The sequence below is a fragment of the Deinococcus aquaticus genome, assembly GCF_028622095.1.
Lineage (GTDB): Bacteria > Deinococcota > Deinococci > Deinococcales > Deinococcaceae > Deinococcus > Deinococcus aquaticus.
The window spans coordinates 1365675-1479813 of the sequence record NZ_CP115165.1; the positions used below are offsets into that span (position 1 = coordinate 1365675).

Below are 114139 nucleotides of genomic sequence, written 5' to 3' on the forward strand. Positions count from 1 at the left end.
TGGTGTGGAATCGGATGAGTTCCGTCGAAGCCCCCTTCCGCGCCCCGCCCACGCGGGCCGGGCGCGTCCCCCACCGGAGCACGCATGAGCAAGATCACCGGCTTCCTCGACCAACCGCGCATCAAGGACCAGTACGCCCCCGTCGACGCGCGGCTGCGGCACTACCACGAATTCCTGATCCCGCTCGACAGTGGCGCCGCGAAACTCCAGGCGACCCGCTGCATGGACTGCGGCATCCCGTTCTGCAACAACGGCTGCCCCGTCGGGAACATCATCCCGGACTTCAACAACCTCGTGTACCAGGACGACTGGCGCAGCGCGCTGGACACCCTACACTCCACGAACAACTTCCCGGAATTCACGGGCCGCATCTGCCCCGCCCCCTGCGAGGCTGCCTGCACCCTGAACATCAACGGCGACGCCGTCGGCATCAAGAGCATCGAGCTGAGCATCATCGAACGCGGCTGGCAGGAAGGCTGGGTCACGCCGCAACCCCCCGCCGTGAAGACCGGCCGGAAAGTCGCGGTGATTGGCTCAGGCCCCGCGGGGCTGGCCGCCGCGCAGCAACTCGCGCGCGCCGGGCATGACGTGACCGTCTTCGAGAAGAACGACCGCGTGGGCGGCCTGATGCGCTACGGCATCCCCGACTTCAAGATGGACAAGCACCACATCGACCGCCGCGTCGAGCAGATGGAAGCCGAAGGCGTCACCTTCCGCACCAGCACCATGGTCGGCACGTGGCCCGAAGGCAGCCGCGTCACGAACCTCAGCAAGAAGACCGTCACGCCCGACGAGCTGAAAGCCGAATTCGACGCCGTCCTCCTCGCCGGCGGCGCCGAACACCCCCGCGACCTGCCCGCCCCTGGCCGCGAACTGGACGGCATTCACTTCGCCATGGAATTCCTGCCCCAGCAGAACCGCGTGAACGCCGGCGACAAACTCAAGAAACAACTGCGCGCCGACGGCAAGCACGTCATCGTCATCGGCGGCGGCGACACCGGCAGCGACTGCGTCGGCACCAGCAACCGCCACGGCGCCGCATCCGTGACCCAGTTCGAGGTCATGCCGCAGCCGCCGGAAAAAGAGAACAAACCCCTCGTGTGGCCCTACTGGCCCATGAAACTCCGCACCAGCACCAGCCACGAGGAAGGCGCCACGCGCGAATTCGCCATCGCCACCAAGGAATTCATCGGCAAGGGCGGCAAGGTCACCGGCGTCAAGACCGTCCGCATGGAACTGATTGACGGCAAACTCACCGAAGTCGAAGGCAGCGAGGAAATCCACAAGGCCGACCTCGTCCTGCTCGCCATGGGCTTCATCAGCCCCATCGGCAGCGTCATCGACGCCTTCGGCATCGACAAGGACGCCCGAGGCAACGCCCACGCCCACACCGACGAGGGCGGCTACCACACCAACATCGAAGGAATCTTTGCCGCCGGAGACATGCGGCGCGGCCAGAGCCTCGTCGTGTGGGCCATCCGCGAGGGCCGACAGGCCGCCCGCGCCATCGACCAGCACCTGATGGGTACCTCGGTCCTGCCCCGCTAAATCCCGCACAGGAAGGCCGCGCCGCCCCAGACAGGGGAGAGGCGCGGCCTTCTGCCTGACCGTTCAGGCTGGTCGGTGGAGGTTGACCTTGCCGCTGCTGAATTCGGCGGGGGCGCTGCTGTGTTCGTGGAGGATCAGCCAGCCGCTCCCCTCGGGGATCAGGGTGAGGGTGATGCGGTTGTTCATGGCGCGCAGGCGTTCGCCAGTGGCGCTGAGGCCCGTGTAGGTGGCGAAGGCGTGCACGAGGGCCAGTTCCGGCGTGGGGGTGCTGCGGATGTCGTCGAAGGTGACCTGCACCCGCTCGTCGCCCAGGCTGGCGAACCAGTCTTCGATCATGCCGCGCCATGCGTTCAGGCCGTCGTACTGCCAGTGTTGCCACAGGTCGTACACAGTGACGTGGGGGTGGTACAGGGCGAGCAGGGCCTCGGTGTCCCTGGCGCGGACGGCGGCGGCGTAGGCGCTGAGGATGTGTGTGGGGTCACCGGGCGTCGGGGTGCTGTCAGTTGGGGCGCTGAGGGTCATGGATCACAGTACTCTGCTGGTACGTCAAAAGGCAATAAGCTCTAAATCTATCTGTGCTGGGCATAATAAGCAGGCAGGCGAATGGGGAGCGGGCGCCACGGCCACGCTCCCCACCCAGAGGCTCTGTTCAGGGAATCTGGAAGCCGCCCGCGAAGGCGTGCACTTCTTCCTTCACGTCCTCGCCTTTCAGGGCGCGGTCGATCAGGTCGGCGATGGTCAGCATGTCGCTCTCGACCATGCCGCGCGTGGTGACGGCGGGCGTGCCGATGCGGATGCCGCCGCCGTGCAGGATCTTCTCGGTGTCGTACGGCAGGGTGCTCTTGCTGATCGTGATGTGGTTGGCGTCCAGCAGCCTGGTGGCCTTGGTGCCGTTCAGGCCCTGGGGGCGCAGGTCCAGCACCAGCAGGTGGTTGTCGGTCCCGCCGGACACCACGCGGTACCCCTTGTCCTGGAAGGCCTGGGCAAGTGCCTGCGCGTTGCGGATGATCTGCGCGGCGTACGCCTTGAAGTCATCGGTGAGCGCCTCGCCGAACGCGACGGCCTTCGCGGCGATCACGTGCTCCAGCGGCCCACCCTGGTAACCGGGGAACACGGCCCGGTCGATCTTGGCGCCCATCTCCGGGTCGTTACTCAGGATGATGCCGCCGCGCGGGCCGCGCAGGGTCTTGTGAGTGGTGCTGGCCACCACGTGCGCGTGCGGCAGCGCGTTCGGGTGCACGCCGCCCGCGATCAGGCCCGCGATGTGCGCCACGTCCGCGAACAGGATGGCGCCCACCTCGTCGGCAATTTCCCGGAACGCCGCGAAGTCGATGGTGCGGCTGTACGCGCTGGCGCCCGCGATGATCATCTTCGGCTGGTGCTCGTGCGCCAGCCGGCGCACTTCTTCCATGTCGATCAGTTCGGTTTCGGGGTTCACCTTGTAACTCACGATCCGGTAGCGCAGGCCCGAGAAGTTCACGGGGTTCCCGTGCGTCAGGTGCCCGCCGTGGCTCAGGTCCATGCCCAGCACCGTGTCGCCCGGCTGGATCAGCGCGTTGTACACCGCGAGGTTCGCACTTGACCCACTGTGCGGCTGCACGTTCGCCCACGCCGCGCCGAACAGTTCCTTCAGGCGGTCGATGGCCAGCTGCTCGATGCGGTCCACGACCTCGCACCCGCCGTACCAGCGCTTGCCGGGGTACCCTTCGGCGTACTTGTTGGTCACGATGCTGCCCTGCGCCTCACGCACCGCCGCCGACGTGAAGTTCTCGGAAGCGATCAACTCCAGGCCGCGCTGCTGACGCTCGGCCTCCTGGGTGATCAGGTCGAAGAGTGCCGTGTCACGGGCGGCAGATTTCTCGGCGGTGGTCGTCATGACCCCACGGTAACACTGCCGCAGCGGGCCGGTGTCCCCCGTGTCTTTGCAGGTCAGACAACGCGAGGGCAGGTCAGCCAACGCCAGGGCAGGTCAGGCAACGCCGGGGGCGGGCGGCGCGGTTCCAGTCGGTACCGCCCCGGTCGGCACGGTGCCGGCCACCGCGTCGGGCGGCGTGGCCCGGCCGATCCAGTACCCCTGCAGGGCGTCCACGCCGAGTTCCCACAGCAGTTGCGCCTGCTCCGGGGTTTCCACCCCCTCGGCCACCACCCGCAGGTTCAGGGCGCGGCCCAGACCCACGACCGCCTGCACCACCTTGAACGCCGCCTGACCGTCCGCGCGGTCCCCCGTGAGTTCCGTCACGAACGCCCGGTCCACCTTCAACACGCTGATCGGCAGGCGCAGCAGCGACGACAGCGACGACTGCCCCACCCCGAAGTCATCCACGGCCACCTCGATGCTCAGGTCCATCAGGGCCTGAAGGGTCTGCCGGGCCTGCGCCTCGTTCTCGATCAGCAGGCGCTCCGTGACTTCCAGGCTCAGCGCGGCGTGCGGCAGGCCGTGCTGCCGCAGCGTCCGCAGCAGGAACGGCAGGAAATCCGGCCGGACCAGGTTCGGCGGGCTGATGTTCACCGCCACCTGCCACGGCCGTCCCGCTGCCCGCCACCCGGCCAGCTGCCGGCACGCCTGTGCGATCACCCAGCGGTCCAGGTCGACCATCAGGCCCGCGCCTTCCGCGACCGGCACGAACTCGGCCGGGGAGACCGCGCCCAGTTGCGCGTCCTGCCAGCGTAGCAGCGCCTCGAAATGCACGCGCTGCCCGCCGCGCTCCAGTTGCGGCTGGTAGTGCAGTTGCAACTCTCCGCGCTCGGCGGCGCCCCGCAGGCGCGTCTCGATCGTCACCCGCCGCGCGGCCGCCGCGTCGTCCCGCAGCGGATCGAACAGCCGCAGCGCGTTGCGGCCGGTGCGTTTGGCTTCCTTCATGGCGAGGTCCGCGCGGCGTAGCAGGCCCGCGCTGTCCAGCAGTCCGGCCGCCGGGGCCAGCGCTGCGCCCACCGACGCCGTGATGTTCAGCACCTGCCCTTCCAGCGTCACCGGCGCCCGTAGGGCGTGCAGCAGGGCCTCGCCCGCCACGCCCAGTTGCTCATCGCGTGCGGCCGGGACGATCACCACGAACTCGTCGGCGCTCAGGTGAAAGCACTCGCCGTTCAGGGCGGCGGCCTCACTGCGCAGCGTGGCCGCCGTGCGTTGCAGGAAGGTGTCCCCGGCGCGGTGCCCCAGCGCCTCGTTCACGAAACGGAAGTCATCCAGGTCCACGATCAGCAGCCCCGTGCCCACCGGCCCACGCAGCCGGGCGTCCAGCGTCAGGTGCAGCTGCCGGCGGTTGCCCAGTCCGGTCAGGGCGTCGTGCCGGGACTGGAATTCCAGTCGCGCGCGGCTGTCCTCCAGCTGGCGCAGCGTCAGCGTCTGCCGCGCCGCCACGAATACCGCCGCGAAGAACGTCGCGTACAGCGCCCCCCGCGCTTCCAGCGGCAGTCGCACAGCGCCCAGCAGCATGAACCCGGCCAGCAGCGCCGAGTACGGCGCGAGCGGCCCGTACCACAGGGAACGCGGACGGCGCGGCGCGCTGACCGTCAATGGGCGCGGCTGACCTGCCTGCCACGCCCCCGCCGTGAACAGCAGCGCCGCCAGCGGCCACAGCGCGTCCGGCCACATGTTGCCCTCGTACGCGTCCTGCAGCGCCAGGATGGTGTACCCGGTATCCGCCACCACGAATAGCACCATGCCCGCCGCGAGGAACCCCATGCCGCGCGGCGCGCCGTCCGGGCCGCGCCACGTCTGCGCCACCAGCAGGCTCAGCAGCACCAGGTCCGACAGCGGGTACAGCGCCGCCACGAGATTCGACAGCAGCGACGGGCCGGCGCTCTGCATCTGCTCGGCCAGCACGAAAAACCACAGGTACGCCCCGGCTGCCATGACCTGCGCCGCCACATCCAGCCGCGCTTCGCGCGACGGCAGCGACGGCCAGCGCCGCTCGAACAGCCAGAAAGCCACCAGCATGCAGGCCGGTAGCGCCAGGAACCAGGGGTCCGTGAACCCCAGCACGCCCGCCTGCACGTTCCCCAGCGTGTACAGGGCGTTCCCGACGCCCCAGCAGAACGTCCCAGCTGCCAGCCACCGCCACGCGCCCGGCGCTTCCGTGCGGGCCGCCAGTGACCAGATCAGCGCCGCCGATCCCAGAAAGACCAGCAGGTACGGCCACAGCGCCCACTCCGGCGAAGTGGAAGTCCAGCCGGCCAGATGCATCAGGTGCAGCAGGTACCCGGCTCCCAGGCCCAGCGCCGCCAGACCGGTGCCCCTGTGAACAGAGCGGGGCGCGGGCAGGATCATGCTTCCCAGCCTGCGCCCCGCGCCCTCGCCAAAGTCTTACGGGGACATCATGAACGCCCCGCCGCCCACCTTTCGGCCGGAAGGGCGGCTACACGGCCCCGGCCGGGCGGTGCAGTTTGCCTTCCACTTCCCGCAGTTCGGTCTCGCCCGCCAGGACCAGCACGCTGTCCCCGCCGGTCAGTTCGGTGGCTCCCTTGGGAATCAGGAACTCCCCGCCCCGGTGAATCAGGATCACCAGCGCCTCGGGCGGGAGTTTCAGGTCCATGATGCGCTGCCCGTCGGCGGCGCTGCCCGCCCGGACCTCGACCTCGACCATCTCGTTCTTGTTGTGCCCGGTCGGCGTGTACGTGATCGGGTACTGCGTGACTTCCGGCACCTCCTCCCGCACCCGCAGGAAGCGCGCCACCAGCGTCAGGGTCGTGCCCTGCAGCAGCACGCTGGTCAGCACGATGAAGAACACGATGTTGAACAGCGTGCCCGCCCGCTCCGCGCCCGCCAGCAGCGGGAAGGTCGCCAGCACGATCGGCACCGCGCCGCGCAGCCCCACCCACGCCACCATGCTCTTCTCGTTCAGGGGCATCTTCGCGCGCGCCAGACTGACGTACACACTCAGGGGCCGCGCCAGGAACACCAGCACCAGCGCGCACGCCAGCGCCAGTCCCGCCGTGGGCAGCAGCTCGCGCGGGTTGACCAGCAGGCCCAGCGTGAGGAACATCGCCACCTGCATCAGCCACGACAGCCCGTCATGGAACGACAGCAGGCTGCGCTTGTGAATGAAATCCGCGTTCCCCAGAATCACGCCCGCGATGTAGATCGCCAGGAACCCGCTGCCGCCCGCCACCGCCGTGCCCGCAAAGATCGTCAGGGCCAGCGCCAGACTCAGCACCGAGTACAGACCCTCGAACTGCAACTGCAGGCGGTTCAGGATCCACAGGGCCGCGCGGCCCAGCACCACCCCGAACACCGCCCCGATCAGCATCTGCTTGAAGAACAGCGGCACGATCCCCAGCACGCTCATGCCCGGATTGGCCATGAGTTCCAGGATCCCCACCGTCAGGAAGACCGCCATCGGGTCGTTCCCGCCCGACTCGAACTCCAGCAGCGGGGCCACGTCCCCCTTCAGCCCCAGTTGCCGCTCCTTGAGGACACTGAACACCGCGCTGGCGTCCGTGCTGCTGACAATCGCGCCCAGCAGCCACGCCGAGAGCCACGGGAACCCGAACGCGAAATGCACGAACACCGCCATCACGCCCGCCGTGATCAGCACACCCACCGTCGCCAGACTCAGGCCCCGGCGCACCACGGGACGTGTCTGCCCCCAGTGAGTGCCCAGCCCCCCCTGAAACAGAATGAAGCACAGCGCCAGCGTGCCCAGCGCCTGAGCGAATCGGTAATCATGGAACTGAATGCCCAGCCCGTCCGACCCGGCCAGCATGCCCACGCCCAGGAACAGCAGCAGGCCCGGAATGCCCAGGCGCCCCCCCAACCGACTGACCAGCAGACTCACCAGCAGCAGCACACCCGCCGCCAGCAGGAAGACCTCCGTATGCACCTCACCCATGCCGGCCCCGCTGCGAACCCCGCACTGCACCCCAAACCCCAACCGTCGACTCGATCATGCTCCATGGTGGCATGCGTCCAGGCGCGTAAAAAAGGACCGGGCACCCCCTACAGGGCCCCCGGTCAGGAACGTGAAGGCCAGCTGAAGCGGGCACTCAGATTCCGCCTGCTACGCTGCCAACCCGGTGCTTTTCCGAGTTAAGAGCGAAGCAGACGGAATGCGTGTTACAGGTCCCCTGCCAGCCAGCGCACCACGTTCTTGCCCATCGCCGCGTTGCTCAGGTTCGGCCAGTTGTTGTACGTGCCCGTGCTGCCGTCCGAGTACGTGTTGTCGCCGAAGGTGCTGCTGTCGCCCCACATCGCCACGCGACCCGAGCCGACGCTGTTCACCGCGAGGTACGTCTTGCCGCCTGTGCCCATCAGCGCCGTGCCCGCCAGCACGTCCACGCTGGTGCCCACGTACACCCCGGCGCTGCTCACGCCGTTCAGGATCGGGTGCGTGGTCACGGGCGTCGCCGTGAGCACCGGATCGCTGAAGCTGGAATTGAACGACGCATTCAGGCCGAAGATCGCGTCACTGTTCAGGCTGGCCTGCAACGCGCTACTCACGCTGGCGGGCGTGCTGCCGTCCCAGCCGCCAAACACTTCCGGGCTGTCCCAGCCGTTGTTGTTGCGGTCGCTGGCGCGGTGATCGGTGATCATGAACACCCCACCGCCGTTCTGCACGAAGCTCTGAATCGCGGCGCGCTCGGCATCACTGAACGGATTCTGCGGCTCCGGAATCACCAGTACCGACGCTCCCGACAGACTGGTCGAGGTGATGCTGGTGCCTGTGACGCTGCTCACCGTGTACCCCAGGCCACGCAGCGCCGAGGCGTAATCGCTGTACGCCCCGTCGATGCGCCAGTCGGCGTTCCCGGCGTCCTCGGCCTTCGTCAGGTCGAACAGCACCTTCTTCCCGGTCGCGCCGCCCCCCCCACCCGTCCCGCCGCCACCCGTCCCGCCACCGTTCGCCGCTCCCGGCGTGCTGAGCTGAACCTTGAAATCCACGCTGTTCGCGTTCGTGTCCGACCCGTCCGGCACGCGTGCCAGGGCGCTGCCCGCGCCGGTCGTAGCGGCCGAGGTGCCCTCACCTTTGTTGCTGGTGGGCGAACCGTACGCCACCCCGTCAACGATCCCCGTGCCCTTCAGGAGGCGCACGCTGCCCGCCCCGTTGTTCAGGTCCGCGCCCGCATTCACCAGATTTCGGCTGGCCACCGTCGTGTCCTGCGCTACCACGAAGTACCCGCTCGCCGGAATTGTCCCGGACAGCGTGATCGTGCGGTACTGCGTGCCCGCCGTGTCGAACGCCGCCAGCGTGTACCCGCTCAGGCTCAGGCCCGCCGGGCCCCTGAGTTCAATGAACGTCCCCACGTCCGTCCCGGCCGAATCGTAGAACAGCTCGTTGATGACCGGCTCACCCGCTGCCGCCAGCGTGGACAGACGCGCGTCCCCCGTGAGTGGCACGCGACCACACGAGGACAGGGCAAGAGAAACGGAGGCCAGCAGCACTAGGCCGCGCCGGAAGGTTGAATTGGACATCGAGGTACCATTCTTCGCGCATCTGTCAAGCAGATGTCAACACCACCGGGTCACCTGCCCCCACCCACACCGCCCCACCCGGATCACCCACCGCCCGAACCTGCTACCCTGACAGGCATGACGCCCCGGACCGGTACACCTTCGCCGTTTACCCGCCCCGGGGTCACGCTCGCCTGAACCTCAGGCCGCAGCGAGTCACCCCGCCCACCCCCGTGAGGCGGGGCTTTTTTATTGCCAGACCTTCCATTCCCACACAGGAGAACCCATGCAACACGAAGCCATCCAGGCCATACAGGCGGCCACCACCCTCGACGAACTCCAGACCGTCAAGACCCGCTACGTCGGCAAGAGCGGCCTCGTCACCCGCGAACTCGGCAGCTTAGGCAAACTCGCCCCCGAGGAACGCAAGGCGCGCGGCGCCGAGATCAACGCCGTCCGGCAGGCCATCCAGGCTGCCCTTGACGACCGCGAAACCACCCTGAAACGCGAAGCCCTGGACGCCCAGCTGGCCAGTGAAGCCATCGACGTCACCCTCCCCGGCCTCCCGCTCCCCGCAGGCGGCCTGCACCCCATCAACCGCGTGTACGACGACCTGACCGGCATCTACGAACGCCTCGGGTACACCGTCGTCGAAGGGCCCGAAGTCGAAGACGAACACCACAACTTCGAAGCCCTCAACGTCCCCTGGTACCACCCCGCCCGCGACCTCCAGGACACCTTCTGGCTTGAGGACGGCCGCCTGCTGCGCACCCACACCAGCCCCATGCAGATCCGCTACATGGTCGACCACGAACCCGACCTGAAGATCGTCGTGCGCGGCAAGGTCTACCGCTACGAAGCCACCGACGCCACCCATGAAGCCATGTTCCACCAACTCGAAGGCCTCGTCGTCGGCGACAGCATCAGCATGGCCGACCTGAAAGGCACCATCGCCGAAATGGCCCGCGGCCTCTACGGCGCAGGCGCCAAAGTCCGCTTCCAGCCCAGCTACTACCCCTTCGTGGAACCCGGCGCGGACTTCGCCGTGTACTGGGACAACCCCCGCGGCGAAAGCAAATGGCTGGAACTCGGCGGGTGCGGCATGGTTCACCCCAGCGTCTTCAAAGCCGTCGACGACCTCCGCGAAGCCCAGGGCAAGGAGCGCGTGTACGCAGGCAAGACCGGCTTCGCGTTCGGCCTCGGCCCGGAACGCATCGCCATGCTCAAGTACAAGATCCCCGACATCCGCTACTTCTACGCCAACGACCCGAGAGTGATCGGGCAGTTCCGGGGAGAGCTGGAGTGAACTTCTCGCTATCGCTCACGTCGTTGGCTCCAGATGATCAAATTGGAGAAGGACGACTTGTTGCAGGGGGCGATAGGATCGGGTTTCATAGCAGCTTCAAGCTTACTGGCCGGGATAAATATTTGGAGTACTGGTTTGAAGCATGTCAAAGTCTGATAGATGGTGCGGAAGTTTCATATTTTCCCACTTCCATTCTTACGGCAGACGATTCAATAGTCCTCCATGGTCTAGTCGCAGAGTCCTGTTTGAGTGGAATAAAGATCCAGATATTCAAATTTGGGATTCAGGGAGAAGTGGATCTGCCGAAGTTAAGACTGATGGAAGATCATGTCGGCGGATTTTTTGAAGCGGACTGGCGTGATTGCCAGGATGATTTCGAAATAGCGTGCTGGACAGTGTCGATTGACGACATCCTGGCATTTCAAAAACAGCTCAAAGGAGACCTGAACGAATGACTTTGAGATCAAGAGCCGTCGCCATCATCCTCAACGAGGTCGCCAACGATCAGCCCGAGGTGCTGCTAATGCTGCGCCGCAAGCAGGGCCGCGCGTACGCCACGCTGCCCGGCGGCGGCATCGAAGACGGCGAGACGCCCGAAGGGGCCTGCGTCCGCGAGGTGCTGGAGGAAGTGAACCTGACCGTCACGGTCGGCCCGCCCCTCCTCGTGCTGGAGAACATCGGCAACCTGGAGCACTACTTCCGGGCGCACGTGCAGTCCGGCGAGATGCGCCTCGGCGACGGCCCGGAAGCCATCCGCAGCAGCGACGAGAACTGGTACTCGCCGCAGTGGGTGCCCCTCACGGAACTGGACGCCGTGAACCTCGTGCCCGAGCGGGCGCGGGAACTCGTACGCGAGGTGGCTGCGCAATGAACCGCCTGCCTTCACTCTCCCCCTTGAGGGGGGAGATGTCCCGCAGGGACAGACTCGAAGAGCTGCGCAGCAGAGGGGGTGAACGGGACTGGCATCGAGACGGAGCGGGGGACGATACACCGCGCCGGGGTGGCGCTTCGGTTCACCCCCTCCCAGCCTCCCCCCTCAAGGGGGAGGGGCTAAAGGTCCTTTCTGGCGTCCAGGACTTGCTGGATTCGTTCGAGGACGCCGGGGATGTTGCTTCGCACTTCGTTGTTCCAGAAGCGCAGGGTCTGGAAGCCGTGGTCGAGCATGTCGGCGTCTCGTTCCCGATCGGCGTCGCTGTTCAGGTGTTGGCTGCCGTCGAGTTCGATGACGAGGGTGCGTTCGTAGCAGACGAAGTCCGCGACGTACCGGCCCATGGGTTCCTGTCTGCGGAACGTTACGCCGAGTTGTCTGCGGCGCAGGTGCTGCCACAGGAGGATTTCTTCGGGGGTCATGCGCCTGCGCAGCATGCGGGCCACGTCGGTGGATGGGCTGGTGCGCGCGTCATGTGGGGTCACGCCGCAGTGTAATTGCGTTGTTCTCCCTCCCCCTTCAGGGGGGAGGGTCGGGGAGGGGGTGAACCGCAGTGTCCCCCCGACCAACTCAAGAGGTACTCAATGAAAATTCCGTATTCGTGGTTGAAGGAACTGGTGCCGGGTCTGCCGGTCGTGTCGGAGCTGGAGCCGATCTTCGCGCAGCTGGGTCTGCCGCTGGAGGGTGTGGAGGAGGTCACGGCGCCGCCAGCGGGGGTGCTGATGGTAGCGGTGAAGGCGGCGGAGGCGATGCCGGGCACGCAGTTGACGAAACTGACGCTGGACGCTGGTGATCACGGTGAGAAGGTCATTGCGTCGGGTGCGGGGAACGCGGTGGGTCTCCCGGTGGGGACGATGCTGGCGCTGGTGTCGCCGGGCACGGAGCTGGGCGGCCTGACGTATGGCGTGCGGGCGTTGCAGGGCGTGGAGTCGTGGGGCATGGCGGCCAGCGCGAAGGAGCTGGGTCTGGGCGAGAGCAGCGCGGGCCTGATGCTGTTCCCGGCCGGGACAGCGAAACCGGGCACGCCCATGCGCGAGCTGTGGGCGGCGGATCACGTGCTGGATGTGGAGGTCACGCCGAACCGCGCAGATGTGCTGAGCGCGCTGGGGCTGGCGCGGGATCTGGCAGCGTTCCTGAAACTGGAGCTGGTGGAACCGGCGGCCGGGCCGGAGGCGGTGGGGGAGGGCGAGATCCGCGTGTCCCTGCCGGAGAAGGGCATCCGCATCGAGCGTGACCCGACGCAGAAGTTGCGTTTCGGTTGCGACCGTTTCGTGGCGCGCACGGTCAGTGGACTGCGGAACGGTCCGGCGCCGCTGTGGATGCAGCGCCGCGTGAGCCTGTCCGGCATGCGCTCCATTGACCTGATCGTGGATACCAGCAATTACGTGATGCTGGAACTGGGCCAGCCGACGGCGCTGTACGACCGGCGGGACGTGCGGGGCGATCAGATTCTCGTGGCGTTCGGGCTGCGGCAGGGCGAGCGGGTGCGGGACCTGATGGGCGGCGAGCACGAGGTCGGCCCCGAGGACCTGCTGATCCTCGACGGCGCGCAGCCCGAGGTGTCCACGGTCGCGGAGGCCTTCGAGACCGCGAAGCAGCCCAAAGTGGGCGACACGGTGCTGGGCATCGCGGGCATCATGGGCGGCGATCACGGGCACGTGCGCGCCGACACGACGGACGTGGTGGTGGAGGTCGCGCACTTCGATCCGGTGCTGCTGCGCCGCACGAGCACCCGCCTGGGCCTGAAGACGGACGCCGTGTACCGCTACGAGCGCGGCGTCGACCCCCTGCTGCCCGAGCGCGCGGCGGCCCGACTGGTGGGCCTGCTGGGCAACGCGGGCGGGCAGGTGCACCCCGGCGCGACCGTCGTGGGCGACCCGGAGATCCCCGGCCGGATCGAGGCGACGGGCGAGCAGATCCGCGCGCTGCTGGGCATGCCCGTGGACACCGACGAGATGCGCGGCATCCTCACCCGCCTCGGGTGCGTTGTGGAGGGCGAGGGGGACGCCCTGAGTGTCGTGCCGCCCTCGTGGCGGGTGGACATGGCGATCTGGCAGGATCTCGCCGAGGAGGTCGCGCGCCTGCACGGCTTCGTGCACCTGCCCGAGAGCCTCCCCACCCTGCGCGTGCATGAGAGCAACATCGGCGCCGAGAAGCCCGGCGTGGCCCGCGCGACCCTGCGCCGCACCCTGGCCGGCATCGGCGCGCAGGAGGTCGTGACGTACACCTTCACCAGCGACGAGGAAGCCGAGAAGGCCCGCACTGAGCGGCCCGGCGTGCGCCTGCGCAACCCCCTGACCGCCGACCGCACCGGGATGCGCACCGCGCTGTACCCCAGCCTCGTGAAGGCCGCGCAGGCCCACGCGAAGGGCGACCGCGTGCTGATCTTCGAGATGGGCCGCGTCTTCCCCGCCAGCGGCGAGACCGAACGCGTCGGCCTCCTGATGCGCGGCCCGCTGGCGCCCCGCACCGATCAGGCGGGCGTCGCCGGGGACTTCCGGGCATTCAAGGGCCTCGTGGAGTCGCTGGCGGGCACCCTGGGGGCCAGCTTCGAACTGCGCCAGTTGCGCGCTGAGGCCGTCCCCAGTGCCCTGCACCCCGGCATCGCGGGCGAGGTCGTCTGGAACGGCCAGAGCGTCGGCTGGCTCGGCGCGCTGCACCCCGAAATCGCCCAGGCGTTCGGCCTCAAGGGCGACACCTTCCTGATGGAAGCCGCGCTGCCCCTGCCGGGCCGCGAGTGGGCGTTCCGCGACCCCAGCCGCGCGCCCGCCGCGTGGCGCGACCTCGCCGTCATCACCCCCGCCGGTGTCAGCTACGGCGAGATCGCCGCGCTGCTGCGCGAACACGGCGGCACCCTGCTGGAAAGCGTGGAACCCTTCGACGTGTTCACCGGCGAGCAGATCGGCGCGGGCAACCGCTCCGTCGCGGTGCGCCTCGTCTTCCGCGGCGACAGGACCCTCACCGACGCCGAGGTGGACCCCGTCATGGACGCCCTCATGCGCGCCGTCCGCACGCAGGGGTGGAGCATCCGCGAGAAGTAACCCCTCTGCGGGGCAGCTCTTCGAGTCCGCCCCTCTGGGGCACCTCCCCTCAAAGGGGAGGCGGAAAGAGGCCAGGGCCATGTGCTCTGGCCTTTTTCCTGCGCAGTTCTCAGGCGGCAGGTGGGCAGACTGGACGCATGTGGCGAACGCTTCTGATGGCAGTGGCAATTCTGGGCGGGTCTGGTGTCGCGCAGGCGGCTTCCATGCCTGTCTCGGTGCGGTTCGGGGCGCTGTACTGGATCGACGCGCAGGGGGGCGCGCCGGGGGTGGAGGCCGGGCGGGTGCGGGTGCCGCTGGTGGCCGCGTGCGACCTGCTGGGCCTGACCTGCCCGGTCTCGGGGCGTGCGGCGGTCGTCAATGGCGTGCGGGTGCCGGTCGTGGCGGGCCGGGTGGCGCTGCGTGACCTGATCGCGGCCCGGACGCCGTTCACCCTGACCTTCGACGCGCGTTCCCGGACAGCGGTGGTGAGCACCCCACCGCTGGTCAACATGATCGCCGTGCCGTGGATGCGGGCCGAGCAGGACTGGGGCCTGACGCTGAATCCACCCTACCGGGGGCCGCTCTGGGCCCAGCGGGGCGCACCGGAGCGCGCGCCGTCGCGGTTGCGGCGATACGTGCTGACCTCCGGTGGTGAGGCGCTGGGCGGCGTGACCCTGCTGGGTCACCTCAGGGCAGGGGTCGTCGGGACGAGCGGTGTGCTGAATGTCGTGGGAGCGCAGGCCCCGTCCCTGCCGGACACGCCGAACCGTGACCCGGGCTGCGGCGCCCGCCCCCGCTGCGAGGGGCGCGCCGACGTCCGGGCGCTGTGGGTGCTCGCGGCGGTGGAGGCCGCCCGCTGAGTCGGGTCAGCCGTGCGTGCGCCACCAGCGGAGGTTCGCGCGGCTCAGCTCGCCGCTGAGTTCCTCGTCGCCCGGCAGGTCGTCGGGGCTGAACCAGCCGACCTCCAGCACCTCGCCGTCCTGCGGGGTGAGGGTGCCGGTGACGCCGTGGGCGCGGTACAGGACCGACACGTAGTCCACCACGTGTCCGTTCGGGTACGTGAAGCGGTACTCGGGGCCGGCGAACATGTGCAGGGGGATCAGGTGGGCGGCGCGCAGGCCGGTCTCCTCGAACAGTTCCCGCGCGGCTGCCCCTGCGAAGGTCTCGCCGGGTTCCAGGCTGCCGCCGGGCAGCGTCCACAGGCGGGTGTGCCCGTGCCGCAGCAGCAGGAGGCGGCCCCGGTCGTCGGTGACGAGGACGTTCGAGCCGGGCGCGAACCAGGGGCGCGGGCCGATCACGCGCCGCAGATCCATCAGGAAGTTCCCGACCGGCGGCGCGGGTGGGGTGGGGGCCAGTGGCAGGGGCGGCAGGCCCGCGCGGGCGCGCAGGACGTTCATGCTGGCGCGGTTGGCGTTGTTGCTGAGGTCCGGCAGGGCGTCCAGCGGGAACCAGCGGAGTTCCAGCGTCTCGCCGCTGTCGTCCGGCGCGGCCTGCTCCAGCGCGGCGGCGCTCAGCGTGCCGTGCGCACGCATCCCGATGATGTAGATCTCGTGCCCGTTCGGGTAGCGGTGGAATAGTTCCGGGCCGTCCTGCAAGCCCTCGGACAGTGGCATGAGGGTCAGGTTGGGGCAGTCCAGGCCGGTCTCCTCGAACAGTTCGCGGCGGGCGCCGGTCAGGAAGTCCTCGCCGGGTTCCAGCGCGCCGCCCGGTTCGCCCCACAGGCCGTCATCACCCCGGCGTTGCAGCAGCACCCGCCCGTGCTCGTCCTGAATCAGCGCGCCCGCCGACGCCGCCATCAGGGGCGCGTTGCCCCACACGGCCCGCAGTTGCATCAGGGTCACGCCCAGCCTCCCTGCAACAGCGCGCGCGTCTCCGCGACGGCCTCCTGCCAGATGCGCTGCATCTCCCGGTCCGGGCGGCGGTGCAGCCCACCGTAATTCCCGTCGCCCAGCCGCTCCCGCACCAGCGCGGGCGGCAGTTGCCGCAGGGCCGCCACGTCCACCATGGGTTTGCGCTCCTCGGGGGCCGTCACGCCCTCCAGGCGCGTCCAGGGGAAGTTCTCCATCCAGCTCGCGTGACTCGCCAGTTCATCTGTGGCCTGCACGGCCGCCCAGGTGCGCGGCGCGTTCCACCAGTTATGCCACTGCACCCGCGCGTCCGGATGCCGCGCCAGCCACTCCCCCAGCCACCCCTGCCCAGGCGAGTTCCCCCCGTGCCCGTTCACGATCAGGATCCGCCGGAACCCCTGCCCGTACAGGCCCGACAGCAGGTCGTCCAGCAACGCCAGGTACGTGCCCACCCGCAGGCTCACGGTGCCCGGATACGCCGTGAACGACGGCGTCACCCCGTACGGCAGCGCCGGGAACACCGGCACGCCCAGCCCGTCAGCGGCCTCGGCGGCCACGCGCGCGGCGAGGTGCGTGTCGGTCGCCAGACTCAGGGTCGCATGCTGCTCGGTGCAGCCCAGCGGCAGCACGCAACGGTCCTCGGTGCGCAGCGTCTCGGCCACCATGGCCCAGTTCATGTCCTCGATCCGCATGAACCACGCTACCGCACCGCCTATGCCTTCACCGCCACAAACAGGACAGGCCGGAGCACCCGCCCCGGCCTGCGCCCTGTCCGCGTGCGTTCAGCGGCGCGGGTTGGCGATCTCCTGAAGGTCCTTCTCGGCCGTGCGGAAGTCCGTTTCGACCAGTTTGCCGCTCTTGACGTAGCGGAACTTCACCTGATCGCCCGGCTGCAGGTCCATGTCGTTCCCGTCGGCCAGCGGGCCGAAGGCGGTCACGACGGCCTTGCCGTTGAAGCTCAGGGCGGCGTTCACGGTGCCGCCGATCCTGTCCAGGGCGTTGGGGGCGCTCATGGCTTTCTCGCTGAACTCCAGGTTGCTCAGGTCGCGCAGGTACACGTTCAGTTCGGTCTTGTGGCTGGGGATGTCCAGCGTGCCGGTCAGGTCGGCGCGGGTGGGAGTGAACGTGAACGCCGCGCCGCAGCGGTCGCTGGTGGTGCCGGTCACGTTCAGTTTCATGCTGGCGTCCACCTTCTCTTTGGTGGTCGCGTACTGCGCCGAGCCGCTGAGCAGCACGTCCTTCTCGGTCCAGGCGTACGCCAGGTCCAGTTTGGCGGGGGCGTTCGTCTCGCGGCCCGCCCAGCCGCTCAGGGTCAGCGCGGTGGGGCCGGCGGTGTTCAGGCAGTCGCCGGGCGTCATGTTGAACTTCAGGCCCGCCACGGTCTTCCCGGAGACGGTGACGCTGCCGGTCGCGTTGGTCGGCACTTCCTGCTGACGGGGGAGCACCTGCCCGGTGTTGTAGTCGTACGCGTACCCGTTGTTCACCCAGACGGTCGCGGCGCCGCCGACCTTCCAGCTTGCCTCGATGCGCACGCCGGATTGCTCGTCGATCTCCACGTAGCCGTCTTTGGGCAGCTCGGAGTACTGGTAGCCGCCGTCGCGGGTGTACGTGCGAGTACCAGTGGCCAGGGTTTCCTTCACGGTCGTCATGGCCTGCGTGGTCACGCGCCCCTGGCCACCGAGGCCCTGCACGAAGTTCTTGCCGAACGACGCCGCGCCGCTCAGGTCCAGGCTGTTGGGGCGGACGGGCGCGCCGCCCACATTGAACAGGCCCAGCAGGGCTTTCAGGTCGGGGTCCAGGTCCGGATTGTTCGGGTCGGTCATGGCGGCCATCTTCTTGGCGGCGCTCTGGGCGGTGCCCATCACGTCCTGCACTTCCAGGCTCTGGCCCACGACGGGCGCGGCGGGTTCGGTCTTGGCCGGGTCAACCGGAGCCGGATTGGTGGGTTGCGTGGGCGTGGTGGTACGGTCGCAGGAGGCGAGGAGCAGGGCGCCGACGGTCATCAGGGCAAGGGAACGTTTCACACACTCAGCTTAGGGAACCTTCAGAAAGCTGTCGTGCGGACATGACGCACCCTTCTCCGACCCCCCCGGCTGGGGTGCCCTGGCCATTCAGGGCAGTTCTGGCAGGCCCTGCTCGCGGCGCAGGAGGTTCAGGCTGGCAACATTGATCGCGCCGCTCAGGGGCGGCAGGCCCGTCAGCGGGAACCACGCGAGGGCCAGTGTTTCACCGCTGTCGTCGGGCGCGGCGAGGTCCAGCGCGGCGGCGCTGAGGGTGCCCCGTGTGCGCAGGCCCACCTGATACTGGTCACCGCGCGGCGTGCTGATGCGGAAGGCGGGGCCGTCGATCAGGGCGTCCGGCAGCGGCATCAGGCGCAGGTCCGGGCAGATCAGGCCGGTCTCCTCGAACAGTTCGCGCTGCGCGGCCTGCAGGAAACTCTCGCCGGGGTTCAGGTGCCCGCCGGGCGTACCCCACCGGCCGTCGTCGCCGCGCCGTTGCAGCAGCACGCGCCCGTGCTCGTCCTGAATGAGGACGCTGACGCCCACGGACAGCGTGGCGGCCGGGCGGGCCGGGAGGGTGGTGAAGGGGTCGGGTGGACCGGACATGCCCGGCACCCTAGCGCGGCGCGCGGCGTAGCGTGAGGGCATGACCGACACGCCCCGCCCGGACGCCCACCCCGCCGAACCCTGGAGTTACGAGACGACTGCCGTGCAGAGCAGCATTCCGCGCGGGCTGGGGCAGACCATCGGCCTGCCGATTCACGCGGCCGCCGCGTTCCAGTTCGACACGCTGGAAGAAGCGCAGAGCGAATTTCAGTACAACACGGGCCTCAGTTACGCCCGCCTTCAGAACCCGACCGTGCGGGCGCTCGAAGACCGCCTGACCACCCTGGAGGGCGGCGCGGCCACCGTTGCCGTGGCGAGCGGGCAGGCGGCCACCCTGACCGCGATTCTCAGCGTGTGTCGCGCGGGGGATCACGTGGTGTCAGCGTCCAGTCTGTTCGGCGGGACGACCGGAATGCTCAGTAACATCCTGCCGCTGATGGGCATCACGGCCACGCTGGTCGAGAACACTCCCGAAGCCGTGCGGGCCGCCATGCAGCCCAATACCCGCCTCGTGTGGGCCGAGATGATCAGCAACCCCGCCGGGGACATCGCGGACATCCGTGCTTTCGCGGACATCGCACACGCGCACGGGGCGTTGCTGGCCATCGACAACACCTGCGGCGGCGTGGGCTTCCTGGCCCGGCCGCTCGCGCACGGCGCGGACATCGTCAGTCAGTCCCTGACCAAGTGGGCGGGCGGGCACGGCAGCGTGCTGGGCGGGGCCGTCACGGTCGGCACCGGGCACGACCTGACGCGCAATCCCATCTACACGGACGGCGGCGAGCAGAGCATCCTGAACGTGCGCGGCGACGCGGCCCTCGCGTGGCGGCAACGCTGGTTCGGCGCGCACCAGCTGGGCATGACGCTGGCCCCGCACAGCGCGTTCCTGATCGCGCAGGGCCTCGAAACCCTCGCCCTGCGACTGGAGCGTGAGAGTGCGACCGCGCTGGGCCTCGCGCAGTGGCTTGAAGCGCACCCGCGCGTCGGGAAGGTCAGTTACCCCGGCCTGCCCAGCCACCCGCACCACCACCTCGCGCAGACTTACCTGCGCGGCGGTCAGGGCGCGGTCCTGACCTTCGAGGTGCCGGACCCCAGCGCGTTCCTGTCGCGCGTGCGGGTGCTGCGCATCGCCCCGAACCTGGGGGACGTGCGCACGCTGGTCGTGCACCCCTGGACGACCACGCACGCCCGCGTGCCCGAAACGGCCCGTCACGCCGCCGGGGTCACGCCGCTCACCATCCGCATGAGTGTGGGCGTCGAGGCCCTGGCCGACCTGAAAGCGGACATCGAGCAGGCGCTGTAACCCCGTTCGTCCGGCTTCCGTATCATCGGATTCCGTCTGTTCCGTTGGCAGATCGGAACACCACCGATCTGCCAACTCCACGCCCGGCAGCCCGCTTCCGCTCCCACTCGCATCCGCTCGGATTGAATGGTTCTGGCAAACCATTCAATCGGAGTCTGGATCAGTCGAACAGGGTGGGGGTGCGCTCCGGGACCTGCTGCGCCTTGCGGTCACGTTTCACGCGGTACATGGCGTGATCCGCGCCGGACAGCAGGGCGCTGGTGGTCACGCCCGCCAGCAGACGGCTGTGCATCTGTCCCACCGAACCGGCGGTCGTGAGCGTCTGTCCGTCCGGCAGGGTGATGGGCCGCGCGATCAGCGCCGCGATCTGCCCGGCCAGCGCCTCACCCCGCCCGGGGCTGCCCAGGAACACCAGCGCGAACTCGTCGCCGCTGAGGCGGGCGGGCAGCAGGTCGGGTTCCTGCGCGGCCAGTCCGGTCAGGCGATGCCCGGTCACGCGCAGCACCTCGTCCCCGGCGGCGTGCCCGTACCCGTCGTTCACGGTCTTGAAGCCGTCCAGATCCAGGAACAGCACGCCCACGTCGGTCCTGGCGGGGTTCTGCGCCAGCCAGCTGTCCAGGCGGTCCAGGCACGCGCGGCGGTTGGGCAGGCCGGTCAGGTCGTCGGTGTGCAGTTGCCGCCACAGGTCCTGGCGGCTGCTCTGAAGGGCCTGCGCGGTGCTGCGCAGTCGGGTGGTCAGGCGGCGTTGCCGCACACCCAGCAGTTCCTGCCGGATCAGCAGCAGCGCCGTGAGCGCCATGATTCCGACAAAGATGCCGTTCTCCACGGACTCCCCGTGCGAGATCAGGGCCCACGTCAGTGCGGCGACAGCCAGCGACGCGTACGGTCCCAGTTGCACCAGGGTCGGAACCCAGGCGGGCTGGTTCCAGTCGGGCCGGTCGGTGGGGGGCAGGGCGCGCAGGGCCGACAGGCCGAACGCTCCCATGGCGGCCGTCCACAGGACCGTGACGGGATGCGCCGGCGAGTACGCCTCGCGGGAGCTGAGCGCCACGTACGCCACGTCTCCCGCCACGATCATCACGACGCCCGCCACGAGCGGCGCGGCCAGCAGCGGCAGGCGGCGGCGCGAGAACAGTAGCGCCAGCAGCGTGCTGAGGATCCAGGCGTCCAGCGCCGGGTACAGCACGCCCGTCCACCACGCCAGTTGCTGCTGCCCCGGAACCTGCCTTGCCAGCAGCACGTACAGCGGCAGGATGATGGTCAGGGTGGTCGCCAGGATGTTCAGTTTCGGCACGAGTGGCAGCGCCCGCCCGCCCCCCAGGGGCCGCAGCGCCCACCACAGCAGCGGGTAGAACAGCAGGTACAGCACGTCGGCGGCAGTGGGCACGCCGGTCATGACGGCCAGGGCCGGGGTGGCGTACACGAACACCACCTCGGCCGCCACGTACGTTCCCACGGCGGCCAGCAGGCGGCGGAACACCGTCCCGGGCGGCCCGCCAACCCGCACGGACGCCAGGGCCAGCGCTCCCAGCGCCAGCACCCGCATCAGCAGGCCCGTCCAGATCGCCCCTTCCGGGTGGCCGGTCAGCAGCAGGCCCAGCGTCGCCGCGCAGATCGTGGCGACCAGCACGACACCGCGCCCCCACCAGTGTGCGGGAAGTGGGGAGGGCGCGGGGACGCTCATGACCCCAGTGTTTCACCCGTTCGTTGACATGAATCCCACAACCTCACCCCGAACCGCTTCATGAACCGGTCAGCTGGGGGGAGGGGTGGCCGCTTACAGCCAGGCTTTCTGGCCCAGGATGTACTCCCGCTCGAAGTCTGCGTCACTCTTGGTCAGGTAGATGATGCCCTCGACCAGTCCCAGCAGGCCCACGGCGCTGCTGACCAGCGCGGCCAGCGGCAACGTGATGACCAGCCCGAAGCCCAGCGTCAGCAGGCCCAGCACGAACGCCACGATCCACACGCCCACGTTCACGCCCAGCATGATCGCGCCGGGCGTGGTGTTCCCCAGGTAGAACTTGTGCACGCCCAGGCTGCCCAGGAAGATGCCCAGCAGACCCGCGATCAGCTTCTTCTGCGCGACGTCCGCGCGGCCCAGCGGCTGTGGGGCCTGTGGTCGCGCCGGCTCTCCGAACGTGTCCAGATTGGAAGCGGGCGGCGTGACCAGCGGCGCGCTCAGGCCCGGCTGTGGTGCCGCCGGTTTCGTCAGGGACGGCGATGCGGTCGGGACCGGAGTGGCCGGGGGAATGCGCAGGTCCTGGGTACGCCCGTCGTCCGGTCCGCTCGTGCCCGCGCGGCCCAGCACTTCATCCACCCACGACGGCGCGTTGCCCGGCGTGCTCTTCCCGTCATCTTCCGGTCTGGTCATGCCCCCACAGTACCCCCCGGAAGGCCCGGCGTTCATCCTCCGAAAGTCACCGGGTCCGCGCCGCGCAGAGCTGGTCCGCGCCGGTCAGGGCCGCACGCCGCGCGCCACGATCACCGGCAGCGGCACGGTCAGCGGCCCCCGCAGGAACAGCGGCGCGAGGTCCAGCCCGCAGTGCTGCGCCACGATCTGCGCCCGCACGGAAGGCGCGAACCCCGCCAGCGGCTGCCCCTCCAGGCCCGCCGCGATCTCGTCCCAGCGGTCCCCCACGCCCGCCAGGGTGTACGGCAACTCCGTGCGGTCCACCTGCACGTCCCGCAGGCCCGCGCCCAGCAGCAGGTCCCGCGCGGCCTCCGGCGTGGGAATGCGGCCCAGCGGCGGGAACCCCGGCGTGACCCCGTGCGACTCCAGCCGCGCCCGCCACAACCCCGGCAGGTCCCCCAGCAGGCCCCGCCCGAACGACGAGAACACCACCGACCCGCCCGGCCGCACCACCCGCCGCCACTCGCGCAGCGCCGCGCCCATGTCCGGCATGAAGAACAACCCCGACGCGCACACCACCACGTCGAACGACCCGTCCGGGAACGGCAGGCGCGCCGCGTCCCCCACCACGAACCGCGCGCCCGGCACGCGCCGCCGCGCGACCTCCACCATGCCCGCTGACAGGTCCAGGCCCACCACGGACCCGCCCGTGCTCCCCTGACCGGCCTTTACCTGCCCGGTCAGGGCCAGCGCCACGCCGCCTGTCCCGGTCATCACGTCCAGCGCCGCCTGCCCCGGCCGCGCACCCACCCGGTCCGCCACGAACGCCGCCACCCGCGCCAGGAACCCCAGCCGGTCGTACCCGCCGGCCAGCGCGTCGAACTGCTGCCGGTTGCGGTCCTCCCACCCCTCAGGTGTCGTCATGCCCTACCTTATCCGGACTCCGGTGGAATGGTCTGAACAACAGTTCTATCCGAGCGGCTGCGGGGAGGGAACGGGCTCCGGACTACACCCCGCTCAGGGCGGCCTGCACCTGCGCCACCCGATCGGGCACGCTGCCGCGCAGCACCGTGAACGGCACGCCCCGCGTGGCGAGGTCCTGCCGGATGAACGCCTGCTGCACGGCCCGCACCTCGGTGTTCGCGCGCCAGCCGTCCTGCTCGTGCGGGAGGTCGGTGTCGCACAGGAACGCGTGCGCGTAGCGGGCCCGGCAGGCATCGGCCAGGGCGCTCAGTTCCGCCGGGGCCGCGCCGGTCAGCAGGTGCGACCACATCAGGGTGGTGGCAGCGTTCGTGTCGCTGAACACCCACTCGCGCACGCCGGGCGACCTCGCGGCCTCGTCCTCCAGCGCCCGGTGGCCCCGCGCGATCTCCAGGAAGTGCTCGGGGCTCAGCGCGCCTTCCTCGCGTTCGTACACGTCCCGGCCGTACTCGCGCACCCAGGTCGTGCCGAAGGCCTCGCCCAGCGCCCGCGTCAGGGTGCTCTTGCCGGTGCTCTCCGCGCCCAGGATCACCACGCGCCGCACGAAGTGGGCGTACACCACGGGATCGAGGAACTCCCGCAGGCCGTGCACGTCCGCCCGCAGCGCCGTGCCGCTGACCGGTAAGATCTGCCGCGCTTGATCCACGCACACGTGCGCCGCGCCCAGCGACGCCGCGAACGCCTCGCCGTACCCCTCGGACGTGAACACCGCGTCCGGACGCACGCCCCAGCCGTCCAGCACGCCGCGCACGTACTCGCGGTGCACGGCGTCCGGCTCGTCGTTCATGGGTGGGTGCGGGGCGTCCGGCAGCAGTTCCAGGCCCGGAAACAGCCGCGCCGGGTACAGCGCCTGGAGCCAGCCGCGCCGCAGCGGACTGGGCATCTCCGGGAAGTCCGGGCGGGAGTACACCCACACGCTCACACGCTCGCAGCGGGCCAGGGCTGCGTCCAGCAGCCGCATATGCCCCCGGTGCAGCGGCGCGAACTTCCCCACGATCAGGCCGTGCCGGAACTGCTGGCCCTGAAGGTCAGGCAAACGCCACTTCCCGCCGCTCGTCGCGCCGCCACGCGCGCCAGCCGACCACGCTCATGGCTGCCAGCACGAACTGCAACGCGAACAGCACCCAGTACTCCGCGTGCCAGAAGTACACCGCCTGCACGGCATTCACCGCGATCCACACCGGCCACGACCACGCCCAGCGGCGCGTCGTCCCGAAATTGGCAATCAGGGCCAGCGTCACCGCCGCGAACTGCACCCAGTTCCACACCGCGCTGAAATCCGTCACGGCCACCGTGTACGCGAAGATCGCCAGACCCGCCGCCCACGTCACGCCGTACCACAGCGGCTCGTTGAAGCGGATCTCACCCCGCGCCCGCCGCGCCTCCAGGTGCCACAGGTACAGCCCGTGAATCCCGAACAGCAGGTACGTGACCTGCAGACCCGCCAGCATCCACTGCCCCCCCGACGCGAACAGCAGGAAGTACGGCAGCAGCGACAGGTTGCTCCAGTGCCAGTACGTGCTGCTCTTCGCCCACAGGAAATACAGGCTCACCAGCACGCAGAAGCCGCCCATCAGGTCAAGCAGCAGGGTGGGAATCTCCAGACCGAGAATGTTCATGCGATCTCTCCGCTCACGTGTCGATCCGCAGGGTCGCCACGCCCGCCCACGTACCCAGCGGCAGTCGCGCCACGTCGATCAGCAGCAGCGCCACGCGACCCGCCGTGACCGTCACCAGTCGCCGCTCCGGGTGGGCCAGGAACAGCGCCTGCGCCGCCCGGATGGTCTGCACTTCCTCCGGCGCGTAGAAGTCCGCCGCGTTCCCATCTGCTTCACGCCGCGCCAGCCGCTCCGCCACGCGGAAGTCCGATTCGGTCACCTCCACCTCGACCTCGCCGGTCGGGAGGGGCAGCAGGCCCAGCCAGTCCACGCGCCCCAGCTCGTCGGCCGTGAACGCGCGCGGCAGCACGAAGGGCACGTACGGCGTGTCCGTGTCGCTCGATTCGGTCAGGGAAGACATGGCCCCCGCCAGCGCCGCCGCGAACGCCACACCCTCCTGCACGGCCTCAGGACTCGCCGCTTCTCCCCGCTGCTCCGGCCAACCGAACACCCCGTCCGGCGACAGGCGACCCGCCACCACCACCGGCGACACCGACCCATCCGCCCGGTACGCCACCAACCGCTCCAACTGCACCTGCACGTTCAGATCACCGCTCATAAGTCTCCTTCCCATTCATTCCCGCCCAGTCGCGTCAGCACGGCCACCTGCCGTGCCAGCGCCGTGGGCGTCCACGTGGCTTCCGGCTCGCTCCGCTCGTCCCGCCGCACGTCCGCCCGGCTCAGGAATCCCTGCTGCGCCAGCCCCAGCAGTGCAGAGGCGAACTCCTGCCGGGACAGACCCGCCACCGTCGCTGTGCCACTCACTGGCAGGCTGTCGGCGAACGGGTCGATCGGATCAAGCAGGTCGAACAGACCCACGAACACACGCAACTCCCGGTCGGACAGACCCTCGATCACGCGCATCGTCTGGAATTTGTCCGGCGCGGGCGGCGGGAAGCTCAGCACGCACCCCGCCAGCGCCCGCGCGATGAACTGCAGCTTGTCCTCGGACTCCGCGACCTCCGCCGCCCGCACCGCCTGCACCACGTTTGCCTGGAAGGCATCGGATCGCAGGTACGCGTGATCCACTGACCCCGCGAAGGCCCGCAGCAGCGTGGCGAACTCGGTATGCACGTGGCGGGCCAGCCGCGCCGCCTGCCGCTGATTCGCATAGGCGAACCACTCCGGCAGGGACGAGGAGGGGAGGCCCAGCGGTTCCAGGGACTGAAGGGCGGGGAGTAGGGGGGTGAGAGCGTTCATGGTGTTCCATAGCCCATGAGCCACGTGTCCACTCGATCCTGGAATTCTGCCAGGGATTCACTAGGCTGTCCGCTGAGGACGGCTTGGTATGCCGTGACCAGACCTGACATCGTTGTCGGATCTCGATCAAAATCCCGTTTCACACTGTCGTGTAGCGAAAATTTACCAGATGCGGTTTCTTCGGTAATGACAGTCATCGCTTTCATGACCTGATGTATAGAGTAGTTTCCTACGACCATGCCCTCAAGCAAGTTGCCCAGAAGCGGCCCAAGACTTTCCCAGCTAAGAATATGATTTGCAAGCATATGAAGACCCAAAATGAGATCATCGTCTTGTCCGGAAGACGTTAACTGCCATGCTTGTGGGTAATCATTCGATTCATCTTCCAAGTTGAGTATTGATTTTCGAATTTCATCTGCTGATATCAGACCGCTTTCATGGAGGATGAGCCAGATGTTGGCCCAGGCACGTGTACGCCAGTGGATCTGTCCTCCCGGCTGGCTCATCCCCTCCCTCGCACTTCCTCCAGCGTGTCGCGCACCAGCAGTTCCCCGTCGCGGTACACGGTGCGCAGCAGGCTGCCGGGGAAGTCGGTGTCGAAGGTCTTGTAGGCCTTGGTGACCATGCGGCCGCCTTCCTGTACGAGGTCGAGGACGCCGTCCTTGCTGCGTTTGCCGGGGTCGGTGACGGGGTCTTTGTAGATGCCCCGGTACGCCCCGTCGATCAGGCCGGCGCTGGCCTTGTACGCGAAGCGCTGGGTGTCCCGGTCGACTTTCTGGAGGAGTGCGCCGCCCATGCCGAAGCTCACGTTCTCGGCGCTGTAGCCGTCCACATCGAGGTTGTCGAGGATCTGGCGGATGGTGTGTTCGTCGATGCCGTCGCCCTGGATAACCCGGACGTGGTTCAGGATCTTGTAGCCCTTGCTGTTGATGGTGGTGCCGTAGCGGGCGGCCAGCGCATTGACGGCGAGGCGCACCATGGCGGGCGGTTCGCCGCTGTCGGGCCGGACGACCAGGGTGCCACCGGATTCGATGACCTGCTGCCTCAGCGTGTCGCCCCACAGGTTGTTGATGGCGTTTTTGAGGTCGTAGGAGTCGCTGACGACGGCGTACACGCTGCCGGGGCGGCTGAAGCGGGTGATCATGTTGCGGTACGCGTCGACCTCGTGTTCCTTGCCCCAGCTGGTGATGGTGCTGTGTTCAGCGGCGGGGATGCTGAAGCCCGCGAGGTCGCTGTCGTAGTGGTTGCGCCCCACGCGCAGGGCTTCCAGGGTGTCGCTGCCCTGGAAGTTGATGAGGTGCGCGAGGCCGCCGATGCCGGCGCTTTCGCGGCTGCTGACGCCCCGGCTGCCGAAGTCGTGCAGTTTGAAGGGGAGTTCCTCGGCGGCATGGTCGCTGGTTTTTTCCAGCGCGGCGCGGATGATCTCGCGGATGAAGTAGCTCTGCGTGGCGACGGTGGTGGGGTACCAGACGCGCATCAGCATGGTCTCAAACCAGCCGGGCAGCCAGGGCAGTTCGGGGTCGGTGTTCGTGCAGGTCATCAGGACGTTGTGGATGGGCACCAGCGTGCCTTCGGGAACGGCGCGGATCTCCAGGGGCAGGCGGCCGCCGTGCACGTTCACGATGCGCATCCAGCCCTCAAAAGGGAAGGGCTCGCCGTGCGCTTCGATCAGCGTGCGGGCTTCCTCGACCATCTCGGCGGTGATCCGGCGGGTCAGGTAGCGGTCGAGGATGTACTGCAATCCGAAGAAGCGGGTCTGCGGGTACTTGCCGCCGCGTGATTCCAGGTAGGAGAACAGGCGGGTGGTGCCCTGTGGGTACTGGAGGAAGTGGCTGCTCTTGTAGCTGTCGGTGTCGAGGATCAGGTTGTCGTCGCTGAGGGGGGTGCGGGTGGTGGTCATGGGGTGCCTCCTATGGTGACGCCTTGTCTTGACTCATAATCCGAAAATCTATTGTGAAAACTATGAGTTAGGGGTCGTGTATTTCGGGTGTGCAGGCGGTGACAGGCCGCAGTTCACGCACCCACGCGCACTTCTGGGAGATGACGGGTCCTTCATAGCGCCTGACCGGGCATTCATTTACCCTTTCTTCATGTCTGCCGTGCGCCGCCTTCCCCTCCTCCTGCTGCTGTCCGGCCTGCTGCTCGGCTGCGGGAATTCCAGCGGGACCGGTTCCGCCCCAACCCCCACCCCCACACCCGGCACGCCCACCCCGGCGCCCACGCCTGCCCCCGCACCGGCCCCCACGCTGCCTACTGCCAAGTGGAGCGATCCTGCCACCTGGGGCGGCACGCTGCCCACCGCCGGGCAGAAGGTCACCCTGCCCGCCGGGAAACGCGTGCTGCTCGACACCACCCCGCCCGACCTGGCTGGCCTGACCATCCCTGCGGGCAGCGCCCTGGAATTCGAGGACAGCGCCGACCGCACCCTGCGCGCCGGGTGGATCATGGTGCACGGCGAACTGCGCGTGGGCAGCACAGATAAGCCGTTCACGCACCATGCCGGAATCCTCCTGACCGACACCACCCCCGGCGAGGACGTCATGGGCATGGGCGACCGCGTGCTGGGCGTCATGGACGGCACCCTGGAACTCCACGGGCAACCCCGCCTCGCCTGGACGCGCCTGAACGCCACCGCCCGCCGGGGCAGCAGCACCCTGACCCTGGAGCGCGCCCCGGACTGGCAGCCCGGCGACAGCCTCACCCTGACGAGCACCGACTTTGGCCCCAACCAGACCGAGCAGGTCACCGTGCAGCGCGTCAGCGGCAGCACCGTCACCCTGGCCGCGCCCCTCAAGTACACGCACTGGGGCGACCCGATCACCGTTGCGGGCCTGAGCGTGAACGAACGCGCCGAGGTGGGCCTCCTGACCCGCAACGTCCGCGTGGCCGCCACCGACGACGCCGCGCAGACCGGACTGGGCGCGCACGTCATGATCATGGGCACTGCCCAGGCCCGCATTGAGGGCGCGGAATTCACCCGTGTGGGGCAGCTGAACACCCTGCGCCGCTACCCCGTGCACTTCCACCAGCTGGGCAGCGCTCCCGCCTCCTACCTGCGGGGCAGCAGCGTGCACGCCTCCTTCAACCGCTGCGTCGTCGTGCACGGCACCTCGGGGCTGCGCGTGCAGGACAACGTCACGTACGACAACATCGGCCACTGCCTCTTCCTGGAAGACGGCGACGAGACCGGCAATACCCTCAGCGGGAACCTCGTCACGCGCGTCAGGGCCCCCGACGCCAAACAGGGCCAGACGCCGCTGCTGGACAGTGACAAGCGCCCCGCCGCGTACTGGATCACCCACCCTGCCAACACCGTGCGCGGCAACGTGGCCGCCGGGGTGGACGGCACCGGCTTCTGGCTGGCGTTCCCCGAACACCCCACCGGCCTCGCCGCCGCGAAGACCGACCTCTGGCCCCGCCGCACGCCGCTGGGCGACTTCAGCGGCAACACTGCGCACGGCACGGATCGCGGCCTGAACCTAGACAACGGCCCGAAAGCGGACGGCACCACCGAAACCACCTACTACGCGCCCGTCACCACGCCCAGTGACCCCAAGAGCGCGCCCATCACCGCCACCCTGGGCGACTTCACCGCCTACAAGAACCGCGACCACGGCGTGTGGCTACGCGGCCGGGACCACGTCCTGCTGAACGCCACCCTCGCCGACAACGGTGTGGGCGCCACCTTCGCCAGCGACGACAGCACCCTCAGGGGCGGCACCCTGATCGGCGAGACGCCCAACCTCGGCCAGCCCGAGGGCTGGGAACCCACCGGCACCGGCGGCCGCGCCCTCCCACGCCCCTGGGACGCCAGCTTCCCCATCCGCGGCTTCCAGTTCTACGACGGGCACGTCAGCATCGACGGCGCCGCCCTCGCCGGATTCACGCCCGACGCGACCCGGCAGGCCAGCGGCCTCGGGTACCTCACAAAGAACGCCTTCAGCCTCGAACCCACCAACAACGCACTGAACCTCCGCTGGCCCGACCAGAGCGCCCGCGTGTACTTCCCCGCCGCGCAACCCGACCGGGACGGCGACAAGGCCGCCACGTTCCTCGACACCGACGGCACCACCACCGGCAAGGCCGGCACCACCGTCACCGCCAGCCCCCTGCTGCGCGCCGCGCCCGACTGCACCCCCACCCCCGCCTGGAACGCCAGCACCTGCCCCGGCACGTACACCCGCCTGTGGATTCACGACGACACCGCCGCCCGCATCGGCCCCGTCACCGTCACCGGCCCGCACGGCACGGTCAGCCTGAACGGCAACACCGCCGACCAGAAAACCTTCCACACCACCACCCGCCTCACCCGCACCTACACCCTGACCCCCACCACCCCCAGCGCTCACCTGCGCGTCGGCATCAGCCACAGACAGTCCGGCGACACCCTTACCCTCCGCATCCCCACGCCCACCGAACCCCGCCTGTACCGCGACTGGTGGATCGACAACCGCAACCTTCTCAAGAAGGTCACCCTCGCCGCCCTGGCGGCCACCACCGGCGACAGCTACGCCTACGAGAACGGCACCCTCACCCTGAAACTCGTCGTGCAACAGGGCCGCGACTACGCCGCCACAGACATCTGCGCTGCCGACCTGTGCAAGTAATACGGACTCCGGTTGAATGGCTTGCAAAGCCGTTCAATCCGAGCAGAGCGAGCAGGATAGAAACGGGTTCCGGGCGTGGAGTTGGCAAGCCGGTGTCGTTCCGGGTTGTCAACGAAACAGACGGAATCCGTATAAGGGGTCTGTGCTGGGTCTACAGGTACACCTGACAGCCCCGCTCAATCAGCGTGTCGAAGGCGTCCGGCAACTTCTCGATGCGGTTCCAGCGCAGGTCGAGTTTCCGCAGTGTGGGCAGGTGCGCCAGCCTCTCGGGCAGGGTGGTCAGGGCGTTGGCGCGCAGGTCGAGGGTGTGCAGCGCGTGCAGGTCGCCCAGCGTGTCCGGCAGGTGCGTCAGCGCGTTAAACCGCAGGTTCAGGGTCGTCAGGCGCGGCAACTGCCCCAGCGAGTCCGGCAGTTCTGTCAGCGCGTTGCCCTGAAGGTCCAGCACCTCTAGCGCCCCACACCCCCCCAGCGTGCCGGGCAGGCGGGTCAGGCGGGCATTCATGACGTGCAGTTCCCGCAGCGCGCCCAGCGCCCCGAGGCTGTCCGGCAGGGCCTCCAGCGGGTTGCCGTACAGCCGCAGTTCCGTCAGGGCGCGCAGGTCGCCCAGCCACCCCGGCAGGTGCGTCAGGTCGTTATCCGTCACGTTCAGGTATGTCAGCGCGCCCAGGTGTCGCATGGAGTCTGGCAGTCCCGTCAGCCGGTTGTGGCTCAGGTACAGGAACGCCAGCCGACCCAGCCCCCTGAAGGCGTCCGGCAGGGCGTCCAGTTCGTTGTGCCCCAGGTCCAGCATCCGCAACTCGCGCAGGTCGCCCACCGCGTCCGGCAGCCTCTGGAACTGATTCGCGGACAGGTTCAGCGTCCGTAACCCGCTGCGCGTCCACACCCAGTCGGGCACGGCCCTCAGCGCGTTGTCGTACACGCTGAATACCGTCACGTCCGGCGCTGCCTCCCGCCCCGGCAGCCCGCTCAGGCCCAGCCCGTCCAGATTCACGCTCCGCACCCCCGACCAGTCCGGCGCGGCCAGCAGCGCCGCCCCCCGTACCTTGGAAAGATGCTGGTGAGTGGGCATCAGGGCAGCAGACATGCCCGCAGCGTACCGGCCGCGGGCATGGTCAGGAGGCTCAGGTGAGGTGGCTCAGTCTTTCTTGGGCAGGGCGAGGCCCATCTGCTGGTACATCTGGTACTGGGGGGCGCCGCCGAGCATGTTCTGGCCGCCGTCGACGGGCAGGATGACGCCCGTGACGTAGCTGGCGGCGTCACTGACGAGGAACAGGGCGGCGTTGGCGATGTCCTGGGGGATGCCGAAGCGGCCCAGCGGGACGGTGCTCATGAACTGGTGGCGGGTCTTCTCGTCGGGGGCGAGGCGGGCCATGCCTTCGGTGCCGTCGATGGGGCCGGGGATGATGGCGTTCACGCGGATGCCGCGCAGGCCCCATTCGATGGCGAGGGTGCGGGTCAGGGCGTCCACGCCGGCCTTGGCGGCGACGACGTGCGCCTGCATGGGCACGGGAATGCCGTAGGCGCTGATACTCAGGATGTTCCCGCCGGGGGTGGTCAGGTGGGGCGCGCAGGCCTTGATGGTGTGGTACGTGCCGAGCAGGTCGATCTCGACGACGGTCTTGAAGCCGTTGGGGCTGATGCCGTCGACGGGCGCGGGGAAGTTCCCGGCGGCTCCGGCGAGGACGATGTCGAACGGGCCGAAGGCTTCGACGGCCTGCGCGGCGGCGGCCTGCATGGCGGCGATGTCGCGCACGTCGGCGCTGACGCCGAGGGCCTGCCCGCCCGCGTCGATGATGCCCTGAGCGGCCTTCTGGGCTTTTTCGAGGTTGCGGCCCAGGATGGTGACCCGGCAGCCGTGCGCGGCGAAGCTCTGGGCGATGCCGAGGTTGATGCCGCTGCCGCCGCCGGTGATCAGGGCGTGTTTGCCGGCCAGCAGGTCGGGGCGGAAGGTGCTGTCGGCGGTGCCGGGCTGGAGGGTGCCGAGGGTGGGGGTCTGGGTCATGGGAGTCTCCTTGAAGTGGGTGGGAAGGGGGGTCGGGGATGGTGGGCTGGACTTGACCTTACTTCAGGGCCTGCGCGAGGCCTTCGGCGGTCATGTGCTGGGCGTTCCAGGTGACGGCCCCGGCGAGGCTCTGCGCGTGCGGCAGGTCGTCCTGCAGGGTGCGTTTGGTGCCTTCCAGGGCGCGTGGGGGGAGGGTGGCGAGGTACGCGGCGAGTTCGTCGGCCCGGGTGAACAGGGCGGCCGGGTCGGGAAGGAGTTCGGTGATCAGGCCCCAGCGTTCGGCGGTGGGGGCGTCGATGGGCTGGCCGGTCAGGGCGAGGTGCGCGGCGCGGCCCCGGCCGATCAGGTGCGGCAGGCGTTGCAGGCCGCCCAGGTCGGCGGCGATGCCGAGCCGCACTTCGGGCAGGCTGAAGCGGGCGTCTGCGCTGGCGATGCGGATGTCGCAGGCGCTGATGAGTTCCAGGCCCCCGCCGATGCACCAGCCGTGCACGGCGGCAATGACCGGGATGGGCAGCGCGGCGAGGCCCTCGATGGCGGCGTGCATTCCGGCGACCACGGCCCGGAACGCGTCGGGGTTGCCCAGGGCGGGGGTGATGGTGGGGGCGCTGGCCTTGACGTCCAGTCCGGCGCTGAACAGTTCCTCGCCGCGCACGATCAGGGCGCGGGTGCCGCTGCCGTGCAGGGAGGCCAGGGCCTGCGGGACTTCCTGCCAGAAGGCGGGTCCCATGCTGCCTTTCTTGCTGATGATGGTCAGGGTGGCGACCTCACCCGCCTGGGTGAGCCTTACGCTCTGAAATGTCATGACGTCCACTGTACCGCTTCCAGATGAACTCGGTTCAATTTACTGGGGCGGCCGGTCAGCGGCCCGGACGGGCGGGCGCGTCGGGGGCCGTCCGGGTGGGGGCTGGTGGGCTCCTCAGATACAATGCCTGCGTCATGTCCGCGCCTGCCCCGACCACGTCCGACCCTCCTGCTCCCGTTCCCGGCGTGGCCCAGTCTGCCCGTCGCGCGGGCGGCCGGGGCGTGACGCTGCGCGCCTTTCTGCTGCGGCCGTTCCTGCTGCCGTTCGCACTGCTGCTGGGCGTGGGTGTGGCCGTCATGGTGGGTGTGAACCGCAACGATCAGCAACTCCGGCTGGTGTCGGACGCGCAGGCACGCACGCTGCTGCTGAACGACCTGAACACCCAGATTTCCGTCATGGAAAACGGCGAGCGCGGGTACCTCATCACCGGCGACCCCGACTTCCTCGCCCCTTACCGCGAAGGAGACGCGGCGTTCCAGGCGGCCGTGTTCGCCCTGCACGACCTGAGCGCCACGGACCTGCAACGCACGAACCTGGCGCGCGTGCAGAGCATCGTGGTCCGCTGGCAGGAGAGCGCCGCCCGGCCTGAAATCGCTGCCCGTAGCGACTCGCTGGCGCAGGCGGCGCAGCTGGTTCAGCGGGGCGTGGGCCGCGACCTGCTGAACGAGGCGCGGGCCATCATGTCCGTCATGCGCACTAACGAGAGTGCCCGCCTGAGCGCCGCCACGGCCGCCAGTCAGGCGACGCTGACCACTGTGCGGACCCTGACCGTGGGCGGCCTGCTGCTCTCGCTGGTCCTGCTGCTGCTGACCGCGTACCGCGTGACCCGCACCGTCACCCGCAGCCTGAACGACCTGAACGCCGGGGCCAGCGAGCTGACGGCCGGGCAGTACCAGCGCCGCATGCCGGTCATGCCTGTCCGGGAACTCGCGCACCTGGGCGAGCAGTTCGACCGCATGGCCTCGGCCGTGCAGGACCGCGAGCAGGCCCTGGTCGAGAGCGCCGAGGCCCTGCGCGCCAGCAACACCCACCTGGAACGCAGCAACCGGGAACTCGAGCAGTTCGCGTACGTCGCCAGTCACGACCTTCAGGAACCGCTGCGGACCATCGGCAGTTACACCGAACTGCTGGCCCGGCGGTACCAGGGTCAACTGGACGCCCGCGCCGACCAGTACATCGCGTTCACCACCTCGGCCACGCAACGCATGAAAACCCTGATCCAGGACCTGCTGGCGTACTCCCGCGTGCGCAACGCCCCGCGCGCCACGCAGCCGGTCGATACGGCCGCGCTGGTCCGGGACGTGCTGGCCGACCTGGAACAGCAGATCCTGACCGAACAGGCCGTCATCGATGTGCAGGACCTGCCCACCCTGAACTCCAGCCCGGAACTGCTGCGCCACGCCTTCCAGAACCTGATCGGGAACGCCCTGAAATTCCGTGATCCGCAGCGCCCCCCGCAGGTGCAGGTCAGCGCGCACCGCCGCGAGCACGCCGGGCAGGACAGCTGGGTGTTCCAGGTTCACGACAACGGCATCGGCATCGAACCCGAGTACCACGAACGCATCTTCGGGGTGTTCCAGCGGCTGCACGGCATGGAGGATTACCCCGGCAGCGGCATCGGCCTGGCCGTGACCCGCAGCGCCGCCGAGCAACTCGGCGGGCACCTGTGGGTGGACAGCGTTCCCGGCGCGGGCAGCACCTTCTCGTTGGCCCTGCCCGCCCAGGCGCCCGTCCGTCCCGAGCCGTCCGACCTGGCCGCCACGTTCCCCGCCGCTTCGCCCCCGAACACGCCATTCACGAGAACACCCCCCGCAGGAGACCTGTCATGACCACCCCGCCCGTCGAGATTCTGCTGGTCGAGGACAACCCGGCCGACGTGATGCTGACCCGGGAGGCCTTCGAGGACGCCCACTTCCCGCACCGCCTGCACCACGCCCGTGACGGCGTGGACGCCCTGAGCTTCCTGCGCCGCGAGGGCCCGCACGTGGCCGCGCCCCGCCCCGACGTGGTGCTGCTGGACCTGAACATGCCCCGCATGACCGGCCTGGAACTGCTGGACATCCTGAAACTCGACGCCGAACTGCGCAGCATTCCCGTGATCGTCCTGACCACCAGCCGCGCCGAGAGCGACATCTGGCGCAGCTACAACCTGCACGCCAACGCGTACATCCCCAAACCCGTCAGCATCGCCGAGTTCGAGGACGTCATCCAGACCCTCGGGAACTTCTGGTTCCGTAAGGTCGCGCTGCCGCACCGGCCGGACTGACCACCCCCGCACTGATTACGGGCCCGGAGGCGTAGCGCCGCCCCCTCACAGGAACCGCCCGCAACCATTGAGGCTGCGGGCGATCTGCGTGAATTCAGGATCAGGTGCTTTACATCGTGCGGCGGCTGAGCTGGCCACCGCTGACGTACTCGCCACCGTGACGGATGGCAGCGGCCTCGACCACGTCGGCCGGAACGCTGTCATCCACGGCGACCGTGCGTCCGCCGTTGGTGGCGGTGGTGTTCAGGCGGTCGTAGTAGTCATCGTCGGCGTCGTAGGCGTTGCTGGTCTCGTCCACACCCATCGCGCCGCCCGTGGCGCCCACGGCGGCCCCCACGCCGGAACCCAGCGCGGCCATGCCCAGGATGACCGGCAGGGCCAGTCCGCCCGTGGCGATGGTGGCGCCCGTCGCCAGCACTCCGGCCACCACGCCCACGGCGGCGCCCACACCCGTGCCCTTCACGGCGCCCGCTCCGGCGTCCTCGGCGGTGCCACCCTCGACCCCGTCAACGACCGGCGCGACCGGGGTGCGGCGGTTCACGGTGGCGCTTCCCATCGTCGGGGCAATGACGCCCTGGGACTGCAGGTCGGCGATGAAGGCGTCGGCGGCGGTCGTGGTCGGGAAGATGATGTGTTTCATGCCTGTAGTCTTCCCCGGCCAGCCCGCCCGCCCATGAGAATGTAGGCAAGGCACTTTGGTCTGACCCTGACGCGCCGCAGAGGCCTGTCTCATCTGACCGGCATGGCAGGACCGGACGGGCAGCGGGGCGGGCCGCCTGACGGGGTTTACCCGACCTGCTGCGCCTCGAACAGCCGCACGGGCTTCACGAACTCGTCCTGCGCGGCCACCAGCTGAATCTCGCGCGTGCCGGCGGCGTGCGTGCGACTCAGCAGGCCGAACAGGGCGCTCATGGACAGACTCAGCGCCTGCGCCGACCGCCCCGCCCCCAGCGCCGCGTTCTTCAGGTAATGCCCCAGGAACAGCGCGGCGATGGCGTCCCCGGTGCCGTTGCGCGGCGGGTCCAGCGGGAGCAGCGGCGTGCGGCACAGCCACGCCCCGTCATCCGTGACGACCAGCGTCTCGATGCTCTCGCCCGGCGCGCCGCTGCGCACCAGACTGGTCAGCAGCACCACGCGCGGCCCACCCGCCCGCATCCGCTCCCGCAGCGCGCGGGCCGCTTCCAGCGCGTGCTCCAGCGTGTCCACGGTGCGCCCGGTCAGGAGTTCCAGCTCGAACTGGTTGGGCGTCACGATGTCTGCCTCCGGAATGGCCTGCGCCGCGATCAGGTCCGGCAGTTCCGGGCGCACGAACACCCCGCGCCCCACGTCGCCCATCACGGGATCGCAGGCGTACAGCGCCTCCGGGTTCGCGGCCCGCACGCGCCGCACGGCGTCCACGACCGCCGCGACCGTCCCCTCGCTGCCCATGTAGCCGCTCAGGACCGCGCCGCACTCCGGCAGCACCCCGCGCGCCTCGATTCCGTCAATCAGGTCCGCGACCGCCTCGGGCGGGAACACCGCGCCCGTCCACGCGCCGTACCCGGTGTGATTACTGAACTGCACCGTGTGAATCGCCCAGACCTCGAAGCCCAGGCGTTGCAGGGGAAACACGGCGGCCGCGTTCCCCACGTGCCCGAAACTGACCCACGACTGAATGCTCAGGATGTTCTGCGGCGTGCCCGTCATGCCCGCAGGATACCCGCCCGCGCGCCAGCCGGTCCGTCAGGGGGCGCGTAGCGTGAGCGGGCCGAACACCCGCGCCCACAGGTCCGCCTTGTCCCGCGCGCCTGCCAGGTCCAGCGGCGTGGCCCCCGACACGGTCAGTTCCCAGCCGCCGTCCGCCGCGCGGCGCAGCGCCCCCAGCCGCGCGCCCCCCGCGTGCGAGCGGTCCAGGCCGTCCGCGACGCGCAGCACCGCCGCCAGCCGCGTCACCCGCGCCCGGTCCGGCGCGCTGAGTGCCATGAATTCCGCATGCGACGGCTTCGGCGGGCTCTTGCGGTGGTAGCGGGCCACCTGCGCCGTCAGCTCGATTTCACGCGGACTGAAACCCCGAAGTTCCGCGTGCCGGATCAGGTACGCCGAGTGCTTGTGGTGCGCGCTCTGCGCCACGATCTGCCCCACCTCGTGCAGCGCGCCCGCCGCTGTCAGCAGGCTGCGGTCCTCATGGTCTGCCAGCTCGCCCGCCGCGTGCAGGGCGTCCAGCAGCCCCCGCGACAGCGCCGCCACCTGCCGCGAATGAGACAGGTTCGCGCCGAAACGCTCGGCGGTGCCCAGCACGCTCCGTTGCCGCGCACTCAGCGCCGACCGGTACGCCTGGAACCGCGACAGTTCCTCAATCAGCATCCCCTCGCGCAGCGCCCCCTCACTGACCGTCACCTCGGACGCCCCCAGCACCGTCAGCGCCGCGTGCAGCGTCGCCAGACCCGCCACGACCGTCTCGGAGCGCCGCTCCAGGCCCGGCACCCGCGCCCGCGCCGCCGCCTTCAGGCCCCGCACGTGCTCCAGCAGCGCGCCCAGTTCGGCCACCGTGAAACTCACGCCGTTCACGCTGTCCGGCCCGTCATCTGACCCGGCGCCCGACCCGCTGCCCGCCCCGCGCCGCGCCGCGATGGCCGCCGCCGCCGCCTCCGCCGTCCCGCTCGACAGCACCACCCGCGTATCCGGCCGCACCCGGAACCGCTCCGCGTACGGGGAGAGTGCCGCCCGCACCGCGTCCGTCAGCGCCTGCACCTCCTTGCGGCCCGGCACGTCCGCACGGAAGAACGCGCGCGTCATGCGAATCCCGCCCAGCGGCAGGCTCAGCACGTCACGCGGCCCCTGCCCGTCCCCCCGCACGAACTCCAGGCTGCCGCCCCCCAGGTCCAGCAGCACGTTGTCCTCACTCAACTCGACCGCGTGCGCCGCGCCCAGGTATGTCAATTCCCCCTCGCGCTCCCCCGAGATGATCGCCGGGTACACCCCCGTGCGGGCCAGCATCCGCCCCGCCACCTCCGCCCCGTTCGGAGCCTCACGCAGCGCACTCGTGGCGTACACGTGCACCTCGGCCACGCCCGCCGCCGACGCCAGCTCCCGGAACCGCGTCAGCGCCGACGCCAGCCGGTCCTCGCCCTCCGGCGACAGGTTCCCCGACCCGTCCAGGCACTCGCCCAGCCGCGTGCGGTCCTTCAGGGCGTCCAGCACCCGGAAGCCCCCCGCGTCCCCCTGCGCCGCCTCGGCAATCAACAGGTGACTGGAATTCGTGCCCACATCCGCAACGGCGACTCTCATGACAGGCAGCCTAACGGCTTTTACAGGCGGGGACGGATCACGCGCTCTCCGGTCAGGCGTCCGGGGGCGGCAGCCACAGGCGTTTGAAGTCGATGCGGCCGTATGCGTCCGGGTGTACGTCGCGCAGCAGCGGGTGAACCGAGCGGCGTTTCACGCGGTGGTGCGTGAGGTGCAGGTGGTGCCCGCCCAGCAGCAGCGACTCGGTGCGGTCCAGGATGGCCTCCAGCGCCGCGTGGTCCGGCGCGCTGCGGTAGCCGTCCAGCAGGGCGTCCACGCTGCGCAGGACGGCGGGGGGCAGCAGGCGGCGGAACAGCAGTTCCGGCTGCTTCAGCGCCGACCAGAACGAGAGGTGCTCGTCCGACCCGGCGATCTCGCCCATGAAGGCGAGGTCCACGTCGTCCCTGGCGTCCGGCATGGCGTCCAGTGGCGCGGGAACGACCTGCATGGGCAGGCCGAGGCGGGCGGCGCGCGCGGCCAGCCAGTCGGCCTCCTGCCGCGCGCTGGGCAGGTCCAGCACCCAGAGGCGCAGGGGCGGCCCGGCGTACGCGGCCCGCGCCAGCAGCGCCTGCGCCCGCGCCAGGGAGTGCTCGCGGGGCGGGCGGCCCAGGCTGCGGCGCGGCAGGAACGCCGTGGCGGTCAGCAACTGCTCGGGACGACCCGTTTCCTGCCAGAACGCGCGGATGTCGTGCAGCTCGACCACTGCCTCGCGCAGCGCGGCCGACCGGGCGGCGGGGCGGTGGGCATTCCAGATCAGGAAATGCACGCTGTTCTCCGGCACCCAGCGCTCGACCGGATCATGAGGCACACCGGACACATCCAGGGTGGGGGGCGCGTCCCCGCGCAGTTCCGGCACCAGGAACACCTCCACCTCGTCGATCAGGGGCCGCCCCGCGAAGTGAGCGTCGAAGGCCTCCAGCCGGAACCCGCCGTTCAGGGCGTGCCAGCGGAACGCGCCGGTTCCGACCGGGCGGCGCTCGTCGAACGGCACGTCACGCGGGAGGATCAGCGCCTGCTCGTGCGCCAGCCTGCGAGGAAAGAACAGGTCCGGGCGGTCCAGCGTGACCTGCACCGTGAACGGCGTGGGCGCCTGCGCGTCGGCCACGCCCGGCAGGTACCAGGGCGCGCCGCGCCGCACGCGCTCCAGCGTGAACAGCACGTCCCGCGCGTCCAGCGTCCGCCCGTGGTGAAAGCTCACGCCCCGGCGCAGATGAAAGACCCAGCTTCGCCCGCCGTCCGGCGTGCCCCAGTGGTGCGCCAGGTGCGGGCGTAGCGTCCCGGTGTCCGTGTCGAACACCAGCAGCGGGTCCAGCACCTGCGTCAACAGGTGCGCCTCGGCCGCCGAGTTCACGGTCAGCGGGTCCATGGCCGTCAGGGGCCGCGTGATGACGGTCCGCAGGCGATCCGTGCCCGCCGGGCTGACCCCCAGCCCGAAGGTGCCGCGCACCGCGTCCGTCAGCACCCACCCGCGTGGGAAGCCCAGCCGCGAGAGCCGCGCCAGTTCGGCCGCCGCGCCTGCCGCCGCCAGACAGGCTGTCAGGTCGGCCAGTTCCGCGTCCAGCGCGCCGGGAAACGCCACGCGCGACGTGTTTCCCCGCCCGCGTCCCGGCGTGTACACCAGCCGCCCCGACACGTGCAGGCGCGCCAGTTGCCGCTTGGCGGTGCGGTCACTGCACGCCCACCACGCCTGCGCGTCCGCCAGGGTCAGCGCGTGCCTTTCCTGCGCGCCGTCCCGTGCGTGCAGCGCCGCCCGCAGCGTCAGGTACGGCCAGTCCGGCGCGGTCGCCAGGGTCGGGGGCGCAGGAAAAGGGGACACAGTCCGGCCATTGTGCGTCTTTTTTCCCCTTTCCCGCTACGCGACCCTGGGGGCATGTGGCGCACCCTGCATCCCAACGTCAAGACCCGCATCACCACGTCGTTCCTGAGCCGGATGGTGGGCAGCATGGTCTTCCCGTTCATGGCCATCTATTTCACCGCGCACCTGGGCGCGGCGCTGGCCGGCACGCTGCTGCTCGCCGCCGGCGTCGTGCAGTTCCTGGCGGGCCTGTACGGCGGCGCGCTGGCCGACGCCTGGGGCCGCCGCCGCACCCTGCTGACCGGTGAGGGCCTGAAACTCCTGGCCTTCATCCTGATGCTCCTGGGCAACCTGGACGGCCCGAACCCCTGGGTGACCTTCGCCGCGCTGCTGCTCGTGAACGTCTCGGGCGGCCTGATCAACCCCGCCGCCGAGGCCATGCTGGTCGACGTGAGTACCCCCGAGACCCGCACGTTCATGTACGCCGTGAACTACTGGGCGGTGAACCTCAGCATCCTGATCGGCACGCTGGTCGGCGGCTGGCTGTACCGCGACCACTTCACACTGCTGCTGGGCCTGCTGGTCGGCATGAGCGTCCTCACGGCGGCGCTGTGCTTCGCGCTGATGACCGAAACCCGCGCCGCCAGCCCCACCGCCCGCACCGACCTCGGCCTCAAACCCCTCCTGCGCAGCTACGCGCAGGTCGTCACCGACCGCCCCTTCCTGCTGTTCGTGCTGGGCGGCATCTGCATCCTCAGCATCGAGTTCACCCGTACCAACTTCATCGCCGTGCACCTCGCACAGGCGTTCCCGCCCGCCAACTGGCTGGGCGTCACCCTGGACGGCGTACGCGCCGCGAGCGTCCTGACCGCCGTGAACACCGTCCTGATCGTGGCCTTCACCGCGCCGGTCGCCCGCTGGCTCACGGGCCGCGACCCCCGCCGCCCCATGCACGCCGGCTTCGCTCTGTTCGCGCTGGGCTTCGCGGCGCTGGCCTTCAGCACGCACCTGCCCACCCTGATCGCCGCGTCCGTGATCCTCAGCGTCGGGGAACTGCTGTACGTGCCCACCCGGCAGGCGCTGCTGGCCGACCTGATCCCCGAGGACCGCCGGGGCGCGTACCTCGCCACGCACGGGCAGGTGTTCACGGTCAGCAAGTGGGTGGCGGCGCTGGGCCTGCCGCTGGGGGTTGCCGTCGGCGGGGCGGGCATGGGGGTGGCGCTGCTCGCGCTGGGGGCCCTGGGCAGCCTGCTGACCGCGCTGGCCCTACGCCCGACCGCCGGGGAGAGAGTGGCCCGCGCCTGAACCCGTCCGGGGAGAGGGAGGCAGATGGTTCGTCTGACGGACCGACGGTTGGATTGGGGGCGCCTGGCGGCGGGCTTCCCCACCCCCCAGCCCCCTACCCCAGGGGGGCAGGGGGAGCAACGTTGCACTGGGCAGGTATTTCGCATGGTTGCGTGGCGGGTTGTTTGCGGGGAAGGCCACGCCTCACATGCCATCTCCCACATTCGCGCCGTTCGCCCCGCGCGCTGCGCGCACGACGGGCTCGGTTGCCACGACGATTGCGTGGCCACACAACTGGGTGCGTGCGGGAAGGTTCTACTTTTCTGGCCATCGCAGAAGCGGTCTTTTCAAAGTCGATCAGCAGTTGTCATCAGGTTGCCCTGCCAGCCACCGCAAGCCACCTCCGGCCGTCGTGCGCGCAGCGCGCGGGCCCTGCGCGGGGGCGGCAGGATGGCGTCGAGGCCGGACACGTCAGCGCCCAGCACAACCCTGCCACCATCAGTCAAATCTCTTGCCGAGCGCAGCGACTGCTCCCCCTGCCCCCCTGGGGTAGGGGGCTGGGGGGTGGGGAGGCCCGCCGCCAGGCGCAACCAGACGACATCAAACTCAATCCGCAATCCGCGTTACCCGAGTTTCAGTTGCCACTCGGTGAAGGTGCTGTACGGCGTGAACCCCAGTGCCACGTTGATGCCCAGCATGGGGGCGTTCTCGTGCGCGTTGTGGGTCTGCACAGCCCGCGCGCCGGGACAGTGCGCCTGCGTGTGCTCCAGCATGGCGGCTTTCAGCCACTTGCCCAGGCCCTGGCCGCGCGCGCTGGGCCGCACGGCGGTCGCGCCCTGGTACACCAGCGCGGCGCGGTCCGGGTGCCAGAAGACCTCGCTGTACCCGTCGATCTGGCCGCTGCGGGTGTCCTCGGTGGCCATCAGGTAGCGCGTCTCGCCGGCTTCCTGGATCATGGCGTCCCAGGAGCGGATCATGTCGGGTGTGATGGTCCAGTCGTCCTGTTCCAGTTCGCCTCTGGGGGCGGTGTTCATGACCATCATCATGTCCGCCATGCGCGGCAGGTACGCGTCCGGGATGGTCGTCCAGATGTGCAGGCGGTAGGGGTCGCCGTCCGGTCGGGTCTGCCAGCGGGTCAGCAGGTCGGGGTCGAGGTCCGTGAGGGTCACGCGGCTCTGGCGCATGGGGAGGGCGGGCGTGGCCCCCAGGCTCCGCGCGAAGGCCTCGGCGGCGGGGTTGCGGCTGCTCGTGCCGAAGGTGATGGTCGTGAGGCCGTGTGCCAGGGCGGGGGCGTGTAGTTCGTTCCACAGGGCGCGGCCGATTCCGGCGCGGCGGCGCTGCGGGTGCACGGTCACGCGCACGTGGCCCAGGTGGGTGTTCTGCTCGGTGTCAAACCCCAGCCGCGCGTACCCGGTGGCAGCAGTGCCGTCCCACACGGCGAAGGCCACGCTGCGCTCGGTGGGCAGCTGGTGAGAGAGCCCCTGCGCTTCCTGCGCCGGGATCAGGGGCGGATCCTCCGGGTAGGCGGCGGCGAAACTGGCGGCCATGAGCTCCCCGACCGCCAATCGCTGCGCGGGCGTGGCGGTCGCCGGATCGAAGGCCTGCACGCCAGACGGCGTGACTGGCGGGGCGGGGGAGGGCTGCTCCGTCGTCTGGGCGGTGGTCGGGGTCGGCGTCATACCCCCAGTGTCCTCCCGGCGGGTCAGCGGTGAATGCGCCAGATGGCTCAGCGCGCCGTAGGCCGGGTGCCGCTGGCAGGCGCGTTACCCTGGGGGGCGTGTTCGCTCACGCCATCGGTTTCGACGACGCTCCGTTCGCGCACGGCTGGCGGGGTGATGTGCCGGTCATCGGGACCGTGTACGCCCGCACGACCCTGCACGGCGTGGTCAGTGGCCGGGTGCGGCGCGACGGGCGCAACAGCACTGCCGAACTGACCCGGCTGGTGGGCGTCTCGCCCGATCACCTTCAGCTGATCCTGTTGCAGGGGATCGCGCTGGCGGGCTTCAACGTGGTCGATATTCACGCGCTGCACGCGCAGACGGGCCGGCCGGTGCTGGTTGTGGCCCGGCGAGATCCGGACCTGCCCCGCATCCGCGAGGCCCTGCTGACGCGCGTGCCCGGCGGTCAGCGCAAGTGGGCGCTGATCGAGGCGGCCGGGCCGATGGAGCCGTGCGGGCCGGTGTTCGTGCAGCGCGCGGGCCTCACGCACCCGCAGGCGCAGGAGGCGCTGCGGACCTTCACGGTCACCGGGAACGTCCCCGAACCGCTGCGGGCCGCGCACCTGATCGCGGGCGGCGTCACGCGTGGGCACAGCGCCGGTCAGCGCGCCTGACCCGCCGCAGCCTGCGCGCGCCCCAGCCTGCTGGCCCCCGGCTTCTTTACACTCCCCTGAATTCTGAACGCTTCCGTCAGGCGGCATCAGCCGCCCGTCACGCGGGCGCGGCACACTGCCCGTATGAAAAGCACCCTGACCGCCCTGCTCGCCCTCGGTACCGTCGCCCAGATCAGCACCGCCTCCGCCGCGCCGAAGATCAGCGCGCAGAGCATCATCGTGAACCCCACCACGCCCGACCTGAACGTCAGCGTCCGCGTGAACAAGGACACCACCGGCGCGCAGAACCCCGCGTACCGCGTGGACGAGAAGATCAGCATCAGTACTACCGTTAACCGCGACGCGTACGTGTACCTGTTCAACGTCAACCCCGACGGCAGCGTCGATCAGGTCCTCCCCAACCGCCTGAGCGGCGAGAACTTCGTGAAGGCGAACACCACCACCACCTTCCCCGCCGCCGACGCGAACTTCACGTACACCGTGGGCGGCCCCATCGGCCAGAACAAGGTCCTGGCCCTTGCCAGCCTCACCCCGCTGAACCTCGATCAGATCAGCTCCTTCAAGACCGCGCAGGATCAGTTCGCCACCGTGACTGCCAAAGGCCAGGACGGGCTGGCGCAGGCACTGAGCATCGTCGTCACGCCGCTCCCCCAGAACAGCTGGGTCAGTGACACGGCCTTCTACACCGTCGCCGCGCAGAACCCCGTCACGACCGGCAGCCTGTTCGTCGGCACGAACGTCTCGGGCGCCACCGTCACCCTGAACGGCCAGCGACTGGGCGGCGCGAACGTCACGTACAGCAACCTGCGTGCCGGTACGTACCCCGTCCGCGTTCAGGCCCCCGGGTACAGCGACTACACCACGACCGTCACCCTCCGCGCCGGCGCCACCACCAACCTGAACGTGGAATTCGCCCAGGCCTTCACGCCCGCCCCGACCCCCGCCCCGGTCAGCACCGGTAACAACGTGCTGGACTTCATCGGCACGCTGCTGGGCGCCATCACGAACACCCAGATGCAGGACCCCGCCCGCAGCGCCTACGACCGCAAGGTCAGCGACCTTCAGGGCCAGGGCTACGGCCTGCAGCAGACCCGTCAGACCACCACGGGCTTCGTGGGTACGCTCGCCAAGGGCGGCAGCACCGTCACCCTGACCGTGGACCGCGGCGCGAACCGCACCGTGCGCGTGAACGTCAGCGAGACCACCACCTACCGCTACTGAGCAGGACCCGGGTTGAACGGCCTTGCGGGGCCATTCAACCCGAACAGACAGCGCCCCGGACCTTCACAGGGTCCGGGGCGCTGTCTTGCCGCCTCAGCCGGGCAGTTGCGTTTCGATGAAGGCCATCAGGCCCCGGATGTGCTCGCGGTCGAAGCGGAAGTCCACGCCGGCGGCGCGGTACAGGTCCGGCACGCTGACGGTGCTGCCCAGGCGCAGGCTGGCCTTGTAGCGGGCGAGCGACCCGGCCGGGTCTGCCTGCGCGCCGCGCCACACGCCGACCGCCGCGAGGTAACACATGGCGTACTCGATGTAGTAGAAGGGCACCTGGAACACGTGGTAGTACTGCCAGCCCTTGGCGCGCACCGTCTCGTCCAGGCCGTCCCAGTTCACGAACGGGTGGAAGGTGCGGTCGAGTTCCAGCCACTTGGCGTCCAGATCGGCGATGGTCACGTTCTCGGGTGCCTCGGCGTACAGCCAGTGCTGGAAGGCGTCCATCTGCGCCGCCCACGGCAGGAACGCCACGACACCCTGAAGCTGCTTCTCGCGGTAGCGGCCCAGTTCTTCCGGCGTGAACACGTGCCCCAGGTGGTCCAGGGTCAGGAATTCCATGGCCATGCTGGGAATCTCCACGAACTCGATGGGACTCCAGCGGTTCCAGACCAGTGGTTGCGCGTCCCCGCTGTAGAAGCCGTGGAAGGCGTGCCCGACCTCGTGGAACAGCACGCGAACGTCCTCGGCGGTGCCGACCACGTTCATCAGCACGAACGGTTCGTTGCGGGTCGGGAAGTACTGGCAGTACGCGTGCGTCATCTTGCCGGGCCGGGATTCCAGGTCCAGCAGGCCGCCGCGCATCTGCCGGAAGCGCGCGGCGAGGTCGGCGTCCAGGCCCTCGAAGGCCGCCTCGGCCAGCGTTTCCAGCTCCTCGCCCGTACGGAAGGGCGTCAGGGACGCGCGGCCCTGCGGGTCGAGCAGGTTGTTACGGTTGTAATCCCAGGGGCGCACGCTCTCCAGGCCCAGCCCGGCGGCGATGCCCTGCACGATCTTCGCGGCCAGCGGCACGACCTCGTCCCGCACCGCCTCGTGGAAGGCGGCGCAGTCGGCGGGCGTGTAGTCCACGCGGTCCAGGGCCCGCCACTGGTAGTCACGGTAGGTGGGCAGGTCGGCGTTGCGGGCCAGTTGCCAGCGCGTGCCGATCAGGTCCAGCATCACGCCGTCCAGCTCGTCGGCCACGCCCATGTTGCTCTCGCTCAGGGCGCGCCACGCCGCCTCGCGCGCCACACGGTCCGGGCTGTCCAGGCGCTGTTTGGCCTGCGGGATGGTCAGCGTCTGGCCGTCCAGCGTGACCTCCTGGTTGCCAGTGGCGACCGAGTAGCGGTTCTTCTGTGCCTCGTGCGTGACGTTCAGGGTCACGTTCGCCTCGCGGTACAGGGCCGCCGCGTCCCGCATGCGCCGGAAGTTCAGCGCGAAGTCGGGTGCGGGTACGAAGTCCGGCACGGCCAGCAGTTTCTCCTTCAGCGCCTGATCGGCCCGCTCGGCCTCGGGCAGGACCGTCGCCACGAACGTCTGGTAGCGGCCCTGAATGTCCGGCTGGTCGGTGTGCAGGTCCGCGTGCGTGGACAGTTTGGCGGCCACGTCCATCAGGTCGCCGGTCACGGCGTTCCAGCCCTGCAGCCAGTCGGGCACGTCCGGGGCGGTCAGGGGCGCGTCCAGCAGCGCCTGAAAACGGCCCTGGAACGTCTCCCAGCGCGAATGCTGTTCAGGGACAGCCAGTTTGGCCTCCACGGCCTTCAGGTTGGATTGTTCGGAGGTCATCCCGCTGAGTGTACGCCGCGCCCGTTTACCCCTGGGAACCGCGGGCCGGTTTGCCCGGACGGGGTGAGCCGCGCCCGCTGTCCGGCAGCGCCTTGATTTCCGCCTCGGTCAGGCGGCGCAGTTCGGTGGCGGGCACGTTCGTCAGGACGCCCTGATCGGTGAACACGTCCACCGTGCCGCTCAGCGGGTGCAGTTTCGTGACCTTGCCACACGCGCCGCTGCCCTCATGGCACACGCGGGCGTTCTTGCGTGGCAGGTCGCGCAGCAGGTCCAGGTACTGGGTGTGCTCGAACTGCAGGCAGCACAGCAGCCGCCCGCACGGCCCCGAGAGTTTCTCCGGGTTCAGCGGGAGCTGCTGGTCGCGGGCCATGCGGATACTGACCGGCGCGAACTCCTGCAGGTGGTTCGACGAGCAGTTCTCGCGCCCGCAGGCGCCGAGCGTGCCGATCATCTGCGCCTGCTCGCGCGGCCCGACCGCCGCGAAGTTCACGCGCGCCCGCGTCTGCGAGCGCACCTCGCCGATCAGGCCGGTCAGTTCGATGCGTTCCTCGGCGCTGTAACTGACGGTCACGAGACTCTCGTCCAGCGTGAACTCGACCGCCACGATCTTCACCGGCAGGTTCTTCTGCCGGGCGCGGGCCCGTAGCAGCCACTTCAGGTCCTCACCGGACGCGTGCAGGGCCTCCCAGCGGGCCAGTTCCTCGGGCGTGGCGGCGTGCAGCACCGCGCCGTACCGCTCCTGCGGCTGGGGCTCGCCGGGTTCGCCGCGGACCGTCGCGATTTCCGGGCCGCGTTTTCCCTGCACCACGACCCGCGTTCCGACCGCATGAGGCTCCTCACTGAGCATCGGGTGGAGGCGGGGACTGCGCTCGAAGCGAACCGGCAGGACGACCATTACGCGCAGGATGTCACGCCGCGCCCCGCAGCGTCGAGACCCCATGCACAAACCCCGCCGGAAGTGCGGCTCTGAGCGGAGCGTTCTGGCGGGGTGCGGCAGGCCGCTCCGGTCAGTGCAGTTCGGCCATCACCTCGATCTCCACGCGCACGTCGCGGGGCAACCGGGCGACCTGCACGGTGCTGCGCGCGGGGTAGGGGGCCCGGAAGTGCGCCTCGTACACGGCGTTCATGGCGGCAAACTCGTTCATGTCGGCCAGGAACACCGTGGTTTTCACCACGCGGTCCAGGTCGGTGCCAGCGGCGGCCAGCACGGCTTTCAGGTTCGCCATGACCTGCTCGGTCTGCTCGGTGATGCCGCCGTCCACGAGGTCCCCGGCGGGCGTCAGGGGAATCTGGCCGCTGGTGATCACCAGGTTCCCGAACGTGACGGCCTGGCTGTACGGGCCGATGGCGGCGGGGGCGTCCGGCGTCTGGATGATGTCTTTCATGCCTCCGAGCATACCGGCTGCCGTTTGCTGTTGCGTCCGGAGTCCCTGGGAAGCGGTCAGGGGCGGGTGCTGCTGAGGGACTTCTCGGCGGGCGCGGACGCCAGATTCAGGGCCGCGCTGGGATGCTTCAGGATGTGACTGGCGCGCTGCGTGGCCTGCGCCCGCTGCCACACCAGCAGGCCTACCAGCGCGGCCGTGCCGAGCAGGCCGATCAGGGCCCGCCGTTCCGGGACCAGCATGATGCCCAGCAGCGTGAAGTACGCGATCATCAGCAGCAGGTAGGTCAGCAGGCTGTTGCCGCGCTGCGTGCTGAGCAGCACGTCCACGTACACCGGGCCGTCCTCGCGGCGCAGTGGCAGCTGGTAGGTGGGCAGGCGGCCCTCGCGCTGAACGTCGATGATCAGCGCCGTGATGTTGTCCGGGCCGCCCCCGTCGTTCGCGGCGTTCACCAGCACGCGCGCCGTCGCCTCGGGTTCCAGCGGGCGCGAGAGCAGCAGCAGCAGTTCCTGATCAGTCACGACGCTGCTCAGGCCGTCACTGCACAGCAGCAGCCGGTCCCCGCTGCGCAGCGGCAGGCCGAACATCTCCAGCCGCACGCGTTCCTCGCCGCCCAGGGCGTTGCTGACCACGCTGCGCCACTGGTGGTCGCGGGCCTCGGCCTCGGTCATGTGGCCCAGCCGGACCTGCTCAGCCACCCAGGAGTGATCCTCGGTCAGGCGGTGCAGTTCGCCGCCGCGCAGCAGGTACGCCCGCGAGTCGCCCACGTGCGCGATCAACGCCGCGCCCCGGTCGATCAGCGCGGCCAGCAGCGTGGTGCCCATCCCAACGTACTCGCCGACCGCGTGGCGCAGCACGGCCACATTCGCGGACTGCACCGCCTCGGCCAGTCGTGCGGGGGGCGTGCCGCGCCCATCGAGGTACTGCTGACTCAGGGCGTCCAGCGCGAGGTTGGCGGCCAGCTCACCGGCGGCGTGACCGCCCATGCCGTCCGCCACGGCATACAGGCCGCCCTGGGGCAGGTCCAGCGCAGGGCGGCGTCCTGATTGACGCCACCCTGGCGCTGACGGCCCACATCCGTTAGCAGACCAGACGTCAGAGAGGGCGTCGCGGTGGCGCGCATGAGTTCAATATAAGCCACGCGGTCAGCTTGACCTGCGCGAAACCGAACACCGGCCCCACTGTACCCGGCACAGACGCCCTGTCAGGTGCGCTCCGGCAGGCGCCCCGCCGAGTGCAGATCCGCGAAAATCCCCACCACCACAGGATCGAACAGTTCCCCGGCGTGTTCGCTCAGGTAGGACAGGGCCTCGGCGGCGGGCCAGCCGTCCTTGTACGGACGGGCGCTGACCAGCGCGTCAAAGGTATCGACCACCCGCACGATCCGGCCCCCCAGCGGAATGGCCTCGCCCATCAGCCCGGCCGGGTACCCGCTGCCGTCCCAGCACTCGTGGTGCGTCAGGGCGATCTGCGCCGCCAGTTGCAGCAGTGGCCCGCCGTCCACCGCGCCCGGCTGGGTCAGCAGCCGCGCGCCCAGCCGGGTGTGCTCGGCCATGTGCGCCCACTCGTCCGGCAGCAGCGGCCCGCGCTTGAGCAGAATCGAATCCGGAATGCCGATCTTGCCCACGTCATGCAGCCGCGCCGCCAGCCCCAGTTGCGCAGCCTCGGCGGGCGCGCTGCCCAGCGCCAGCGCCACGGCCTGCGCGGCGTCCCCCACCCAGCGGGTGTGCGGTCCCAGCGGCTCGTCCCGGAACTCCGCGCAGCTGGCCAGCAGGTCGATTACGGCCCGCTGACTGCGCGCCAGTTGCGCCGTGCGGACCTGCACCTCCGCCTCCAGCTCCTCGCCGCGCATCCGGTGCAGCCGCGCCTCCTCCCGCGTGGCGTCCAGACCCACGCGCGCCTGCGTGGCCCGCGTCCGCTCGTGCGCGTGCAGGTCCCGGCGGCGCGAATCGAGCGCATGAAACGCCCGGTGGTGCCCCAGCGCGCCCGCGTGATCCCCCAGCGCCTCGCAGGCCTCGCAGGCTGCTAGATGCAGCGCGGCGTGCTCGGCCAGCAGCAGGTCCGGGGGGTTCAGGGTCAGCGCCGCACGCAGCCCGGCCAGTGCCGACGCCGCCTCGCCCTGCGCCACCTGCGCCCGCGCCAGCTCCGGCAGCACCTGAAGGGCCTGCCGGGTCGCGCCCGCCTGCCGCAGGGCCGCCAGCGCTGCGAGCGCCGATTCCTGCGCGGCCGCCGGATCGCCGCGCCGCAGGTGCACGTGCGCCAGCGCCGAGTGCGCCTCACCGCGCAGCGCCAGCCGCTCGCCCGGATCGGGTTCATCCGCGCCCCGGGGACCGGAGGGCCCGTCCAGCAGGTGCAGCGCCTCCAGCAGCGTTCCCTGCGCCGCTTGCAGGTCCGGCCCGTCCCCACCCGCCGGGGAGGCGTCCGGTGTGGAGGCTGCGGCCCCGGTGCCCGGCCCGCCAGCCGCCGGCGCACAGGCCCGCAACTGCACCTGCGCCAGCCTCACCAGCGTGTGCGCCAGCCCCGGCTGCCCCGGCAGCGTGCGCCGCACCCGCAGGCTGCCGTGCAGGGCGTGCAACGCCGCGCCGTGGTCCTCCTGCCCGGCATGCGCCTGCGCCAGGTCCTCGATCAGGTCCACTTCCAGGGCCGGGTCGGCGGCTTCCTGCGCCAGCCGCAGCGCCAGCCCCAGGTACTCCAGCGCCTCGGAATCGCACGCCAGGTTCCGCTGCGCGCACGCCGCCTCACGCCACGCCAGCGCCTGCGCCCGCAACTGCCCGCCCGGCAGGAACGCCACGCATTCCAGCAGCGCCCCCAGCGCCTCCTGCGACTGCCCCAGGCGATTCAGGGCCCGCCCGCGCGCGTACAGCGCCCCCGCCAGCGCCGCGTCGTCCCCGGCCCCCCTGGCCGCCGCCTCGGCCTGCGAGGCCGCCCGGAGCGCCACACTCCACTCCGGCCGCGGCTGATAGGACGCGCCATCCAGGCCAAAACGGGACTGGGCGAACCAGAAGGTCATAACGTCCCTATCAGAGCGCACCGGGCCACGGCCGCGAAACCGCCCCACAGGGTTCCTCCAGTGGGGGGGGCCACTGCGTGAAGCCGCCTGCGGCAACCCCGCTTGCCACGGTGGACTTTCCCGGCTCCTCAGCCTGATGTGTCTGCGTACCCGGCTTCAGTTGGCTGACGGGTAACGGATCTGCTCGCGCAGCCACAGCATCAGGGCCTCGGCGCTGGCCGGGTTGGTCGCCAGTGGAATGTCGTGCACGTCGCACAGGCGCACCAGCGCCGATACGTCCGGTTCGTGCGGCTGCGCGGTCAGCGGGTCCCGGAAGAAGAACACGGCCAGCACCCGCTCCTCGGCCAGTCGCGCCCCGATCTGCTGATCGCCGCCCAGCGGTCCGGACAGCACCCGCTCGACCTCCAGGCCCGTCTGCTTGGCCAGGATGCCGCCGGTCGTGCCGGTCGCCACCAGATGAAAGTGCTTCAGGGTCTCCCGGTGACTCAGGGCGAACAGGGCCAGCTCCAGCTTCTTCTTGTCGTGCGCGATCAGCGCCACCTGCCGCCGGTTATCAGGCTGCGTGGGCGCGGCGGAATCTGCTGCGGTCATGCCCGACATTCTTTCACGCTCGGCCTTTCACGCGCGGCGCGCTTACCGGCCTACGCAGCGTCCTGAATGCGGATGCGGCGGTACCGGGCCTGCACCACGCACCACACGCCGTAACACAGTGTCCCGACTGCCACGAGCCCCAGCAGCAGATTCCCCGACGGCTGGGAGTTCAGCCACGTCAGTGCCTGCGAGATGCCCACCGTTTCACTGGCCTTGCGGTTCCAGGCGGCGACCAGCGCAAAGCCGCCGATGATCAGCATCAGCACCCCGCGCGACCCGATGCCCAGCTGTCCGGTCTTCACGAGGAGGTCCTTCACGCGGCCGTTCACGCCCGCGAAGTTCATGCGCTTCATGAATTTTGCGCCGTACGCCGTGAACAGCTGACTGCCTGCCAGGGCCAGCAGCCCCAGCCCCACCAGTCCCAGCAGCAGCTGACCGCCCGGCAGGTTCAGGACCGTCCCGGCCGCCTGCGCCTGACTGTCCCCGCCCTGCGGGGCGCTGCCCGACGCGGCCAGCCGGGCCGTGAACACCGCCAGCGTCAGGTTTACGCCGCCGCTCAGCAGGTACCCCAGCCTCTTGGCGATCCCCTTGGCCGCCGTGCCCTGCCGCTCGGGGTCCAGCACGGCGCGGATCAGTTGCCACAGCGCGTACCCGACCAGCCCGACCGCCACCACGGCCAGCAGCGCCGACCCGCCCGGCAGGTCCTGCAATTTCAGCAGGGCGCCGCGCGTGTCCGTGGTACGGCCTCCGCGCCCCAGCGCCACGCTCAGGGCCAGGAACCCCACCGTGAAGTACACGACGCCCTTGCTGGCGTACCCGACGCGCGCCAGCGTCTCCAGGCCCGGCGCGGCCTGCTGCGCGGCGTTCCCGGCTGCCTCGCGGGTGTCCTGCAATCCGGCCTTCACCTGCTCGGCCCCACGACTCACGCGGCTGTTCACGTTCTTCAGGTCTGCCATCAGACCCGCAGTGTGAACGACACCCTCTCTGCGCGGACCTGAACGGTACCGGGAGGCCTTGAGCTGACATCCGCCTTTTCTTCATGCAACGTGGGCGGGGCGGTGGGAGAGGGAAGGGCGGCGCGGCCAGCACGGAATCCCGTACCGACGCGCGCCGCCCTGTGACCCTGACAGCCCTGTGACCCTGGATTCAGCTCAGCTCAGGGCAGTTCGACCTCGAAGTCCTTCACGTCGCTCAGGTAGTCGGTCATCCAGGCCTTCAGGGTCGCCTTGGTGTACCCGCCCGCGATGGGCATGGTGGAATCCAGGTAGTACGCGCCCTCGTACACGTACGACTGCGTGTAGTAGTTGCTGTTCCAGTCGTTCGTCAGTTCGGTGTCCAGGTCTTCCTCGCTGTCGCTGTAATCCCAGTAGGTGCTGGCCGTCACGCGGCTGCACTTGCCGGCCGAGCAGCTGCTAAGCCACACGCTGACCTCGTACTCGCCGGCCATGACGGTCATGCTGGGGTCACTGTCCGGGCTGACCGGGTCCATGGTGACGCGGTACCCGGCTTCCTTCAGGGCGGCCATCAGCGCGGCGGGGGTCGAGGCCACCACCTGCGCGTTCGCGCCGGTCACGGGAGCGCCCGCGCCGCCCGCCAGGGCCGGGGTGGACAGGGTGAGGACGAGCAGCGCAGCAGACACCAGATTTTTGTTCATGCTTCACAGTACGACGCCAGCCCGGGGGACGTGCACTCACCTGCACCGGGTGTATCGGCCCGTGTCCCGCCCACCAGAATGACCGGCCCGCTCCACCCAGTTCTCACTCAACTCACGCTGTGGCGGTGACATCGTGAGGATCATGACCGATGAGCGTCCCCCCCCCCCCCCCCCCCCCCCCCCCCCCCCCCCCCGCCCGCCGCAAACGCACCTTCGGCGTGTACATCGGCCGCTTCGAACCCCCCCACACCGCCCACCTGCACGTCATGCTCGAGGCCCTGCACAGCGTCCAGAAACTCATCATCGTGATCGGCAGCGCCCGCGCCGCCCGCAACACCAAGAACCCCTTCACCGCCGACGAACGCCAGGACCTCATCACCGCCATGCTCCAGGAAGCCGGCATTCCCCGCACCCGCCTGCTGTTCGTGCATGTGCGCGACTACTACTACAACGAAACCCTCTGGCTCAGCGAAGTCCAGGCCGGCGTGCACGCCCACACGCGCGGCAGCACCGACGTCGCCCTCATCGGCCACATCAAGGACGAGAGCAGCTACTACCTCCGCTCCTTCCCCGCCTGGGAATTCATCCCCACCCACGTCGTCAGCGACCTCAGCGCCACCGACGTCCGCCGCGCCTACTTCGAAGGCCGCCACGGTGACGCCGCCCAGATGGTCCCACCCGCCGTGAACGCCTTCCTGGACACCTTCCGGCACGGCCCCGACTACGCCGAACTGAAAGCCGAGTACGACCACCTGCGCGCCTACCGCGCCGCCTGGAAAGACGCGCCCCACCCACCCATCTTCGTCACCACCGACGCCGTCATCACCCGCAGCGGCCACGTCCTGATCGTCCGCCGCGCCGGACTGCCCGGCCGGGGCCGCCTCGCCATGCCCGGCGGGTTCCTCGAACAGCACGAAACCCTCCTCGCCTGCGCCATCCGCGAAACGCACGAGGAAACCGGCCTGAACCCCAGCATCGACCTCGCCGCCGCCCTGCGCTCACAGGCTGTCTTCGACTACCCCGACCGCAGCCTGCGCGGCCGCACCGTCACTCACGCCTACCACTTCGATCTCGGCATCGGGCAACTCCCACGCCTCAGCGGCGGCAGCGACGCCAGCGAAGCCCTCTGGATGCCCATCAGCGACGTCCTCGCCCGCCCCGAACTGTTCTTCGAGGACCACCACGCCATCATCGAACACTTCGTCATGCGCGGGTAAGGTGTCACCATGAATCTGCGCGCTGCCCGTTGTTATGTCGGTGACTTCGATGAGCTTGAGGTCTTCATGGTCATGTTCGACGAGGGACCAGACCGGGAAGACAGCAGCGTCGCCTTCCAGATCAGTCTGTTCGACGATGGACAGGACGAGGAGCTGGGGATGGACACCTACTGTCTCGTGCTGGGAGGCAGAGCCTGCACCTACGGGGGGATTCTGGCCGTGTCTCTGATCCAGAGGGTGCTGACACTCACGCTTGCAGAAGACGCTCAACAGGAGCTGGGGATTACCGGGATCACCGTTGACGTGACGGCTGTGATGGATCAGTGGCAGGACATTCAGAATGGATTGATACGCGTCCTCTCGCAGGCGCGGGAGACGCCCGACATCCGCCTCGGCTGAACTATCCCTACCTCCCATACCTTGCCCGACCGTGACGGAACTTCCGTGCGGGTGCGCCGGGCGCGCCTAGACTGTGCGGGTGTTGCCTGCCCGTTCTCCTTACGCCCGCCTGGAGGGGTTCCTGCGGGACACGCTGGGCGGCGGGGCGACGCGCCTGCATGAGGAGGAGCCGGTTCCGGCGCGGACGGTAGGCGTCTCGGAGCTGGGCTGGAGTGACGCGGTGGCACGCGGTTTCGGCTTTCCGACGGTGTTCGCGCATCAGGCGCGCACGTTCGAGCTGATGCGCTCGGGCGAGAACGTGATCATCACGACGCCCACGGCGAGCGGGAAGACCGGGGCGTTCTTTCCGGGTGTGTTCGACCGCCTGGAGCGGGATGCGGAGGCGACGGCGCTGTTCGTGTACCCGCTGGTGGCGCTGGGGCAGGATCAGCGGGACAAGCTGCTGGAGTTCCGCGAGCGGGGCGGGTTTGGGTGGGAGGTGGCGTCGTTTCAGGGGTCGGCGCAGGGGTCGGCCGTGTTCCGGCCGGGCGTGCGGATGGTGACGGCCACGCCGGACAAACTGCACTGGTCGCTGGTGCAGCCGGGTGTGCGGGACTTCCTGCGGAACCTGTCGTTTCTGGTGCTGGACGAGGCGCACACGTACCGGGGCGGCTTCGGCAGCGAGGTGGCGGGCATGTTGCGCCGTTTGCTGGCGCTGGCGCGGGCGCTGGGGGCCAACCCGCAGGTGATCCTGAGTACGGCGACCATCGGGAACCCGGCGGAGTTCGCGCGGGAACTGACGGGCGTGGACGCCACCGAGGTCAGCGAATCCGGCGCGCAGCGGCACGGGAAACGCTACTACCTCGCGGACCACAGGGGGCAGCCCCGGCGCTTCTGGAACGCGGTGATGGACGCCAGCGCCCGGTACGACCTGAAGGTCCTGGCGTTCTTCCGGGGGCGGTCGCGGGCGGCGCGGCTGTACTCCACGTACCGGGCGCAGTCGGGGTACGCGGGCCGCGCGCACCTGTACATGGCGGGCACCAGTGACCGCGAGGGCCGCCTGTCCGAGTTCCGCCGCACGCGCAGCGGCGTGATGTTCGCCACGAACGCCCTGGAAGCCGGGGTGGACATCGGGGACCTGGAGGTCGTGATCATCGACGGGTATCCGGGCTCGCGCATGGCGTTCCGGCAGATGGCGGGCCGCGCCGGGCGGATCGCGCCGGGACTGGTGCTGTACCTGCCGTCCCTGAACGAGCAGGGCGTCCCGCAGCCCGCCGACGCGTTTTACAGCAACGCCGGGAATTTTCTGGACCTGCTGACCGGCCCGATCGAGAAGGCGGTCGTGGAGGCGAACAACCCGTACCTGTCGCCCCGGCATCAGGCGCGCGCGAACGAGGAATTCTACGCGGCGGGCCTGCCGGAACCGCACGCGGCCGCTCTCAATGCGCCCCGCTACTGGAACCTGCGCGGCGAGGGCAGCCTGAAGTACGTGGTGGTCGAGGCCGCCGACTGGGAGCGGCTGGGAGTGAACGCGCTGGACAACCCGCTGGAGAGCCCCAGCCAGCACTACGCCCTGACCGAGAAGCACGAGGGCGCCGTGTTCACCCTGGACGGCCAGGGGTACAAGGTGCTGCGCTGGGAGAAACACGAGGGCGGGACCGTCATCCTGGTCGAGCGGCACGACACCGCCAACCTGTTCACGCGCGGCCTGTACACCATCGAGGTCACGCCCCGCGAGATGGGCCGGTGGGTGCAGCGCGGTCCGCTGGCGTACCGGCACGGCGAGGTCGTCATCCGCCGCCGCTACACCGGCTACCAGATGCTCCGGCAGGTGTTCGAGCGCGTCTGCGTGGGCTGCGACCGCGAACCCGGCCCCGCCGAACGCAGCTGCGTGAAATGCGGCGGCCGCATCCAGGACCGCATGCAGGACCACAAGCTCTCCGAGCACCTGTACGACACGCCCACCGAACTCCCCCCGTTCCGCACCAGTGCCCTGGAGGTCGGCGTGGACGCCCGCGCCACCGACTACCCCACCGCTGTGGCGCACACCCTGAAACACCTGCTCCAGAAGGTCACGCCCGAGCGGGTCGCCTGCGACGAGAACGACCTGTCCGGCGCGTTCCGCGAGGGCCGCGACACGTACTTCTTCCTGTACGACGACTGGCTGGGCGGCCTGGGCGTGTCACGCCGCGCCTCGCTGCACATGGACGACCTGCTGCGTCGCGCGCTGGACCTGACCGCCAAGACCTGCTGCCAGAACCCGCACGGCTGCTTCGAGTGCATCGCCGTGAGCCGCTGCTACTCGCCCACCCTGCCCAGCGGGGAACGCCGCCCCACCGACAAGCACGCCACCCGCGCGTTCCTCCAGGCGGTGCTGGGCGTCACCGACGAGCAGCTGCACCAGCCCGTTCCCGCGCACCTGCGGCCCGACCACACCAGCACTGGTCACACCGCACTGGCCTCCACTCTGCTGCCCACCTCGCCGCCCCTGCCTGACGCGCCGCCCGCCCCGCCCGTCGGCTGGCCCCTTCAGGCCCGCGAGTTGCTGGACCTGCACGGCCTGAGCCTCCCGGAAGTCAGCGCCCGCCTGGGCATTCCCAGCCGCGAACTGCAACGCGCTGTCAGTACAACCCAGCCGCTGCGCCTGAGACACGCGAAATTCGGCGATGGCGTGTTCATGCAGGGTTTCCACCAGGGCGAACGCCGCGAGGTCCTCGTGTACTTCCCCGGCGTGGGCCAGAAACGCCTGCTTCTCAAGTTCGCCGGGCTGACCGTCATCGAGGCCGTCCCCACGCCCGCCCGCTGAGCGCGCCCCCGCCCGCGCCGTCTTGACCCTGCCCGGCTGCCCCCGGTATACTCATGCCCGCCTGAAAAGGCGCTCCGGGCACACCCTAGGGATATGGTGTAATGGCAGCACAGCAGATTTTGGATCTGCTTGTCTAGGTTCGAATCCTAGTATCCCTGCCAGAACATAGCGGCTCTCCGACCACCATCGGGGAGCCGCTTCTGCATGCCCCCAGATCAAGCGGCGCCCCTTTTCTGACCAGATCATCATGAGGCCAAACGTGACGCGGCTCATGTTCAGTCAGCCCCCCTTCACCGCCCGTCAGGTACCGGCGCCTACGCTTGAGGAGAAGAAAAGCCGCTTCCAGACCCCACCAGCGCAGGCCATCCCGGCCGCGCCCAGGACAGAGCGGCCCCGGAGACCCCCATGAACAAAGCTGCCCTGATCCTCGCCGTCCTCTCCACCGTCACCCTGGGCACGCCCGCCTCCGCCGCCCCCAAACTCAGCGCGCAGAGCATCATCGTCAACCCCGTCCCTACCGACCTCAGCGTCCGCGTGTGGGTGGACCGGGACCCCGGCGGCAACGGTACGCCCACCTACCGCGTCGGCGACGAGATCCGCATCGCCGCCACCGTCAACGAGGACGCGTACGTGTACCTGTTCAACGTCAATCCGGACGGCACCACCGACCAGATCCTCCCCAACCACCTCAGCGGCACCCACTACGTCCGCGCCGGACAGACCCGCACCTTCCCCGCCCAGGGCGACAACTTCGTGTTCAACGTCAGCGGTCCGCGCGGCCTGAACAAGGTCCTGGTCATCGCCAGCCGCACCGAACTGAACCTCAGCCAGCTCAGCTCCTACCGCAGCGGCGAGGCGTTCGCCACCGTGAAACCCACCACCACCCCCGGCTTCGCGCAGGCCCTGAGCATCGTCGTGAACCCCATCGCGCAGCCCGTGCCGCAGCAGAACTGGACCAGCGACACCGTCCGCTACACCGTCGGCCGCTAACCCCGCACCAACCGCGCCGCCCCCGAGTGATCCGGGGGCGGCGATTTCTGGGCGGTCAGCTGTTGGGCCAGTAAGGCCACGCGACCTCGGCGGCGGGCGCATCCGGGTCGGCCTGATCCCAGTCGTAGGGGTAGACCTCCCGGCAGATCAGGTCGCTGCAAGTGCCGTGCGCGCCGGCGTACGCGGCAGTCACGTCGAAGGCTTCCAGGATGGCGGGGAACTCGAACTGACGTTTCGTGACCGTCACGTACGCCTCGTGATGCGCCTCCTCCTCCCGCAGCGTGATCCCGGCCGTGGGCGTCAGGGTGCCGGTGTAGGGCACGCAGACTTCGACGGGACCGTCGCTGTCGGCGGTCACCGCGCCGTGGTAGATCACGAAGGGCGGTCCGGCAATCGCGGCGCCCTGCGCGGGAATGAACTCGATCAGACGCTTGATGCTGGGCGGCAGGAATCCGTCCAGGTCCGGCTGGTAGACGCGCCGCTGGATGGTGGCGATCAGTCGGGTGGGCAGGTCGCGGGTGTGCACGGTGAACGTCTGGGTCATGGTGTCTCCTTCGAGGGTGTTCAGGACGTAGTCGGCGAGGGCGCGGTGGGCGCGGTGCTGCTGCTCGGCACTGGCCCAGTACCGGCGGATCAGGGCCGGTCGTTCGCTGGGGGCCGCCTGCAGCACGGTGCGGATGGCGCTCAGGGGCATGTTCAGTTGCCGCAGCAGGCCGATCAGCCGGGCCGCGTCCAGTTGCGCGGGCGCGTAGTAGCGGTACCCGGTGTGAGCGTCCACGTGCGTGGGCGGCAGGAGGCCCAGGTCGTCGTACAGCCGCAGGGCCTTGGAACTCAGGCGGGTCGCCTGCGCGAACGCACCGATGGTCATGAGGGACGTGGGGGGTGAGGGCAGGTCAGTCATAAGGGCAGTTCGGTCATGGGCGGGCCTCCGGAGGTGAGTCCAGCTTGAGCCCTGCCCCTGGGGAAAGGTCAAGGGGAGAGGCGCCCCTGACGCTGAGCGGGTAGCCTGCGGGGTATGAAGCCGCTTCTGCTGGGTCACCGTGGCACGCCCCGACTGCATACCGAGAACACCCTGGTGGGGTTTCAGGCGGCGATGGACGCCGGGCTGGACGGCGTGGAACTGGATGTGCGCCGCCTGATGGACGGCACGCTGGTCATTCATCACGATCCGGCCCTGAAGGGGGGCGGGTCGCTGCCCGAGATGAGCGCCGCCGATCTGCCCGCGCACGTGCCGACGCTGGACGCCGCACTGGCCTGGGCGGCAGACACGGGGGCGTTCGTGAACGTGGAGATCAAGTTCGAGGGTGCCCGCCCGGATGACCGGGTGCACCGCACGCTGGACGCCATTCGCGCGCACGGCCTGTCGCGGCGGGTGATCGTCAGTTCGTTCAGTCCGCTGGTGCTGGACGCGGCCCGGCATCACGCGCCGGAGATTGAGCGCGGCTTCCTGTTTCACCGGGCGTACCGGGTAGGCGCGCTGGACCTCGTGCCGCTGGTGATGCGGCGCGTGCAGGGGGCCGCGCTGCACCCCATGCATCCGCTGATCGATGACGCCCTGATGGCTCAGGCCCGCGCCCACGGCTGGCGCGTGAACACCTGGACCGTGAATGACGCCGCGCAGGTGGCCCGCCTGAAGGCGCTGGGCGTGGACACCCTGATCGGCGACCTGCCGGACGTGCTGCTCACCGCCCGCTGAAGAGGGGAGTGGAAGAGGGTTGTTGGTAGCCTTGACATGTCCGGGGGCACCGCGCACACGCTGTTGACCATCAGCCATCAGCCATCAGCCAGTCCTGCTGGTAGTGCTGCGCGAAGTCCTCGATGGTGTGGCCGGTGCTGCCGGTCAGGGTGTGCAGGTCCGTGGTGGTGGGGGCCGTGTCGTCCGCGCGGATGGGCGGGTAGATGGAGGCGATGCCGCGCGCTTCCTCCTCGTCGCTCTCGCCGGTGGAGACCAGGAAGTCCACGAAGCCGTCGTCGTCGACGGGACGGTACGTGATGGTGTGGCCCAGGGCGCTGCTCAGGGCGGCGGCAACGGCGTGCCGGTCGGTGGAGTGCGGGCCGGTCAGGTCGTACTCGCGGGCGTCGTGGCCGGGCTGGGTGAGGACGATCACGGCGGCGGCGGCGATGTCGCGCGTGTCGATGAAGCTGGTCCGGTGATCCCCGGCGGGTTCCGCGAACTCGTGGCGGTCGCGGACGCCGCGCCGGAACATCTGGTTGTAGTTCTGCATGAACCAGTTGGGGCGCAGGACCGTCCAGTTCAGGCCGCTGGCGCGCACGGCGTCCTCGGCCTCGCCCAGCGGGTTGTCGCCCTGCTCGGCACCGAACCCGGATTGCAGGACGACGCGCTCCACGCCCGCTTCCTTCATGACACTCAGGGCGCGGGCCAGGGTCTCTGTGTCCACGGTTTCCGGGACAATCAGGTACACGCCCTGCGCGCCAGTGGCGGCCTCGCGGACGCTGGCCTCGTCACCGAAGTCGAAGTGCACGGCGTGCGCGCCGGGCGGGAACGACGCCCCCTGTGGGTGGCGGGTGCCTGCGCGGACCTGCTGTCCGGCGCTCAGAAGCTGGGGCACGAGTTCGCGCCCGACGTTTCCAGTGGCGGCAGTGACGAGAATCATGACCTGACTGTAGGTGCCGGGGACTGTCAACCTGGAGTCCGGGTGCCAGTGTGAAGGAACGCTCTGGGGGTTCTGCGGCTCACAATTGCTTGACAGCGCCCTGATGCGAGGAGCCTACTTTAATTCTCATGAACCGAATACTGCTGACGGCAGCCCTGCTGGGCTTGACGAACGCTTCTCTGGCTTCCGCGCAGACCACCGTGGAATTCTGGCATTCCTTCGGGGACGCCAAACGCAGCGGCTGGATTCAGGCCCGCGCGGACGAGTACAACAAGACGCACAGCGGCGTGAAGGTCGTCCCCAGTTACAAGGGCAGCTACAACGACAGCCTGCAGGCGACCATCCTCGCCGCGCGGCAGGGTAAGGCCCCGGCACTCGTGCAGATCTTCGAGGTCGGCAGTCAGCTGGCGCTGGACAGCGGCGCGTTCCAGCCGGTCAGCAGTGTCAAGAACGTCGATTTCAGCGATTACATCAAGCCCGTCATCAACTACTACACCATCGGCGGGAAGGTGAACAGCCTGCCGTTCAACTCCAGCAGCCCGGTCCTGTACTTCAACCAGGACCTGATGAAGAAAGCGGGCCTGAACCCCAAGCAGCCGCCCACCACGTACGGCGGACTGATCAAGGCCTGCCAGAAGATCGAGGCGGCCAACCTGGACACCACCTGCTTCGGCATGAGCCTGAACGGCTGGTTCATCGAGCAGTGGATGGCGCAGCAGGGCGCGCCGCTCCTGAACAACGGCAACGGCCGCCAGGGCCGCGCGACCGCCACGAACCTCGACAGTAAAGCCGCGAAGAACATCTTCACGTTCTTCAAGACCATGCAGGACCGCAAGTACTACACCTACACCGGCAAACTGGAAGACTGGGACGGCAGCGACGCCATCTTCACGAACCAGAAGTCCGTGTTCCACATCACGTCCACCGCCGACATCGGCAACATCCGCGACGCCGCGAAGAAAGCCGGCTTCAGCGTTGGCGTGGGCGTTCTGCCCATCGCGGACGGCAGCAAACGCAACGGCGTGGTGATCGGCGGGGCCAGCCTGTGGATCAGCAAGGGAATCAGCAAACCCCAGGCGGAAGGCGCGCTGGACTTCGCGCTGTACATGACGAACACGCAGAACATGGCCGAGTGGCACAAACTGACCGGGTACTACCCCGTGCGTCAGAGCAGCATCGAGCTGCTGCGCAAGCAGGGCTGGTTCACGCAGACGCCCCTGCAACTCGTGGCGTTCAACCAGCTGACCCGCACCGTGCCCAGCGCCGCCACCGCCGGTGGCCTGAACGGCGCGGCCATCCAGACCCGCAAGATCATGGAAGAAGGCGTGCAGAAAGTCCTGGGCGGGCAGAACGTGGACGCCGCGCTGAAGGAAACCAAGGCCCGCGCCGACGCCGCCCTGGCCGAGTACAACGCGAACTTCAAGTAATACGGACTCCGATTGAATGGCTTGCAAAGCCGTTCAATCCGAGTGGACGCGAGTAGGAGCAAAGAGGATTCCGGGCGTGGAGTTGGCAACCCGGTGCATGGGCGGGTTGTTAACGAAACAGACGGAATCCGTATAAGCGCCGGACCTGTCAGGATCACGCCGTCACCGTGCGCTGACCCCAACCGTCCTGCCCGCCGCGCGGCCCGCTCCCTCCCTGACGGAGGGTGGGCCGCCCGCGTCATTCCAGCCCCTGTGTTCCGGCTGCACCCTTTCCTGGAGGTACCCCGCATGACCGCCCTCTCCGACCCCCCCGTCCGCCCATGCTGAGCCCTGGCCGCGCCCGCCCCACCCCGGACGCCGGGGAGAACGCCGTGTTCCGGGGCCGCGCCCTGCCGTGGGTGTTCCTGCTGCCCAGCCTGCTGATCCTGGCGGTGTTCATCTACCTGCCGGCCCTGCAGACGCTCAGGCTGGCCGCGTACCGCGCGAACGTGATCCTGGGCACCGAGCAGTTCGTGGGCCTCGCCAATTTCGCCGAGTTGCTGTCCAGCCCCGCGTACCGGCAGGTGGCGCTCCAGACGCTGGTGTTCACGGTCCTGACCGTCACGTTCGGGCTGCTGCTGTCCCTGGGACTGGCGTGGCTGGCCAGTCGTCCCGTGCGCGGCGCGAGTACGTACCGCCTGCTGCTGATCTACCCCTACGCCCTGAGCCCCGCCATTGCCGGAACGCTGTGGCTGTTCCTGTTCAACCCGGAGATCGGCGTGGTGAACGCCCTGCTGGGCGAACTGTTCGGCGTGCGCCCCCGCTGGCTGGACACGCCCGTCCTGGCGTTCGGGCTGGTCACGCTGGCCGCCATCTGGAAGGGACTGGCGTACAACATCGTGTTCTACCTGGCCAGCATTCAGAACCTGCCGGGCGACGTGATGGAAGCCGCCGAGATCGACGGCGCGACCCCCGCGCAGGTGTTCTGGCGCGTGGCGTTCCCGCTGCTGAGCCCCATCACGTTCTTCCTGGTGTTCACGAACATCATCGCGGCGCTGTTCGACTCGTTCGCCCTGACGGACATCCTCACGCGCGGCGGGCCGTACACCGGGAATGCCGGGGCGACCACGTTCCTGGTGTACCAGCTGTACCAGGACGGCTTCGTGAACTTCAAGACCGGCGCGGCCGCCGCGCAGGCCGCCCTGATGCTGGCGCTGGTGGCGTTCGTCACCTGGATGCAGTTCCGGCTGGGCGAGAGGCGGGTGCACTATGGCAGTTAAGCACCCGGCCGCGCCGCCCGCCCGCGCGGACCGCGCCGCCCCCCGCTCCCGCCGCGCGCGTGGCGTGTGGGTCACGCACGCCGCGCTGATCCTGGCGATCCTGATCATCAGCGCGCCCCTGATCTTCGCGGTCATCAAGAGCACCCAGACGTCCAGCGTCGTCCTGAGCCCCAGCCTGCTGCCCGGCGGCGCGTTCCTTCAGAACCTCTCGGGCGTGTGGGAGGACGCGCACCTGGGCCGCTACATGCGCAACAGCCTCGTGGTGGCCGTGTGTGTCACGGCCGGAAAGACCACCCTGGCCCTGCTGGCCGCGCTGGCATTCGTGTACTTCCGCTTTCCGCTGAAGGGCGCGGCGTTCACGCTGGTCCTGCTGTCCCTGATGCTGCCCACCGAGGTGCTGATCATCGCGCTGTTCGATCTGGTCAGCCGCGACCTGAAGTGGGCGAACACGTACGCCGCGATCATCGTGCCGTTCCTGGCCAGCGCGACCGGCACGTTCCTGTTCCGGCAGCACTTCCTGAGCATCCCTACCAGCCTCGCTGACGCCGCCCGTATCGACGGCTGCGGCCCGCTGCGGTACCTGACGCACATCCTGATTCCCATGAGCACCAACACCATCGGCGCGCTGGCCGTCATTCAGTTCGTGTACGCCTGGGATCAGTACATCTGGCCGCTGGTGATCATGCAGCAGGACGACAAACAGGTCGTGCAGGTGGGCCTGCGCAAACTGATCGAGGTGGGCGGGCAGACCGACTGGGGCGCCGTGATGGCCGGCGCCGTCATCACGGCCCTGCCGCCCCTGATCGTGTTCACGGCCCTGCAGAAGCAGTTCAGCAGGGGTTTCGCGCTCACCGAGGACAAGTAGGCACTCGGGAGCCACGCACCTCCCTGACTCCGGGCTGACCGGCCGCGCACGTTCCTCTGACGTGCGCGGCTTCAACTGACGGATGTGAATCCCTCATTGACCGCTCGTACGTCCGTGAAAGCCCTCATGATCCGCCTGTCTGCTGCGCTGGCGCTGGGCGTGGGGTCCGCGCAGGCCGTCACGCTGGCCGGGTACGCGGAACTGCCCGCCGATACCTTCGCTGCCGGCCCCGCCAGTGGCGCGTGGAGTAACGGCCTGCGCGGCCAGCCCCGCTTTCAGGGGCAGCCGGTGCAGGGCTTCAGCGGCGTGCAGTTCGCGCCGGACGGCACCTACCTGTTCCTCAGCGACAACGGGTTCGGCGCGAAGAACAACAGCGCCGACGCCCTGCTGCGCCTGAACCGCCTGACCCTCACCCCGAAGACCGCGCCCACGGGAACCGGGAAGGTGGAGGTGGGGGCGTTCATTCAACTGCGTGACCCGGAGCGGCGCGTGCCGTGGCAGATCGTGAACGAGGCCAGTCCGGAGCGCCTGCTGACCGGCGCGGACTTCGACCCGGAAGGCTTCGTGGTTGCGCCCGACGGGACCCTGTGGGTGGGCGACGAGTTCGGCCCGTACCTGCTGCACTTCAGCGCGGACGGCGTGCTGCTGACCGCGCCCATGCCCACCCCAAACCTGCCGGGCCTGCCCACCCTGACCGGCCGGTCGCCCATCGTGATCGGGCACCGGGGCAGCAGCGGCACCCGCCCGGAACACACCCTGGAAGCGTACCGAGTGGCCATCGAGGCGGGCGCGGACTTCATCGAGCCGGATCTGGTCGTCACGAAAGACGGCGTGCTGGTCGCCCGGCACGAACCCGTCATGGTCATCCTGGATAAGGACGGCAAGGTCACGGAGGCCACCACCGACGTCGCCACCCGCCCCGAATTCGCCGGGCGCGTGAAGACCAAGAACCTCGACGGGCAGGACGTCACGGGGTACTGGGTCGAGGATTTCACGCTGCCGGAACTCAAGACCCTGCGCGCCGTGGAACGCCTCCCGGCGCTGCGCGGCCGCACCTTCGATGGGCAGTTCGAGGTGCCCACCCTGAGCGAGATCATCGCCCTGATCCGCGACACCGAAACCCGCACCGGCCGCCGGGTCGGTATCTACCCCGAAACGAAACACCCCACCTTCATGGCCGCGCAGGCCGGCGTGAACACCTCGCAACTGCTGATCGACACCCTGAAGAAGGAGGGGTTCACGGACCCGGCGCGCGTGTTCATCCAGTCCTTCGAGACCACCAACCTGCGCGACCTGAACAGCACCATCATGCCCGCCGCCGGCGTGAAACTCCCGCTGGTGCAGTTGCTGGGCGGCCAGACCGGCGCGCCCTACGACCTGAGCGCCCGCAAGGACCCCCGCCAGAACGCCGACCTGACCACCCCGGCCGGCCTGCGCGACATCGCCACGTACGCCAGCGGCATCGGCCCCAGCAAGGGCTGGATCATCGACGGTAAGGGGCAGACCACGGACTTCGTGACCCGCGCGCACGCCGCCGGGCTGCTCGTGCATCCGTACACCTTCCGGAACGAACCCACCTTCCTGCCCGCCCAGTACGCCAACAACCCCGAAGCCGAGATGCGGCAGGCCATTCAGGCGGGCGTGGACGGCCTGTTCACCGACTTCCCCGCCACCGGCGCGAAAGTGGTCGCCGAGTACGCCGCGCCCGAAGTCCGCAGCCCTCAGCACCCCGCCTTCACGCAGGGCGGCAGCAGCAGCGCCGCCACGCTGGGCAGCAGCGGCGGCTTCGAGGGCCTGACCCTCAGCCCCGACGGGAAGACCCTGTACGCCCTGCTGGAAAAAACCGTGGCTGGCGACGCGCCCGGCCAGCTGCGCCTGCACGCCATCGACCTCGCCACGCAGAAGTGGACCCTGACCGGCCGTTACCCGCTCGACGCGCCCGGCAACGCCATCGGGGACATCACGCCCGTGAACGCCTCGGAACTGATCGTCATCGAACGCGACGGTGGCAGCGGCGACGCCGCCCGCACCAAACGCCTCTACCGCGTCAGCCTGACCGACCGGAACACCGACGGCACCCTGAAAAAGACCCTGCTGGCCGACCTGCTGAACATCGCCGACCCGCAGGGCCTGGCACCCAGCACGACCGGCGGCGTGTTCCGCTTCCCGTACGTGACCATCGAGAACGTCATCGTGCTCGACGCCACCACCGTCCTCGTCGCCAACGACAACAACTACCCCGGCACCGGCGGGCGCGGCGCGGCCATCAAGGACACCAACGAGTTCATCTGGCTGAAACTCGACGCGCCCCTGACCCTCGCGCCCGGCGTCGGCCGCCGCTGATACGGACTCCGATTGAATGGCTTGCAGAGCCGCTGGGTCCGAGCGGACTCGCAGAGCTTCGCAGAAGAGCGAGAAGGAGAGAAAACGCCCCTCCGGGCGTGGAGTTGGCAACCCGGTGATGTTCCGGGTTGTCAGCGAAACAGACGGAATCCGTATGAGCATCACGCGCCGCTGTCAGAATCCCGAAATACCCCGCGTGGCACACTGAACTCCGGACCGGCAGACTCCGCGCGGTGATCCCCGCGCCCTGCCCAGCCCCCACACCCCCAACTCAGGGCCGCCCGCCGATGTTCCCCCGGCCGGGCGGCCCTTTTTTCGCGTGGCGCTCAGCTCAGGCCGTACAGGTCCGCGTACTTCCCGCGCAGGTACGCGAGGTACGGCGCGGCCGTCATGCCCTGCCCGGTCGCGCGTTCCACCAGTTCGTTCGGCGTGAACGTCCGCCCCGGCGCGTACACGTGCTCGCTCAACCAGCCGTGCAGGCGACCGAACTCGCCGCGCGCGAACTCCGCGTCCAGCCCCGGATTCGCGGCGCTGGCAGAGGCGTAGAACTGCGCGCTCAGCACGTTCCCCAGCGTGTACCCCTGGAACACCCCGCCGATCCCGCCGCTGAACCAGTGCACGTCCTGAAGCACCCCGTCCACGTGACTGGGCGCGCGCAGGCCCAGGTTTGCCTCGTACGCCGCGTGCCACGCGTCCGCCAGATCAGAGACCGCCAGCGACCCGCCCAGCAGTTGCCGCTCCAGCTCGTAGCGGGTGATCACGTGCAGGTTGTACGTCAACTCGTCCGCGTCCGTGCGGATCAGGCTGCGGCGCACCACGTTCACCGCGCGGAACATCTCCTCCTCCGTCACGTCGTTCAGCTGCTCCGGGAAGGCGTCCCGGAACCGGCCGAACTGCCCCGCCCAGAACGCCCGCGAGCGGCCCACGATGTTCTCCCAGAGCCGCGACTGACTCTCATGCACCCCGGCGCTCACGCCGCCACCCAGGGGCGTGTCCAGCAGCTCTGAAGCCACGCCCTGCTCGTACAGCGCGTGACCCACCTCGTGTAGCGTCGAGTACAGCGCGTCCGTCGGGTCCGCCAGTTGCGCCCGTGTCGTGATCCGCACGTCCCGCGCGCCCAGCCGGGTCATGAACGGGTGCGCCGTCAGATCCTGCCGCCCCCGCGTGAAATCGTACCCGTACAGCGCCCCGATCTCCTCACCCAGCCGCAACTGAGTGGGAATCGGGTACTCCCGCGCCAGGAAATCCGTCCGGGGCGCCGGGGCCGCTGCGACCGCGTCCACCAGCGGCACCAACGCCGCGCGCAACTCGGCGAACACCGCGTCCACCTGAGCGGCCGTCATGCCCTCGTCCGAACGGTCAATGAAGTAATCCATCGGCCCCGCGAACTCCGGGAAGAACGACGCGCCCTCCAGACTTAGGTCCAGCGTCCGCTCCAGCAGCGGCACCATCCGCGCCCAGTCGTTCGCGGGCCGCGCCTCCACCCACGCCGCGTAACTCTCCCCGGCATGCTGCGACGATGCCCGCACGAACGCCGCCGGAAGCCGCGTCGCCCGCTCGAACTCCCGACGCGCCACCGCCAGCATCCGCGCCTCCACCGGCCCCAGGTCCAGCGCGCCCGCCTGATCCAGCAGCCGCCCGTACCCCGCGTCCGTCGCCCGCCCGTGCCGCACGCCCGCCAGCAGCGCCTGCTGCCGCGCCCGGCCCGACCCCGCCGCGCCCGGCAGGTGCGTACTCTGATCCCACCCCAGCAGCGCCCCGATCCCACCCAGGTCCGCCAACTCCTGCCAGTGCGCCCGCAGCGCCACCCACGTCTCATGCTGTGTCATGACCCGCAGGGTACCGCGCACCTGCGGCAGATCGCGCGCCGACCGGATGTCAGACTGCCCGCATGCCCACACCCCTGCCGCTGGAGGAACTCGTCACCCTGCCCATCACGATGGGCCTGACCGTCTCGCCGGACGGTGAGCACGTCGCGTACTACGACAACCGCAGCGGCCGCATGGAACTGTGCAGCCTGCACCTGCGCACCCGCGAGCGCCGCCAGCACACCAGCGGGCAGGCCCCCGCCACCCCCCGCAGCGCCCCCGTCTGGAGTGCCGACAGCCGCGCCCTGTTCCTCGCCTGGGACCACGACGGGAACGAACGCACCGCCCTGCACGTCCTCACCCTGGACACCGGTGAAGTGCGCGCCCTGCACCACCAGCCCGGCAGCATGGACTTCCCCGTGCATGCCCACCCGGACGGCACGCGCCTGCTCGTGAACTCCACGCGCGGCGGTCAGATGAACGTCTGGCAGTACGACCTGACCCGCAGCGGCGAGGACGCCTGGACGCCCCTGACCACGCAGCCCAACAGCACCCAGGCGGTCGCTTACAGCCCCGACGGCGGCCGCATCAGCCTGAACACCAACGAGAGCCCCGACCTGCGTAACATGGACGGGTACGTCATGAATGCCGACGGCACGGGAATGCGCCGCGTGCTGCACGTTCAGGAAGGCACCCGCGAGAGCGTCGGACACTGGCACCCGGATGGCACGCACCTGACCGCCGCCAGCGACGCCGCCGGGCACAGCCGCGCCGGACTGCTCGACCTGACCAGCGGCGAGGTGAAGTGGTTCACGCCCGAAGGCGGACCCGAGGAGACCCCCGGCCGCATCAGCCCGGACGGCCAGTGGCTGAGCGTCACCCGCAACGCCGACAGCACCCTCACGCCGCTGCTGTACAGCCTGGACACGGCCGCCCCCCGCGCCCTGCACCTGCCGCCGGGCCTGAGTAGCGGCACCCAGTACGCCCTCGGGCATCAGCTGCTCGTGGGGCACGCCACCACCACCACCCGCGCGGACGTCCTCCTGTACGACCTGACCACCGACACTACCAGCACCCTGATCCCCGCCGAATACGGCACCCTGAACCCCGAACAGTTCACGCCCGGCCAGTACGTGCACTACCCCAGCCCCAGCGCCCACGACCCGCAGGTACAGGTGCCCGCCATCCTCTACGCACCCACTGGTCTCGACCCGGCCGTCCGCCACCCCGCCCTCGTGCACGCGCACGGCGGCCCCACCGCGCAGTTCTTCCGTACCTTCGACGACGAGGTGCAATACCTCGTCAGCCTCGGTTACACCGTCATCTGCCCCAACGTGCGCGGCAGCACCGGCTACGGCACCCCCTGGCGCGACGCGAACCTGCGCGACTGGGGCGGCCGCGACCTGCAGGACATCGCCGCCGCCGCCTTGTACCTCGCCACGCTTCCCCACGTCGATCCCGCCCGCATCGGTCTGTATGGCGGAAGCTACGGCGGTTACCTCTCGTACCTCGCGCCCGTCAAACACCCCGACCTGTTCAAAGTCGCCATTCCCATCGTCGGGATCACCGACCTGCACCAGCTGCACGCCGACAACAGCCGCGACATCCCTCAGCTCGCCTACTACTTCCGCACCATGATGGGCCACCCCGACGAGCACGCCGACCTGTGGCGCGACCGCAGCGCCATCACCCACGCCGCGAACCTCAACGCTCACCTGCTCATCCTGCACGGCACCAACGACCCCCGCTGCCCGATCAACCAGGCCCGGAGCTTCCGCGACGCCCTGAACGCCACCGGCAAACACGAAGGGCAGGACTACGAGTACGTGGAATTCGACGACCAGGGCCACGGCACCGCCGACCCCGCCGCCCGCATCCGCACCACCGGGCTCATCGCCGACTACCTCGCCCGGCACCTGTAACCAAGCCATTCAGTCTGCGCCAACTGGCCGATTCCCCACCCGCCTCACCCCGCGCAGACTGGGCGCATGACCGACCCCGCCCTCTCCCGGCGCCTCTCGTACCTGCTGCGTCACGCCCCGCACGAGGCGGGCCTGACTCTCGCGCCCGGCGGATGGGTGCCGCTCGCGCCCGTGCTGACGCACCTGAACACCACCCGCGCCCAGGTCGAAGCCGTCGTCGCGGGGAGCGATAAGCAACGCTTCAGCCTGCGCGGCGACCACATCCGCGCCAACCAGGGGCACAGCGTGCCCGTCGACCTGCAACTGCATCCCAGCGTGCCGCCCGCCCTGCTGTATCACGGCACGCACGCGGGCGCCCTGCCTGCCATCCGCGAGGGTGGACTGCGCTCCATGAACCGCCACCACGTCCACCTCTCGCCCGACCCGGACACCGCCCGGCGAGTCGGCGCGCGGCGCGGCCCGCCCATCACTCTCACCATCCGGGCAGGGGAGATGCACACCGCCGGACACGTGCTGTTCGTCAGCGAGAACGGCGTGTGGCTGGTGGACATGGTGCCGCCTGCGTTCATCGACGGTGCATAAGGCATGAAAACGGTTGCTGTTCGTGCCGTGCTGGACGGTAGAAATCAGGCCGGCCGATAGGGGTTGACGTGCCCTGCATACTGGGGTATCCTTTCCTTATCACCGCCGAAGAAGGCGGGTTTTTCGTTTTAGGCTATTTTCCCTGCTTTGCCCCACCCCCAGCCCCAGAGGGACGGGGGAGCCAAAGTCGGCACTGGGCAAGAGGTTTGACTGACGCAGCCGCTGGTGGTTTGCGTTCTGCTTTTTTCCCTCTCCCCCTGCGAGAGAGGGAGGGAGGCGCGAAGCGACGGAAGGGTGTGGGGACGCGCGGCCACCATCATGTGCAGGAGGAACGCGACCGTACTGGGTCAACTGTGGGAGCGGGGTTTCGCGCTTCGGGCTACCCTGCCCCTATGGATCTCGCTGCTGCCCGCGCCGCCCTGCAAGCCGCCTCTCGCGTTGCTGTGCTGACCGGCGCGGGCGTCAGTGCCGAGAGCGGCATTCCCACCTTCCGGGACGCGCAGACCGGCCACTGGGCGCGCTTCAAACCTCAGGATCTCGCCAGTCCGCCCGCGTACCGCCGCGACCCGGAGATGGTGTGGGAGTGGTACGCGGGCCGCTACCGGGACGTGCTGGCCGCGCAGCCGAACGAGGCTCACCACCTGCTCGCCCGGCTGGAGCGCGAGAAGGGCGCGGGCTTCTTCCTCGCCACGCAGAACGTGGATGGCCTGCACCACCGCGCGGGCAGCGGTACGCACGGCGGCACGGTCGTGGAACTGCACGGCAACCTCCTCAGCGCCCGGGACGAGGTGACGGGCGAAATCCACCCCCTCGCCGCGCCCGCCGAACTGGTCACGCCGCCCACCTCGCCGCTCGGGAACCGCATGCGGCCCAACGTCGTCTGGTTCGGCGAACTCCTGCCCGAGGACGCCCTGGAAGCCGCGCAGGACGCCTTCGCCGCCGCCCAGGTCGCGCTGGTCATCGGCACCAGCGGGGCCGTGTACCCCGCCGCCGGACTGGCCGCCGAGACGCTGCGGCGCGGCGGGATCGCCATCGAGATCAACCCTACCGACACCGAGATCTCGCACCAGATGACCTTCGCCGTGCGGGACGTCGCGTCACGCGGACTCGCCGCGCTGCTCGAATGAAGAAAGGACTCGTCCCGGCGCGCATCTGGGGCCTGCTCGCCAGCGAGGCCGACCGCGTGGTGCTCTTCCGGCGCGGCCCCTCACGCTGGACGCGCGTGTACCTGTGGGACACCGCCACCGACACCCTCTCGCCCGGATCGTGGTTCCACGGGCGGCTGTACGAGTGGATGAGCGACCTCTCTCCCGACGGCGAGCACCTGCTGTACCACGCGCAGAACGAGTCAAAACGGCAGCAGGCGCTGGCAATGGAACGCTACGGCGTCAGAATGTGGGACTGGACGGCTCTGTCGAAACCGCCGCAGGTTCACGCCATCGGACTGTGGAACGCCTCGGACGGCTGGAGCGGTGGCGGCGCGTTCCGGGACTCACGGACGATTCAGGTCAACCACACCGACCTGACGAAACAGCAACTGATTCGCCCGCCGGGTTTTGAGGTCCTGCATCCTACGGGCACGTTGCGGGTGGATACCTTCCGCGTCGTATTGAAACGGACGGGTTGGCACGTCGCTCATCAGCCGAGACGCTGGATCGGCATGGGTGAAGCGGACCCGTTCACCCTGCGTAAGAAGTCACTGGAACTGAATTTCATCAGCGATCAGCGGTATCACCGCTTCGTCCGGTACCGCTGGCTGGCGGAAGGACCGTCGCCCGATCTGGAGGGTGCGACCTGGGCCGACCTCGACCGTCGGGGGCGGCTGTTGATCGCCCGCGCCGGACGCGTGTTCATCTGGCGCGGGGGGCAGGAGGCGGAACTGGCGGACCTGAACGCCGACCAGCCGCCCCGCCCGGCTCAGCCCGCGTAGGGGTTGGGGCGCGTGGCCTCCTGCGCGAGCCACTGCGCCCAGGTGCGGCCCACGCCGCTCAGGTCCGGGCGGGTCAGGGGCGTGAAGCGCCGCGCGGCCGGGATAGGCACGAGGCGGGTGCGTGCACCGGTCGCGTCGGCCCAGCTGCGCGCCAGTTCCGGCAGTGGGATGACCTGTGGTCCGACGATGTCCGGCGCGCGGCCCTGCGGGTCGCCCAGTGCCACCTGCGCCACCCCGGCGGCGGCGGCGTGGATGTCCACCGGCTGGAGGGGCAGGCCCGGCAGGGGCAGCAGCGGCGCGCGGGTCAGGCGCGACAGCATGAACGCCACGAACTCGTGGAACTGCGTGGCGCGCACCACCGTGAACGGCACGCCACCCGCCGTGACCAGCGCCTCCGAGTGCGTCTTGGCGCGGTAGTAAGGGAAGGCCCGCACCTGATCGCAGCCCACGATGCTGACGTACACGACGTGCCGCACGCCCGCCTCCCGCGCCGCCGCGAGGAGCACGCCGGTCATCTCGACGTCCGCCTGGGGCCGTGACGGCTGGCTGGCGGCGTGAATGACGGTGTCCACACCGCGCAGTGCGTCCGCTAGGCCCGCGCCGGTCTGCAGGTCACCCTGCCGGAAGGCGGGGCGGGGGTCGGCGTGGCGGGACAGGACGCGCACGTCCGCGCGGCCTTCCAGGGTATGCGTCAGGGCGCGGCCCAGCACGCCGCTGCCTCCGGTCACGAGCATCGTTGTCATGGGGTGGCCTCCAGCGGCGCGAAAAGGGGAGAAGAGGACGGGCGGCTTTCAGCAGACGCCATGGCGCATGGCGGATTGTCCCCCGGCGGGTGTCTGATTTCTCCCACACCCGTTCAGGGAAAGCCTGTTAATTTCTAGGTGGCCCGCTCCTCTGGGGTGGGCCGCTTCCTTCGGGGCGGGGTGAAATTCCCTACCGGCGGTGATGGCGTGAGCCTCAGCCCGCGAAGCCCGCGCAATTTGCACCACGCGCAGGCCCGATCTGGTGGGAATCCAGAGCCGACGGTCAGAGTCCGGATGAGAGAAGGAGGAACGCTGCCTGCCCCCCAGCAGGTAGCGACAGACCATGTATGAAGTGAATGCTCCACCCGCAGGGGTGGCGGCGGCACTGCCGGTAGACGAGCGGTTCATGACGCTCGCGCTTGAGCAGGCTGCCAGAGGACTGGGCCGCACGGCGCCGAATCCCCCCGTGGGCTGCGTGATCGTGCAAGGCGATGAACTGGTGGGTCGAGGCTTCCACCCGAGGGCCGGTGAGCCGCACGCGGAGGTGTTCGCCCTGCGGGACGCGGGCGAGCAGGCGCGCGGTGGGACGGCGTACGTGACGCTGGAACCGTGCAGTCATCACGGCCGGACGCCGCCCTGCGCGGACGCGCTGATCGCAGCGGGCGTGCGGCGGGTGGTCGTGGCGGCGCTGGACCCGAACCCGCTGGTGGCGGGGCGGGGCGTGCAGAAGCTCCGCGAGGCAGGGATCGAGATCACGGTGGGCGTGCTGGAGGCGCAGGCCAAGCGGCAGCAGGCGGGGTTCCGCAGTCTGATCGTGCGGGGCCGCCCGTGGGTGGTGGCGAAGTACGCCATGACTCTCGACGGCAAGGTGGCCGCGCCCGGCGAGGGCAACGGCGCGGTGAGCGGCCCCGAGGCCCGCGAGCGCACCATGCGCTGGCGTGACGAACTGGACGCCGTCGCGGTCGGCAGCGGCACGATTGACTTGGACGACCCGGCCCTGACGACACGCGGCGTGACGGGCGGGCGTGATCCGCGCCCGGTTGTCTTTGACCGCCGCGCGGCGAGCGACTCTCAGGCCCGCGCGTGGCGCGACGACGCGGTGCTCGTGACCGCCCCGGACGCCGACGTTGCCGCGCACGAGGCCGCCGGGATCAAGGTGCAGCGGGCCGCCTCCCTGCCGGACGCCCTGAGCGGACTGGCTGGCCTGGGGGTCAGCAGCGTGCTGCTGGAGGGTGGCCCTACCCTTCTGAGCGCCTTCTTCGCGCAGGGACTGGTGGACGAGGTGCGGGTCTTCATCGCGCCGAAACTCCTCGGCGCGGGCCTGAGCCCCCTGACCGGCCCCGAGCGGCCCATGCACGAGGCGCAGGCATTGCGGGACATAACGGTCGAGACACTCGGCCCGGATGTCCTGATCACCGGCCTGCTGCACGACATCCCGCGCGTCTAGTCTTTCTCCCTTCTCCCTGGGGGTGAGGGGTTCCTCGCTCCACCCGAGGTCAAAGCATGTTTACTGGAATCATCGAACAGGTGGGCGTCATCGCCCGCACCACTGACAACGAAGGCAACCTGACCGTCACCATCCAGCCCGCCCGCATGTGGGCCGACGTGGAACTCGGCGAGAGCATCGCCGTGAACGGCACCTGCCTGACCGTGACCACCTGGGATGCGGCGGGCTTCACCGTGGACCTCAGTCGCGAGACCATCGCCAAGACTGCGCCGCACTGGCGGGAGGGCACGAAAGTCAATCTGGAACGTGCCATGACCGCCCAGGCGCGTTTCGGCGGGCACGTGGTGAGCGGGCATGTGGACGGGGTGGGCGAGATCCTGCGCGTGGACGCCCAGCCCGGCGCGTACACCATGAACGTGCGCGCCGCGCCGCACCTCGCGCGCTACCTCGTGCCGAAGGGCAGCGTCACGGTGGACGGCGTGAGCCTGACCGTCGTGGACGCGGGCGGCCCCGCCGGTAGCCGCGCCGACCTGCGCCCCGACGAGTTCACGCTGTGGCTCGTGCCGCATACCCTGGAGGTCACCACCCTGCACACCTGGGCAGCCGGCACGAAAGTGAACCTGGAGGCGGACCAGATGGCCAAGTACGTCGAGCGCCTGATCCTGATGCGCGACTGGACGCCCGAACAGCCCGGACAGCCGGAGCAGGGGGTAGGCGCATGAGCCTAGCCTCCATTCCTGACCTGCTGGCGGAACTGCGCGCGGGGCGGCCCGTGATTCTGGTGGACGACGAGAACCGCGAGAACGAGGGTGATCTGCTGATGCCCGCCGCCACGGCGACGCCCGAGTGGGTGAACTTCATGGCGCGCGAGGGGCGCGGCCTGATCTGCGTGACGCTCACGCCCGACCGCGCCCGCGTCTTGGACCTGACACCCATGGTAGGCAGCAGTACCGACCCGAACGGCACGGCGTTCACCGTCAGCGTGGATCACGTGAGCAACAGCACCGGCATCAGTGCCTTCGACCGCGCCGCCACCATCGCCGCCCTGATGGACGACGCGGCGAAGTCCATGGATTTCCGCCGTCCGGGACACATCTTTCCGCTCGTGGCGCGGCCCGGCGGGGTGCTGCGCCGCGCCGGGCACACCGAGGCCGGGTGCGATCTGGCGCGGCTGGCGGGCTTCGCGCCGGTCGGTGTGATCTGCGAGATCATGGGCGATGACGGCGAGATGAGCCGCCTGCCGGACCTTCTCGCCTTCGGCGAGCGGCACGGGCTGAAGGTCGGCAGCATCGAGGCGCTGATTGCCTACCGCATGGAACACGACCCGTTCATGCAGCTCGTCGCGGAAGCGAAGCTGCCCACCGAGCACGGCGAGTTCCGCATTGTCGGCTTCGAGGACTCCCTGACCGGCGCCGAGCACGTCGCACTCGTCATGGGCGACATCACGCCAGAGCCGATGCTGGTGCGCGTACACAGCGAATGCCTGACCGGCGACGGCTTCCACAGCCTGCGCTGCGACTGCGGCCCGCAGCGCGACGCGGCCATGCAGGCCATCGCCGCCGAGGGACGCGGCGTCCTCGTGTACCTGCGGCAGGAGGGGCGCGGCATCGGCCTGCTCAACAAGATCCGCGCGTACCACCTGCAAGACGGCGGCGCCGACACCGTCGAAGCGAACCTGCAACTCGGCTTTCCCGCCGACGCCCGCGACTTCGGCATCGGCGCCCAGATGCTTCACCTGCTCGGCGCCCGGCAACTGCGCGTCCTGACGAACAACCCCCGCAAACTGCACTCCCTGGGCGGCTTCGGCCTGGAAGTCGTCGAACGCGTGCCCCTCCACGTCGGGCACAACGAACACAACACCGCGTACCTCAGCACCAAAGCCGCCAAACTCGGCCACATCGGCACGGACGGCAGCGGGGACTGAGCGGCGGAGAACCCCTCAGTCCGCTTCGCGGCCAGCTCCCCTCAAGGGGAGCCAACAACAGATCCTTGCCTCCCCTTGAGGGGAGGTGCCCGAAGGGCGGAGGGGTTTTTCCGCAGCGTTATCGCCTCTCCCCATCTGCCAAGTCCATATAGCCCACTGCTTACATCCCCATTCACAGGAGACCCACCATGAACCGAATTGAAGCCAATCTGCTCGCCACCGACCTGAAGTTCGCTGTTGTCAGTACCCGCTGGAACCACCTGATCGTGGACCGTCTGGTGGAGGGGGCGGAGCTGGCGTTCGTGCAGCACGGTGGGAAGACCGAGAACCTGGACCAGTTTCTGGCGCCGGGCAGTTACGAGGTACCGCTGATCGCTCGCAAACTTGCTGAAAGTGGGAAGTACGACGCGGTGGTGTGCTTGGGGGCCGTCATCAAGGGCGACACGGACCACTACGATTTCGTGGCAGGCGGCGCGGCGAACGGCATCCTGAACACCAGCCTGCACACGGGCGTGCCGGTGGCGTTCGGGGTGCTGACCACTGATACGGTCGAGCAGGCTCTGAACCGCGCCGGGATCAAGGCTGGGAACAAGGGCGGCGAGGCGGTCCTGGCGATGATCGAGACCGTGAACCTGCTGAAACAGATCGGCTAGGCGGGGTGCGGGGGAGGCGTTCCCACCTCCCTTCGCCAATCCCGCTTTGACTCACACCCGGCTGTGAACGGGGTTGTTATGCTGTTGTGCTTGATGCGGGGCCGCCACTGGAGTCCCGAAAAGGGGTGATGTGTTGTGACGGCAGCTGAGAATATGCAGGATCAGGTTTTTCCCGCACCGATCAAATCGGTCGAGGGTGGCAGCGCGGCAGAGCGGGCGGGCGTACAGCCGGGTGACGTGCTGCTGCGCGTGAACGGTGAGCCGGTAACGGACGTCCTGGCATACCGGCACGCGCTGTCGCAGGGGCGCGCGACGCTGGAGATCGCCCGGCCGCAGGAAGCTCCGCGCGTCATGACGGGCGTGGCGGGCACCGCGCAGGATCACCACCGGTTGTTCCTGCCGACTGCGCCCAGTCTGGAGGACACCTTCACGTTCGACGTGGAGTGGGAGGACCCGGGTCTGGAGTTCGAGGAGGTGCTGTTCGACGGCATCAAGAAGTGCGCGAACAAGTGCGATTTCTGTTACGTGCATCAGATGCCGCGCGGCTTCCGCAAGAGCCTGTACATCATGGACGACGATTACCGCCTCTCGTTCCTGTACGGGTCGTTCGTGACCCTGACGAACCTCTCCGAGAACGACATCGTGCGGATCGAGAACGAGAACCTCTCGCCGCTGTACGTGTCGGTTCACACGGCGAACCAGGACCTGCGGCAGGACATGATGAAGTGGTGGCGCCTGAAGGTCAAAGACCAGCAGGCCGTGCAGATCCGCTCCATGATCGAGCGTCTGGAGCAGATCGACCTGTACACGCAGATCGTGCTGGTCCCGGAACGCAACGACCGCGAGAACCTCGACGAGACCGTGGAGTACCTCGCGAGCCGTCCGAACGTGATCAGCGCGGCGGTCGTGCCGATCGGCCTGACGAGTCACCGCACGAACCTGCCGGACGTGCGGACCTTCACGCGGGAGGAAGCGCAGGACAGCCTGCGCCGCCTGAACGTGTGGCGCCGCAAGTTCCTGAACGAGCGGGGCACGCGCTTCGTGTTCCCCAGCGACGAACTGTACCTGCTGGCCGGCGAGCCGCTGCCGACCGAGGAGGAGTACGAGGGCTTCCCGATGCTGGAAAACGGCGTGGGCATGATCCGCGACTTCCTGACCGAGGCCCTGCCGGAACTCCCGGCGGCGCTGCCCGAGCCCCGGCGCGTGATTCTGGGGACAGGCTCGCTGTTCGCGGAGTCCCTGGACCGCGCGGTCGAGCCGCTGCGGGCCATCGGGGGCCTGACCCTGGAGGTGCGGGCCATCGAGAACAAGACCTTCGGGAAGGTCACGACCGTGGCGGGCCTGCTGACGGGCCGCTGCTTCCGGCACGCCATCAAGCCCGGCGAGGCCGACCTGCTGATCGTGCCGCCCACCACGCTGCGTTACGGCACGGAACTGATGCTGGACGACGTGAGCCTGGACGAACTGCGCTCCGAGCTGCGCATGGACATCCGGCCGGGCGGCGCGACGCTGGGCGAACTGGCCCGCGTGATTCTTCAGGGCGCGCAGAGCAGCGGTCACCAGTGGGGCATGAGCGCGCACGCCGTGAAGGACAGCGGGCGCGAGGAACCGGCGTCCGTGCAGGTGGCCGAGCAGAACATGCGCGGTCAGGCTTAAGCGGAAAGGTACAGGGCAGGGAACGGGGGCGGCAGCCTCAGCGGGCGTACATCTGGCCCGGCTGAGGCTGCCGCCCCTGTCGTGGTCGCGTGTAGAACACCGCACACGCACCCGGTCGCGCACCGGGTGTTTCCCGTCGTTTCAGCGCAGAACGGATCGTCGGACTGAACAGACAGGAGTCCTAACAGCCGGGCCGCGTGTGGACACCCGGATGGTTGGCGGCCCCTTCATGTGGCGGCCAGACTGACCGGCCCGTCATCCGATCGGGACTGCGGCGCATATGACTGTTCAGGACCCGGCAAGTGTTCGGGGCAGGCCGGGTGGCTGCGGTGAATCCTTCACGCGGCCAGCCTGGATTTCACCGTCACCGCTTCACGTTCCAGGCCACGCGCCGGAGGTTCCACCATGCGAAAAACTCCTTTCATCGAATCGCGCCTCGCGACCACCCTGACCGTTCCGCCCCGCCGGGACGCCGCGCCGCTGGCGCAGAAGGTCGATGCCCTTGAACTGCGGCTGGTGGGCTGGTGGGTACGGCACGGTGTGACGCTGCTGCGGCTGGCGCTGGGGCTGATTTTCGTGTGGTTCGGCGCGCAGAAGTTCTTTCCGGGCCTCAGTTCCGCCGAGGCGCTGGCCACGCGGACCATCTCGGTCCTGACGTTCGGGCTGGTGCCGCCGCAGGTGAGCCTGCCGGTCCTGGCGACCTGGGAGTGCCTGATCGGGCTGGGCCTGCTGACAGGCCGCTTCATGCGGGTCACGCTGGTCCTGCTGTTCGCGCAGATGGCCGGGACGTTCCTACCGCTGGTGTTCTTTCCCACCGAGACGTTCAAGTTCGTGCCGCTGGTCCCGAATCTGGAAGGGCAGTACATCCTGAAGAACCTGATCTTGATCGCGGGTGGTCTGGTGGTCGGGGCGACCATGCGGGGGGCGCGGATGATGGAAAGCGCCGAGCAGGACGCAGCGCGTGACACCCTGCGGCCGGCCGCCAGTCTGCGCACCTGACTTCTGGTGCGGGCGCTCTGGCCTGACGAGGGCGGGCGGCGCAAGTGGTATGGCCCGCTGGGGGGGGTTGTCTGCGATTGGTAGCAGAAAGAGGGATGTTTTAACCTGAAATACCCCACATCCCCCCTGAAATCACCTAGACAACCTTGTGTGAATTGCATTGCTATCTGATGAACAGAGTGTAAAACTTCACGCATGATCAGCGGATTCCGGGATTTCATCATGCGCGGCAACATCGTCGACCTCGCCATTGCCGTCGTCACCGGCGCGGCCTTCGCGGCCCTCGTCACGGCCTTCTCGAACGCCTTCATCAACCCGCTCATCAAGCTCGTCACGGGCGGCGGCGCCATCGGCGGCAAGTTCACGGTCAACGGCGTGGACTTCGATTACGGCCTGTTCATCACGGCCCTGATCACCTTCCTGCTCACCATGGCCGTCATCTACTCCGTGGTCGTCGTGCCCTACAACAAGATGCGCGAACGCATGACCAAGCCCGCCGACGCCGCACCCGCCGGCCCCACCAACGAAGAGAAGCTCCTGATGGAAATCCGCGACGCCCTGCGCACCCGCTGAACCCCAGCCCCCGATTGACAGCCCCCGACTGAAGCGCGGCCCCCACTGGTGTGAGGGCCGCGCCCTTATCCTGCTGGGCATGACCCGATCCGCGAACTACGCCCGCGCCTTCCAGATGCACCGCGCCGCCCTGATGGACCTCTACGAGCAACTGCCGGAGGACCAGGGCACCTTCAGCGCCTGGGAAGGCGGCATGAACTTCATGGCGCAGGCCGACCACCTGTCGGTCAGCGCCACCCGCTTCCTCAGCATGATCCAGGGGCAGGCTCCCGCCCTCGCCCCGGAACCCAGCCAGACCCTCACCGAGGCGCGCGGCCGCCTGTGGGACACCAACGAACTGGCCCTGGCCGCCATCAGCGCCCTGACCGACGACGACCTCGCCCGGCGCGTCCCGGCCTTCGGCGGCCGCGAGATGCCCGTCACCGCCCTGCTGGACATGATCATCACCCACGAGGCGCACCACAAGGGACAGGTGTGGGTCATGGCCCGCATGGTGGGCGTCAAACCGCCCATGTTCGTCAAGATGGGCTGATACGGCCTCCGAGTGAATGGCTTGCGAAGCCGTTCAATCCGTGCGGATGCGAGTGGGAGAGGAACGGGTTTCGATTGTCAACTCCACGCCCGGAACCCGTATGAGTCAGCCGGGAAGCAGCGAACAGCACGTCAGGTAGTAAATCAGAAAGAGCCGCTGGCGGATTCACGCTGCCAGCGGCCTTTTTGCGTTCGTCCCGGCGTTCAGTTCACCAGTTTGGTCTTGTTCGTCACGAAGTCCATCAGCACGTACTGCCCGATGTTCTGCGGCGTCGTGAAGTACGCCTTGCCGCGCGTCATCTCGCTGACGCGGCGCACGAAACCCACCAGTTCCGGGTCGCGGGCCAGCATGAACGTGTTCACCTGAATGCCGCTGCGGCGGCAGTTGGCGACCTCGCGCAGCGTCGCGCCCAGCACGTAGGGGTCCAGGCCGTACGCGTTCTTGTAGATGCGGCCGTCCGGGAGGGTCAGGGCGCTGGGCTTCCCGTCTGTGATCATCACGATCTGCTTCATGTCCTTGTTCTCACGCTTGAGCAGCTGCTGCGCCAGTCGCAGGCCGCCCGCCGTGTTCGTGTGGTACGGCCCGATCTGTGCCTGCGCCAGTTTGGATACTGGCACTTCCTCGGCGCTGTCGTGGAACAGCACGAACTTCACGGTGTCGCCCGGGTACTGCGTGCGGATCAGGTGCGCCAGCGCCAGCGCCACCTGCTTGGCGGGCGTGAAGCGGTCCTCGCCGTACAGGATCATGGAGTGAGAGCAGTCCAGCAGCACCACCGTCGCCGCCGAACTGTTGTACTCGGCCTGCCGGATCACCAGATCCGACTCCTCGAGGTTCTCGAAGCCTTTACTGATCACGTTGCCCAGCGTGGCGGTCGTGTCGAGGTTCATGGTGTCCCCGAACTCGTAGGATTTCAGTTCGCCGGTCATCTCGACGCCGCTGGCGTACTCGCGGGTGTCGTGCGCGCCCGCGCTGCTGCGGCCCAGGCCGCCCATCAGGTCCCGCAGGCTCTTGTACCCCAGGAAATCGATGCTCTTGTCGGTCAGCTGGAATTTCGCGTCGCCGGGTTCACCCGCGCCGCCTCCCTCGCCATCCTCGAACTCCTTGCGGATGAAACCTTCCTGTTGCAGGCGGTCCATCAACTGCTGAATCTGCTGCCCCAGGCCCGTCTCGCGGATGTCGTCGGCCTGCATGGCCTCCAGCAGCTGATCTTCCGGGATCATGCCGCGCTCGGCCAGCGCTTCCAGGATCGCGTCGAACAGGTCGTCCATGCTGGGCCGGGCGTTCGGGTCCGGGTCGTACGGGTCGTTCATGCCCTGCCCCAGCAGCGCTTCCTGAATCATCTGCATCAGTTCACTGGAATCCAGCTGATCCAGTTCCCCCTCGAACTTGCTGTACCGGGTAATGCGCGCCATGAAGACCTCCGTTCACTCCCAGCATGGCGCGTTTCCGGGCGGCACTTTGTAAGGGTCTGGGCCTTTCACGCGCGTGAACGTCGCCGTACCGGCCCGCTATTCCAACCGCTGGGCCGGGTGCGTCACAATGGAGGGTATGACTGATGCTCCTGCCTCCCTGCGTCCTGACGCCCGCCTCGTGCGCCTGCACGCCGAACGCGGCGACCCGCAGGCCCGGCTGGCCGGTGCCCTGGCCGCGCTGGAAGGCGCCGACTGGGGCCTGCTGCTGCGTGATCACGCTGCCCTGGCCCGCCAGCTGGCCGCGCAGCTGGGCAGCGGCACGCTGCGCGTGGACCCCCGCGTCCGCTTTAACCGGGACGCCCTGGCCGACGCCGGACTGGCCGCCGCGACCCTGGACGCCGACTGGCGCGGCGCGCGCGCCGTGTGGCTGATGGAACCCAGCGCGGACGACCTGGACCGCGCCCGCCGCGCTGGGGTGCCCGTGATGGCCGACGCGACCCTCGCCCCGGGCGGCGACTGGTTGCGGCGCGGCGCGGCGCTGGTCGTGTACCGCGACAGCGTGACCCTGACCGGCCACGGCGACGCCCCGCTGACGGCGCTGTTTGGCCCTGCCAGTTGCCCCGACGTGGTGGGCGCGCCGCCCAGTGACCTGAGCGTGTCGCTGGCCCTGCGGGACGCCGCGACCCTGCCGCTGCGACTGGCCCGCGCGGCCCGCACGACCGCGCAACTGGCTGAGCGGCTGGGCGGCGCGGCGCAACCGGCCGGGCCGACCGCGCTGCTGCTGGCCCCGGACGCCGTGGCCGACACGACCGCCCCCTCGGGCGGGGTACTGGCCGCTGCGCGCAGCGTCAGCGGGGGCGTGCTGGTCACGCCGGGCCTGGAGGACCTGAGCGTGACCCTGGCCCTGCTGCAGGGCGAGGCGGCGCAGCAAGGCGCCAGCCATAGTTCTAGCCAGCAAGGTGCCAGCCAGCAGGGTGCCGGCGCCGCGCCCACAGGCCAGGGGCAGGTCAGCCAGGAGAGCGCCGCGCCGCGTGACCCGGAGGCCGCTCAGGGCGACGCGGGGCGCGGCGGCCGGGGCGAGGAGCGCCGTGAGTTCCGGTCCGGCCGTCGCGACCGCCCGGACCGTGGAGGTGACCGCTTCTCACGCGGGCGCCGCGACGAGTTCCGCCGTGAGGGCCGCCCGGACGAGCGTTCCGAGGGCCGCGCTGCCGACGGCCGGAGTGACAGCGCCGCCCGTGACAGCGCCACCCAGGACACCGCCCCCAGGGACGGTGCGGCGCGTGATCTGCCGCAGTCGGACGCACCGCTGCGCGAGGATGCCCGCCCGCAGGGTCGTCCTGCCGACCGGCCGGGCGAGCGGGGCCGTGACCGGTCAGGTGCGGCGCAGCCTGAGCGCGTGACCTTCGAGGCTCCTGCCCACGCCGGTCCTGCACAGGTCAACCCCACACAGTTCAACTCCATCCAGGACAACCCTGTGCAGGACAACCCCGTGCAGGCCGTCCTGGATCGCCCCGCCGCTCCCGTGACGCCCGCCGCTGTGGCCCCTGCGCTGGACTCCGCGCCGGAGGAAACCTGGGAGCCGGAGATCGTGTTCAGCGATTCGCCGTCCAGCACGCCGGAGATCGCCCCGGCGCCGCTGCCCGCGCCGATCAGTACCGGCAGCGCAGACGCGCCCGTGGAGGCGGAACGGCCCGACGTTCAGACCGCCGGGATGTCCGGGTCAGAGGCGACTGGCCTGGAAGCGCCACGGACGGAAGGTCGTGGTGGTCGTGGCCGCAGCGAGGGCCGCAATGAGGGCCGGGGTGCCGGACGCGGTGAGGGCCGCCCTGACCGGGGTGCCGGGCGCCCCGTGCGGGATCGTCAGCCGCTGCCCGTGGCGGACGTGACGCCCGTGCTGCTCACGCCGGACCTGCCGGGCGGCAGGGAGGACCCGGCGGCGGACCTCAGTGACGAGCAGGCGGAGGTGTACGCCCGCCTGCGCGACTGGCGCAACGCCGAGGCCAAGCGGCAGGAGATCAGCCGGTTCATCGTGGCGAGCAACGCGACCCTGGCCGAGATCGCGCGTCGCGTGCCGTACACCGAGGCTGATCTGCACGAGGTGCGCGGCATGGGCCCCGAGCGTCTGCGCAAGTACGGCGAGAAGATTCTGGAAATCGTGCGCGGCTGACACGCGCACTCAGGGGGGCGGCGGGCAGGGGAGACGGACTCCCTGCCCGCCGCCCCCCTGCCGTGTGACGACAGGCCGTGTGTGAACCGGGTCCAATTTGACGGCGAGTCAGGGGATTGACAGGGCTGGCAGATGAGTGCACACTAACGACACCTCAATGTAATCGTTTGCAAGAGTGTTTCCTTGTCTGGGAAACAAGCACCCAGCCGTACTTTTCCACCTGTTTCCGAAATGCCTCGCCGGCCTACGGCGTTGCATGTCCCGTGCCGCCGCGCGCCGCGTGCGGACGTCCGTCTCATTCACCCGCAGGGAGGTGACCCGCATGGCCAGTATTCAGGATGTCGCCCAGCTCGCCCAGGTTTCCACGGCCACCGCCTCCCGCGCGCTGAGCCGCCCCGACATGGTTGCCCAGTCCACCCGCGAACGCGTGCTGAGCGCCGCGCAGCAGCTCGGGTACCAGCCGAACGTGCTGGCCCGTAGCCTGCGCCAGGGCGAGACCCGCACCATCGGCGTGGTCGTCACGGACATCCTGAACCCCTTCCACGCCACGCTCGCCAAGGGCATTCAGGACGCCGCCGACCGGCACGGTTACGTGGCCTTCCTGTTCAACAGCGACGAGGAACCCGCCAAGGAACGCCGCGCCCTGGAAACCCTGCGCGGCCACCTGCCCCAGGGCCTGATCCTGGTCCCCACCAGCGGAGCGCGCGAGCACCTGAAAGCCATGCCGGACCTGCCGGTCGTGGAACTCGACCGCGTGACCGGCAACCCGGACGCCACCACCGTCACCACCGACAACGCAGGCGGCGGCGCGGCCGCCACCCGGCACCTGATCGAATTGGGGCACACCCGCATCGGCATGATCGTGGGCCAGCAGGACATCAGCACCGCCACGCAACGCCACGACGCCTACCGCGCCGCGCTGGAAGCCGCTGGACTGACCTACGACCCGGCCCTGGTCCTGTCCGGCAACCACCGCGAGGACGACGGGTACCGCGCCGCCATGCACCTGCTGAGCCTCCCGGCCGACCGCCGCCCCACCGCGCTGTTCGTGGGGAACAACGAGATGACCGTGGGCGCCGTCCTGGCCGCCCGCGCCCTGAACCTGCACATCCCGGCCGACCTGAGCATCGTGGGCTTCGACGATTCCCGCTGGGCGCAGACCATGACCCCCCCCCTGACCGTCGTGGCGCAGCCCGCCTACGACCTGGGCGTGCAGGCCTGCGAGCAACTGATCGCCCTACTGGGCCGCACCCGCACGAAGTCAGCGGCCCGAGTCCAGCTGCCCACCACCCTGATCATCCGTCACTCCACCGGGCCTCCGGGCCAGCCCAGGGCCAATGCGTCCAGCCGTGATCCAGCCCGCCCCGCCACCTCCAGTCACCCGCCCGTTCCTCCCTCTGCCGGTCCACCCCGCGCCTAGCACTGCCTGCGCCCGGCCTCTGCCCGCCCACCCCGCACCCGACCTCTCATACCCCCCCCCAGGAGACCCACCATGCGCCACGCCAAACTGATCGCCGCCACCGCCGTCCTCGCCAGCGCCGCCGCCTTTACCATCAGCACCGTGCAGGCCCAGAGCAGCGCGCAACCCGTGATCGGCCTGATCACCAAGACCGAAACCAACCCCTTCTTCGTGAAGATGAAAGAGGGCGCGCAGAAGGAAGCCACCCGCCTGGGCGCCAAGCTGCTGACCGCCGCCGGGAAAGCCGACGGTGACAACGCCGGGCAGGTCGCCGCCATCGAGAACATGGTCGCCGCCGGCGCCAAGACCATCCTGATCACCCCCAGCGACTCCAAGGCCATCGTGCCCGCCATCACCAAGGCCCGCGCCGCCGGCGTGATGGTCATCGCGCTCGACAGCCCCACCGAACCTGCCAGCGGCGTCGACGCGCTGTTCGCCACCAACAACTACCAGGCGGGCATCCTGATCGGCCAGTGGGCCAAGAAAGCCATGGGTAACAAGAAAGCCGTGATCGCCGCGCTCGACCTGTTCCCCGGTCACCCGGTCGGCATCGCCCGCCACAACGGCTTCCTGGCCGGCTTCGGCGTCAAGGGCATCACGGCCAGCACCAAGGACATCGTGAACACCGGCGTGGCCTGCGCGCAGGACTCCTTCGGCGACCAGACCAAGGGCCAGACTGCCATGGAAAACTGTCTGCAGAAGAACCCGGACATCAACGTGGTGTACACCATCAACGAACCCGCCGCCGCCGGAGCCTACCAGGCCCTGAAAGCCGCCGGGCGCGAGAAGGACGTGCTGATCGTCTCGGTCGACGGTGGCTGCGCCGGCATCCGCAACGTCGAGGCGGGCGTGATCGGCGCGACCAGCCAGCAGTACCCCCTGAAGATGGCCAGCATGGGCGTCGCCGCCGGCGTGAACTACGCCAAGACCGGCAAGAAGGTCAGCGGCTACACCGACACCGGCGTCACCCTGATCACCAACAAGGCCGCCGCGGGCGTCAAGAGCCAGAACGGCAAGTTCGGCCTCGCCAACTGCTGGGGTCAGTAAGTCCGCGCGGGTCAGGGACCCAGGCACCACCTGAAGTTCCTGACCCACCCCCAGCGCGGGTTCACCTTCCACACTGGCCCAGCTGTTCCCCTACCGGAGTCACGTCAGCGGTCACCACCGCCCAGCCGTGACTCTTTTTTCTTCCCCCCCACCCGGAGAACCCTGCGTATGACGCCACCCACTGCGCCACCCACCGCCGCGCCCGCCGCCCGCACCGGACTGAAACTCCCGAACCTCAGCACGCTGGGCCCCCTGATCGCCCTGCTGGTCGCCTGCATCTTCTTTGCCACGCAGTCCGACCGCTTCCTCACGCTGGGCACCTTCTCCCTGATCCTGCAGCAGGCGTCGTTCATCGGCGTGATCGCCATCGCGCAGACCCTGATCATCCTGACCGCCGGCATCGACCTGAGCTGCGGCATGATCATGGCACTGGCCAGCATGGTGATCGGCAAACTGGCCGTCGAGCAGGGCGTGCCCATTCCGCTGGCGATCCTGGCGGGCTTCGCGGTCGGCGCGTTCGTCGGCTGGCTGAACGGCCTGCTGATCACGAAATGGAAACTCCCGCCGTTCATCGTGACGCTCGGCATGTACTCCATCGTGTTTGCCGCCGTGAAGATCTACTCGAAGGCCACCAGCGTCCCCATGCCCGCCGACGGCCTGACCTTCCTCGCGCAGCGCTTCACGGTGTTCGGCACGCCGTTCACGTACGGCAGCCTGCTGATGGTCGCGCTGTTCTTCGCCACGTGGCTGTACCTGAACTTCACTGCGCCGGGCCGGCACATCTACGCGCTGGGCAACAACCCCGAAGCGGTGCGCCTGAGCGGCATTCCCCAGAACCGCCTGCTGCTCAGCGTGTACACCTTCGCCGGCGTGCTGTACGGCGTGGCGGCCCTGCTGCTGCTCGAACGCATCGGCGGCGCGTCCCCCGAGGCCGGCACCACCGAGAACCTGGAGAGCATCACGGCCGTCGTGATCGGCGGCACCAGCCTGTTCGGCGGGCGCGGCAACGTGATGGGTACCCTGATCGGCGTGCTGATTGTCGGCGTGTTCCGCTCGGGCCTGACCTTCATGGGCCTGGACAGCGTGTACCAGAACCTGATCACCGGCATCCTGATCATCCTGGCGGTCGCCACCGACCAGTTCTCCCGGAGGAAGTCATGACCGCTGCGACCATGCCCGTTCCCACCCCCGCCCATACCCCGGCGCCGCTGGTCATGCAGGCGCGCGGCCTGATCAAACGCTACGGGCACGTGACCGCCATCAACGGCGCGGACTTCGAACTGCGGCCCGGCGAGATCATGGCCGTCATCGGCGACAACGGCGCGGGCAAGAGCAGCCTGATCAAGGCGCTGTCCGGCGCGGTCATTCCCGACGAGGGCGAGATCCTGCTGGACGGCAAGCCCGTGCACTTCCGCACGCCCAGCGACGCCCGCCGCGAAGGCATCGAGACCGTGTACCAGGACCTCGCGGTGGCGCCCGCCATGACCATCGCCGAGAACCTGTTCCTGGGCCGCGAACTGTACGTGCGGGGGCCGCTGGGCAGTCTGCTGAAAGTCATTGACCGCAAGCGCATGCTGACCGAGGCCACGCAGCACATGCAGGGCCTGCAGTTCGCCATCAAGAGCATGAACCAGCCGGTCGAGACGCTCTCCGGCGGGCAGCGGCAGGGCGTCGCCGTGGCCCGCGCCGCCGCCTTCGCCCGGCACGTGGTCATCATGGACGAACCCACCGCCGCGCTCGGCGTGCGCGAGGGCAACATGGTCCTCGACCTGATCCGGCAGGTGCGGGACAAGGGCCTGCCCGTCATCCTGATCAGCCACAACATGCCGCACGTGTTCGAGATCGCCGACCGCATTCACGTGCACCGCATGGGCAAGCGCGCGGCGCTGCTGAACCCCAGGAAGATCAGCATGGCCGACACCGTCTCGGTCATGACCGGAGCCCTGGCCGCCGAGGACCTCAGCGCCGATGTCCTGGCCCACTGAACCCCCACCCGCCGCCCACCCCGCCCGTCCGGCCGACCAGCCGGACGTCGTGCTGGCCCTGGACCTCGGCACCGGCAGCCTGAAAGCGGCGCTGATCACGGCGGGCGGCGACACCCTGCGCCGCGCCGCGCACCCCTACCCGGCCCACAGTCCACAGCCCGGCTGGTCCGAAAGCCACCCGCAGGACTGGTGGGCGGCCGCGCGGGAAGCGGCGCGGGCCGTCCTGCGCGGCACCGACCCGGCGCACGTGCAGGCCGTGACCCTCAGCGGCCAGATGCACGGCGTGACCCTGACTGCTCCCACCGGCGAGGCCCTGCGCCCCGCCGTGCTGTGGTCCGACACGCGCAGCGCCCCGCAACTCACGGCGTACCACGCGCTGCCAGAGCCGTTGCTGCGCCACCTGCGCAACCCGCCCGTCACGGGATTCGCCGGCCCCACCCTGCTGTGGCTGGCCGCGCAGGAACCCGCCACCCTGGCAGCCGCCCGCTGGGCGCTGCAACCCAAGGACTGGCTGCGCCTGCACCTGACCGGCGAGGCCGCCACCGACCCCTCGGACGCCTCGGGCACGCTGCTGTTCGACCCGCAGCGGCAGGACTGGCACACCGAACTGCTGGACCGCCTGGGCCTCCCGGCCGCGCTGCTGCCCCCCATCCGGCCGTCCGGCAGCGTCGCCGGATTTCTGCGTGAGACGCCCGCCCGCGACCTGGGGCTCCCGCCGGGCCTGCCTGTCATGACCGGCGCGGCCGACACCGCCGCCGCCCTGCACGCCGCCGACCTCACCCCCGGTGAGGCGCAACTGACCGTCGGGACCGGCGCGCAACTCGCGCTGAGCCGCGCCGACCTGCCCGAACCGCACGGCGCGCTGCACGCCTTCCGGGACGCCACGCAGGGCTGGTACCTGCTGGCCGCCGTGCAGAACGCCGGCAACGTGCTGGAATGGGTGCGCCGCACCCTGCGCCTCTCCTGGCCGGACATGTACCTCGGCGCGCAGCAGGCCGACGGGGACCCCGCCCCGCTGTTCCTGCCGTACCTGACCGGCGACCGCACCCCCCACCTGGACCCCCATGCCCGCGCCGGCTGGCTGGGCCTGAGCGCCGACCATGACCCCGGCCACCTCGCCTACGCCGCCTTCGAGGGCGTGGCCCTGTCCATCGCGCAGGCCGCCGAACTGCTGAACCTGCCCCGGGCGCAGCCCCTGCGCCTTGCCGGGGGCGGCACCCTGGACCCCTGGTGGCAGCAACTGCTCTCCGACGCCCTGAACCGCCCGCTGCACGTCACGAACGTCCCCGACGCCTCGCTGCGCGGCGCGGCCCGCCTCGCCTGGACCGGCCTGGGCGTTCCCTGGACGGCCCCCGCTCCCACCGTCACCGCCACTCTGACCCCCAACGCGCAGCGCATCCCGTCCGCCCGCCGCGCCGGATTCCGCAGCGCGTACCACGTCCTGAAATACAGCGGGTAGCGGCAGAACATCCGTGCAGAGTGGGGGAGAGGCCGCCTTCCCCCGGAATCAGCGGGCGGGGGTCAGCGGGTAGGGGTCAGGGGCCGCCCGTCCCGCAGCCACAGGTGCAGGGCGCACACGCCCAGCAGCACGCCCAGCGGGAACGGCACGTCGCCCAGGTCCAGGCGGATGTCCACGCCCCGCGTGAACGACCCGAACCTCCCACGCACCTCGCCCGCGTAGTGCCGCAGGGTCACGTCCTGCCCCGCCGTGAAGTTGCCGTAGCGGCCGGTCACGCCGTCCGGCGAGAATTGCAGGGTCACGTCAATGCCGTCCATGAAGCTGCCCAGCCGGACGCGCATCACGCCTGCCTCGATGGTCGCCTGCACGTCCCAGCCGCTTGTGACGCCGCCCACGCGGCCCGTCAGACCGCCCGTGGCCAGCCACACCTGCACGTCCGTGCCGTCCGTGAAGCCCCCCACCCGCGCGCTCAGGCGCGAACCGTCCCACTGTGCGCTCAGCGCCAGCCCTTCCGTCACGCTGCCAAACCGGCCCTCTAAACTCATGCTGCCCAGCCTAGAAAACCAACTCTGGCAGAAGCCTGACGGACACGGAGAGTGAGAGGAGTGAACAGTTGAAAGTTGATGGTCGATGGAAGGGACTTCCCCTCTATCAACCATCAACTTTCAACCATTGACGCTGTTTACAGTTCCAGCAGCATCCGCGCCGGGTCTTCCAGCAGGTTCTTGATTGTCACGAGGAACTGCACGGCTTCCTTCCCGTCGATGATGCGGTGATCGTACGACAGGGCGATGTACATCATGGGCGCGATGACGACCTGCCCGTTCTGCGCGATAGGCCGCTCGATGATGTTGTGCATGCCCAGGATGGCGCTCTGCGGGGCGTTGATGATGGGCGTGCTCATCATGGACCCGAAGGTGCCGCCGTTCGTGATGCTGAACGTGCCGCCGCTCATGTCTTCCAGGGTCAGTTTCCCGGCCTTGGCTTTCTGCGCGAAGCCGCCGATGGCCTTCTCGATCCCGGCGAGGCTCATCTGTTCGGTGTCCCGCAGGACCGGCACGACCAGTCCGCGCTCACTGGCGACCGCGATGCCGATGTCGTAGAAGCCGTGGTAGATGATGTCCTTGCCTTCCACGCTGGCGTTCACGACCGGGAAGGCCCTGAGGGCCTCGGTGGCGGCGCGCACGAACAGGCTCATGAAGCCCAGTTTCACGCCGTGCTTGTTCACGAACTGATCCTGGTACTTCTTGCGCAGGTCCATGGCGGGCTGCATGTTCACTTCGTTGAAGGTCGTGAGGATCGCGGCGGTGTTCTGCACGTCCTTCAGGCGCTCGCTGATGCGCTGGCGGATCCGGGTCATGGGGACGCGCTGTTCGGGGCGCGCGCCGGCCGGAACGCTGGCCGCCGGGGCGGGCGCGGCCGGGGTGCTGGCCGGAGCCTGCTGGCCCACGGCGCCCATGGCGTCGGCCTTGGTGATGTTGCCTTTCGGGCCGGTCGCGGGAATCTGCGCGGGGTTCAGGTTGTTCTCCAGGACCACCTTGCGCACCGCCGGGGACAGGTCCTCACGGCGGGCCGCGTCTGCCGGAGCGGCAGCAGCGGGAGCCCCGGCGGGCGTGGCCGCAGCAGCCGGGGCCTCTGCGGGGACCGCGGTTTCGGGGGCCGGGGCGCTGCCCGCGTCCCCCACGACGCCCAGCGTTTCCTCGCTGAGGACCGTGTCGCCCTCCTGCTTGGCGATGCTGGTCAGCACGCCGTCCTGCAACGCCGTGACTTCCAGCACGACCTTGTCAGTCTCGATTTCAGCCAGGACCTCGCCGCGCTTGACCGCGTCGCCGGGCTTCTTGTGCCATGTCAGCAGCGTACCCTCGCTGACAGACTCGGAAAAAACAGGAACTTTGATGTCCGCCATAACGCTCTCAGTTATACCCCTCCGGGACTGTGACTGGGGCGGGGACGCCCCCACCGCTCCCCAATACTGCAGGTGAGCGGGCGGACCGCCCCCGGAGGAACGGCCCGCCCACAGCAACGGTCAGGGGGTGCGGGGCGGCTCAGCCCTGCTGCTTGGCGACTTCGGCCAGTTCCTTCTGATCCTCGACCACTTCACGGTTCAGTTTCTCACCCAGCGCATCGGCGATGACCCGGGCCTGCTCCTTGGCGTGCACGCTGGCGTACCCGGCGGCCGTGCTGGCGCTGCGGGCGCGGCTGGAGTGCGTGAGCGTCTGCCCGTCCGTCAGGAGTTTCTCCAGGTCTTCCCAGATCATCAGCCACGCGCCCTGGTTCTCGGGTTCTTCCTGTGCCCACACGACCTGCGCGCCGGGGTGGCGGGCCAGTTCGGCGGCCAGCGCCTCGGCCGGGAAGGGGTACAGCTGCTCCAGGCGGACCAGCGCGACCCCCTCGTGCCCCTGCTCGTCGGCGCGTCGGGCCTCGCTGAGTTCCCAGTGCAGTTTGCCGCTGCTGATGACCACGCGGCGCGCGCCGGTCACCTCGGCGTCCCCGATGACCTCCTGGAAGCGGCCCTCGGCCAGTTCCGACAGGGGGCTCATGGCCAGCTTGTTGCGCAGCAGGCTCTTGGGCGTCATGACGATCAGCGGCTTGCGGTACGGGCGCAGCACCTGACGGCGCAGCAGGTGGAAGATCTGCGCGGCGCTGCTGGGCACCACGACCTGCATGTTCTTCTGCGCGCACAGCTGCAGGTACCGCTCCAGGCGGGCGCTGCTGTGCTCGGGCCCCGCGCCCTCGTACCCGTGCGGGAGCAGCAGGGTCAGGCCGCTCAGGCGCTGCCACTTGCTCTCACCGGCCGCGATGAACTGATCGATGACGGTCTGCGCGCCGTTGGCGAAGTCACCGAACTGCGCTTCCCAGGCGATCAGGGCGTTCGGTTCACTGGTCGAGTACCCGTACTCGAAGGCCATGACGGCCTCCTCGGACAGCGTCGAGTCGATGACTTCCACCTTGCCCTGCCCGTCACGCAGGTGCCCCAGCGCCATGTACTCCTCGTTCATGGGGTCCTGACCGTTCTGGTCGTGCAGCACGGCGTGACGGTGCACGAAGGTCCCGCGCCCGCTGTCCTGACCGACCAGCCGCACGCCGTACCCCTCATCCAGCAGGCTCGCGTAGGCCAGCATCTCGCCCATGCCCCAGTCGAGCGGCTGCTCACCCTTCGCCATCGCCCGGCGCGGCCCGATGACCGTGCGCTCGATGGTGCGGTGCACCTTGAACTCTGCGGGCACCTCGGCCAGCTGCGCGCCCAGCGCCTCCAGTTTCTCGCGGGACACGGCGGTCGGCACCTCGTCCTGCCACTGGGTGTCGGTGTACCCGGACCAGTCCACGGCCAGCTTGCTCTGCGCGAGGTTCTCCATCTCGGTCACGACCGGCTCGGCGCGGTCCAGGCGGTCGCGGTACTGCTCGACCATCTGATCGCCCTCGCCCGACTTGAGCACGCCCGCCTTCTCTAGGCTGGCGGCGTACAGCGACCGCGTGCCCGGGTGCTTGTCGATCTCGCGGTACATGATGGGCTGCGTCATGCGCGGCTCGTCGCCCTCGTTGTGCCCGTTGCGGCGGAAGCAGATCAGGTCGACGAACACGTCCTTGCCGAACTCCTGCCGGTACGCCAGCGCCAGATCACCGCAGAACGCCACGGCCTCGGGATCGTCACCGTTCACGTGCAGCACGGGCGCGTTGGCGATCTTGGCCACGTCGGTGCAGTAGCGGCTGCTGCGGGTGTCGCGCGGGTCGCTGATCGTGAAGCCCACCTGGTTGTTGATCACGATGCGCACGGCACCGCCGGTCGCGAAGCCACGCAGGCGCGACAGGTTCAGGGTCTCCATGACCACGCCCTGCCCGCTCACGGCGGCGTCGCCGTGCACGGTGATGGGCAGCACGCTGCGGCGCGACTCGTCACCCCGGCGGTCCTGGCGGGCGCGGACACTGCCGTGCACGACGGGAGCCACGATCTCCAGGTGGCTGGGGTTGAACGCCAGCGCCAGGTGCATGGCGCCGCCCGGCGTGCGCACGTCACTGGAGTACCCCATGTGGTACTTCACGTCGCCGGCCACGTCCGGGTTGTCGCTGAGTTTCTTCTTGCCGTCGAACTCGTCGAACAGCACACTGGCGGGCTTCCCGAAGATGTTCACCAGGGTGTTCAGGCGGCCACGGTGGGCCATGCCAATCACGACTTCCTTCACGCCCTGCACGCCCGCCTGCTGAATCACGCGGTCGAGGAGCGTGATGAAGCTCTCGCCGCCTTCCAGACCAAACCGCTTGACGCCCGGGTACTTGTTCTTCAGGTACAGTTCGAGGCCCTCGGCGGCGTTCAGTTTGTACATGAACCGCCGGCGCTCTTCGGCGGAGTACACGCCCCGGCCCCGGTTCTCCTCGATGCGCCCCTGGAACCACGCGCGTTCCGTGGCGGGCAGGTAACTGAACTCGAACCCGATGGTCCCGCAGTACGTTTCGTGCAGCTGCGCGATCACGTCCCGCAGCGGTCCGCTGAACGGCCCGTCGTGCACCTGCTCGCTCAGGTCAGCGGCCGACAGCCCGTAGTACTCGGGCGTCAGTTCCGGCACGACCGGCAGGCCACGGATGGTCAGCGGGTTGGTGCGCGCACTGATGTGCCCGTACACGCGGTACGCCGTGATCAGCGCTCCCGCCGCCTGCTGCGCCCCACTGACACCCTGCGGCGCCGGAACGACCGCGCCGCCCCGGCGCTGCGTGCCCAGCTCGTAGAACGCCTGCTGAATGGCTGAATGAGGCGTTTCCTGCGCGCCTCCACGAAGTTCATCGAAGTAGGAACGCCACTCGGGATCCACACTCTGCGGGTCGGCCAGGTACGCCTCGTACAAACCCTCGATAAAGGCTGCGTTCCCGCCTGACATGATCGTCTGCGACTGCGTCATAACACCTCAGCATACCCCCGCTGCGCGCCGGAAATGGCACCTGCCCACCCGCGTCATGTTCCCCCGCGCGTACCACCCGCCCCGCCCCCCACGCACCCGTAAAGAGAGCGGCCCGTACCCACCCTGCCCCCGCCACCCTTTAAGCTGGTGGTATGCAACTCCTGTCCCGCCTTGCCACCGCCCTGGGCCTGATCATTCTGGTCGTCGCCGCGATCCTGCTTGGCAAGGACGTGATCGACATCAACCAGTTGCACGCCGTGGCGAACGCCAACCGCAGCACCAACTTCCCCAGCCCCCTGAACGGCGTGCTGATCACCGCCGGACTGGCCGCGCTGGGCGGTCTGCTGACCGGCCTGGGCCTGAGCCTCCCCGCCCGCCGCGGCCCCCGAAACCCCCGCTGACCGCGCGCAGACTGAGCGCACCACTGGCCCGCGCCTGATCTGCCCATGCGCGGGCGCGGGCGGCGCGCTAGAACAGGGGGCACACCCATGCCCACCCACCCTGCCCAGCCCCAGCTACCAGAGCCGCAGCCGACAGTGACCCGGCCAACAGAGCGCCGGCCCGCGTGCCGCCTGCCGCCGGGCCGCCTGACTGCCGCCTGCCTGACCCTGGCGGCCCTGCTGCTGACCCCCGCGCACGCCGCGCCCGTGACCGTCACCGCCGCCTGGAGCGGAACCGCGTACCGCCTGAGCCTGCGCGGCCTGAACGCCACCGACGGCACGCTGCGAGCGGAACCCGACGGCAGCGGCGCCACCCTGACCTTCCGCGCCACGCTGCCCCCCCTGAACCGCACCGTCAGCACCGCCACGGGCGACCTGACCATCAGCATCAAGGGCCATACCGTCACGGCCCGCACCGCCGACAGGCGACCCCTGCGCGTGAACCTCAGCCACATCCGGCCCGGCGTGATCCCCGGCCAGGACGCCACCACCGCCATCGACCTGTACCCACCGGAAAGCTGGACGGAGTACCAGCCGGAACCCACCACGCCCTGCACCCCCAGCAGTCCAGGCGCAGACATGCCCGGCGCGGGCGTGCCGGAACTGCCGTACCAGCCGCCCACCTTCGCCAGTGGCCCCGTCGGGTTCTACCTCGCGCAGATCGACCCGCGCACCGGCACGCCCCTGCGCGTCATCACACACGACCCCGACAGCCTCTACCCGCTGGCCAGCACCTACAAACAGGTGATCGCCTGGGCCGCCTACCGCGACATCAACGCCGGAACCCTGACCCTGAACACCCGCCTGAGCGTCACCGAAGCCAACCGCAGCATCGAAACGTACCAGCCGGGCAACCGCACCGTGCAGAACCTCATCACGCAGGCCATCACCCGCAGCGAGAACACCGCCAGCGACGTCCTGCACCTGCACCTGACCCCCGAACGCGTACAGGCCCTCGTGAACGCCCACGGCACCTGCCACACCCGCGTGAACATGACCACCAAAGCCTGGTGGGCCGCGCAGGCCGGACTGCTGCCCGGCGTGTACGGCCCGCACCTGCCCACCGGCGCGCAGCAGGCCTTCACCGCCCCGCCCGAACAGCAGGCCGCCACCGCCGCGCAGGCCGTCACGCAAGCACAGACCCTGAACGCCGACACCCTCCTGAACGCCCTGGACCGGTACTTCTACAGCCCCACGTACCACCCGCAGACCGAGGTGTACCTGCAAAACCGCAGCACCCCCTGCGAATGGGCCACCCTGATCACTCGCCAGTACCTGGACCCCACCCTGACCCCCACCAACCGCAGCGCCCTGCGCCGCACCCTGGCCCAGGGCTGCTGCCGCGTGAACGACCCCAGCGTCACCTACTGGGGCAGCAAAGCCGGCAGCGGCTGGCGCAACCTGACCATGAGCGGCCTGCTCACCCTGAACACCGGGCAGACCTTCGTGTACACGTACTTCAACACCGGCTCGGACCTCATGGACAGCGCCCTGATCGAACAGCAACTCCCCAGCGTCGCGCAGTACATCCTGCAAAACGCCCGGCGAATCGGAAAGAGCACGCCCTGAGCCTGCCGGGGCAACACCGTCGCGGGCGACCCCTCAGTCGGCTGCGCCGACAGCTCCCCTTGAGGGGAGCCAGGGACACCCCCGCTCACGCCCCGCACCGTCCGAAGCGGCCCAGCGCCGCGCGCCCTTCCGGCGTGCCGCCCGGCACCTCCGCGCCCGCCAGCGAGATGAACGACCACCCGCCCCGCGCGCCATGCTCCAGCACCAGATAATGCGTCCCGGCCCCCAGCGTCCGCGCCAGCGTCGGCCCGCGCCACCCCGCCACGCCATGCCCCGAGTACGCCGCGTACGGCCCGGACACGCCCACCGCGCCCCAGCCGCTCGGTACGAAGTCCGGCTGCCCCGCCCCCACCGGCACGCCCGGCCCGACCAGCCACAGGCGGGGACGGTACGCCGCGTCACATGCGGAACTGACGAACACCGCCACGTCCAGGCGGAAGCCCGCCCCGGTCGTCAGGGCGTACCAGTCGCGGCCCCCCGCGCGGCCCTGCACGGTGATGACCTTCGACACGGTCGGCTGCGGCACCCGGAACGCCGAATCCAGCGTGCCGCTGCCCGGATTGAACAGCGGCTGATGCGCCCCCGCCCCCGCGCAGAGAAGGAAACCCGCGAGGGTCACGGCGCGCCACACCCGGAGGTCGCTCATACCCGCAGTGTGAACGCAGGGAGAGTCGCGTTCCGTAGGCGAAGGCGCAACCAGCAGGGGAAGACCTACTCGCCCGGCGTGATCACGGCCTGCACGCGCCCGACCTGCCCGCCCGTCAGGCGCACCTTGATCCCGTGCGGATGCGACGGCGAACGCGTGAGCAGTGCCGCCACCACGCCCCGCGTCAGCCGTCCGGTCGGCTGATCCTGCTTCTGAACGATGTCCACGGTCACGCCGGGCTGAATCTGCGAACGGAGGGGAGGCATGGAATCAGGGTACGGGACTCCGCTACGTAGCGTGTCCTTTGTGTAAGGGCACAAGCTGCATTCAGGTACACCCTTCGCGCATGTGGGACAGAGAGGAAGATGACGGTGTGTTTGCAGATCGCAAAAATATTTATAATTCACCAGATCTTGCATTTAAATTGAATAAGATAGATATAATTATGCTCAAGTAAAATAGTTTTTAAGGATGCTCATGCAAAATAATTGGTTAATGACTACTCAAAATCGGGTAGGTATCTATCGTATTTTTGGTAAATGTGTACAATGCTGCCAATCAGAAACTCTGTCAGCTTTTGCCATGTTTCCACTGTATAAGATTGAGTGTCGAATTTATGATCATGAACTAAGTCATTTCGTATACTATATATGAGCGGGGCTGGATTAAATATTTTTAAATTAGATGCACCTTGTCCCTTTACAGATTTGAGCAAATAAAGCAGTCGGGGTGGTAGATCTTCAAATAGTGACGCCAGAGAATCTCTTTCTCTTGGTCTCCAGCTGATTATTTTATCAATTCCGGCATCAAATGTCTTGAAATCACAAGATATCAGCTTGTTGTTACTCAATTTTATGTAGTCCGGTAGGTAATACAGAGACTCTATTATTCTATAAAGATAAAGAAATGCGTTGTCCCACCTATCTGTCAGTATGGCTGAAATTATTGGATTCATGGGAATCTTTTTACTACATACTAGGTTTGTTAAGCCTACCGAAGCTAAAAGGAAATCTTCTGAGTGATTTATTCTGAGTGCGCTTCTGTTATGGGCTATATAATCAAATACATAGTCTATATCACTACTATATTCGTCCGATATTTCAAAAATTCCCATTGGAATAAAATATTTTAGCAATACTTCTATATCATGCCCTTGATATTGACTGTAGGATTCCTTTGATATTCCTCCTATGTCATTCTCCAGTTGTTGGGTATCTATATCGAACGACAAATGCGGCCTAGTTAAATAAATTGCCGCTACAGTGAGGGGATCAGTATCTTTCGGTATATACAAAGAATCACTAGAGGTCTTATGATTAAAATCGGTTAAAAAAATGAAATACCTATCATTATAAGTTAGTTTATAAAACCTTTTGGTCTCGGAATATGAATATAAGAGATCAAGAACTCTTAATCCTGATATTAGATTATTAGCTGATCTTTCGCTGGATATCCATCTTGTGCCAGGCGATATCGAAAATCCTATAGATTCTAATTCTTTGCTTAGTCTAGCAAAAATTTCTGAATTTATATCTTTAACACTTTTGGACACTAATAAGCCCTCCAGCAGGGCGTCATATCAGATAATTCTCCATCTGAATCGAAAAGCGCTGTGAAAGCTTTAGTGAAAAAAGTCCTTTCAAAATCCCCAACTTTTCCCGTTTTCTTCTCCAGTAATTGACTCAAACGTTCCAAATCAAGAAAATCTCGCTTGCCTTCGCTGCTCATGGAGCAGAATTTGTTAACCAATCGATCGACAATGGTGGTCAATTGTTTTATGCGCTGATTTTGTTCTTCGATGTCTCTATCTGCCCCCGGACGGCCGATGCAAAATATAGCCGCCGCGTTAACAAATCCAACGCACGCAGTTTGACTCTTGAATAAGTCCTTGCCTTTAGAAAAGCGTTTATTATCTGTGTCTGGGTCGGTTAAAGTACTAAAGGCCTTGTCTATTTTTACCAATGAAGACAAGACGACATGGAATTTACTAGATAAATTAAAATCGCCAGTGGCATTAATAAAATCTAGTTTAACGAATTCATCAGTGAGTTTTTCTTTAGAATCCACGTCTTCTTTGCGCGACCCAAACACGAGGAATAATTCTATGAGGTCATCGCTTTGATACTGACCACCAGTGGATCTTCGCCTTCCATCGTCAGAAGAAAATATCTCGATGCCCTCAACGGTGCTGGCAATTTCATTTATTACTGGGTTGTAGATTACTTCGAATTGACGTCTAAGGTTCCATGGTATCTGTCCGGTATTGAGAATCAGCATACGATAAAGTAGGCTATTGACGCTCTTGGCAAACCATATTTCAATTCTTACAAATTTATCCTTGACGGACGTATCTATTGTGGCGGCTTCCTTCAATGCCGTTGTTCTTTGCATTCCATCAATGATGGAAAGATTGATATCCGAAGATGCTGTAAGTAGTTTGGCTGCAACTTCTATGCTTGCATCATCGCTATTTTTGTCAAAATCAATATCTTTATAAAGCATCCCAATTACTATGGGGGGTAGTACCGCGCCGCTAATTATGTCCTCAACCATTCTACTTCTAATTTGAAGGGCGGTTTTTGTTTTTAAAGCATCTCTCTGTAATAATATTCCGCCTCTGTGTTTATAGGCGTGTTCTATGACATCTAGATAATCTCCGATTCTGAGTACAATTGCTATACTATAGCAGTCTGTCCTATTATCATGGAGAATAATTCGGTTTTCAGGATTGATCCCGCCGTCTCTGTTTTTTTCCATAAATCCTCCTGCTTGCTTAAAGCAAATGAAACGATACTATGAATCACATAGTATTTCTGGGATAAATCTATGCTATAAATTAAGATTAGGCGTAATTGTAGTTGAATATGTAAAGATTGATAAATCTTTATATTAACTCTGTAGGTCATAATACAATGATATTTGCTCTTTAGGATTGCTCGGATGCGATGGATGAGCTGAAAAAAGTCGATTCTCTATGAGATATTTGCAAAAATCTTAATCTGGCGATCTGTGTTGAAAATTTCACAATTGGATTATTATCTATGGTTCGCCGATTTTGAATTCAGACTTCCAGCGCCAGCTTGTCCACGTCATTCAGCAGTGGCGTTCCGGCCGGATACTCCCCGTTGAAGCAGGCTAGGCACAGGCCGGGGCCGCTGACGGCTTCGCGGATGCCCTGCTCACTGATGAAACTCAGCGTGTCCGCCCCGATCAACTCGCGGATCTCCTCGATGCTGTGCGTACTCGCCACCAGTTCCTTGCGCGCGGCGGTGTCGATGCCGTAGAAGCACGGGTGCTTGATGGGCGGACTGCTCACCCGGAAGTGAACCTCGGTCGCGCCGGCCTCGCGCAGCAGGTTCACGATCTGGCGGCTGGTGGTGCCGCGCACGATGCTGTCGTCCACGAGGATCACCCGTTTCCCGGCGACGGCGCTGGTGGGCGAGAGTTTCATCTTGACCTTCAACTCGCGCGCCTCCTGCGTGGGCGCGATGAACGTGCGGCCCGCGTAGGGGTTCTTGTACAGGCCGTAATCGAAGGGAATGCCGCTCTCGCGGGCGTAGCCGATGGCGGCGCCGATGCCGCTGTCCGGGACGGGCACGACGATGTCGGCGTCGATGGGGTGTTCCTTGGCGAGCTGGTGGCCCATGCGGATGCGGCTTTCGTGCGCGTCCACGCCGTCGAGGCGGCTGTCGCTGCGGGCGAAGTAGATCCATTCGAACGCGCAGGGGGTGGGTTTCTTGGGTTCGACCATCAGGGAGTGCAGGCCGTCCCGGTCGATCCACACGAGTTCGCCGGGTTGCACGTCCCTGATCAGTTTCGCGCCGACCGTGAACAGCGCGCACGGCTCGCTGGCGATCACGTACGCGCCGTCCTCACGCTGCCCGATGACCAGGGGGCGCACGCCGTTCGGGTCGCGGAACCCAAGGAGTTGCGTGCGGCTCATCAGGACGCACGCGAAGCCGCCGCGCAGTTGTTTCATGGCGGCGGCCGTGGCTTCCACGAGGTCCATGTGACTCTCGCGGGCGATCAGGTTCAGCATGACTTCGCTGTCGTTGGTGGTGGCGAACAGCGCGCCTTCCATCAGCATGGCGTTCCGGACCTCGCGGGCGTTCACGAAATTCCCGTTGTGCGCCAGTCCCAGAATGCCCTTGTTCGTGCGGGTCGTCAGGGGCTGCGCGTTGAAACGCAGGTTACTGCCTGTGGTGCTGTACCGCACGTGCCCGATGCTCACGCGGGCGTTCGCCAGCCGCACACTGTCCAGGCGGCGCTCGTCGAACACCTGCGTCACCAGTCCCAGGTCCTTCTCCACGTGGAACTTCTCACCGTCGGACACGCACATGCCCGCCGCCTCCTGCCCACGGTGCTGCAAGGCGAACATACCCAGGTACGTGAACCACGCCAGGTCATTCGGCACCGGCGAGTACATGCCAAACACACCGCATTCATCCTGCGGTTTATCCGTGAATTCATCAAAAATCATGCGGGACTCCAGAGTGGCTGGTAGGGGCGGTGCGGGAACGCCGGTCTGGACGCCCCCTCACCCCCGACCCCTCTCCCACGGGGGGAGAAGGGAGAATGGTGGGGAGGTTAGGATTCGTGGCGTGGGGGCGAGGATCACCGAGAAAGCGCGGCGGCTTCGGCGCGATCAGACGGACGCGGAGGCGAAGCTGTGGCGCGTGCTGCGGAGCCGTGGGCTGGGCGTGAAGTTCAGGCGTCAGTACCCGGTCGGGCCGTACATCACGGACTTCGCGTGCATCGAGCGTGGACTGGTGGTGGAACTGGACGGTAGCGGGCACGCCACCCCGGAGGGCCGCGCCCACGACGCCGAACGCACCCGGTACCTGAACGCCGCCGGATTCCGGGTGTTGCGTTTCTGGAATAACGAGGTGCTGACCAACCTGGATGGCGTCGTGCAGGTCATTCAGGCGGCACTGGTGGAGTGACCCCTCACCCCGGCCCTCTCCCCACGGGAGAGGGAGAACGGCAGGGCGTCCCAGACTCCCCTCTCCCCAGGGGAGAGGGGCTGGGGGTGAGGGGTGTCCTTTCATCCCAGGATCTCTGCGAGGGGCGTGTTGAACGCGTGGGCGAGGGCGTTGACGGTCACGCTCAAGTGTACGTGGTGGGCGGGGAGGGCAATGGTGACGGTGTCGCCGCCGCTGGTGCCGAGGCGCGCGAAGGGAACGCCCTGTGCGGTGAGGGCCGCTTCGGTGCCTGCCTCGTCGGTGGTGGCGATGAGGATGCGGGCGTTCGCCTCGCCGTACAGCAGGGCGTCGGCGCGGGTTTCCTGGGGAGCGTCGAGGGTGACGCTCAGGCCGGTGTTTCCGGCGATGGCCATCTCGGCTAGGGCGACGGCGAGGCCGCCTTCGGCGGTGTCGTGGGCGGTGTCGGTCAGGCCCGCGCGGATCAGGTGCAGGGTGGCGTCGATGACGGCCTGCTCGCGGGTCAGGTCGAGGGTGGGCACGTGTCCGGCTTCGAGGCCGTGCACGGTTTCGAGGTACTGGCTGGCGCCGATGCTGTCGGCGTGCTGGCCGATCAGGTAGATGGTCTGCCCTTCGCCTTTCAGGTTCATGGTGGCGCGTTTGGTGATGTCCGGCAGCACGCCGACCATGCCGATGGTGGGCGTGGGGTGAATGGCGACGCGTTCGTCGCCTTCGGTGTACTGGTTGTACAGGCTGACGTTCCCGCCCGTGACGGGCGTGTTCAGGGCGCGGCAGGCGTCCGCGATGCCGTGCACGGCGCGTTCCAGCTGGTAGTACACCTCGGGCCGGTGGGGGTTCCCGAAGTTGAGGTTGTCCGTGATGGCCAGCGGCGTGGCGCCCACGCAGGCGAGGTTGCGGGCGGCCTCGGCGACGGCGGCGGCGGCGCCGGTGTACGGGTCGAGGTACACGAAGCGGGGGTTGCAGTCGCTGGTGGCGGCCACGCCCATGCTGCTGCCCTTGACGCGCATGACGGCCGCGTCGGCCGCGCCGGGCACGACGACGGTGTTCGTCATGACCTGATGGTCGAAGCGCTCGAAGATGGCGCGCTTGCTGGCAATCGTGGGGTGACCCAGCAGGTCGGTCAGGACCGCGCCCAGGTCGCCGGGAACGGGCACGCCACTCAGGTCACGTTCGCGCTTGGCCCTGATCTCCTCGGATTCGATGCCTTCGCGGGTGTACTTGGGGGCCTCGTTCAGCAGGGCCACCGGCAGGTCACAGACGATCTCGCCCTTCCAGGTCAGGCGGTAGTTGTTGTGCGCCTCGACCTGTCCGATGGTCACCACGTCCAGTTCCCACTTGGCGAGCAGGTCCAGCAGTTCCTGTTCCTTGCCGGGCACCGGCACCAGGATCATGCGCTCCTGCGACTCGCTCAGGCACAGTTCCATGGGCACCATGCCGTCCTCGCGGGTGGGCACGAGGTCCAGGTCCATGGTGATGCCCAGTTCCGCGCGGTACGCCATCTCGCAGGTACTGCTGACCAGTCCGGCCGCGCCCATGTCCTGCACGCCCGCCACCACGCCCGCCTGAATGGCCTCCAGCGTGGCCTCCAGCAGCAGTTTCTCCATGAACGGGTCGCCCACCTGCACGGCCGGACGGTCCGCCTGAGACGCGTTGCTCAGGTCAGCGGAGGCGAACACCGCGCCGCCCAGCCCGTCCCGACCGGTCTTGCTCCCCACGTACACGATGGTGTTCCCGACCTCGCCCATCGTCCCCTTCGCCAGATCCTCGTGGCGCAGCAGGCCCAGCGCCATCACGTTCACCAGCGGGTTCTCCTGGTAACTGGGGTGGAAGGTCACCTCGCCGCCCACCGTGGGCACACCAATGGCGTTGCCGTAGTGAGCGATGCCCTCGACCACGCCGTTCAGCAGGAAGCGGGTGCGGGGGCTGTCCGGGTTCCCGAAACGCAGACTGTCCAGCACCGCGAACGGCCGCGCACCCATCGCGAAGATGTCGCGCAGGATGCCGCCCACGCCCGTCGCCGCACCCTGCACCGGCTCCACGGCACTCGGGTGGTTATGGCTTTCCATCTTGAACGCCACGCCCCACCCGTCCCCGATATCCACCACGCCCGCATTCTCACCGGGGCCCTGCAACACCTGCGGCCCCGTCGTGGGGAAGTGACGGAACAGCGGCCTGGAGTTCTTGTACCCGCAGTGCTCGCTCCACATGGCCCCCACGATGGCAGCCTCCAGCGCGTTCGGCTCCCGGCCGATCTGCGAAACCAACAGGTCGAATTCTTCAGTCGAAAGGCCAAACGTGCCCGCACGGTCACGCAGGGATGGGGCGGCTTGCGTCATTGAAGCTCCTTGAGAACCAGGGCGATCTGCCCACGGTGATAGGCGGTATGGCGAAGGTGGTAAGTGACGCTGCCGGTCACGTGCCGCCGTTTGTGAAACATCGTGAATGTCGCGTCCAGGCCAAAACGCTCGGCGGGCGCGTCTGTCAGGTCACGCCGCGCCGCCCCGAACACGTCCTGCACGGCGGCGCGGATCAGCGCGGGCGGGTCGGTCTCGTGGGCCAGCGTCGGCCCGTATGCAGCCCGCGCCCAGTCGGCGTCCTCGGAACCCAGGTACCCGAAGGTGTGCGCCGGGTCGGGGCCGGTCAGGCCGGGCTGAATGGTGGCCCGCGTCCAGTCCATGACATGCAGCGCGTGCCACGCGACACTGTGCCCCACGCGCGGCACGCGCCCGAAGATCGCGTCCGGGCAGGCGTGCAGCGCCGCCTCGAACGCCGTGAACTCGGCGTCCAGCAGCTGCGTGATCAGGGACTGGCGGGGATCGGTCATGTCAGGACTTGAGCAGCAGGTTCAGCTGGCCTCGGTGGTAGCCGATGTGGCGCAGCTGCATGCCCATGGCGGCGCGGCGGGGACGGGTGCCGCCGGGCGTGGCGGCGCTGAAGACCTCGCCGTCCAGGGCGGAGTCGTCGGCCTGTTCCAGCCACGCGATCACCTGCGCGCCGGTGTCGTCCAGCGCGGCCATGATCTGCTCGCAGGGGTCAGTCTCGGTGAAGGGGGCGGGCTGGGTGCCCAGCGCCTGCACGCGGGCGTTGTCCTCCCAGCCGAGGTGGTGGTAGTTGGGCGTGCGGTCGTCGAGGATCATCAGGCGCATCCACTCCGCAACGTGCAGCGCGTGCCACGCGGGACTGTGGCCCAGGCGGGACGTGTGGAACGCGTCACCCTGCGCGCTGTCCAGCGCGGCGCGGAACATCTCCAGTTCGCTGCGGAACTGCTCGGCCAGGAACGCCGTCACCGCGCCCACCGGGGTGCTCACCGGGACACCAGCGCGCCCTTCAGGCTGTCGAACAGGCCGCGTCCGTCCTCGCTGCCCAGCAGGGCTTCGACGGCCCGTTCGGGGTGCGGCATCATGCCGAGCACGTTGCCGCGTTCGTTCACGATCCCGGCGATGTCGTTCAGGCTGCCGTTGGGGTTGTCGGCGTAGCGGAACACGACCTGCCCGTTGCCTTCCAGCCGGGCAATGGTTTCGGGGTCGGCGTAGTAGTTGCCTTCGCCGTGCGCGATGGGCACCTTGATGACCTGCCCTTTCGCGTACGCGCCGGTAAATGCGGTGTTGTTGTTCTCGACGCGCAGGTGCACGGGGCGGCACATGAAGTGCAGGTCGCGGTTGCGGCTCAGGGCGCCGGGCAGCAGGCCGGACTCGGTCAGGACCTGAAAGCCGTTGCAGACGCCCAGCACGAACCCGCCGCGTTCGGCGTGCGCCTTGACGGCCTGCATGATCGGGCTGCGCGCGGCAATCGCGCCGCTGCGCAGGTGATCGCCGTAACTGAACCCGCCGGGCAGGAACACCAGTTCGGTGCCGTCCGGCAGTCCGGCCTCGGTGTGCCACACGAACTGCGCGCCGTCGTCGAGCAGCAGTTGCGCGGCGTGCAGGGCGTCGCCGTCGCAGTTGCTGCCGGGGAACTGGATGACGGCCGTCTTCACGCGCCGACCAGCTCCTCGCCCTGTTGTTCACTGAGTTCCCAGCGGGCGTCTTCCATCACGGGGTTGCTCAGCACGTTCTCGGTGATGTCCTTCAGCTGCGCTTCGACCTCGGCGCGGCTGCCGCTCAGGGTCAGTTCGATGTACTTGCCGACGCGCACGCCGCTGACGTTCCCGTGATCCAGGTGCGACAGGGCGCGTTCCACGGTGCGGCCCTGCGGGTCGAGAATGCTGGGCTTCAGGGTCACGAACACTTTCGCTTTAAAGGTCGACATGGGGGGACTCCTTCGGAGGGCAGATGGCAAGAGGCTGATGGCAGATGGTCAGGAGTGCTGGCGCAGGTGGGTCGTGGCGGTCGGCCATCGACCTTCAGCCATTCGCGCCCGGTGCGGTCACGCGCCGGAGCATCTCGGCGTAGGCGTCTTCCACGCCGCCGAGGTCGCGGCGGAAGCGGTCCTTGTCCATCTTCTCGTTGGTGGTGGCGTCCCAGAAGCGGCAGGTGTCGGGGCTGATCTCGTCGGCCAGGACGACCGTACCGTCCGCGAGCGTGCCGAACTCCAGCTTGAAGTCGATGAGTTTCACGCCACGCGCCGCGAAGTACGGCACCAGGAACGCCTGCACGTTCAGCGCCAGTTCACGGATGCGCTTCAGTTGCTCCGGGGTGGCCCAGCCGAGCGCGACGGCGGTGTCGGTGTTGATCAGCGGGTCGCCCAGCGCGTCGCTCTTGTAGCAGTACTCCACGACCGGGCGGGACAGTTCGGTCCCTTCCTCGACGCCCAGGCGTTTGCTGAACGACCCGGCGGCCACGTTACGCACGATAACCTCGACCGGGATGATCGTCACGGCCCGCACGCGCTGCTCGGTGGTGGAGAGCAGTTCTAGGAAGTGCGTGGGCACCCCGGCCGCCTCCAGTTGCGGGAACAGGTGCGCGGTGATCGCGTTGTTGATGGCACCCTTGCCCCCGATCTGCGCTTTCTTCACGCCGTTGAAGGCGGTCGCGTCGTCCTTGTACTCCACGATGTACTCGGCGGGGTTCGCGGTGGCGTACACGCGTTTGGCCTTACCCTCGTACTTCAGTTCGCCTCGGCTTGCGGTCATGCGCCCTCCAGGGGGGTGGGGGCGGCCTGGGCGGGCGTGTCCCCGGAATGTAGGAAAAGCGTCCCCCGAAGCTGGCCGGGGCGACGCTGGAATGTCGCGGTACTGAACATGTGAAGCCTCCATCGCCGTCTCTCGGACGGGCTTACCGCCCTTGTTTCACGGCGCGCGGCCGGGGCGGGGCGTCTCACAGGACGCGGGTGGAAGAAAAGGGAAGTGCAACCCACCCTCCACGCGGGAGGGCTGATCACCGGCTGACAGCGTAACACCCCCGCGTGCCGGAACGCCGGGGGTGTTCAGAGGACTCGGACGAACGCGGCCCACAACGGGGCAGGCCGGTCAGCGGCTGTTCAGGTCAGTGGCTGTGCGAGTGCCCGCCGCCGCCGCGTTTCCCGCTGACTTCCTCGCGCACCTCGGCCACGATGAAGGTGCAGGCCTCCGCGCAGGGAATGCCGCCCGGCACGCCATCCAGGAACGAGTGCGTCAGGCGCTGCCCGGCCCACAGGCGCGTGCGCAGGCACCCCGTGCAGATGTCCTCGACCACGTGCTCCACCTGTTCCGGCGTGGCTTTCTGCACCTTGGCGTAGATGCCCGTCTGCCGCCGCGCTGTGGTCGCCCAGGGCGTGGGCCGCAGCGCGTGGCAGGCGTGCGCGTACGTCTCCTCGATCACCGCCGGGTACAGGTAGTGCATGGCGCGGCGCAGGTCCGCCTCGCTCAGCACGGCCCGCCAGCCGCGCGGCAGGTTGCGCAGCGTGTGCACGGGCCGGTGCTCGCCGCCGTCCGTGAAGCGCACCTGATCCCGCACGCCCTCGGGCGTGACGAGAGTGGTCAGGTCCGCGCCGGGGCGGCCCTCGTCCAGCGCGTGGCGCAGCTCGAACACGCCCAGTTCCGGCGTGACCAGCGCCTCGCCGATCCGCAGGCCCGCGCGCGCGCCCTTCAGGAACGCCTGCCACGCCGCCTCGTGCCCGCGTTCGGTGTCGCCGCCCTGCCCGCCCGCGCCGCTGGCTTCCTCCGCGAGGTGCAGGATCACGTCCGCGACCGCCGCGTGCGTCCCCACCGGCTTGGCGTAGAACACCTGCTGATGCCCGTGCGGGTTCTCCGGGAAGTCCGTGACGGTGCCGGTCAGGCCCATGTCCTCGGGAATGGTTTCCAGGGTGTGCCAGCCTTCACTGGCGAAGAACGGAACGACCACCACGCGCGGCGACCGCACCGTCTCGGGCCACGTGCCCACCTTGGGGTCCTCATCCAGGAACAGGGCCTGCACCTCGGCGAACTGCCCGGACTCGCGGATGCGGTCGGCGTTCTGGTACACCACCTTGTTGCTATTCTCGTTGCGGGTCGTGCCGTGCCCCAGCACGATCAGCGCCGTGTCGTGGGGGCTGGCGTCGGGCAGGACCTCGCGCGCGCGTTCCAGGATCACGTCCGTCATGCTGGGGTGCACGCCGTACGGCAGGGTGTAGCGCACGGTCCGGCCGCCGATCACGCGGGCCACGCCCTCGGGCGGCACCGGCCCCTGGTGACCCAGGCCCATCTCGCGCGGGATCACGGTCTCCGTGAAGTACCCCTCGCTGATGAACATCGGGATGACCGTCACGTCCGTGCTGGCGGTTGTTTTCAACACCTGCCGCAGGGACGGCTCTTCCTTCCAGTACCCTTCGATGACCTCGTCGAACAGCCCACGCTGACGGATCAGTTCCGCATACCGGTACACCGCGACCGCCGACTCACCGTTCAGGTGAGATCCATGACCAATAAGCACCAGGGAACGCATACCCACCGACTGTAGCGCCCGCCCGCGCCCGGAATTGTCCCGGAGCATGCGGTCCCGCCCCGCCCACCCCGCCAGTCGGCCCGGGCCGTCCGTGAGGCCGGGCGCGCCGGTTCCTGAAGATTTCCCCCATAGCGCCCCCCGCCCGGAACTTCGTAGCGTAAGACCGCGAGACAGTTCATGACGGGCGCGGCCCACCCGGGCACCCGGAACCCCCCAGGAGGTAGACACTATGTTCTTCCAGCAGAAAGACCGGCACGAACAGATGGCGAAACTCGATCCCCGCGACACCAACGGCGACGGCGTCGTGACCCCCCAGGAGGCGGCCGCGTACATTCACGACTACCTTCAGACCGCCAGCCCCGAAGAGCGGCAGGCCATCCTGAAAGAGTACGTGGGCGGCATGACCCCCGAACAGAAACAGCAGATGGGCGACGCCATCGTCAGGAGCCCCGCCAACCCCGTCCAGCAGATCCGCCCCGGCGACGACGACGACCTGATCGACGCGTACACGAAAACCGCGCAGGCCCCCGCCCAGGACGGCAAAAGCCCCCTGGAAGCCGCCTTCGGGGCCGGCGGCCTGCTCAGCAACCCCATGGTGAAAGCCGGACTGGTCGGCCTGGCCGGCATGATCGGCAGTCGCATGCTGCGCCGCTGACACCCACCCTGAACACTGCGCCGTGACAACACTGTGCCATGACAACACTGCGCCGTGACAGGCGCGGCGGGCGGGGCACCCTGGACTGGGGTGCCCCGCTGCGCTGCGTCCTGCCCGGCACAGCCCACCCGCGCGGCCCGGTCATCCAGAGCGGGGTCCTGTATCCATCCCTCCAGAGAAGAGGCGTGCCGGACGTGATTGATCCGACGCTGTGATTCCGGGAACTGCTCTAGAATGCCGCGCAATGCCTCTTTCGTACCTCACTCGTATCGCTCAGACGCCCGCCCCGACCTTTCATGAGGGAGCGCGCGCGGACCTGATCTCCGAGTTGTGGACCGGCCTGGGTTACGTGACCGAACGCGACGAGGTCGGGAACGTCCTGACCCGCATCACCCCGCCCGGCACCGAGGGCCGCCCCGCGCTGCTGCTGGCCGCGCACCTGGACACCGTGTTCGACGCCGGGACCGACGTGACGGTCCGCGAGGACGCCGGGCGGCTGACCGGTCCCGGCGTGGGCGACAACAGCGCCAGTCTGGCCGTCGTGACCGCCCTGCTACGCGACCTGCGCGGCGGCGGCACCACGCTGCGCCGCCCGCTGTGGGTGGCGGCTAACGTGGGCGAGGAAGGCCTGGGCGACCTGCGCGGCGCCAAGCACCTGATCGCCCGGCACCGCGCGCAACTGGGCGCGTTCATCGCCGTGGACGGGTACCTGGGCATCGCGGTCACACGCGGCGTGGGCGTGCGCCGCTACCGCGCCGAGTTCGTCGGGCCGGGCGGGCACTCGTGGGGCGATCAGGCGCCCAGCACCCTGCACGCGCTGGGCCGCGCCATCAGCGCCCTGTACGCCCTGCACCTGCCCGTCACGCCCCGCACGACCCTGAACGTGGGCGTGGCGTCCGGCGGGACCAGCGTGAACTCCATTGCGGGCAACGCCGGGCTGCTGCTGGACCTGCGCTCGCTGGACGCCGGCGTGCTGGCCGAACTGGACGCGCGGGCCGTGGCCGTCCTGCACGCCGCGGCGCGCGAGGTGGGCGTGACGCTGCGCCTGGAACGCGTGGGCGACCGGCCCGGCGGGGACCTTCAGAGCGGGGCGCTGCTGCCGCTGGTGCGCGAGGCGGCCCGCGAGGTGCGCGTGGACCTGCGGCTGGCGTCCAGCAGCACCGACGCGAACGCCGCCGTCCCGCACGGCCTGCCGTCGGTGGCGGTCGGTGTGTACCGGGGCGGGAACGCGCACCGCACCGACGAGTGGGTGCAGGCGGCCAGTTTCGCGCCGGGCCTGAAGTTCCTGCGGCGACTGGTGGAGCTGTACCAGCGCTCCCCCGTGGCCTGACCCACGCCCGTCCGGGCTTCCCCCACCGGCTGCCCCTGGGCACCCCCGCCCCCGCGCCCGGTCAGTCTGTGGGCGCTGACGGCTGAAGCGCGTGCCAGTCGGTCAATCCTGTAGCTGACGTTGCAATCGCGGCCCACCAAATTCCCATCTGTTCAGAGCAGAATAAGCGCAGTCATGAATCCATTTCTGCGCCGCTCGCTTCCGCGCCGTGACCGCCCGGCCCGGTCCCGTCTGCCGCTGCTGCGCGCCGCGCGCACCGCAGCCCTCACCGCGCTGCTGGGCAGCCTGGCCGCCCTGCCCGGCGCCGGCGCGCAGAGCGGCGTGTCGCCCGCGCAGGCCGTGTTCACCAGCGTGAACGACCTGATCGGCACGCAGTACGGGGGGCTGTCCACCGTGGACCGCGCCGCCCTGACCCGCGAGTACCAGCAGCGCCTGAACAACGTCTGCGCGCCCACCCCCGACACCTGCGAGGAA

At 68.6% G+C, this 114139-nt stretch carries 100 protein-coding genes, 1 tRNA gene, 1 pseudogene and 1 riboswitch (1 of these 103 running past the window's edge); of the genes and pseudogenes, 47 read left to right on the forward strand and 55 right to left on the reverse strand.

The annotated features are described in order from the left end of the window. The first annotated feature begins 84 nt into the window (after positions 1-84). Positions 85-1548, forward strand: coding sequence for a glutamate synthase subunit beta (locus tag M8445_RS06670; protein ID WP_273990547.1), 1464 nt, complete (start codon positions 85-87; stop codon positions 1546-1548). 63 nt (positions 1549-1611) lie between these two features. Here M8445_RS06670 and M8445_RS06675 read toward each other — a convergent pair whose 3' ends face one another. The 5 genes from M8445_RS06675 to M8445_RS06695 all read right to left on the reverse strand — a co-directional run bounded on the left by M8445_RS06675 (position 1612) and on the right by M8445_RS06695 (position 8956). Next, positions 1612-2070: a YybH family protein gene (locus M8445_RS06675; RefSeq protein ID WP_273990549.1), complete on the reverse strand. Its 459-nt coding sequence runs from the start codon at positions 2068-2070 to the stop codon at positions 1612-1614. A 127-nt stretch (positions 2071-2197) separates the two neighbouring features. Further along, positions 2198-3424 carry a serine hydroxymethyltransferase gene (glyA, locus tag M8445_RS06680; protein WP_273990550.1) on the reverse strand — a complete coding sequence of 409 codons (1227 nt, stop codon included), beginning with the start codon at positions 3422-3424 and terminating at the stop codon, positions 2198-2200. Positions 3425-3517: 93 nt separating this feature from the next. Next, a complete protein-coding gene (locus M8445_RS06685; RefSeq protein ID WP_273990552.1) occupies positions 3518-5815 on the reverse strand; it encodes a putative bifunctional diguanylate cyclase/phosphodiesterase in 2298 nt (765 codons plus the stop codon). A gap of 88 nt (positions 5816-5903) precedes the next feature. Then, positions 5904-7376 carry a potassium/proton antiporter gene (locus tag M8445_RS06690; RefSeq protein WP_273990553.1) on the reverse strand — a complete coding sequence of 491 codons (1473 nt, stop codon included), beginning with the start codon at positions 7374-7376 and terminating at the stop codon, positions 5904-5906. A 224-nt stretch (positions 7377-7600) separates the two neighbouring features. Continuing rightward, entirely contained in the window at positions 7601-8956 is a 1356-nt protein-coding gene (locus tag M8445_RS06695; RefSeq protein ID WP_273990556.1) for a lamin tail domain-containing protein, read from the reverse strand. A gap of 265 nt (positions 8957-9221) precedes the next feature. On the opposite strand from M8445_RS06695, the gene pheS reads away from it, so the two are divergent. The 3 genes from pheS to M8445_RS06710 are packed head-to-tail and all read left to right on the forward strand — an operon-like array spanning position 9222 to position 11112. Further along, the gene (gene pheS / locus M8445_RS06700) at positions 9222-10241 is read left to right on the forward strand and encodes a phenylalanine--tRNA ligase subunit alpha (protein WP_273990558.1); all 1020 of its coding nucleotides are present in this window, start codon (positions 9222-9224) and stop codon (positions 10239-10241) included. Then, a complete protein-coding gene (locus M8445_RS06705; RefSeq protein ID WP_273990559.1) occupies positions 10238-10696 on the forward strand; it encodes a hypothetical protein in 459 nt (152 codons plus the stop codon). The genes pheS and M8445_RS06705 overlap by 4 nt, the downstream gene beginning before the upstream one ends. After that, complete coding sequence (locus M8445_RS06710) at positions 10693-11112, forward strand: NUDIX hydrolase (RefSeq protein ID WP_273990560.1); 420 nt, start codon at positions 10693-10695, stop codon at positions 11110-11112. The genes M8445_RS06705 and M8445_RS06710 overlap by 4 nt, the downstream gene beginning before the upstream one ends. Positions 11113-11291: 179 nt before the next feature. Here the strand turns inward: M8445_RS06710 and M8445_RS06715 are convergent, their stop codons facing one another. Further along, on the reverse strand, positions 11292-11654 hold the full coding sequence (locus M8445_RS06715; protein WP_273990562.1) for an endonuclease domain-containing protein: 363 nt from the start codon (positions 11652-11654) through the stop codon (positions 11292-11294). A gap of 99 nt (positions 11655-11753) precedes the next feature. Between M8445_RS06715 and M8445_RS06720 the strand changes: the two genes are divergently transcribed. Together M8445_RS06720 and M8445_RS06725 are read left to right on the forward strand one after the other, a co-directional pair. After that, on the forward strand, positions 11754-14210 hold the full coding sequence (locus M8445_RS06720; RefSeq protein WP_273990563.1) for a phenylalanine--tRNA ligase subunit beta: 2457 nt from the start codon (positions 11754-11756) through the stop codon (positions 14208-14210). 137 nt (positions 14211-14347) lie between these two features. Continuing rightward, positions 14348-15049 carry a hypothetical protein gene (locus tag M8445_RS06725; RefSeq protein WP_273990564.1) on the forward strand — a complete coding sequence of 234 codons (702 nt, stop codon included), beginning with the start codon at positions 14348-14350 and terminating at the stop codon, positions 15047-15049. Positions 15050-15055: 6 nt separating this feature from the next. Here the strand turns inward: M8445_RS06725 and M8445_RS06730 are convergent, their stop codons facing one another. From M8445_RS06730 to M8445_RS06745, 4 genes are all read right to left on the reverse strand, one after another. Continuing rightward, entirely contained in the window at positions 15056-16021 is a 966-nt protein-coding gene (locus M8445_RS06730; RefSeq protein ID WP_273990854.1) for an NUDIX domain-containing protein, read from the reverse strand. 5 nt (positions 16022-16026) lie between these two features. After that, positions 16027-16728 (reverse strand): creatininase family protein, encoded by a 702-nt coding sequence (locus tag M8445_RS06735; RefSeq protein WP_273990566.1) that lies wholly within the window; start codon positions 16726-16728, stop codon positions 16027-16029. A 90-nt stretch (positions 16729-16818) separates the two neighbouring features. After that, positions 16819-18060, reverse strand: coding sequence for a hypothetical protein (locus tag M8445_RS06740; RefSeq protein WP_273990567.1), 1242 nt, complete (start codon positions 18058-18060; stop codon positions 16819-16821). 87 nt (positions 18061-18147) lie between these two features. Then, positions 18148-18642 carry an NUDIX domain-containing protein gene (locus tag M8445_RS06745; protein ID WP_273990568.1) on the reverse strand — a complete coding sequence of 165 codons (495 nt, stop codon included), beginning with the start codon at positions 18640-18642 and terminating at the stop codon, positions 18148-18150. 40 nt (positions 18643-18682) lie between these two features. Here M8445_RS06745 and M8445_RS06750 point away from each other — a divergent pair, with 40 nt between their 5' ends. Next, positions 18683-19945, forward strand: coding sequence for an aminotransferase class V-fold PLP-dependent enzyme (locus M8445_RS06750; protein ID WP_273990569.1), 1263 nt, complete (start codon positions 18683-18685; stop codon positions 19943-19945). Positions 19946-20105: 160 nt separating this feature from the next. Here the strand turns inward: M8445_RS06750 and M8445_RS06755 are convergent, their stop codons facing one another. The 9 genes from M8445_RS06755 to M8445_RS06795 form a co-directional block, all read right to left on the reverse strand. Further along, positions 20106-21629, reverse strand: coding sequence for a GGDEF domain-containing protein (locus tag M8445_RS06755; RefSeq protein ID WP_273990570.1), 1524 nt, complete (start codon positions 21627-21629; stop codon positions 20106-20108). Between the two features lie 93 nt (positions 21630-21722). Further along, the gene (locus M8445_RS06760) at positions 21723-22316 is read right to left on the reverse strand and encodes a TM2 domain-containing protein (RefSeq protein WP_273990571.1); all 594 of its coding nucleotides are present in this window, start codon (positions 22314-22316) and stop codon (positions 21723-21725) included. A gap of 84 nt (positions 22317-22400) precedes the next feature. Next, a complete protein-coding gene (locus M8445_RS06765; protein WP_273990573.1) occupies positions 22401-23219 on the reverse strand; it encodes a class I SAM-dependent methyltransferase in 819 nt (272 codons plus the stop codon). 82 nt (positions 23220-23301) lie between these two features. Beyond that, a complete protein-coding gene (locus M8445_RS06770; RefSeq protein ID WP_273990574.1) occupies positions 23302-24312 on the reverse strand; it encodes an AAA family ATPase in 1011 nt (336 codons plus the stop codon). Next, on the reverse strand, positions 24305-24895 hold the full coding sequence (locus M8445_RS06775; RefSeq protein ID WP_273990576.1) for a nicotinamide mononucleotide transporter family protein: 591 nt from the start codon (positions 24893-24895) through the stop codon (positions 24305-24307). Before M8445_RS06775 ends, M8445_RS06770 begins: the two co-directional genes overlap by 8 nt. Positions 24896-24908: 13 nt before the next feature. Further along, positions 24909-25493, reverse strand: coding sequence for a hypothetical protein (locus tag M8445_RS06780; protein ID WP_273990577.1), 585 nt, complete (start codon positions 25491-25493; stop codon positions 24909-24911). After that, the gene (locus M8445_RS06785; RefSeq protein WP_273990578.1) at positions 25490-26134 is read right to left on the reverse strand and encodes a hypothetical protein; all 645 of its coding nucleotides are present in this window, start codon (positions 26132-26134) and stop codon (positions 25490-25492) included. The genes M8445_RS06780 and M8445_RS06785 overlap by 4 nt, the downstream gene beginning before the upstream one ends. Then, positions 26131-26640: a hypothetical protein gene (locus M8445_RS06790; protein WP_273990579.1), complete on the reverse strand. Its 510-nt coding sequence runs from the start codon at positions 26638-26640 to the stop codon at positions 26131-26133. Before M8445_RS06790 ends, M8445_RS06785 begins: the two co-directional genes overlap by 4 nt. After that, positions 26637-28034, reverse strand: a complete 1398-nt coding sequence (locus tag M8445_RS06795; protein WP_273990581.1) for a nicotinate phosphoribosyltransferase — start codon at positions 28032-28034, stop codon at positions 26637-26639. Before M8445_RS06795 ends, M8445_RS06790 begins: the two co-directional genes overlap by 4 nt. A 190-nt stretch (positions 28035-28224) precedes the next feature. On the opposite strand from M8445_RS06795, the gene M8445_RS06800 reads away from it, so the two are divergent. Next, entirely contained in the window at positions 28225-30741 is a 2517-nt protein-coding gene (locus M8445_RS06800) for a G8 domain-containing protein (protein WP_273990582.1), read from the forward strand. A gap of 151 nt (positions 30742-30892) precedes the next feature. On the opposite strand, the gene M8445_RS06805 is transcribed toward M8445_RS06800, so the two are convergent. Genes M8445_RS06805 through M8445_RS06815 form a run of 3 tightly spaced genes read right to left on the reverse strand, consistent with a single transcriptional unit; the run spans position 30893 to position 33545 of the window. Then, a complete protein-coding gene (locus tag M8445_RS06805; protein ID WP_273990583.1) occupies positions 30893-31825 on the reverse strand; it encodes a leucine-rich repeat domain-containing protein in 933 nt (310 codons plus the stop codon). 51 nt (positions 31826-31876) lie between these two features. Further along, complete coding sequence (locus tag M8445_RS06810; protein ID WP_099749597.1) at positions 31877-32743, reverse strand: SDR family oxidoreductase; 867 nt, start codon at positions 32741-32743, stop codon at positions 31877-31879. Positions 32744-32801: 58 nt separating this feature from the next. Then, complete coding sequence (locus M8445_RS06815) at positions 32802-33545, reverse strand: enoyl-CoA hydratase-related protein (protein WP_273990584.1); 744 nt, start codon at positions 33543-33545, stop codon at positions 32802-32804. A gap of 134 nt (positions 33546-33679) precedes the next feature. Here M8445_RS06815 and M8445_RS06820 point away from each other — a divergent pair, with 134 nt between their 5' ends. Then, complete coding sequence (locus M8445_RS06820; protein ID WP_273990586.1) at positions 33680-35374, forward strand: sensor histidine kinase; 1695 nt, start codon at positions 33680-33682, stop codon at positions 35372-35374. Beyond that, the gene (locus M8445_RS06825; protein ID WP_273990588.1) at positions 35371-35811 is read left to right on the forward strand and encodes a response regulator; all 441 of its coding nucleotides are present in this window, start codon (positions 35371-35373) and stop codon (positions 35809-35811) included. The genes M8445_RS06820 and M8445_RS06825 overlap by 4 nt, the downstream gene beginning before the upstream one ends. Positions 35812-35920: 109 nt before the next feature. On the opposite strand, the gene M8445_RS06830 is transcribed toward M8445_RS06825, so the two are convergent. The 4 genes from M8445_RS06830 to M8445_RS06845 all read right to left on the reverse strand — a co-directional run bounded on the left by M8445_RS06830 (position 35921) and on the right by M8445_RS06845 (position 40891). Then, positions 35921-36451, reverse strand: a complete 531-nt coding sequence (locus M8445_RS06830; protein WP_273990589.1) for a hypothetical protein — start codon at positions 36449-36451, stop codon at positions 35921-35923. A gap of 146 nt (positions 36452-36597) precedes the next feature. Continuing rightward, positions 36598-37497, reverse strand: coding sequence for a pyridoxal kinase PdxY (gene pdxY, locus M8445_RS06835; RefSeq protein WP_273990590.1), 900 nt, complete (start codon positions 37495-37497; stop codon positions 36598-36600). Between the two features lie 36 nt (positions 37498-37533). Beyond that, positions 37534-39078 carry a Ppx/GppA phosphatase family protein gene (locus M8445_RS06840; RefSeq protein ID WP_273990592.1) on the reverse strand — a complete coding sequence of 515 codons (1545 nt, stop codon included), beginning with the start codon at positions 39076-39078 and terminating at the stop codon, positions 37534-37536. A 52-nt stretch (positions 39079-39130) separates the two neighbouring features. Continuing rightward, positions 39131-40891 carry an ABC transporter substrate-binding protein gene (locus tag M8445_RS06845; protein ID WP_273990593.1) on the reverse strand — a complete coding sequence of 587 codons (1761 nt, stop codon included), beginning with the start codon at positions 40889-40891 and terminating at the stop codon, positions 39131-39133. Between the two features lie 54 nt (positions 40892-40945). Here M8445_RS06845 and M8445_RS06850 point away from each other — a divergent pair, with 54 nt between their 5' ends. Then, on the forward strand, positions 40946-42175 hold the full coding sequence (locus M8445_RS06850) for an MDR family MFS transporter (RefSeq protein WP_273990595.1): 1230 nt from the start codon (positions 40946-40948) through the stop codon (positions 42173-42175). Positions 42176-42777: 602 nt separating this feature from the next. Here the strand turns inward: M8445_RS06850 and M8445_RS06855 are convergent. Then, on the reverse strand, positions 42778-43833 hold the full coding sequence (locus M8445_RS06855) for a GNAT family N-acetyltransferase (RefSeq protein ID WP_273990596.1): 1056 nt from the start codon (positions 43831-43833) through the stop codon (positions 42778-42780). A gap of 98 nt (positions 43834-43931) precedes the next feature. On the opposite strand from M8445_RS06855, the gene M8445_RS06860 reads away from it, so the two are divergent. Both M8445_RS06860 and M8445_RS06865 read left to right on the forward strand, forming a co-directional pair. Further along, positions 43932-44486, forward strand: coding sequence for an endonuclease dU (locus M8445_RS06860; RefSeq protein ID WP_273990597.1), 555 nt, complete (start codon positions 43932-43934; stop codon positions 44484-44486). Between the two features lie 123 nt (positions 44487-44609). Next, positions 44610-45707, forward strand: coding sequence for a DUF4384 domain-containing protein (locus M8445_RS06865; RefSeq protein ID WP_273990600.1), 1098 nt, complete (start codon positions 44610-44612; stop codon positions 45705-45707). A 93-nt stretch (positions 45708-45800) separates the two neighbouring features. On the opposite strand, the gene M8445_RS06870 is transcribed toward M8445_RS06865, so the two are convergent. The 8 genes and pseudogenes from M8445_RS06870 to M8445_RS06905 all read right to left on the reverse strand — a co-directional run bounded on the left by M8445_RS06870 (position 45801) and on the right by M8445_RS06905 (position 54156). Further along, complete coding sequence (locus tag M8445_RS06870; protein ID WP_273990601.1) at positions 45801-47519, reverse strand: M3 family oligoendopeptidase; 1719 nt, start codon at positions 47517-47519, stop codon at positions 45801-45803. A gap of 25 nt (positions 47520-47544) precedes the next feature. Then, complete coding sequence (locus M8445_RS06875) at positions 47545-48414, reverse strand: PSP1 domain-containing protein (protein ID WP_273990855.1); 870 nt, start codon at positions 48412-48414, stop codon at positions 47545-47547. A 112-nt stretch (positions 48415-48526) separates the two neighbouring features. Continuing rightward, positions 48527-48904 carry a RidA family protein gene (locus M8445_RS06880; RefSeq protein ID WP_273990602.1) on the reverse strand — a complete coding sequence of 126 codons (378 nt, stop codon included), beginning with the start codon at positions 48902-48904 and terminating at the stop codon, positions 48527-48529. Between the two features lie 56 nt (positions 48905-48960). After that, positions 48961-50024: pseudogene (locus M8445_RS06885) on the reverse strand (PP2C family protein-serine/threonine phosphatase). Positions 50025-50105: 81 nt separating this feature from the next. Further along, positions 50106-51839, reverse strand: a complete 1734-nt coding sequence (locus tag M8445_RS06890) for an HD domain-containing phosphohydrolase (protein ID WP_273990603.1) — start codon at positions 51837-51839, stop codon at positions 50106-50108. Between the two features lie 228 nt (positions 51840-52067). Continuing rightward, a complete protein-coding gene (locus M8445_RS06895; protein ID WP_273990605.1) occupies positions 52068-52502 on the reverse strand; it encodes a methylglyoxal synthase in 435 nt (144 codons plus the stop codon). 50 nt (positions 52503-52552) lie between these two features. Beyond that, entirely contained in the window at positions 52553-53458 is a 906-nt protein-coding gene (locus tag M8445_RS06900) for a DUF1206 domain-containing protein (RefSeq protein WP_273990606.1), read from the reverse strand. A 200-nt stretch (positions 53459-53658) separates the two neighbouring features. Then, positions 53659-54156, reverse strand: a complete 498-nt coding sequence (locus M8445_RS06905) for a YbjN domain-containing protein (RefSeq protein ID WP_273990607.1) — start codon at positions 54154-54156, stop codon at positions 53659-53661. A gap of 149 nt (positions 54157-54305) precedes the next feature. On the opposite strand from M8445_RS06905, the gene M8445_RS06910 reads away from it, so the two are divergent. The 5 genes from M8445_RS06910 to M8445_RS06930 all read left to right on the forward strand — a co-directional run bounded on the left by M8445_RS06910 (position 54306) and on the right by M8445_RS06930 (position 59547). After that, positions 54306-55373, forward strand: a complete 1068-nt coding sequence (locus tag M8445_RS06910) for a bifunctional nicotinamide-nucleotide adenylyltransferase/Nudix hydroxylase (protein ID WP_273990609.1) — start codon at positions 54306-54308, stop codon at positions 55371-55373. Between the two features lie 9 nt (positions 55374-55382). After that, a complete protein-coding gene (locus tag M8445_RS06915) occupies positions 55383-55772 on the forward strand; it encodes an Imm10 family immunity protein (RefSeq protein WP_273990610.1) in 390 nt (129 codons plus the stop codon). Between the two features lie 79 nt (positions 55773-55851). Then, positions 55852-58557, forward strand: a complete 2706-nt coding sequence (locus M8445_RS06920) for a DEAD/DEAH box helicase (RefSeq protein ID WP_273990611.1) — start codon at positions 55852-55854, stop codon at positions 58555-58557. A gap of 87 nt (positions 58558-58644) precedes the next feature. Beyond that, a tRNA-Gln gene (locus tag M8445_RS06925) sits at positions 58645-58718 on the forward strand. 244 nt (positions 58719-58962) lie between these two features. Then, entirely contained in the window at positions 58963-59547 is a 585-nt protein-coding gene (locus M8445_RS06930) for a DUF4384 domain-containing protein (RefSeq protein ID WP_273990612.1), read from the forward strand. Positions 59548-59602: 55 nt separating this feature from the next. Here the strand turns inward: M8445_RS06930 and M8445_RS06935 are convergent, their stop codons facing one another. Beyond that, positions 59603-60448, reverse strand: coding sequence for a MerR family transcriptional regulator (locus M8445_RS06935; protein WP_273990613.1), 846 nt, complete (start codon positions 60446-60448; stop codon positions 59603-59605). A gap of 114 nt (positions 60449-60562) precedes the next feature. Here M8445_RS06935 and M8445_RS06940 point away from each other — a divergent pair, with 114 nt between their 5' ends. After that, positions 60563-61243: a glycerophosphodiester phosphodiesterase gene (locus tag M8445_RS06940; RefSeq protein WP_273990615.1), complete on the forward strand. Its 681-nt coding sequence runs from the start codon at positions 60563-60565 to the stop codon at positions 61241-61243. Between the two features lie 70 nt (positions 61244-61313). On the opposite strand, the gene M8445_RS06945 is transcribed toward M8445_RS06940, so the two are convergent. After that, positions 61314-62162 carry an NAD(P)H-binding protein gene (locus M8445_RS06945; RefSeq protein WP_273990616.1) on the reverse strand — a complete coding sequence of 283 codons (849 nt, stop codon included), beginning with the start codon at positions 62160-62162 and terminating at the stop codon, positions 61314-61316. A gap of 128 nt (positions 62163-62290) precedes the next feature. Here M8445_RS06945 and M8445_RS06950 point away from each other — a divergent pair, with 128 nt between their 5' ends. From M8445_RS06950 to M8445_RS06965, 4 genes are all read left to right on the forward strand, one after another. After that, positions 62291-63589: an ABC transporter substrate-binding protein gene (locus M8445_RS06950; protein ID WP_273990618.1), complete on the forward strand. Its 1299-nt coding sequence runs from the start codon at positions 62291-62293 to the stop codon at positions 63587-63589. 320 nt (positions 63590-63909) lie between these two features. Further along, positions 63910-64848 carry a carbohydrate ABC transporter permease gene (locus tag M8445_RS06955; RefSeq protein WP_273990619.1) on the forward strand — a complete coding sequence of 313 codons (939 nt, stop codon included), beginning with the start codon at positions 63910-63912 and terminating at the stop codon, positions 64846-64848. Then, the gene (locus M8445_RS06960) at positions 64838-65713 is read left to right on the forward strand and encodes a carbohydrate ABC transporter permease (RefSeq protein ID WP_273990621.1); all 876 of its coding nucleotides are present in this window, start codon (positions 64838-64840) and stop codon (positions 65711-65713) included. Before M8445_RS06955 ends, M8445_RS06960 begins: the two co-directional genes overlap by 11 nt. A 126-nt stretch (positions 65714-65839) precedes the next feature. Further along, a complete protein-coding gene (locus M8445_RS06965; RefSeq protein WP_273990623.1) occupies positions 65840-68056 on the forward strand; it encodes an esterase-like activity of phytase family protein in 2217 nt (738 codons plus the stop codon). Between the two features lie 326 nt (positions 68057-68382). Here the strand turns inward: M8445_RS06965 and M8445_RS06970 are convergent, their stop codons facing one another. Next, positions 68383-69885: a carboxypeptidase M32 gene (locus M8445_RS06970; protein ID WP_273990625.1), complete on the reverse strand. Its 1503-nt coding sequence runs from the start codon at positions 69883-69885 to the stop codon at positions 68383-68385. A 62-nt stretch (positions 69886-69947) separates the two neighbouring features. On the opposite strand from M8445_RS06970, the gene M8445_RS06975 reads away from it, so the two are divergent. The 4 genes from M8445_RS06975 (at position 69948) to M8445_RS06990 (ending at position 74298) form a co-directional block, all read left to right on the forward strand. Continuing rightward, on the forward strand, positions 69948-71786 hold the full coding sequence (locus M8445_RS06975; protein ID WP_273990627.1) for a S9 family peptidase: 1839 nt from the start codon (positions 69948-69950) through the stop codon (positions 71784-71786). A gap of 66 nt (positions 71787-71852) precedes the next feature. Beyond that, positions 71853-72368: an RNA 2'-phosphotransferase gene (locus M8445_RS06980; protein WP_273990628.1), complete on the forward strand. Its 516-nt coding sequence runs from the start codon at positions 71853-71855 to the stop codon at positions 72366-72368. Between the two features lie 392 nt (positions 72369-72760). Beyond that, the gene (locus tag M8445_RS06985; protein WP_273990629.1) at positions 72761-73495 is read left to right on the forward strand and encodes a Sir2 family NAD-dependent protein deacetylase; all 735 of its coding nucleotides are present in this window, start codon (positions 72761-72763) and stop codon (positions 73493-73495) included. Continuing rightward, entirely contained in the window at positions 73492-74298 is an 807-nt protein-coding gene (locus tag M8445_RS06990; RefSeq protein WP_273990630.1) for a hypothetical protein, read from the forward strand. The genes M8445_RS06985 and M8445_RS06990 overlap by 4 nt, the downstream gene beginning before the upstream one ends. Here the strand turns inward: M8445_RS06990 and M8445_RS06995 are convergent. Further along, positions 74286-75041, reverse strand: a complete 756-nt coding sequence (locus tag M8445_RS06995) for an SDR family oxidoreductase (protein WP_273990632.1) — start codon at positions 75039-75041, stop codon at positions 74286-74288. The two genes, M8445_RS06990 and M8445_RS06995, sit on opposite strands and share 13 nt — an antisense overlap. A gap of 162 nt (positions 75042-75203) precedes the next feature. Further along, a riboswitch (FMN riboswitch) is annotated at positions 75204-75351 on the forward strand. A 96-nt stretch (positions 75352-75447) separates the two neighbouring features. Between M8445_RS06995 and ribD the strand changes: the two genes are divergently transcribed. The 8 genes from ribD (at position 75448) to M8445_RS07035 (ending at position 82825) form a co-directional block, all read left to right on the forward strand. Then, complete coding sequence (gene ribD, locus M8445_RS07000) at positions 75448-76488, forward strand: bifunctional diaminohydroxyphosphoribosylaminopyrimidine deaminase/5-amino-6-(5-phosphoribosylamino)uracil reductase RibD (RefSeq protein WP_273990633.1); 1041 nt, start codon at positions 75448-75450, stop codon at positions 76486-76488. Between the two features lie 56 nt (positions 76489-76544). Next, the gene (locus M8445_RS07005) at positions 76545-77210 is read left to right on the forward strand and encodes a riboflavin synthase (protein WP_273990635.1); all 666 of its coding nucleotides are present in this window, start codon (positions 76545-76547) and stop codon (positions 77208-77210) included. Continuing rightward, positions 77207-78412, forward strand: coding sequence for a bifunctional 3,4-dihydroxy-2-butanone-4-phosphate synthase/GTP cyclohydrolase II (locus M8445_RS07010; RefSeq protein WP_273990636.1), 1206 nt, complete (start codon positions 77207-77209; stop codon positions 78410-78412). Before M8445_RS07005 ends, M8445_RS07010 begins: the two co-directional genes overlap by 4 nt. A gap of 188 nt (positions 78413-78600) precedes the next feature. After that, positions 78601-79065, forward strand: a complete 465-nt coding sequence (gene ribH / locus M8445_RS07015) for a 6,7-dimethyl-8-ribityllumazine synthase (RefSeq protein WP_273990637.1) — start codon at positions 78601-78603, stop codon at positions 79063-79065. Between the two features lie 153 nt (positions 79066-79218). Next, entirely contained in the window at positions 79219-80721 is a 1503-nt protein-coding gene (locus M8445_RS07020; protein WP_273990638.1) for a DUF512 domain-containing protein, read from the forward strand. Between the two features lie 405 nt (positions 80722-81126). Then, the gene (locus M8445_RS07025; protein ID WP_273990639.1) at positions 81127-81720 is read left to right on the forward strand and encodes a DoxX family protein; all 594 of its coding nucleotides are present in this window, start codon (positions 81127-81129) and stop codon (positions 81718-81720) included. A gap of 195 nt (positions 81721-81915) precedes the next feature. Beyond that, positions 81916-82293 (forward strand): large conductance mechanosensitive channel protein MscL, encoded by a 378-nt coding sequence (gene mscL / locus M8445_RS07030; RefSeq protein ID WP_273990640.1) that lies wholly within the window; start codon positions 81916-81918, stop codon positions 82291-82293. A gap of 79 nt (positions 82294-82372) precedes the next feature. After that, positions 82373-82825: a DinB family protein gene (locus M8445_RS07035; protein ID WP_273990641.1), complete on the forward strand. Its 453-nt coding sequence runs from the start codon at positions 82373-82375 to the stop codon at positions 82823-82825. Positions 82826-83028: 203 nt separating this feature from the next. Here the strand turns inward: M8445_RS07035 and M8445_RS07040 are convergent, their stop codons facing one another. Continuing rightward, positions 83029-84237 carry a vWA domain-containing protein gene (locus tag M8445_RS07040; RefSeq protein WP_273990644.1) on the reverse strand — a complete coding sequence of 403 codons (1209 nt, stop codon included), beginning with the start codon at positions 84235-84237 and terminating at the stop codon, positions 83029-83031. A 136-nt stretch (positions 84238-84373) separates the two neighbouring features. On the opposite strand from M8445_RS07040, the gene M8445_RS07045 reads away from it, so the two are divergent. From M8445_RS07045 to M8445_RS07070, 6 genes are all read left to right on the forward strand, one after another. Next, positions 84374-86404 carry an HRDC domain-containing protein gene (locus tag M8445_RS07045; protein WP_273990646.1) on the forward strand — a complete coding sequence of 677 codons (2031 nt, stop codon included), beginning with the start codon at positions 84374-84376 and terminating at the stop codon, positions 86402-86404. A 322-nt stretch (positions 86405-86726) separates the two neighbouring features. Next, complete coding sequence (locus M8445_RS07050) at positions 86727-87824, forward strand: LacI family DNA-binding transcriptional regulator (protein WP_273990648.1); 1098 nt, start codon at positions 86727-86729, stop codon at positions 87822-87824. Positions 87825-87896: 72 nt separating this feature from the next. After that, the gene (locus M8445_RS07055; RefSeq protein ID WP_273990650.1) at positions 87897-88910 is read left to right on the forward strand and encodes a sugar ABC transporter substrate-binding protein; all 1014 of its coding nucleotides are present in this window, start codon (positions 87897-87899) and stop codon (positions 88908-88910) included. 168 nt (positions 88911-89078) lie between these two features. Further along, positions 89079-90071, forward strand: a complete 993-nt coding sequence (locus M8445_RS07060; protein ID WP_099749257.1) for an ABC transporter permease — start codon at positions 89079-89081, stop codon at positions 90069-90071. Then, positions 90068-90895: an ATP-binding cassette domain-containing protein gene (locus M8445_RS07065; protein ID WP_273990652.1), complete on the forward strand. Its 828-nt coding sequence runs from the start codon at positions 90068-90070 to the stop codon at positions 90893-90895. Before M8445_RS07060 ends, M8445_RS07065 begins: the two co-directional genes overlap by 4 nt. Continuing rightward, the gene (locus tag M8445_RS07070) at positions 90879-92354 is read left to right on the forward strand and encodes a xylulokinase (protein WP_273990653.1); all 1476 of its coding nucleotides are present in this window, start codon (positions 90879-90881) and stop codon (positions 92352-92354) included. The genes M8445_RS07065 and M8445_RS07070 overlap by 17 nt, the downstream gene beginning before the upstream one ends. Positions 92355-92416: 62 nt before the next feature. Here M8445_RS07070 and M8445_RS07075 read toward each other — a convergent pair whose 3' ends face one another. The 3 genes from M8445_RS07075 to M8445_RS07085 all read right to left on the reverse strand — a co-directional run bounded on the left by M8445_RS07075 (position 92417) and on the right by M8445_RS07085 (position 97246). After that, positions 92417-92899 (reverse strand): hypothetical protein, encoded by a 483-nt coding sequence (locus tag M8445_RS07075; RefSeq protein WP_273990654.1) that lies wholly within the window; start codon positions 92897-92899, stop codon positions 92417-92419. 137 nt (positions 92900-93036) lie between these two features. After that, entirely contained in the window at positions 93037-94260 is a 1224-nt protein-coding gene (gene odhB, locus M8445_RS07080) for a 2-oxoglutarate dehydrogenase complex dihydrolipoyllysine-residue succinyltransferase (RefSeq protein ID WP_273990655.1), read from the reverse strand. Between the two features lie 139 nt (positions 94261-94399). Next, on the reverse strand, positions 94400-97246 hold the full coding sequence (locus M8445_RS07085) for a 2-oxoglutarate dehydrogenase E1 component (protein ID WP_273990656.1): 2847 nt from the start codon (positions 97244-97246) through the stop codon (positions 94400-94402). Between the two features lie 152 nt (positions 97247-97398). Between M8445_RS07085 and M8445_RS07090 the strand changes: the two genes are divergently transcribed. Next, positions 97399-97647 (forward strand): hypothetical protein, encoded by a 249-nt coding sequence (locus tag M8445_RS07090; protein WP_273990657.1) that lies wholly within the window; start codon positions 97399-97401, stop codon positions 97645-97647. Between the two features lie 87 nt (positions 97648-97734). After that, entirely contained in the window at positions 97735-99255 is a 1521-nt protein-coding gene (locus tag M8445_RS07095; protein ID WP_273990660.1) for a serine hydrolase, read from the forward strand. Between the two features lie 85 nt (positions 99256-99340). On the opposite strand, the gene M8445_RS07100 is transcribed toward M8445_RS07095, so the two are convergent. The 5 genes from M8445_RS07100 to purF all read right to left on the reverse strand — a co-directional run bounded on the left by M8445_RS07100 (position 99341) and on the right by purF (position 104381). After that, the gene (locus M8445_RS07100) at positions 99341-99901 is read right to left on the reverse strand and encodes a hypothetical protein (protein ID WP_273990661.1); all 561 of its coding nucleotides are present in this window, start codon (positions 99899-99901) and stop codon (positions 99341-99343) included. 65 nt (positions 99902-99966) lie between these two features. Then, on the reverse strand, positions 99967-100167 hold the full coding sequence (locus M8445_RS07105; protein ID WP_273990663.1) for a YwbE family protein: 201 nt from the start codon (positions 100165-100167) through the stop codon (positions 99967-99969). 233 nt (positions 100168-100400) lie between these two features. Continuing rightward, the gene (locus M8445_RS07110; protein WP_273990664.1) at positions 100401-101453 is read right to left on the reverse strand and encodes a hypothetical protein; all 1053 of its coding nucleotides are present in this window, start codon (positions 101451-101453) and stop codon (positions 100401-100403) included. Then, positions 101453-102658 carry a hypothetical protein gene (locus M8445_RS07115; RefSeq protein WP_273990665.1) on the reverse strand — a complete coding sequence of 402 codons (1206 nt, stop codon included), beginning with the start codon at positions 102656-102658 and terminating at the stop codon, positions 101453-101455. Before M8445_RS07115 ends, M8445_RS07110 begins: the two co-directional genes overlap by 1 nt. Positions 102659-102962: 304 nt before the next feature. After that, entirely contained in the window at positions 102963-104381 is a 1419-nt protein-coding gene (gene purF / locus M8445_RS07120) for an amidophosphoribosyltransferase (protein WP_273990667.1), read from the reverse strand. 121 nt (positions 104382-104502) lie between these two features. On the opposite strand from purF, the gene M8445_RS07125 reads away from it, so the two are divergent. Next, entirely contained in the window at positions 104503-104844 is a 342-nt protein-coding gene (locus M8445_RS07125) for an endonuclease domain-containing protein (protein ID WP_273990668.1), read from the forward strand. A gap of 101 nt (positions 104845-104945) precedes the next feature. On the opposite strand, the gene purL is transcribed toward M8445_RS07125, so the two are convergent. From purL to M8445_RS07160, 7 genes are all read right to left on the reverse strand, one after another. Continuing rightward, complete coding sequence (gene purL / locus M8445_RS07130) at positions 104946-107177, reverse strand: phosphoribosylformylglycinamidine synthase subunit PurL (protein WP_273990670.1); 2232 nt, start codon at positions 107175-107177, stop codon at positions 104946-104948. Continuing rightward, the gene (locus M8445_RS07135; RefSeq protein WP_273990671.1) at positions 107174-107665 is read right to left on the reverse strand and encodes a DinB family protein; all 492 of its coding nucleotides are present in this window, start codon (positions 107663-107665) and stop codon (positions 107174-107176) included. Before M8445_RS07135 ends, purL begins: the two co-directional genes overlap by 4 nt. Position 107666: 1 nt before the next feature. Then, positions 107667-108149, reverse strand: a complete 483-nt coding sequence (locus M8445_RS07140) for a DinB family protein (protein WP_273990672.1) — start codon at positions 108147-108149, stop codon at positions 107667-107669. Beyond that, entirely contained in the window at positions 108146-108817 is a 672-nt protein-coding gene (gene purQ, locus M8445_RS07145; RefSeq protein WP_273990673.1) for a phosphoribosylformylglycinamidine synthase subunit PurQ, read from the reverse strand. Before purQ ends, M8445_RS07140 begins: the two co-directional genes overlap by 4 nt. After that, complete coding sequence (purS, locus tag M8445_RS07150) at positions 108814-109089, reverse strand: phosphoribosylformylglycinamidine synthase subunit PurS (RefSeq protein WP_062159335.1); 276 nt, start codon at positions 109087-109089, stop codon at positions 108814-108816. The genes purQ and purS overlap by 4 nt, the downstream gene beginning before the upstream one ends. 94 nt (positions 109090-109183) lie before the next feature. Next, entirely contained in the window at positions 109184-109912 is a 729-nt protein-coding gene (gene purC / locus M8445_RS07155) for a phosphoribosylaminoimidazolesuccinocarboxamide synthase (protein WP_273990675.1), read from the reverse strand. A 352-nt stretch (positions 109913-110264) separates the two neighbouring features. Then, entirely contained in the window at positions 110265-111728 is a 1464-nt protein-coding gene (locus M8445_RS07160) for a DR2241 family protein (RefSeq protein ID WP_273990676.1), read from the reverse strand. Positions 111729-111909: 181 nt separating this feature from the next. Here M8445_RS07160 and M8445_RS07165 point away from each other — a divergent pair, with 181 nt between their 5' ends. The 3 genes from M8445_RS07165 to M8445_RS07175 form a co-directional block, all read left to right on the forward strand. Continuing rightward, on the forward strand, positions 111910-112335 hold the full coding sequence (locus M8445_RS07165; RefSeq protein ID WP_273990677.1) for a hypothetical protein: 426 nt from the start codon (positions 111910-111912) through the stop codon (positions 112333-112335). A 244-nt stretch (positions 112336-112579) separates the two neighbouring features. Further along, entirely contained in the window at positions 112580-113665 is a 1086-nt protein-coding gene (locus M8445_RS07170) for a M20/M25/M40 family metallo-hydrolase (protein ID WP_273990678.1), read from the forward strand. A gap of 174 nt (positions 113666-113839) precedes the next feature. After that, positions 113840-114139 carry the 5' portion of a S41 family peptidase gene (locus M8445_RS07175; protein ID WP_273990680.1) on the forward strand. 1116 nt of this gene lie beyond the right edge of the window, so the window shows 300 of its 1416 coding nt (coding positions 1-300); its start codon is at positions 113840-113842; its stop codon lies beyond the right edge, outside the window.

Coding starts and splice junctions, on each gene's coding strand:
- M8445_RS06910 (WP_273990609.1), top strand. CDS start 54,306: ATGAGCGTCCCCCCCCCCCCCCCCCCCCCCCCCCCCCCCCCCCCCGCC.
- M8445_RS06935 (WP_273990613.1), bottom strand. CDS start 60,448: ATGACTGACCTGCCCTCACCCCCCACGTCCCTCATGACCATCGGTGCG.
- M8445_RS06940 (WP_273990615.1), top strand. CDS start 60,563: ATGAAGCCGCTTCTGCTGGGTCACCGTGGCACGCCCCGACTGCATACC.
- M8445_RS06960 (WP_273990621.1), top strand. CDS start 64,838: ATGGCAGTTAAGCACCCGGCCGCGCCGCCCGCCCGCGCGGACCGCGCC.
- M8445_RS06695 (WP_273990556.1), bottom strand. CDS start 8,956: ATGTCCAATTCAACCTTCCGGCGCGGCCTAGTGCTGCTGGCCTCCGTT.
- M8445_RS06915 (WP_273990610.1), top strand. CDS start 55,383: ATGAATCTGCGCGCTGCCCGTTGTTATGTCGGTGACTTCGATGAGCTT.
- M8445_RS06815 (WP_273990584.1), bottom strand. CDS start 33,545: ATGACATTTCAGAGCGTAAGGCTCACCCAGGCGGGTGAGGTCGCCACC.
- M8445_RS06805 (WP_273990583.1), bottom strand. CDS start 31,825: ATGTCTGCTGCCCTGATGCCCACTCACCAGCATCTTTCCAAGGTACGG.
- purC (WP_273990675.1), bottom strand. CDS start 109,912: ATGACCGCAAGCCGAGGCGAACTGAAGTACGAGGGTAAGGCCAAACGC.
- purF (WP_273990667.1), bottom strand. CDS start 104,381: ATGATTTTTGATGAATTCACGGATAAACCGCAGGATGAATGCGGTGTG.
- odhB (WP_273990655.1), bottom strand. CDS start 94,260: ATGGCGGACATCAAAGTTCCTGTTTTTTCCGAGTCTGTCAGCGAGGGT.
- M8445_RS07135 (WP_273990671.1), bottom strand. CDS start 107,665: ATGACCGATCCCCGCCAGTCCCTGATCACGCAGCTGCTGGACGCCGAG.
- M8445_RS06810 (WP_099749597.1), bottom strand. CDS start 32,743: ATGACCCAGACCCCCACCCTCGGCACCCTCCAGCCCGGCACCGCCGAC.
- M8445_RS06995 (WP_273990632.1), bottom strand. CDS start 75,041: ATGACAACGATGCTCGTGACCGGAGGCAGCGGCGTGCTGGGCCGCGCC.
- M8445_RS06840 (WP_273990592.1), bottom strand. CDS start 39,078: ATGAGAGTCGCCGTTGCGGATGTGGGCACGAATTCCAGTCACCTGTTG.
- M8445_RS07095 (WP_273990660.1), top strand. CDS start 97,735: ATGCCCACCCACCCTGCCCAGCCCCAGCTACCAGAGCCGCAGCCGACA.
- M8445_RS07005 (WP_273990635.1), top strand. CDS start 76,545: ATGTTTACTGGAATCATCGAACAGGTGGGCGTCATCGCCCGCACCACT.
- M8445_RS06850 (WP_273990595.1), top strand. CDS start 40,946: ATGTGGCGCACCCTGCATCCCAACGTCAAGACCCGCATCACCACGTCG.
- M8445_RS06825 (WP_273990588.1), top strand. CDS start 35,371: ATGACCACCCCGCCCGTCGAGATTCTGCTGGTCGAGGACAACCCGGCC.
- M8445_RS06855 (WP_273990596.1), bottom strand. CDS start 43,833: ATGACGCCGACCCCGACCACCGCCCAGACGACGGAGCAGCCCTCCCCC.
- M8445_RS07065 (WP_273990652.1), top strand. CDS start 90,068: ATGACCGCTGCGACCATGCCCGTTCCCACCCCCGCCCATACCCCGGCG.
- M8445_RS06985 (WP_273990629.1), top strand. CDS start 72,761: ATGGATCTCGCTGCTGCCCGCGCCGCCCTGCAAGCCGCCTCTCGCGTT.
- M8445_RS07040 (WP_273990644.1), bottom strand. CDS start 84,237: ATGGCGCGCATTACCCGGTACAGCAAGTTCGAGGGGGAACTGGATCAG.
- M8445_RS06720 (WP_273990563.1), top strand. CDS start 11,754: ATGAAAATTCCGTATTCGTGGTTGAAGGAACTGGTGCCGGGTCTGCCG.
- purL (WP_273990670.1), bottom strand. CDS start 107,177: ATGACGCAAGCCGCCCCATCCCTGCGTGACCGTGCGGGCACGTTTGGC.
- M8445_RS06730 (WP_273990854.1), bottom strand. CDS start 16,021: ATGCAACTGCGGGCCGTGTGGGGCAACGCGCCCCTGATGGCGGCGTCG.
- M8445_RS06820 (WP_273990586.1), top strand. CDS start 33,680: ATGTCCGCGCCTGCCCCGACCACGTCCGACCCTCCTGCTCCCGTTCCC.
- M8445_RS07090 (WP_273990657.1), top strand. CDS start 97,399: ATGCAACTCCTGTCCCGCCTTGCCACCGCCCTGGGCCTGATCATTCTG.
- M8445_RS06905 (WP_273990607.1), bottom strand. CDS start 54,156: ATGAACAAAAATCTGGTGTCTGCTGCGCTGCTCGTCCTCACCCTGTCC.
- M8445_RS06980 (WP_273990628.1), top strand. CDS start 71,853: ATGACCGACCCCGCCCTCTCCCGGCGCCTCTCGTACCTGCTGCGTCAC.
- M8445_RS06795 (WP_273990581.1), bottom strand. CDS start 28,034: ATGACCACCACCCGCACCCCCCTCAGCGACGACAACCTGATCCTCGAC.
- M8445_RS06900 (WP_273990606.1), bottom strand. CDS start 53,458: ATGGCAGACCTGAAGAACGTGAACAGCCGCGTGAGTCGTGGGGCCGAG.
- M8445_RS06880 (WP_273990602.1), bottom strand. CDS start 48,904: ATGAAAGACATCATCCAGACGCCGGACGCCCCCGCCGCCATCGGCCCG.
- M8445_RS07020 (WP_273990638.1), top strand. CDS start 79,219: ATGCAGGATCAGGTTTTTCCCGCACCGATCAAATCGGTCGAGGGTGGC.
- M8445_RS06990 (WP_273990630.1), top strand. CDS start 73,492: ATGAAGAAAGGACTCGTCCCGGCGCGCATCTGGGGCCTGCTCGCCAGC.
- M8445_RS06875 (WP_273990855.1), bottom strand. CDS start 48,414: ATGGTCGTCCTGCCGGTTCGCTTCGAGCGCAGTCCCCGCCTCCACCCG.
- M8445_RS07100 (WP_273990661.1), bottom strand. CDS start 99,901: ATGAGCGACCTCCGGGTGTGGCGCGCCGTGACCCTCGCGGGTTTCCTT.
- M8445_RS07035 (WP_273990641.1), top strand. CDS start 82,373: ATGACCCGATCCGCGAACTACGCCCGCGCCTTCCAGATGCACCGCGCC.
- M8445_RS06750 (WP_273990569.1), top strand. CDS start 18,683: ATGACCGACACGCCCCGCCCGGACGCCCACCCCGCCGAACCCTGGAGT.
- M8445_RS06955 (WP_273990619.1), top strand. CDS start 63,910: ATGCTGAGCCCTGGCCGCGCCCGCCCCACCCCGGACGCCGGGGAGAAC.
- M8445_RS07170 (WP_273990678.1), top strand. CDS start 112,580: ATGCCTCTTTCGTACCTCACTCGTATCGCTCAGACGCCCGCCCCGACC.
- M8445_RS06760 (WP_273990571.1), bottom strand. CDS start 22,316: ATGACCAGACCGGAAGATGACGGGAAGAGCACGCCGGGCAACGCGCCG.
- M8445_RS06690 (WP_273990553.1), bottom strand. CDS start 7,376: ATGGGTGAGGTGCATACGGAGGTCTTCCTGCTGGCGGCGGGTGTGCTG.
- pdxY (WP_273990590.1), bottom strand. CDS start 37,497: ATGACGGGCACGCCGCAGAACATCCTGAGCATTCAGTCGTGGGTCAGT.
- ribH (WP_273990637.1), top strand. CDS start 78,601: ATGAACCGAATTGAAGCCAATCTGCTCGCCACCGACCTGAAGTTCGCT.
- M8445_RS07165 (WP_273990677.1), top strand. CDS start 111,910: ATGTTCTTCCAGCAGAAAGACCGGCACGAACAGATGGCGAAACTCGAT.
- M8445_RS06670 (WP_273990547.1), top strand. CDS start 85: ATGAGCAAGATCACCGGCTTCCTCGACCAACCGCGCATCAAGGACCAG.
- M8445_RS06865 (WP_273990600.1), top strand. CDS start 44,610: ATGAAAAGCACCCTGACCGCCCTGCTCGCCCTCGGTACCGTCGCCCAG.
- M8445_RS07115 (WP_273990665.1), bottom strand. CDS start 102,658: ATGGAAAAAAACAGAGACGGCGGGATCAATCCTGAAAACCGAATTATT.
- M8445_RS06800 (WP_273990582.1), top strand. CDS start 28,225: ATGTCTGCCGTGCGCCGCCTTCCCCTCCTCCTGCTGCTGTCCGGCCTG.
- M8445_RS07060 (WP_099749257.1), top strand. CDS start 89,079: ATGACGCCACCCACTGCGCCACCCACCGCCGCGCCCGCCGCCCGCACC.
- M8445_RS06780 (WP_273990577.1), bottom strand. CDS start 25,493: ATGAGCGGTGATCTGAACGTGCAGGTGCAGTTGGAGCGGTTGGTGGCG.
- M8445_RS06735 (WP_273990566.1), bottom strand. CDS start 16,728: ATGCGGATCGAGGACATGAACTGGGCCATGGTGGCCGAGACGCTGCGC.
- M8445_RS07070 (WP_273990653.1), top strand. CDS start 90,879: ATGTCCTGGCCCACTGAACCCCCACCCGCCGCCCACCCCGCCCGTCCG.
- M8445_RS06870 (WP_273990601.1), bottom strand. CDS start 47,519: ATGACCTCCGAACAATCCAACCTGAAGGCCGTGGAGGCCAAACTGGCT.
- M8445_RS06745 (WP_273990568.1), bottom strand. CDS start 18,642: ATGTCCGGTCCACCCGACCCCTTCACCACCCTCCCGGCCCGCCCGGCC.
- M8445_RS06965 (WP_273990623.1), top strand. CDS start 65,840: ATGATCCGCCTGTCTGCTGCGCTGGCGCTGGGCGTGGGGTCCGCGCAG.
- purS (WP_062159335.1), bottom strand. CDS start 109,089: ATGTCGACCTTTAAAGCGAAAGTGTTCGTGACCCTGAAGCCCAGCATT.
- M8445_RS07105 (WP_273990663.1), bottom strand. CDS start 100,167: ATGCCTCCCCTCCGTTCGCAGATTCAGCCCGGCGTGACCGTGGACATC.
- M8445_RS06895 (WP_273990605.1), bottom strand. CDS start 52,502: ATGACCGCAGCAGATTCCGCCGCGCCCACGCAGCCTGATAACCGGCGG.
- pheS (WP_273990558.1), top strand. CDS start 9,222: ATGCAACACGAAGCCATCCAGGCCATACAGGCGGCCACCACCCTCGAC.
- M8445_RS07025 (WP_273990639.1), top strand. CDS start 81,127: ATGCGAAAAACTCCTTTCATCGAATCGCGCCTCGCGACCACCCTGACC.
- M8445_RS06755 (WP_273990570.1), bottom strand. CDS start 21,629: ATGAGCGTCCCCGCGCCCTCCCCACTTCCCGCACACTGGTGGGGGCGC.
- M8445_RS06945 (WP_273990616.1), bottom strand. CDS start 62,162: ATGATTCTCGTCACTGCCGCCACTGGAAACGTCGGGCGCGAACTCGTG.
- M8445_RS06930 (WP_273990612.1), top strand. CDS start 58,963: ATGAACAAAGCTGCCCTGATCCTCGCCGTCCTCTCCACCGTCACCCTG.
- M8445_RS06950 (WP_273990618.1), top strand. CDS start 62,291: ATGAACCGAATACTGCTGACGGCAGCCCTGCTGGGCTTGACGAACGCT.
- M8445_RS06970 (WP_273990625.1), bottom strand. CDS start 69,885: ATGACACAGCATGAGACGTGGGTGGCGCTGCGGGCGCACTGGCAGGAG.
- M8445_RS07045 (WP_273990646.1), top strand. CDS start 84,374: ATGACTGATGCTCCTGCCTCCCTGCGTCCTGACGCCCGCCTCGTGCGC.
- M8445_RS06675 (WP_273990549.1), bottom strand. CDS start 2,070: ATGACCCTCAGCGCCCCAACTGACAGCACCCCGACGCCCGGTGACCCC.
- glyA (WP_273990550.1), bottom strand. CDS start 3,424: ATGACGACCACCGCCGAGAAATCTGCCGCCCGTGACACGGCACTCTTC.
- M8445_RS07055 (WP_273990650.1), top strand. CDS start 87,897: ATGCGCCACGCCAAACTGATCGCCGCCACCGCCGTCCTCGCCAGCGCC.
- M8445_RS06785 (WP_273990578.1), bottom strand. CDS start 26,134: ATGAACGCTCTCACCCCCCTACTCCCCGCCCTTCAGTCCCTGGAACCG.
- M8445_RS06775 (WP_273990576.1), bottom strand. CDS start 24,895: ATGAACATTCTCGGTCTGGAGATTCCCACCCTGCTGCTTGACCTGATG.
- M8445_RS06830 (WP_273990589.1), bottom strand. CDS start 36,451: ATGAAACACATCATCTTCCCGACCACGACCGCCGCCGACGCCTTCATC.
- M8445_RS06765 (WP_273990573.1), bottom strand. CDS start 23,219: ATGACGACACCTGAGGGGTGGGAGGACCGCAACCGGCAGCAGTTCGAC.
- M8445_RS06710 (WP_273990560.1), top strand. CDS start 10,693: ATGACTTTGAGATCAAGAGCCGTCGCCATCATCCTCAACGAGGTCGCC.
- M8445_RS06790 (WP_273990579.1), bottom strand. CDS start 26,640: ATGAGCCAGCCGGGAGGACAGATCCACTGGCGTACACGTGCCTGGGCC.
- M8445_RS06975 (WP_273990627.1), top strand. CDS start 69,948: ATGCCCACACCCCTGCCGCTGGAGGAACTCGTCACCCTGCCCATCACG.
- M8445_RS07160 (WP_273990676.1), bottom strand. CDS start 111,728: ATGCTCCGGGACAATTCCGGGCGCGGGCGGGCGCTACAGTCGGTGGGT.
- M8445_RS07010 (WP_273990636.1), top strand. CDS start 77,207: ATGAGCCTAGCCTCCATTCCTGACCTGCTGGCGGAACTGCGCGCGGGG.
- M8445_RS07075 (WP_273990654.1), bottom strand. CDS start 92,899: ATGAGTTTAGAGGGCCGGTTTGGCAGCGTGACGGAAGGGCTGGCGCTG.
- M8445_RS06685 (WP_273990552.1), bottom strand. CDS start 5,815: ATGATCCTGCCCGCGCCCCGCTCTGTTCACAGGGGCACCGGTCTGGCG.
- M8445_RS07085 (WP_273990656.1), bottom strand. CDS start 97,246: ATGACGCAGTCGCAGACGATCATGTCAGGCGGGAACGCAGCCTTTATC.
- ribD (WP_273990633.1), top strand. CDS start 75,448: ATGACGCTCGCGCTTGAGCAGGCTGCCAGAGGACTGGGCCGCACGGCG.
- M8445_RS07050 (WP_273990648.1), top strand. CDS start 86,727: ATGGCCAGTATTCAGGATGTCGCCCAGCTCGCCCAGGTTTCCACGGCC.
- mscL (WP_273990640.1), top strand. CDS start 81,916: ATGATCAGCGGATTCCGGGATTTCATCATGCGCGGCAACATCGTCGAC.
- M8445_RS06725 (WP_273990564.1), top strand. CDS start 14,348: ATGTGGCGAACGCTTCTGATGGCAGTGGCAATTCTGGGCGGGTCTGGT.